Source organism: Allokutzneria oryzae, from assembly GCF_042429765.1.
Classification (GTDB): Bacteria; Actinomycetota; Actinomycetes; order Mycobacteriales; family Pseudonocardiaceae; genus Allokutzneria; species Allokutzneria oryzae.
This window is the reverse complement of the sequence record NZ_JBHLZU010000002.1, coordinates 1-114,413: the sequence shown is the minus strand read 5'-3', so window position 1 is coordinate 114,413 and position 114,413 is coordinate 1. Positions and strand designations below refer to the sequence as shown.

At 69.7% G+C, this 114,413-nt stretch carries 105 protein-coding genes and 1 riboswitch (1 of these 106 running past the window's edge); of the genes, 49 read left to right on the top strand and 56 right to left on the bottom strand.

Annotated features, from left to right (window positions below):
- A protein-coding gene (locus ACFFQA_RS00905; protein ID WP_377849569.1) for a PI-PLC domain-containing protein crosses the window boundary here: on the bottom strand, positions 1-586 show its 5' portion. The gene continues 305 nt to the left of window position 1, outside the view; the window shows 586 of its 891 coding nt (coding positions 1-586); the start codon lies at positions 584-586; the stop codon falls past the left edge of the window.
- 330 nt (positions 587-916) lie between these two features.
- Positions 917-2,632 (bottom strand): DUF885 domain-containing protein, encoded by a 1,716-nt coding sequence (locus ACFFQA_RS00900; RefSeq protein ID WP_377849568.1) that lies wholly within the window; start codon positions 2,630-2,632, stop codon positions 917-919.
- A gap of 109 nt (positions 2,633-2,741) precedes the next feature.
- On the opposite strand from ACFFQA_RS00900, the gene ACFFQA_RS00895 reads away from it, so the two are divergent.
- Positions 2,742-3,410 (top strand): LppM family (lipo)protein, encoded by a 669-nt coding sequence (locus tag ACFFQA_RS00895; protein ID WP_377849567.1) that lies wholly within the window; start codon positions 2,742-2,744, stop codon positions 3,408-3,410.
- A 228-nt stretch (positions 3,411-3,638) separates the two neighbouring features.
- Here the strand turns inward: ACFFQA_RS00895 and metF are convergent, their stop codons facing one another.
- On the bottom strand, positions 3,639-4,538 hold the full coding sequence (gene metF, locus ACFFQA_RS00890; RefSeq protein ID WP_377849566.1) for a methylenetetrahydrofolate reductase [NAD(P)H]: 900 nt from the start codon (positions 4,536-4,538) through the stop codon (positions 3,639-3,641).
- A 240-nt stretch (positions 4,539-4,778) separates the two neighbouring features.
- On the opposite strand from metF, the gene ACFFQA_RS00885 reads away from it, so the two are divergent.
- Together ACFFQA_RS00885 and mptB are read left to right on the top strand one after the other, a co-directional pair.
- The gene (locus tag ACFFQA_RS00885; RefSeq protein ID WP_377849565.1) at positions 4,779-5,888 is read left to right on the top strand and encodes a polyprenyl synthetase family protein; all 1,110 of its coding nucleotides are present in this window, start codon (positions 4,779-4,781) and stop codon (positions 5,886-5,888) included.
- Positions 5,889-5,969: 81 nt separating this feature from the next.
- The gene (mptB, locus tag ACFFQA_RS00880; RefSeq protein ID WP_377849564.1) at positions 5,970-7,586 is read left to right on the top strand and encodes a polyprenol phosphomannose-dependent alpha 1,6 mannosyltransferase MptB; all 1,617 of its coding nucleotides are present in this window, start codon (positions 5,970-5,972) and stop codon (positions 7,584-7,586) included.
- Positions 7,587-7,667: 81 nt separating this feature from the next.
- Here mptB and ACFFQA_RS00875 read toward each other — a convergent pair whose 3' ends face one another.
- Entirely contained in the window at positions 7,668-8,033 is a 366-nt protein-coding gene (locus tag ACFFQA_RS00875) for an Rv2175c family DNA-binding protein (RefSeq protein WP_377849563.1), read from the bottom strand.
- 141 nt (positions 8,034-8,174) lie between these two features.
- On the opposite strand from ACFFQA_RS00875, the gene ACFFQA_RS00870 reads away from it, so the two are divergent.
- Positions 8,175-10,148: a Stk1 family PASTA domain-containing Ser/Thr kinase gene (locus tag ACFFQA_RS00870; protein WP_446681666.1), complete on the top strand. Its 1,974-nt coding sequence runs from the start codon at positions 8,175-8,177 to the stop codon at positions 10,146-10,148.
- 142 nt (positions 10,149-10,290) lie between these two features.
- On the opposite strand, the gene ACFFQA_RS00865 is transcribed toward ACFFQA_RS00870, so the two are convergent.
- On the bottom strand, positions 10,291-11,679 hold the full coding sequence (locus ACFFQA_RS00865; RefSeq protein WP_377849561.1) for a class II 3-deoxy-7-phosphoheptulonate synthase: 1,389 nt from the start codon (positions 11,677-11,679) through the stop codon (positions 10,291-10,293).
- A 147-nt stretch (positions 11,680-11,826) separates the two neighbouring features.
- Between ACFFQA_RS00865 and ACFFQA_RS00860 the strand changes: the two genes are divergently transcribed.
- Positions 11,827-12,867 carry a DUF2891 domain-containing protein gene (locus ACFFQA_RS00860; protein WP_377849560.1) on the top strand — a complete coding sequence of 347 codons (1,041 nt, stop codon included), beginning with the start codon at positions 11,827-11,829 and terminating at the stop codon, positions 12,865-12,867.
- An 89-nt stretch (positions 12,868-12,956) separates the two neighbouring features.
- On the top strand, positions 12,957-14,318 hold the full coding sequence (locus tag ACFFQA_RS00855) for an FAD-dependent oxidoreductase (RefSeq protein ID WP_377849559.1): 1,362 nt from the start codon (positions 12,957-12,959) through the stop codon (positions 14,316-14,318).
- 58 nt (positions 14,319-14,376) lie between these two features.
- Here the strand turns inward: ACFFQA_RS00855 and ACFFQA_RS00850 are convergent, their stop codons facing one another.
- The 3 genes from ACFFQA_RS00850 to ACFFQA_RS00840 all read right to left on the bottom strand — a co-directional run bounded on the left by ACFFQA_RS00850 (position 14,377) and on the right by ACFFQA_RS00840 (position 16,749).
- Complete coding sequence (locus ACFFQA_RS00850; protein WP_377850189.1) at positions 14,377-15,402, bottom strand: 6-phosphofructokinase; 1,026 nt, start codon at positions 15,400-15,402, stop codon at positions 14,377-14,379.
- A 105-nt stretch (positions 15,403-15,507) separates the two neighbouring features.
- Entirely contained in the window at positions 15,508-15,996 is a 489-nt protein-coding gene (locus ACFFQA_RS00845) for a polyadenylate-specific 3'-exoribonuclease AS (protein ID WP_377849558.1), read from the bottom strand.
- Positions 15,997-16,017: 21 nt separating this feature from the next.
- Positions 16,018-16,749: a lysophospholipid acyltransferase family protein gene (locus ACFFQA_RS00840; RefSeq protein ID WP_377849557.1), complete on the bottom strand. Its 732-nt coding sequence runs from the start codon at positions 16,747-16,749 to the stop codon at positions 16,018-16,020.
- Between the two features lie 174 nt (positions 16,750-16,923).
- Here ACFFQA_RS00840 and ACFFQA_RS00835 point away from each other — a divergent pair, with 174 nt between their 5' ends.
- From ACFFQA_RS00835 to ACFFQA_RS00825, 3 genes are all read left to right on the top strand, one after another.
- On the top strand, positions 16,924-17,694 hold the full coding sequence (locus ACFFQA_RS00835) for an alpha/beta hydrolase (RefSeq protein ID WP_377849556.1): 771 nt from the start codon (positions 16,924-16,926) through the stop codon (positions 17,692-17,694).
- Entirely contained in the window at positions 17,691-18,140 is a 450-nt protein-coding gene (locus ACFFQA_RS00830) for a hypothetical protein (RefSeq protein ID WP_377849555.1), read from the top strand. The genes ACFFQA_RS00835 and ACFFQA_RS00830 overlap by 4 nt, the downstream gene beginning before the upstream one ends.
- Before the next feature lie 196 nt (positions 18,141-18,336).
- A complete protein-coding gene (locus ACFFQA_RS00825) occupies positions 18,337-18,465 on the top strand; it encodes a hypothetical protein (RefSeq protein WP_377849554.1) in 129 nt (42 codons plus the stop codon).
- 86 nt (positions 18,466-18,551) lie between these two features.
- Here the strand turns inward: ACFFQA_RS00825 and ACFFQA_RS00820 are convergent, their stop codons facing one another.
- The 11 genes from ACFFQA_RS00820 to ACFFQA_RS00770 form a co-directional block, all read right to left on the bottom strand.
- On the bottom strand, positions 18,552-19,514 hold the full coding sequence (locus ACFFQA_RS00820) for an ROK family glucokinase (RefSeq protein WP_377849553.1): 963 nt from the start codon (positions 19,512-19,514) through the stop codon (positions 18,552-18,554).
- Positions 19,515-19,623: 109 nt separating this feature from the next.
- A complete protein-coding gene (locus ACFFQA_RS00815) occupies positions 19,624-19,995 on the bottom strand; it encodes a hypothetical protein (protein WP_377849552.1) in 372 nt (123 codons plus the stop codon).
- Between the two features lie 7 nt (positions 19,996-20,002).
- The gene (locus tag ACFFQA_RS00810) at positions 20,003-21,211 is read right to left on the bottom strand and encodes an ArsA family ATPase (RefSeq protein ID WP_377849551.1); all 1,209 of its coding nucleotides are present in this window, start codon (positions 21,209-21,211) and stop codon (positions 20,003-20,005) included.
- Between the two features lie 24 nt (positions 21,212-21,235).
- Positions 21,236-21,676, bottom strand: a complete 441-nt coding sequence (locus ACFFQA_RS00805; protein WP_377849550.1) for an SRPBCC family protein — start codon at positions 21,674-21,676, stop codon at positions 21,236-21,238.
- Between the two features lie 22 nt (positions 21,677-21,698).
- A complete protein-coding gene (locus ACFFQA_RS00800; RefSeq protein ID WP_377849549.1) occupies positions 21,699-22,484 on the bottom strand; it encodes a metallophosphoesterase family protein in 786 nt (261 codons plus the stop codon).
- Between the two features lie 11 nt (positions 22,485-22,495).
- A complete protein-coding gene (locus ACFFQA_RS00795; RefSeq protein ID WP_377849548.1) occupies positions 22,496-23,221 on the bottom strand; it encodes an ESX secretion-associated protein EspG in 726 nt (241 codons plus the stop codon).
- Positions 23,222-23,224: 3 nt separating this feature from the next.
- Positions 23,225-24,538, bottom strand: a complete 1,314-nt coding sequence (locus ACFFQA_RS00790) for a hypothetical protein (protein WP_377849547.1) — start codon at positions 24,536-24,538, stop codon at positions 23,225-23,227.
- Between the two features lie 14 nt (positions 24,539-24,552).
- Positions 24,553-25,218 carry a DUF3558 family protein gene (locus tag ACFFQA_RS00785; RefSeq protein WP_377849546.1) on the bottom strand — a complete coding sequence of 222 codons (666 nt, stop codon included), beginning with the start codon at positions 25,216-25,218 and terminating at the stop codon, positions 24,553-24,555.
- A 2-nt stretch (positions 25,219-25,220) separates the two neighbouring features.
- Positions 25,221-25,730, bottom strand: a complete 510-nt coding sequence (locus tag ACFFQA_RS00780; RefSeq protein WP_377849545.1) for a DUF3558 family protein — start codon at positions 25,728-25,730, stop codon at positions 25,221-25,223.
- A gap of 32 nt (positions 25,731-25,762) precedes the next feature.
- Positions 25,763-26,107: a hypothetical protein gene (locus ACFFQA_RS00775; RefSeq protein WP_377849544.1), complete on the bottom strand. Its 345-nt coding sequence runs from the start codon at positions 26,105-26,107 to the stop codon at positions 25,763-25,765.
- A 484-nt stretch (positions 26,108-26,591) separates the two neighbouring features.
- Positions 26,592-26,969 carry a polyketide cyclase / dehydrase and lipid transport gene (locus ACFFQA_RS00770; RefSeq protein ID WP_377849543.1) on the bottom strand — a complete coding sequence of 126 codons (378 nt, stop codon included), beginning with the start codon at positions 26,967-26,969 and terminating at the stop codon, positions 26,592-26,594.
- A 108-nt stretch (positions 26,970-27,077) separates the two neighbouring features.
- Here ACFFQA_RS00770 and ACFFQA_RS00765 point away from each other — a divergent pair, with 108 nt between their 5' ends.
- Positions 27,078-28,889, top strand: coding sequence for an AMP-dependent synthetase/ligase (locus tag ACFFQA_RS00765; protein WP_377849542.1), 1,812 nt, complete (start codon positions 27,078-27,080; stop codon positions 28,887-28,889).
- 56 nt (positions 28,890-28,945) lie between these two features.
- Here ACFFQA_RS00765 and ACFFQA_RS00760 read toward each other — a convergent pair whose 3' ends face one another.
- The gene (locus ACFFQA_RS00760) at positions 28,946-30,211 is read right to left on the bottom strand and encodes a cytochrome P450 (protein WP_377849541.1); all 1,266 of its coding nucleotides are present in this window, start codon (positions 30,209-30,211) and stop codon (positions 28,946-28,948) included.
- A gap of 577 nt (positions 30,212-30,788) precedes the next feature.
- Here ACFFQA_RS00760 and ACFFQA_RS00755 point away from each other — a divergent pair.
- From ACFFQA_RS00755 to ACFFQA_RS00745, 3 genes are read left to right on the top strand one after another with little or no spacing between them, the layout of a single operon-like run.
- Positions 30,789-32,069, top strand: coding sequence for an AfsR/SARP family transcriptional regulator (locus ACFFQA_RS00755; RefSeq protein WP_377849540.1), 1,281 nt, complete (start codon positions 30,789-30,791; stop codon positions 32,067-32,069).
- On the top strand, positions 32,066-32,872 hold the full coding sequence (locus ACFFQA_RS00750; RefSeq protein WP_377849539.1) for an AfsR/SARP family transcriptional regulator: 807 nt from the start codon (positions 32,066-32,068) through the stop codon (positions 32,870-32,872). Before ACFFQA_RS00755 ends, ACFFQA_RS00750 begins: the two co-directional genes overlap by 4 nt.
- The gene (locus ACFFQA_RS00745) at positions 32,760-33,815 is read left to right on the top strand and encodes an NB-ARC domain-containing protein (protein WP_377850188.1); all 1,056 of its coding nucleotides are present in this window, start codon (positions 32,760-32,762) and stop codon (positions 33,813-33,815) included. The genes ACFFQA_RS00750 and ACFFQA_RS00745 overlap by 113 nt, the downstream gene beginning before the upstream one ends.
- On the opposite strand, the gene ACFFQA_RS00740 is transcribed toward ACFFQA_RS00745, so the two are convergent.
- From ACFFQA_RS00740 to ACFFQA_RS00725, 4 genes are all read right to left on the bottom strand, one after another.
- Positions 33,816-35,180: a basic secretory protein-like protein gene (locus ACFFQA_RS00740; protein WP_377849538.1), complete on the bottom strand. Its 1,365-nt coding sequence runs from the start codon at positions 35,178-35,180 to the stop codon at positions 33,816-33,818. It lies immediately after the preceding gene.
- A gap of 84 nt (positions 35,181-35,264) precedes the next feature.
- Positions 35,265-36,254 (bottom strand): NlpC/P60 family protein, encoded by a 990-nt coding sequence (locus tag ACFFQA_RS00735; RefSeq protein ID WP_377849537.1) that lies wholly within the window; start codon positions 36,252-36,254, stop codon positions 35,265-35,267.
- A gap of 73 nt (positions 36,255-36,327) precedes the next feature.
- A riboswitch (cyclic di-AMP (ydaO/yuaA leader) is annotated at positions 36,328-36,467 on the bottom strand.
- A 158-nt stretch (positions 36,468-36,625) separates the two neighbouring features.
- Positions 36,626-36,889, bottom strand: a complete 264-nt coding sequence (locus tag ACFFQA_RS00730; RefSeq protein WP_377849536.1) for a hypothetical protein — start codon at positions 36,887-36,889, stop codon at positions 36,626-36,628.
- Positions 36,890-36,969: 80 nt separating this feature from the next.
- A complete protein-coding gene (locus ACFFQA_RS00725; RefSeq protein ID WP_377850187.1) occupies positions 36,970-38,331 on the bottom strand; it encodes an NYN domain-containing protein in 1,362 nt (453 codons plus the stop codon).
- 151 nt (positions 38,332-38,482) lie between these two features.
- On the opposite strand from ACFFQA_RS00725, the gene ACFFQA_RS00720 reads away from it, so the two are divergent.
- Positions 38,483-40,222: a DEDD exonuclease domain-containing protein gene (locus tag ACFFQA_RS00720; RefSeq protein ID WP_377849535.1), complete on the top strand. Its 1,740-nt coding sequence runs from the start codon at positions 38,483-38,485 to the stop codon at positions 40,220-40,222.
- A gap of 498 nt (positions 40,223-40,720) precedes the next feature.
- On the opposite strand, the gene ACFFQA_RS00715 is transcribed toward ACFFQA_RS00720, so the two are convergent.
- Genes ACFFQA_RS00715 through ACFFQA_RS00700 form a run of 4 tightly spaced genes read right to left on the bottom strand, consistent with a single transcriptional unit; the run spans position 40,721 to position 43,002 of the window.
- Positions 40,721-41,209: a TFIIB-type zinc ribbon-containing protein gene (locus ACFFQA_RS00715; RefSeq protein WP_377849534.1), complete on the bottom strand. Its 489-nt coding sequence runs from the start codon at positions 41,207-41,209 to the stop codon at positions 40,721-40,723.
- A gap of 1 nt (position 41,210) precedes the next feature.
- Entirely contained in the window at positions 41,211-41,492 is a 282-nt protein-coding gene (locus ACFFQA_RS00710) for an Lrp/AsnC family transcriptional regulator (RefSeq protein ID WP_377849533.1), read from the bottom strand.
- A gap of 27 nt (positions 41,493-41,519) precedes the next feature.
- Positions 41,520-42,578: an anthranilate phosphoribosyltransferase gene (gene trpD, locus ACFFQA_RS00705; RefSeq protein WP_377849532.1), complete on the bottom strand. Its 1,059-nt coding sequence runs from the start codon at positions 42,576-42,578 to the stop codon at positions 41,520-41,522.
- A 13-nt stretch (positions 42,579-42,591) separates the two neighbouring features.
- The gene (locus tag ACFFQA_RS00700; RefSeq protein WP_377849530.1) at positions 42,592-43,002 is read right to left on the bottom strand and encodes a hypothetical protein; all 411 of its coding nucleotides are present in this window, start codon (positions 43,000-43,002) and stop codon (positions 42,592-42,594) included.
- Between the two features lie 285 nt (positions 43,003-43,287).
- On the opposite strand from ACFFQA_RS00700, the gene ctaE reads away from it, so the two are divergent.
- The 4 genes from ctaE to qcrB all read left to right on the top strand — a co-directional run bounded on the left by ctaE (position 43,288) and on the right by qcrB (position 47,620).
- Positions 43,288-43,899, top strand: coding sequence for an aa3-type cytochrome oxidase subunit III (ctaE, locus tag ACFFQA_RS00695; protein WP_377850186.1), 612 nt, complete (start codon positions 43,288-43,290; stop codon positions 43,897-43,899).
- Between the two features lie 96 nt (positions 43,900-43,995).
- Positions 43,996-44,841 (top strand): cytochrome bc1 complex diheme cytochrome c subunit, encoded by an 846-nt coding sequence (qcrC, locus tag ACFFQA_RS00690; RefSeq protein WP_377849529.1) that lies wholly within the window; start codon positions 43,996-43,998, stop codon positions 44,839-44,841.
- A complete protein-coding gene (gene qcrA / locus ACFFQA_RS00685; protein ID WP_377849528.1) occupies positions 44,838-45,956 on the top strand; it encodes a cytochrome bc1 complex Rieske iron-sulfur subunit in 1,119 nt (372 codons plus the stop codon). The genes qcrC and qcrA overlap by 4 nt, the downstream gene beginning before the upstream one ends.
- Positions 45,953-47,620, top strand: a complete 1,668-nt coding sequence (gene qcrB / locus ACFFQA_RS00680) for a cytochrome bc1 complex cytochrome b subunit (protein ID WP_377849527.1) — start codon at positions 45,953-45,955, stop codon at positions 47,618-47,620. The genes qcrA and qcrB overlap by 4 nt, the downstream gene beginning before the upstream one ends.
- 49 nt (positions 47,621-47,669) lie before the next feature.
- On the opposite strand, the gene ACFFQA_RS00675 is transcribed toward qcrB, so the two are convergent.
- Both ACFFQA_RS00675 and ACFFQA_RS00670 read right to left on the bottom strand, forming a co-directional pair.
- Positions 47,670-47,867 (bottom strand): hypothetical protein, encoded by a 198-nt coding sequence (locus tag ACFFQA_RS00675; RefSeq protein WP_377849526.1) that lies wholly within the window; start codon positions 47,865-47,867, stop codon positions 47,670-47,672.
- 63 nt (positions 47,868-47,930) lie between these two features.
- A complete protein-coding gene (locus ACFFQA_RS00670; protein WP_377849525.1) occupies positions 47,931-48,896 on the bottom strand; it encodes a GlxA family transcriptional regulator in 966 nt (321 codons plus the stop codon).
- A gap of 85 nt (positions 48,897-48,981) precedes the next feature.
- Between ACFFQA_RS00670 and ACFFQA_RS00665 the strand changes: the two genes are divergently transcribed.
- Entirely contained in the window at positions 48,982-49,854 is an 873-nt protein-coding gene (locus ACFFQA_RS00665) for a DMT family transporter (RefSeq protein WP_377849524.1), read from the top strand.
- Between the two features lie 126 nt (positions 49,855-49,980).
- Here ACFFQA_RS00665 and ACFFQA_RS00660 read toward each other — a convergent pair whose 3' ends face one another.
- Both ACFFQA_RS00660 and ctaC read right to left on the bottom strand, forming a co-directional pair.
- Positions 49,981-50,379, bottom strand: a complete 399-nt coding sequence (locus ACFFQA_RS00660; RefSeq protein WP_377849523.1) for a cytochrome c oxidase subunit 4 — start codon at positions 50,377-50,379, stop codon at positions 49,981-49,983.
- A gap of 40 nt (positions 50,380-50,419) precedes the next feature.
- Entirely contained in the window at positions 50,420-51,361 is a 942-nt protein-coding gene (gene ctaC, locus ACFFQA_RS00655) for an aa3-type cytochrome oxidase subunit II (RefSeq protein WP_446681664.1), read from the bottom strand.
- Positions 51,362-51,706: 345 nt separating this feature from the next.
- On the opposite strand from ctaC, the gene asnB reads away from it, so the two are divergent.
- Entirely contained in the window at positions 51,707-53,623 is a 1,917-nt protein-coding gene (gene asnB, locus ACFFQA_RS00650; protein WP_377849522.1) for an asparagine synthase (glutamine-hydrolyzing), read from the top strand.
- 57 nt (positions 53,624-53,680) lie between these two features.
- Here asnB and ACFFQA_RS00645 read toward each other — a convergent pair whose 3' ends face one another.
- Entirely contained in the window at positions 53,681-54,616 is a 936-nt protein-coding gene (locus ACFFQA_RS00645; protein ID WP_377850184.1) for a carbohydrate kinase family protein, read from the bottom strand.
- Between the two features lie 178 nt (positions 54,617-54,794).
- On the opposite strand from ACFFQA_RS00645, the gene ACFFQA_RS00640 reads away from it, so the two are divergent.
- Positions 54,795-54,968 (top strand): hypothetical protein, encoded by a 174-nt coding sequence (locus tag ACFFQA_RS00640; RefSeq protein ID WP_377849521.1) that lies wholly within the window; start codon positions 54,795-54,797, stop codon positions 54,966-54,968.
- 67 nt (positions 54,969-55,035) lie between these two features.
- Here the strand turns inward: ACFFQA_RS00640 and ACFFQA_RS00635 are convergent, their stop codons facing one another.
- A complete protein-coding gene (locus ACFFQA_RS00635; RefSeq protein ID WP_377849520.1) occupies positions 55,036-55,398 on the bottom strand; it encodes a HesB/IscA family protein in 363 nt (120 codons plus the stop codon).
- Positions 55,399-55,495: 97 nt separating this feature from the next.
- Positions 55,496-56,605 carry a glycerate kinase family protein gene (locus ACFFQA_RS00630; protein ID WP_377849519.1) on the bottom strand — a complete coding sequence of 370 codons (1,110 nt, stop codon included), beginning with the start codon at positions 56,603-56,605 and terminating at the stop codon, positions 55,496-55,498.
- Between the two features lie 50 nt (positions 56,606-56,655).
- Here ACFFQA_RS00630 and ACFFQA_RS00625 point away from each other — a divergent pair, with 50 nt between their 5' ends.
- Positions 56,656-57,300, top strand: a complete 645-nt coding sequence (locus ACFFQA_RS00625; RefSeq protein WP_377849518.1) for a DUF3043 domain-containing protein — start codon at positions 56,656-56,658, stop codon at positions 57,298-57,300.
- Positions 57,301-57,366: 66 nt separating this feature from the next.
- Entirely contained in the window at positions 57,367-58,356 is a 990-nt protein-coding gene (locus tag ACFFQA_RS00620) for an aldo/keto reductase family protein (RefSeq protein ID WP_377849517.1), read from the top strand.
- A gap of 73 nt (positions 58,357-58,429) precedes the next feature.
- On the opposite strand, the gene ACFFQA_RS00615 is transcribed toward ACFFQA_RS00620, so the two are convergent.
- Positions 58,430-58,633: a hypothetical protein gene (locus ACFFQA_RS00615; protein WP_377849516.1), complete on the bottom strand. Its 204-nt coding sequence runs from the start codon at positions 58,631-58,633 to the stop codon at positions 58,430-58,432.
- A gap of 68 nt (positions 58,634-58,701) precedes the next feature.
- Between ACFFQA_RS00615 and cobU the strand changes: the two genes are divergently transcribed.
- The 4 genes from cobU to ACFFQA_RS00595 are packed head-to-tail and all read left to right on the top strand — an operon-like array spanning position 58,702 to position 61,967.
- Positions 58,702-59,241, top strand: coding sequence for a bifunctional adenosylcobinamide kinase/adenosylcobinamide-phosphate guanylyltransferase (cobU, locus tag ACFFQA_RS00610; protein WP_377849515.1), 540 nt, complete (start codon positions 58,702-58,704; stop codon positions 59,239-59,241).
- 29 nt (positions 59,242-59,270) lie between these two features.
- The gene (gene cobT / locus ACFFQA_RS00605) at positions 59,271-60,467 is read left to right on the top strand and encodes a nicotinate-nucleotide--dimethylbenzimidazole phosphoribosyltransferase (RefSeq protein ID WP_377849514.1); all 1,197 of its coding nucleotides are present in this window, start codon (positions 59,271-59,273) and stop codon (positions 60,465-60,467) included.
- A 16-nt stretch (positions 60,468-60,483) separates the two neighbouring features.
- The gene (locus ACFFQA_RS00600; RefSeq protein WP_377849513.1) at positions 60,484-61,218 is read left to right on the top strand and encodes an adenosylcobinamide-GDP ribazoletransferase; all 735 of its coding nucleotides are present in this window, start codon (positions 60,484-60,486) and stop codon (positions 61,216-61,218) included.
- Between the two features lie 29 nt (positions 61,219-61,247).
- On the top strand, positions 61,248-61,967 hold the full coding sequence (locus ACFFQA_RS00595) for an SDR family oxidoreductase (RefSeq protein WP_377849512.1): 720 nt from the start codon (positions 61,248-61,250) through the stop codon (positions 61,965-61,967).
- 50 nt (positions 61,968-62,017) lie between these two features.
- Here the strand turns inward: ACFFQA_RS00595 and ACFFQA_RS00590 are convergent, their stop codons facing one another.
- From ACFFQA_RS00590 to ACFFQA_RS00570, 5 genes are all read right to left on the bottom strand, one after another.
- Complete coding sequence (locus tag ACFFQA_RS00590) at positions 62,018-63,118, bottom strand: branched-chain amino acid aminotransferase (RefSeq protein ID WP_377849511.1); 1,101 nt, start codon at positions 63,116-63,118, stop codon at positions 62,018-62,020.
- A 62-nt stretch (positions 63,119-63,180) separates the two neighbouring features.
- Entirely contained in the window at positions 63,181-63,537 is a 357-nt protein-coding gene (locus tag ACFFQA_RS00585) for an MmcQ/YjbR family DNA-binding protein (RefSeq protein WP_377849510.1), read from the bottom strand.
- A gap of 1 nt (position 63,538) precedes the next feature.
- Positions 63,539-64,174 (bottom strand): DUF402 domain-containing protein, encoded by a 636-nt coding sequence (locus tag ACFFQA_RS00580; protein WP_377849509.1) that lies wholly within the window; start codon positions 64,172-64,174, stop codon positions 63,539-63,541.
- The gene (gene gcvT, locus ACFFQA_RS00575) at positions 64,174-65,283 is read right to left on the bottom strand and encodes a glycine cleavage system aminomethyltransferase GcvT (protein WP_377849508.1); all 1,110 of its coding nucleotides are present in this window, start codon (positions 65,281-65,283) and stop codon (positions 64,174-64,176) included. The genes ACFFQA_RS00580 and gcvT overlap by 1 nt, the downstream gene beginning before the upstream one ends.
- 11 nt (positions 65,284-65,294) lie before the next feature.
- Positions 65,295-66,530 carry an APC family permease gene (locus ACFFQA_RS00570; RefSeq protein WP_377849507.1) on the bottom strand — a complete coding sequence of 412 codons (1,236 nt, stop codon included), beginning with the start codon at positions 66,528-66,530 and terminating at the stop codon, positions 65,295-65,297.
- A gap of 209 nt (positions 66,531-66,739) precedes the next feature.
- Between ACFFQA_RS00570 and ACFFQA_RS00565 the strand changes: the two genes are divergently transcribed.
- A complete protein-coding gene (locus ACFFQA_RS00565) occupies positions 66,740-68,239 on the top strand; it encodes a leucyl aminopeptidase (RefSeq protein WP_377849505.1) in 1,500 nt (499 codons plus the stop codon).
- A gap of 87 nt (positions 68,240-68,326) precedes the next feature.
- Here the strand turns inward: ACFFQA_RS00565 and ACFFQA_RS00560 are convergent, their stop codons facing one another.
- A complete protein-coding gene (locus ACFFQA_RS00560) occupies positions 68,327-68,677 on the bottom strand; it encodes an oxidoreductase (RefSeq protein WP_377849504.1) in 351 nt (116 codons plus the stop codon).
- 221 nt (positions 68,678-68,898) lie between these two features.
- Between ACFFQA_RS00560 and lpdA the strand changes: the two genes are divergently transcribed.
- Together lpdA and sucB are read left to right on the top strand one after the other, a co-directional pair.
- On the top strand, positions 68,899-70,269 hold the full coding sequence (lpdA, locus tag ACFFQA_RS00555) for a dihydrolipoyl dehydrogenase (protein WP_377849503.1): 1,371 nt from the start codon (positions 68,899-68,901) through the stop codon (positions 70,267-70,269).
- Positions 70,270-70,328: 59 nt separating this feature from the next.
- Positions 70,329-72,053, top strand: coding sequence for a 2-oxoglutarate dehydrogenase, E2 component, dihydrolipoamide succinyltransferase (gene sucB / locus ACFFQA_RS00550; protein ID WP_377849502.1), 1,725 nt, complete (start codon positions 70,329-70,331; stop codon positions 72,051-72,053).
- A gap of 83 nt (positions 72,054-72,136) precedes the next feature.
- On the opposite strand, the gene ACFFQA_RS00545 is transcribed toward sucB, so the two are convergent.
- A complete protein-coding gene (locus ACFFQA_RS00545) occupies positions 72,137-73,936 on the bottom strand; it encodes an acyl-CoA dehydrogenase family protein (RefSeq protein WP_377849501.1) in 1,800 nt (599 codons plus the stop codon).
- Entirely contained in the window at positions 73,933-75,282 is a 1,350-nt protein-coding gene (locus tag ACFFQA_RS00540) for a cytochrome P450 (RefSeq protein WP_377849500.1), read from the bottom strand. The genes ACFFQA_RS00545 and ACFFQA_RS00540 overlap by 4 nt, the downstream gene beginning before the upstream one ends.
- A 256-nt stretch (positions 75,283-75,538) precedes the next feature.
- On the opposite strand from ACFFQA_RS00540, the gene ACFFQA_RS00535 reads away from it, so the two are divergent.
- The 6 genes from ACFFQA_RS00535 to ACFFQA_RS00510 all read left to right on the top strand — a co-directional run bounded on the left by ACFFQA_RS00535 (position 75,539) and on the right by ACFFQA_RS00510 (position 80,689).
- Positions 75,539-76,432 carry a TIGR01777 family oxidoreductase gene (locus ACFFQA_RS00535; RefSeq protein ID WP_377849499.1) on the top strand — a complete coding sequence of 298 codons (894 nt, stop codon included), beginning with the start codon at positions 75,539-75,541 and terminating at the stop codon, positions 76,430-76,432.
- The gene (locus ACFFQA_RS00530; protein ID WP_377849498.1) at positions 76,429-77,088 is read left to right on the top strand and encodes a phosphatase PAP2 family protein; all 660 of its coding nucleotides are present in this window, start codon (positions 76,429-76,431) and stop codon (positions 77,086-77,088) included. Before ACFFQA_RS00535 ends, ACFFQA_RS00530 begins: the two co-directional genes overlap by 4 nt.
- On the top strand, positions 77,075-77,812 hold the full coding sequence (gene lipB, locus ACFFQA_RS00525) for a lipoyl(octanoyl) transferase LipB (protein ID WP_377849497.1): 738 nt from the start codon (positions 77,075-77,077) through the stop codon (positions 77,810-77,812). Before ACFFQA_RS00530 ends, lipB begins: the two co-directional genes overlap by 14 nt.
- 70 nt (positions 77,813-77,882) lie before the next feature.
- Positions 77,883-79,010, top strand: coding sequence for a serine hydrolase (locus ACFFQA_RS00520; protein ID WP_377849496.1), 1,128 nt, complete (start codon positions 77,883-77,885; stop codon positions 79,008-79,010).
- Entirely contained in the window at positions 79,007-79,495 is a 489-nt protein-coding gene (locus ACFFQA_RS00515; protein WP_377849495.1) for a helix-turn-helix domain-containing protein, read from the top strand. Before ACFFQA_RS00520 ends, ACFFQA_RS00515 begins: the two co-directional genes overlap by 4 nt.
- A 15-nt stretch (positions 79,496-79,510) precedes the next feature.
- Positions 79,511-80,689 (top strand): transglutaminase domain-containing protein, encoded by a 1,179-nt coding sequence (locus ACFFQA_RS00510; protein WP_377849494.1) that lies wholly within the window; start codon positions 79,511-79,513, stop codon positions 80,687-80,689.
- A gap of 31 nt (positions 80,690-80,720) precedes the next feature.
- On the opposite strand, the gene ACFFQA_RS00505 is transcribed toward ACFFQA_RS00510, so the two are convergent.
- Positions 80,721-81,656: an LLM class F420-dependent oxidoreductase gene (locus ACFFQA_RS00505; protein WP_377849493.1), complete on the bottom strand. Its 936-nt coding sequence runs from the start codon at positions 81,654-81,656 to the stop codon at positions 80,721-80,723.
- 28 nt (positions 81,657-81,684) lie between these two features.
- Positions 81,685-82,332: a TetR/AcrR family transcriptional regulator gene (locus ACFFQA_RS00500; RefSeq protein WP_377849492.1), complete on the bottom strand. Its 648-nt coding sequence runs from the start codon at positions 82,330-82,332 to the stop codon at positions 81,685-81,687.
- A gap of 118 nt (positions 82,333-82,450) precedes the next feature.
- Between ACFFQA_RS00500 and ACFFQA_RS00495 the strand changes: the two genes are divergently transcribed.
- The 3 genes from ACFFQA_RS00495 to lipA are packed head-to-tail and all read left to right on the top strand — an operon-like array spanning position 82,451 to position 84,967.
- The gene (locus tag ACFFQA_RS00495; RefSeq protein WP_377849491.1) at positions 82,451-82,951 is read left to right on the top strand and encodes a hypothetical protein; all 501 of its coding nucleotides are present in this window, start codon (positions 82,451-82,453) and stop codon (positions 82,949-82,951) included.
- A 45-nt stretch (positions 82,952-82,996) separates the two neighbouring features.
- Positions 82,997-83,932, top strand: a complete 936-nt coding sequence (locus ACFFQA_RS00490; protein WP_377849490.1) for an oxidoreductase — start codon at positions 82,997-82,999, stop codon at positions 83,930-83,932.
- Between the two features lie 30 nt (positions 83,933-83,962).
- The gene (lipA, locus tag ACFFQA_RS00485; RefSeq protein ID WP_377849489.1) at positions 83,963-84,967 is read left to right on the top strand and encodes a lipoyl synthase; all 1,005 of its coding nucleotides are present in this window, start codon (positions 83,963-83,965) and stop codon (positions 84,965-84,967) included.
- Positions 84,968-85,019: 52 nt separating this feature from the next.
- Here lipA and yidD read toward each other — a convergent pair whose 3' ends face one another.
- Positions 85,020-85,412, bottom strand: coding sequence for a membrane protein insertion efficiency factor YidD (gene yidD, locus ACFFQA_RS00480; protein ID WP_377849488.1), 393 nt, complete (start codon positions 85,410-85,412; stop codon positions 85,020-85,022).
- Between the two features lie 126 nt (positions 85,413-85,538).
- On the opposite strand from yidD, the gene ACFFQA_RS00475 reads away from it, so the two are divergent.
- Both ACFFQA_RS00475 and ACFFQA_RS00470 read left to right on the top strand, forming a co-directional pair.
- Positions 85,539-86,267: a DUF4191 domain-containing protein gene (locus ACFFQA_RS00475; protein ID WP_377849487.1), complete on the top strand. Its 729-nt coding sequence runs from the start codon at positions 85,539-85,541 to the stop codon at positions 86,265-86,267.
- 28 nt (positions 86,268-86,295) lie between these two features.
- Entirely contained in the window at positions 86,296-87,030 is a 735-nt protein-coding gene (locus ACFFQA_RS00470; protein WP_377849486.1) for a GNAT family N-acetyltransferase, read from the top strand.
- On the opposite strand, the gene ACFFQA_RS00465 is transcribed toward ACFFQA_RS00470, so the two are convergent.
- Positions 87,031-87,432 carry an RDD family protein gene (locus ACFFQA_RS00465; protein WP_377849485.1) on the bottom strand — a complete coding sequence of 134 codons (402 nt, stop codon included), beginning with the start codon at positions 87,430-87,432 and terminating at the stop codon, positions 87,031-87,033.
- Positions 87,433-87,624: 192 nt separating this feature from the next.
- Here ACFFQA_RS00465 and glnA point away from each other — a divergent pair, with 192 nt between their 5' ends.
- The gene (glnA, locus tag ACFFQA_RS00460; protein ID WP_377850183.1) at positions 87,625-89,049 is read left to right on the top strand and encodes a type I glutamate--ammonia ligase; all 1,425 of its coding nucleotides are present in this window, start codon (positions 87,625-87,627) and stop codon (positions 89,047-89,049) included.
- A gap of 167 nt (positions 89,050-89,216) precedes the next feature.
- On the opposite strand, the gene ACFFQA_RS00455 is transcribed toward glnA, so the two are convergent.
- Positions 89,217-90,377 (bottom strand): Shedu anti-phage system protein SduA domain-containing protein, encoded by a 1,161-nt coding sequence (locus ACFFQA_RS00455; protein ID WP_377849484.1) that lies wholly within the window; start codon positions 90,375-90,377, stop codon positions 89,217-89,219.
- 292 nt (positions 90,378-90,669) lie between these two features.
- Positions 90,670-91,251, bottom strand: a complete 582-nt coding sequence (locus ACFFQA_RS00450) for a tyrosine-type recombinase/integrase (RefSeq protein WP_377849482.1) — start codon at positions 91,249-91,251, stop codon at positions 90,670-90,672.
- Between the two features lie 49 nt (positions 91,252-91,300).
- Between ACFFQA_RS00450 and ACFFQA_RS00445 the strand changes: the two genes are divergently transcribed.
- The 3 genes from ACFFQA_RS00445 (at position 91,301) to ACFFQA_RS00435 (ending at position 94,330) form a co-directional block, all read left to right on the top strand.
- Positions 91,301-91,852 carry a 2'-5' RNA ligase family protein gene (locus ACFFQA_RS00445; RefSeq protein WP_377849481.1) on the top strand — a complete coding sequence of 184 codons (552 nt, stop codon included), beginning with the start codon at positions 91,301-91,303 and terminating at the stop codon, positions 91,850-91,852.
- A 447-nt stretch (positions 91,853-92,299) separates the two neighbouring features.
- Complete coding sequence (locus tag ACFFQA_RS00440; RefSeq protein WP_377849480.1) at positions 92,300-93,076, top strand: restriction endonuclease; 777 nt, start codon at positions 92,300-92,302, stop codon at positions 93,074-93,076.
- A gap of 420 nt (positions 93,077-93,496) precedes the next feature.
- The gene (locus ACFFQA_RS00435; RefSeq protein ID WP_377849479.1) at positions 93,497-94,330 is read left to right on the top strand and encodes a hypothetical protein; all 834 of its coding nucleotides are present in this window, start codon (positions 93,497-93,499) and stop codon (positions 94,328-94,330) included.
- A gap of 1,047 nt (positions 94,331-95,377) precedes the next feature.
- On the opposite strand, the gene ACFFQA_RS00430 is transcribed toward ACFFQA_RS00435, so the two are convergent.
- Positions 95,378-102,535 (bottom strand): PA14 domain-containing protein, encoded by a 7,158-nt coding sequence (locus ACFFQA_RS00430; RefSeq protein ID WP_377849478.1) that lies wholly within the window; start codon positions 102,533-102,535, stop codon positions 95,378-95,380.
- A gap of 834 nt (positions 102,536-103,369) precedes the next feature.
- Between ACFFQA_RS00430 and ACFFQA_RS00425 the strand changes: the two genes are divergently transcribed.
- From ACFFQA_RS00425 to ACFFQA_RS00410, 4 genes are all read left to right on the top strand, one after another.
- Positions 103,370-103,864: a YfbM family protein gene (locus ACFFQA_RS00425; protein WP_377850182.1), complete on the top strand. Its 495-nt coding sequence runs from the start codon at positions 103,370-103,372 to the stop codon at positions 103,862-103,864.
- Positions 103,865-104,570: 706 nt separating this feature from the next.
- Positions 104,571-106,553: a PEP/pyruvate-binding domain-containing protein gene (locus ACFFQA_RS00420; RefSeq protein ID WP_377849477.1), complete on the top strand. Its 1,983-nt coding sequence runs from the start codon at positions 104,571-104,573 to the stop codon at positions 106,551-106,553.
- Positions 106,554-106,561: 8 nt separating this feature from the next.
- Positions 106,562-107,788, top strand: a complete 1,227-nt coding sequence (locus ACFFQA_RS00415; RefSeq protein ID WP_377849476.1) for an MFS transporter — start codon at positions 106,562-106,564, stop codon at positions 107,786-107,788.
- Entirely contained in the window at positions 107,785-108,039 is a 255-nt protein-coding gene (locus tag ACFFQA_RS00410; protein ID WP_377849475.1) for a hypothetical protein, read from the top strand. Before ACFFQA_RS00415 ends, ACFFQA_RS00410 begins: the two co-directional genes overlap by 4 nt.
- 52 nt (positions 108,040-108,091) lie before the next feature.
- On the opposite strand, the gene ACFFQA_RS00405 is transcribed toward ACFFQA_RS00410, so the two are convergent.
- The 5 genes from ACFFQA_RS00405 to ACFFQA_RS00385 form a co-directional block, all read right to left on the bottom strand.
- Entirely contained in the window at positions 108,092-111,145 is a 3,054-nt protein-coding gene (locus tag ACFFQA_RS00405; protein ID WP_377849474.1) for a bifunctional [glutamine synthetase] adenylyltransferase/[glutamine synthetase]-adenylyl-L-tyrosine phosphorylase, read from the bottom strand.
- A gap of 22 nt (positions 111,146-111,167) precedes the next feature.
- Entirely contained in the window at positions 111,168-111,392 is a 225-nt protein-coding gene (locus ACFFQA_RS00400) for a hypothetical protein (protein WP_377849473.1), read from the bottom strand.
- A 31-nt stretch (positions 111,393-111,423) separates the two neighbouring features.
- Positions 111,424-112,566 (bottom strand): inorganic phosphate transporter, encoded by a 1,143-nt coding sequence (locus ACFFQA_RS00395; RefSeq protein ID WP_377849472.1) that lies wholly within the window; start codon positions 112,564-112,566, stop codon positions 111,424-111,426.
- A gap of 113 nt (positions 112,567-112,679) precedes the next feature.
- A complete protein-coding gene (locus ACFFQA_RS00390) occupies positions 112,680-113,435 on the bottom strand; it encodes a type 1 glutamine amidotransferase (RefSeq protein WP_377849471.1) in 756 nt (251 codons plus the stop codon).
- A gap of 20 nt (positions 113,436-113,455) precedes the next feature.
- A complete protein-coding gene (locus ACFFQA_RS00385; RefSeq protein ID WP_377849470.1) occupies positions 113,456-114,151 on the bottom strand; it encodes a GNAT family N-acetyltransferase in 696 nt (231 codons plus the stop codon).
- Between the last annotated feature and the right edge of the window lie 262 nt (positions 114,152-114,413).

The following is a 114,413-nucleotide window of genomic DNA, read 5'->3' as shown; positions in this document are numbered from 1 at the left end:
TGTAGTCCTTGCCGTAGAACACGCCCATCGACTCGCGCCCGGGGGCGCTGGAGAGCATCAGCAGCCGCTTGTTCCGCGCCACCATCTCGCTCAGCTTCGGCCAGCCCTGCTCGCGGACCTTCCACTCGTCCGGCCGGAAGACCAGGTCGTTGAGCCCGGAGACCCCGGCCAGGGTGCCGCTCAGCGCGGAGGCGTCCGCGTAGTCCTCCAGCAGCAGGGTGACGACCTCGCCGCGGTTCTCGTTGAGGAAGTCGACGATCGTCCGCAGCGCCCCGGCGAAGCTCTGCCGCGGGATCCCGTGGTGCAGCCCGGGCACGGGACCGCACTCGCGGCCGTCGTTGTGGCACAGATGCACTTCGTTGCCGTACATGTGCAGGTCGAGCATCAGTCCGCGCACGCCGTCGGTGAGCTGCTTGCGCAGGCTCTGCCCCTGGTTGGGCGGGAACCACTTCGCGTCGCCCGTGCTGACATGGGCGTTGTGCGAGGTCAGGTACGTCAGGTCGGCGAGGGTCTTCTCGGCGGGTACCGGAGCGGCGGGAAGCACCGCGAGTACAGCGGCAAGGGCCAGGCGCGACGCTGCGGACATACACCCCTCCAGAACTCAACGCGAGTGATCGTCACGTTAAGGCTCCCGAGGGGTGCGCCGACACCACCGAAAGTCGGCCAGGGGCCTGCCCCGCAACCCATCCCGCTGCCCCGAGGTGACACCTCCCCCATGCCCCCCAGCCCCCGTGCCCCCATGCCCCCGTGGCCCGGCTGGCGTGGCTGGCGTGGCCGAGGTTTTCGCGTTTTGTCACCTTAATGCGAAATGGGAGCGCTCTTTCGCGCAACAAGGTGACAAAACGCGAAAAGCGGGGCACGCGAGTGAGGGTGCCGGGGAGGTGGCGAGATGGTGTCGCCACTTCCAGGACACGACCTAGCCGATCATCTGCTCGCGGAGCAGGTCCAGCCCCATCGCGCCGGCCCGCAACGCCTTGGTGTGGAAGGACTTCAGGTCGAAGTCCGCACCCTGGCGAGCCTTGGCCTCCTCGCGCGCGGCCAGCCACAGCCGCTCGCCGAGCTTGTAGGACGGGGCCTGTCCGGGCCAGCCCAGGTAGCGGTCGATCTCGTCGCGCACGTGCGTCGGGTCGGTGATCGTCCGGGTCAGCATGAACTCCAGGCCCAGGTCCGGGGTCCAGCGCTCGCCCTCGTGGAAGCCGGTGCCCTTCGGGATCTCCAGCTCCAGGTGCATGCCGATGTCCACCACCACGCGGGCGGCGCGGAACAGGTGCGCGTCGAGCATGCCCAGCAGGTCGCCGTCGTCGTCGAGGTAGCCGAGTTCGCGCATCAGCCGCTCCGAGTACAGCGCCCAGCCCTCGCCGTAGCCCGACACCCAGCACATCAGGCGCTGGAAGCGGTTGAGCTCGGCGGCCTGGTGGACCGCCGTGGCGATCTGCAGGTGGTGGCCGGGAACGCCCTCGTGGTAGACGGTGCTGACCTCGCGCCAGGTGGAGAACTCCTCGCGGTCGGCGGGCACCGACCACCACATCCGGCCGGGACGGCTGAAGTCGTCGGTCGGACCGGTGTAGTACGCGCCGACGCCGCCGCCGGGCGGCGCGATCTTGCACTCCAGCCTCATCAGCGGGTCCGGGATGTCGAAGTGGACGTCCCTGACCTCGGCCAGCGCCCGGTCGGAGAGCTGCTGCATCCACGCGGCCAGCGCGTCCTGGCCGTGCACCCGGTAGCGCGGGTCGGCGTCGAGAGCCGCGGCGGCCTCGGCCAACGTGGACCCGGGGCGGATCCGGTTCGCGACCTGCTTCATCTCGGCCTCGATGCGGGAGAACTCCGCCCAGCCCCACTCGTACGCCTCGTGCAGGTCCAGCTTCGCGCCGGTGAAGTAGCGCGACTCCAACCGGTAGTGGTCCTCGCCGACCGCGTCCCGCTTCGGTGCCCTCGGCGCGAGCTCTTCGCGCAGGAACCGGGCGAACTCGCCGTAGGCCCGCGCGGCCGCGTCGGCGCCGGTCCGCAGGTCGGTGCGCAGCGCGTCGCTGACGCCGTCGACCTTGTCGGCCGCGGCCACCATGGTCGCGAAGAAGGACGTGCCGCCGCGCAGGCCCGCCCAGGTCTCGCACTGCTCGGCGACGCCGGAGACCTGCCGGATCGCCGAGACGTGGCCCTTGTCCGCGGAGTGCAGCAGCGAGGCGCGCAGCCCGTCGAGGGCCTGCGGCGCCTTGGCCAGCCTGGTCGAGATCACCGCCCAGTCGTCAGCGGTGTCGCTGGCCATCAGGTCGAAGACCTGGCGCAGGTCCTGCACAGGGCTGGAGATGACGTTGAGCGAGGCGGTGGTCAGCCCCGCCTCGTGGCGCTCGACGTCCAGCCCGACGCGCTCCTGGAAGACCGCCTTGGCCAGCCGCTCACCGTCGGTAGCCGGTTCGGCGGCACCGATCTCCCGCAGCGCCCGCGCGGCCAGCTCGGCCCGCGCCTGGTGGCCCTCCGGCGAGTAGTCCGTCAGGTTCTCGTCCTGGCCGGGGACACCGAGGTAGGTCGCCGTGCTGGGGTCGAGCACGGCGTAGTCGTTGACGAAGGCGTCGCTGATCTCGTGGATCACCGAGGACCCGCTTGCGGGGGCTGGCGCGGAGCGGCTGGCTGACATGGGCCGCACGCTACCTCAGCGGATACCCGCGGCACCGGCTCCGTGAACGTGATGTCCAGAGTCCTCTATGCGGGTGTCGTGGCAGCGGTCCCGCTGGCACGATGTGCCGATGCCGACCGGACCCCGTCGCCGCGCCGTCCTGGTGTTGGCGCTGCTCACGGCGCTGCTGCTGAGTGGCTGCGTGCGGGCGAGGATGACGCTGTCGGTCTCCGAGGACGACCGGGTCACCGGCGACCTCCAGGTGCTCGCCGCCCCGCAGCACGACGGCGACGCGGGCCCGCAGCTGGTGGTGCCGACCGAGCTGGCCGGACGGGCGCGGGTGACCAAGGCGAGCGCGGCGGACGGCTTCACCGGCTCCCAGCTCACCTTCACCGGGCTCACCTTCGAGGAGCTGCGGCTGCTGTCGGCGACCGCGGTGGGCGACAGCGGCAAGTACCGGTTCGGCCTGCGCCGCTCCGGAGGACTGGTGACGCTGTCCGGTTCGGTGGACCTCACCCAGCTCGCCCCGGACCGCACGGACGTGCAGATCAAGGTCAACTTCCCCGGCAAGGTCAACAGCGGCAACGGCCGCGCCCGGGGCAACGAGATCTCCTGGTCGCCGAAGGCGGGGCAGGTCACCGAGCTCACCGCGCTCGCCCGCTACGCGGACGCCACCACCGAGGCGTGGGTGCTCTGGGCGATCATCGTCGGCGCGGGCACCGGCTGCGCGGCGGTCACCGTGATGGTGATGGCCTACGTCAGCCACCGAAGACACCGGCAGTCGTTCGCCTGGGCCTGAGCCCGGAGCCCACCGCGCCTGCCCTGGCCGCCGGGACACGACCTAGACCTCGGCACGGACCAGCTGGCGTGGTCGGTCTTTTCGCGTTTTGTCACCTTGATGCGCAAGAGAGCGCTCCCAAATCGCATTAAGGCTACAAAACGCGAGAAGAGGGGCACGCGGGTGAAGGCATCAGGGGGTGATGAGGTGGTGTCACCACGTGCAGGACAGGGACGTGCAGGACAGGGACTAGACCCGGGCGCGGGCGGGGAGCAGGCCGAGCCGGTCGAGGACCTGCACGGTCGAGTTCGACCGGTTCATCGTGTAGAAGTGCAGGTTCTTCAGCCCCTCGTCGAGCAACCGCTGCGCCAGCTCGGTGGCGATGTCCACGCCGATCGCGCGCACCGCCTCCAGGTCACCGGCGTAGGGCTCGACGCGGGCGATGACCTCCGGCGGGATCTCGGTGTTGGCCATCTCGGCCATCTTCTGCACGCCCTTGACCGAACGGATCGGCATCAGGCCGGGCAGCAGCGGGACCTGGTCGAGGTCGACGCCGCGCGAGGCGATCCGGTCCCGCAACCGCAGGAAGTCGTCGACGCGGAAGAACATCTGCGACACGGCGTAGTGCGACCCCGCGCGCAGCTTGCGCACGAAGAACTCCGCGTCGGTGTCCAGGTCCGCCGAGCGCGGGTGGCCGAAGGGGTAGGCGGCCACACCGACGCAGAAGTCGCCGAGGTCGCGGATGAGCCGGACCAGCTCCTCGGCGTAGGTCAGGCCCTGCGGGTGCTTGACCCACTCACCGTTCGGGTCGCCGGGCGGGTCGCCCCGCAGCGCGAGGATGTTGCGCACGCCGACCGAGGCGTAGGAGCCGATCACGTTGCGCAGCTCGGCCACGGAGTGGTTGACCGCGGTGAGGTGGGCGACGGGCAGCAGCGTGGTCTCCTGCGCGATGCGCCCGGTCACGCGGATCGTGCGGTCGCGGCTGGAGCCGCCAGCGCCGTAGGTCACCGACACGAAGGCGGGGTCGAGCGGTTCGAGCTCCCTGATGGCGCGCCAGAGCTGGCGCTCGGCCTCGGCGTCCTTGGGTGGGAAGAACTCCACCGAGAACACCGGACGATCGCTACGGAGCCGGTCAACCACCGCCGTCATAGGGCAAGGCTACTCGGGGTGCCCGATAGTCGGACGCGGAGTTCCACGAACTGGAAGAAGGTACGAACGCGGTTGACGCCTTCCGGCGCGACCACCGCGGGACCAGGCGGAAGCGCTGGAGTGAGATCGGTGATAGCGGGGGACTCCTGTTGTGTCCGTCGCGTTCACTGGACTAGTGGGTTCCGCCCGGCTAGGACCCCGGAGTAGCAGCCGATCCCGGGAAGGCAGAGGATTGTCACCGTGCTTGAACAGCAGGTAGAGCCGCACCCTGTCGACTCGGGACTCGCCGGGTACGTGGAGCATGAGCTCCGCGTCTACCTCGGCAGACAGCGGACCGTCGCCGCCGACATCGACGAGGCGTTCGCGAACGCCGTCACCGCGCTCTCGGACTTCGTCCTCACCGGTGGCAAGCGGATCCGGCCCATCTTCGCCTGGTGGGGCTGGCGGGCCGCGGGCGGCGACCCGGACGACCTGGACACCGTGGTCCCGGTGCTGCGCGCCGTCAGCTCGCTGGAGCTGATCCAGGCGTGCGCCCTGGTGCAGGACGACCTGATGGACGACTCGGACATGCGCCGGGGCCAGCCGACCGTGCACGTCGCGTTCGCGGAACAGCACCGCGCGTCGGGCTGGTCCGGCGACGCGGACCGGTTCGGGCTCTCCGCCGCGCTGCTGCTCGGCGACCTCGCGCTGGTCTGGGCCGACGACATGGTGCGCACCTCCGGGCTCGGGCTCGAAGCGCTGGCGCGCACGAACGAGGCGTGGCAGGGCATGCGCACCGAGGTGCTCGCCGGGCAGTACCTGGACGTGCTCGCGCAGGCCAGGGGCGCGGCCGACCTGCGGAGCTCCGAGCAGGTCAGCCGCTACAAGACCGCCGCCTACACCGTGGACCGGCCGCTGCACTTCGGCGCGTCGCTGGCCGGGGCGGACCAGGACCTCATCGGCGCGCTGCGGCGCTACGGCGTGGACATCGGCATCGCCTTCCAGCTGCGCGACGACCTGCTCGGCGTGTTCGGCGACCCCGCCGTCACCGGCAAGCCCGCGGGCGACGACCTGCGCGAGGGCAAGCGGACGCCGCTGGTCGCCTACGGGCTGGAGCTGGCTGCGAAGGCGGGCGAGAGCGCATCGGCCGAGCTGATCGAGAGCGCGCTGGGCGTCGAGCAGCTGGACGCGGGGCTGCTGGAGCGGGTCCGCGAGACGCTGGTCCGGCTCGGCGCGGTGCGCGCGGTCGAGGAGCGGATCGACCGGCTGACCGCGTCCGGGCTCGCCGCCCTGGAATCGGTGACGATCGACCCCGTCGCCTCCACCCGTCTGGGTGAGCTTGCCCTGGAAGTCACCAAGCGCAGCTACTGACCGTGGCCAGCGCGCCGCGTGCGTCACAGAGACGACCGTTGCGTACAAGCCCGCGCTGGGGCTATGGGACCATGGCCAGCGATGTCCACCATGTCCTCTCCGCCCATCACCGGTCCCGGCGACGAGCCGGTACCGAGCGAGCCCGGGGCGAGCACCCGGGTCGCCGAGCGGCCAGCTGAGCACGCTCCCTCGGGCTCGGTCACCGGCGCCGGTGGCGCCGTCGGCTCCCCGAAGCCCGGCACGGTGCCCGCGACGGGCATACCGGTGCGCACCATCCTGCTCGGCGTCATCGGCGCCTGCCTCGCCGCGCTCGGCGCGCTCGGCGCGGGCGGCACGCTGGTCCGGGACCCGATCCTGTCCGGCACCTCGCTGACCTGGATCCGCTTCGGGCACGGCAAGAACCTCGCCGAGCTGGTGGTCTACCTCGGCGTCGGGCTGCTGGTGTGGGCCTGGGTCCGGCTCGGCAGGCACGTGCGGGCCGGCCGGGTCGGCCGCGGCGGCGTGCTGCTGGCGATCACCGCGTGGGCGGTGCCGGTCATGCTCGGGCCGCCGCTGTTCACCAGGGACGTCTACAGCTACCTCGGCCAGGGCCTGCTGCCGCTGGAGGGGCTGGACACCTACGCGCTCGGCCCGGCCGCGCTGGACGGACCGATCTCGGAGAACGTCGCGTGGGTCTGGCAGACCACGCCCGCGCCGTACGGGCCGCTGTTCATCCTGATCGCCAAGTACGTCGTGGCGGTCAGCGGGCACAACATGATCGCGGGCGTGCTGCTGATGCGCCTGGCGCTGATCGGCGGCCTGGTCATGCTGTGCTGGGTGCTGCCGAAGCTGGCGGAGCGGATGGGCGGCAACGGCACCATCGCGCTGTGGATCTGCGCGGCCAACCCGCTGGTGCTGGTGCACCTGGTCGGCGGGCCGCACAACGACCTGCTGATGGTCGGCCTGCTCGCGCTCGGCTCGCTGATGGTGATGCGCGGCAAGCACGTGCTGGGCATCGTGCTGGTCACCCTGGGCGCGGCGATCAAGATCCAGGCCGTCGTGGTGCTGCCGTTCCTGGTGTGGATCTGGGCGAAGCGGCTGCCCGGCTCGGAGAAGGCGCGGTTCCTCCGCGCGGCCGGGTCCGGCATGGTGGTGTTCTTCGCCGTCTTCGCCGCCTGCCAGCTGGTCGCGGGCGTCAACCTCGGCTGGATCCCCGCGCTGTCGGCGAACTCCGTGGTGATCAACTGGACCTCGCTGCCGACCGGTCTCGGCCAGACGCTGCACGGCTTCGCCAGCTGGTTCTTCAGCCCCAGCTACGACCTGTTCATCAACACCGCCCGGATGCTGGGCATGGCGCTGCTCGGCTACATCGCGGTCCGCCAGTGGTGGAAGGCCCGTGACGGCGAGGACCGCAACGTGATGCGCCGCGCCTCGCTGGTGCTGCTGGGCATGTCGCTGCTGCTGCAGACGACCTTCCCCTGGTACTTCTCGCTGGCGCTGGCGCTGGCCGCCGGGATCGCGCTCTCGGAGTGGGCGACGACGGTGATCGTCTTCGGCTCCTCGTTCCTGATCGCGGTGAGCTACCCGGACGGCGACGCGGCCACGTACAACTTCCTGCACGTCGCGGTGATGACCCTGCTGTCGCTGCTGGCGGCGGTCTCGCTGCTGCGCCCCGACCCGCTGAGGTTCTCCCGGCGGCACAAGGGCGCGCACCTGTAGCGCGCCTTCGAGAAGCCGAACGGCGCCGTCCCTTCCGGGGCGGCGCCGTTCTCTCGTCGTGGGGTCGGAACGGATGTCGGACTAGAAGGCCAGGGCCTGCGCTCGGCGCTTCACCTCACGGCCGCGGTCGCCGCGCAGCGCCTCGATGGGAGTGCCCGGCAGGGAGTCGTCGGCGGTGAACAGCCAGCGCAGGATCTCCTCGGTGGAGTAGCCGGAGTCGCGGAGCACCGTGACGGTCCCCGAGAGGTGCTTGACCACCCCGGTGTCGGTGAGGAAGGCGGCGGGCACGGCGCGGATGCCGTCGCGGTGCACCGCGAGCAGCTGTCCGTCCCGGAGCATCTGGTGGACTCGGGTCACGGGCTGCCCCAGGCGCTCGGCGACGTCGGGCAGCGGGAGGACCTCCACCTCGGCGTCGAGCACATCCGGGGAGGTAGGGATCTGACTCACAGCCATCCAGCCTGCCACAACGCGCAAGCCGATGCCGTGCGCCGGGCGGTTCAGGGGGACCGCCTACGATCGAGCGTTGTGGAATCGAGGGGTGCCGAACTGAGCGGGACGTTGCTGGAGCGTCGATACCGCATCGACACCATGATCGCGCGCGGGGGGATGTCCTCGGTCTACCTGGGCCTGGACACCCGGCTGGAGCGGCCGGTGGCGATCAAGGTGATGGACTCCCGGCTGTCGGGGGACCGGTCCTTCCTCGACCGGCTGGAGCGGGAGGCCCGCACGGCCGCGCGGCTGCACCACCCGAGCGTGGTGGGCGTCTACGACCAGGGCGTGGACCGCCGTCCCGACGGCGAGCTGGCCTACCTGGTCATGGAGTACATCGAGGGCGGCACGCTGCGCGACGTCCTGCACGAGCACGGGGAGCTGTCGGTCCCGCTGGCGCTGAGCGTGCTGGAGCCGATCCTGGCCGCGCTGGCCGCAGCGCACGAGGCGGCGCTGGTGCACCGCGACATCAAGCCGGAGAACGTGCTCATCGGCAGGGGCGGCACCGTGAAGGTCGGCGACTTCGGCCTGGTGAAGGCGATCGCGGGCGCGGGGACAACCAGCGACAGCGTCATCCTCGGGACGGTCGCCTACCTGGCGCCGGAGCAGGTCGCCACCGGAGCCGCCGACGCGCGCAGCGACGTCTACTCGGCGGGCCTGGTGCTCTACGAGATGCTGACCGGTGCGCCGCCCTACTCCGGCGACACCGCGCTCTCGGTGGCCTACCGCCACGTCAACGACGACGTGCCCGCGCCGAGCACCAAGCGCCAGGGCATCCCGGCGGAGCTCGACGAGCTCGTGGTGCGCGCGACCCGCCGCGACCCGTCGGTGCGGCCCGCCGACGCCACGGCCTTCCTCACCGAGCTGCGCCGCGTCCGGGCCTCGCTGGGCATCCACCCGGTGCCGGTCCCGGTCCCGCCGAACAAGGTCCCCGTCCACCTGCCTGCCTACACGCCCGCGCGGGACGACGACCCGCCGACCGAGCAGATCACGGCGATCACGGACTACACCAACGGGCCGACGGTGGTGAAGCAGCGGCCGGTGTCCCACGCCGGGCCGATGGGCACGCGGACCATGAACCGCTCCGACCTGCCCGCCATGGCGCAGCGACCGCCGACGACCGAGCAGGACCTCGAACCGGACCCGCCGAAGCCGAGCGCGTACGAGCGGGAGCGCTCGCGCGGCAGACGCGCCATGCTGATCTGGGCGGTGGTGATCACGCTGCTCGTGGCGGGTGTCGGCGGCACGGCGTGGTGGCTGGGCAGCGGTCGCTGGACGGAGGTGCCGAGGCTGGCGGGGCTGACGCTGGTCAAGGCGCAGGAGGCGCTGCGCGCCGGCGACCTGGTCGCCAAGGTCAGCCACGAGCCGAACGACGACGTGCCGATCGACGAGGTGATCCGCTCGGAGCCGCAGACCGGCTCGAAGGTGTTGCGGGGCAACGAGGTCGTGCTCGTGGTCTCGATGGGTCTCCCGGAGGTGCCCACCGTCGCCGCGGGTGCGAGCCTCGCCGACGCGGAGAAGGCGATCCGGGACGCGAAGCTGCAGCCGACCCAGAACGAGTCGGCCAACGACTACAGCGCGGAGGTCCCGCAGGGCGCGGTCATCAAGCTCTCCCCCGCCCCGGGGACGAAGCTGAAGACGGGCGCCCCGGTCACGGTGGCGCTGTCCAAGGGCAAGCCGCCGGTCCCGGTGCCCGCGGTGGCGGGCATGACCAAGGAAGCGGCGTACGCCGAGCTGCGCAGGCTGGGCTTCGAGCCGGAGGACGGCGGCCAGGACTTCTCCGCGGAGTACGAGGCGGGCCGGGTGGCCAGGACCGACCCGCCGAGCGGGACGAAGCTGGACACCAAGACCACCCGGCGGGTGAAGGTGGTGCTCTCCAACGCGGTCACCCTGCCGAACTTCACCGGCCAGCGCGCCAGCCAGGCGTCGAAGTGGCTGCGCGACAAGGGTTTGGACGTGGATGTCCAGCAGCTGTTCCCCGGCCGCGACGACGGGAACGTGGTGGGCCAGTCCGTGGCCCCTGGCACCAGGGTCAAGCCCGGCACCAAGGTCGTGCTCACCTGCTTCTTCTGATACCGGACGACGAAAGGGGGCTGTCCACCATGGACAGCCCCCTTTTCGTGTCGCGTTCGGACCAGGTCGTGTTTCACAAGTCCGTGTTCGCGACAGCCGGGCCGATCCCGCCTCTCATCGAACGAGACCTGTGAAACGCGACCTAGGAGCGGAGCATCTCGGCGACGAGGAAGGCCAGCTCCAGCGACTGCTGGGTGTTCAGCCTCGGGTCGCAGGCCGTCTCGTAGCGACCCGCGAGGTCGAGGTCGGAGATCTCCTGGGCGCCGCCGAGGCACTCGGTGACGTCCTCGCCGGTCAGCTCGATGTGGATGCCGCCGGGGTGGGTGCCCAGGGCGCGGTGCACCTCGAAGAAGCCCTGCACCTCGTCCACGATCCGGTCGAAGTGCCGGGTCTTGTAGCCGGTGCTGGCCTCGTGGGTGTTGCCGTGCATCGGGTCGCACTGCCAGATGACCTGGTGCCCGGAGGCGGTGACCTTCTCCACGATCGCGGGCAGCACGTCGCGCACCTTGCCGTTGCCCATCCGGCTGATCAGCGTCAGCCTGCCGGGCTCGTTGCGCGGGTCGAGCCGCTCGACGTACTCCACCGCCTGCTCGGGCGTGGTGGTGGGGCCGATCTTCAGCCCGATCGGGTTGGCCAGCAGCTCGGCGAAGGCGATGTGCGCGCCGTCGAGCTGCCTGGTGCGCTCACCGATCCACAGGAAGTGCGCGGAGAGGTTGTACAGCTTCGGCTGCGGACCGCTCTGCTCCAGCCGCAGCATGGCCCGCTCGTAGTCCAGCACCAGCGCCTCGTGGCTGGCGTAGATCTCGACGGTGTGCAGCGGGTAGGCGTCGACGCCGCAGGCCGACATGAAGCGCATGCCGCGGTCGATCTCGGTGGCCAGGGCCTCGTAGCGCTCGCCAGCCGGCGAGGTGCGCACGAAGTCCTTGTTCCAGTCGTGCACGCGGCGCAGGTCGGCGACACCGGAGCTGGTCAGCGCGCGCAGCAGGTTCATCGCCGCGCCCGCGTTGGCGTAGGCGCGGATCATCCGCGACGGGTCGTTGACCCTGGCCTCCGGGCTGGCCACGATCGAGTTGATCATGTCGCCGCGGTAGGAGGGCAGCCCGAGCGAGTCGGTGGCCGAGGAGCGCGGCTTGGCGTACTGGCCGGCGATCCGGCCGACCTTCACCACCGGCATGCTCGCGCCATAGGTCAGCACGACCGACATCTGCAGCAGGGCGCGCATGTTCGCCCTGATGTGGGGTTCGGTGTTGTCGACGAAGGTCTCCGCGCAGTCCCCGCCCTGCAGCAGGAACGCCCGACCCAGCGCCACCTCGGCCAGCCGCTCGCGGAGGCGGTCGACCTCGGCGGGAACGGTGATCGGGGGAACGCTCTCCAGCACGGTCCGCACGTTGCGGGCCTGTTCGGGGTTCGGCCACTCCGGCTGCTGAGCGGCGGGACGCGACAAGGCGTCATCAAGCCGAGCACGCAACTCCGGCGGCAACGGGGGCAGCTCGGGCAGCGTGTCGACCGGCACATCCACGGTCCAGTTCACCCTCCAAGCCTACGGCGTGACCGGTATCTCCTGGCTATCGGTACGCAAGTTCCACCAGCTGGGAAGGGGTGCGGTCGGTGATCGTCGCAACTTGTGGGTCCGATCGGGCGCTGTGAGCTGCGGCGCGCGCGGGCAGGATGGTCTCCCATGGCGGCTCGACTGGACGACGACACAGCGGCACGACTGCTCTCAGTGGCCCTGGACAACGTGCTGCGCGACCACCCGGTGCACTGGACGCACCTGATCGAGTCCGACGCGGAGCTGGTGCCGCAGAGCGTGCTGCACCCGGTGTTCGCGCGCAGCTACGACTGGCACTCCTGCGTGCACCAGACCTGGCTGATCGTGCGGTTGCTGCGGGTTCGCCCGGAGCTGGCCGAGGCCTCGTACGCCGCCGACGTGCTGGACGGGCTGCTGACGGTGGAGGGCTGCGAGACCGAGGCGCGGTTCTTCCGCGGCCGCAGGGGCGGCTACTGGGAGCGTCCCTACGGCTGGGCGTGGCTGTTCGTCCTGGACGCCGAGCTCCGCCTGTGGGCCGACCAGCTCGGCGGTGAGCGTGCCGGGGTGTGGGCCGCCGCGCTGCGCCCGCTGACCGAGGCGCTGCGCGACCGCTGGCTGGAGTGGACGAGGAAGGCGCGCTGGCCGGTGCGCAGCGGCGTGCACTCCAACACGGCGTTCGCGGCCGGGCTCGTGCTCGACGCGGCGCGGGCCGTCGGCGACACCGAGCTCGCGGACACGACCACCGCGGCAGTGCTGCGCTGGTACGGCGAGGACGCCGGCTACGGCGGCTTCGAGCCGAACGCGTCGGACTTCCTCTCCCCCGCGTTGACCGAGATCGACGTGATGCGCAGGGCGCTGCCGGGCGAGGAGTTCCTCGGCTGGCTCGACCGGTTCCTGCCGGACCTGGAAGCACCTCGGTGGAGCGTGCTGCGCGAACCGGTACCGGTCGACGACCCGTCGGACCCGCACGGCTCGCACATCTCCGGACTGATGCTGTCCAGGGCGTTCGCGTGGCGGTCGCTGGCCGCCGCCCTGCCCCGCGACCACCGGTACCGCGCGATCGCGGAGGGCTCGGCGCGGGCGCACGCGGAGGACGGCTGGCGCTACGTGTTCGGCTACGGCTACGCGGCCGACCACTGGCTCGGCACCTTCGCCGCGTACCTCACCCTGAGAGCCTTCGAGACGGTATGAGCAGGCACACAGCAGACCGGGACTGACCTGAAGATTAGGCAAGGCTAACCTCAAAGTTGGAGCACGGTGCCCAGCCTTGAGGAGTGCATATGCGTCGCCCGCTGCGGATCGCTGTCGTAGGCGCCGGTCCGGCCGGCATCTACGCGGCCGACATCCTGACGAAGTCAGAGACGCCGGTCAGCATCGACCTGTTCGAGCGGCTGCCCGCGCCGTACGGGCTGATCAGGTACGGCGTAGCGCCCGACCACCCGCGGATCAAGCAGATCGTGCACGCGTTGCAGCGGGTGCTGGAGAAGCCGGAGATCCGCCTGCTCGGCAACGTCCACTACGGCCTGGACATCACCCTTGAGGACCTGCGCGGGCACTACGACGCCGTCATCTTCTCCACTGGCGCGTCCAAGGACCGGGAGCTGGACATCCCCGGCATCGACCTGCCTGGCAGCTTCGGCGGCGCGGACTTCGTGTCCTGGTACGACGGCCACCCCGACGTGCCGCGCGACTGGCCGCTGACCGCGCGCAGCGTCGCGGTGCTCGGCGTCGGCAACGTGGCCCTGGACGTGGCGCGCGTCCTGGCCAAGCCCGCCGACGAGCTGCTGTCCACCGAGATCCCGGACAACGTCTACCGCGGCCTCGCCGCCAGCCAGGTCACCGACGTGCACGTCTTCGGCAGGCGCGGCCCGGCCCAGGCGAAGTTCACGCCGCTGGAGCTGCGCGAGCTCGACCACTCGCCGAGCGTCGAGGTCCTGGTCCACCCCGAGGACATCGAGTTCGACGACGGCAGCATGGCCGCGATCCACTCCAGCAACCAGGTGCGCCAGGTTGTGAAGACCTTGCAGGACTGGGCGATCCGAGACCCCGGGAACCGCCCGCGCCGCCTGCATCTGCACTTCCTGCACCAGCCCGTCGCGGTGCTCGGCGAGGACGGTGTGACCGGGCTGCGCACGGAGCGGATGGAGCTCGACGGCACTGGCGGCGCGCGCGGCACGGGCGTGTTCCACGACTGGGACGTGCAGGCGGTGTACCGCGCGGTCGGCTACCTCGGCTCGCACCTGGCCGGACTGCCCTTCGACCACGCCTCCGGCACGGTCCCGCACGACGCGGGCCGGGTGCTCGGCCAGGACGGCCAGCAGGTGCCCGGCTGCTACGTCACCGGCTGGATCAAGCGCGGCCCGGTCGGCCTGATCGGCCACACCAAGGGCGACGCGCTGGAGACGATCGGCAGTCTGCTCGCCGACCTGCCGTTGCTGCGCGAGGCGCCGGAGCCGGACCCGGCCGCGATCCTCGAACTGCTGGAGCTGCGCGGCGTCCGCTACACCACGCACGAGGGCTGGAACCGCCTGGACGTGCACGAGCTGCGCCTGGGCGACGCGCGCGGCCGGGAGCGGATCAAGGTGGTCTCCCGCGAGGAGATGCTGGCCATCTCCCGCGACGAACACGTCCTGGCTCCGTAGCGCGAGAAGACGTCGACCCCGCCCCCGGGTTCCGCGGGGACGGGGTCGAGAGGCTGGATCAGCCGAAGAAGACCTCGGCCTCGGCGTAGCGCTCCGTCGGGACGGTCTTCAGCTCCGCGGTCGCCTCGGAGAGCTTGACCCGGACGATGTCCGTGCCGCGCAGCGCGACCATCACGCCGAAGTCCCCGTCGTTGACCGCGTCCACCGCGTGCAGGCCGAAGCGCGTCGCGAGGACTCGGTCGTAGGCCGTCGGGGTGCCACCGCGCTGGGTGTGGCCGAGCACGACCGCGCGGGACTCCTTGCCCGTGCGCGCCGCGATCTCGTCGGCCAGCCAGGTGCCGATGCCACCGAGCCGGACGTGGCCGAACGCGTCCTTCTCCCCGCTGACCAGGACCTCGGCGCCGTCCTCCGGCATCGCGCCCTCGGCGACGACGATGATCGGGGCGTACTCGCGCTCGAACCGGCGCTGCACCCACTCGACGACCTTGTCGACGCTGAACTTCTTCTCCGGCACCAGGATCACGTTCGCGCCGCCGGCGAGGCCGGAGTGCAGCGCGATCCAGCCCGCGTGCCTGCCCATGACCTCCACGACGAGCGCGCGGTGGTGCGACTCGGCCGTGGTGCGCAGCCGGTCGATCGCCTCGGTGGCGATGTGCACCGCGGTGTCGAAACCGAAGGTGTAGTCGGTGGCGCCGAGGTCGTTGTCGATCGTCTTCGGCACGCCGACGACGCCGATGCCGTCGTCGGTGAGCTTCTTCGCCACGCCGAGGGTGTCCTCGCCGCCGATCGCGATCAGCGCGTCGACCTTGTGCTCCGCGAGGGTCGCGCGGATGGCGTCGACGCCGCCGTCGACCTTGTAGGGGTTGGTGCGCGAGGACCCCAGGATGGTGCCGCCCCTGGTCAGGATGTCCTCGACCTGGTCAAGCCCGAGCGGGCGGGTGTGCCCCTCGATCGGACCCTTCCAGCCGTTGCGGAAGCCGACGAACTCGTGGCCGTAGACCTCGACGCCCTTGCGGACGACCGCTCGGATGACCGCGTTGAGACCGGGGCAGTCCCCGCCACCAGTGAGCACGCCGATGCGCATCTTCATCGCCTCCTCGCTGCGCCGGATCCGCGCAGAGTGTGACCGTCGTCGCCTTTACCCTTTCAGTTGCTGGATCGGTGCAGCAAGGCGGGTCCCAGAAGGCGGCTAGTTCCTGCGCCAGAGCGGCTCCATGATCTTCCAGCGCACCAGGTTGTGCCGGGCGTCGGCCAGCGCGGAGTGCGCGTCGGCGGGCGGCGGCGTGAGCCGGGGACGCCTGAGGTCCTCCCACCGCTGCCGCAGGTCCTTGGTGTAGCGCGGGATCTCCCTCGGCAACGCGGGCATCGCGCCCCACAGCTGCGCCAGGGCCACGTGGTCGTAGGCGGCGAACCACGCCCAGAGCTCGATGTCCTCGCCGGGCGCGGTCAGGAACTCCAGCAGCTCGTCGCGGATCTGCCTTCGGCTGCGCCACGCGGGGTCGGCGGGCGGCGGGAGCTTGTCGAGGACGTTCTGCCGGACCCACTGACCGGCTCGGTCCGGGTCGAACTCGGTGGACACCGCGTAGAACTCGCGGCCCTCCTCGTCGACGACGCCGATCGACACCAGGTCGATGGTCACGCCGTCCTCGATGAACTCCGTGTCGTAGAAGAACCGCACCCGGGCAACTCTAGAGTTCGCTCAGCTCGCCTTGGCCCCCGGCACCCGGTCGGCGGGCTCCGGCTTGCGCCGGCGCGGCGGGACGGCGTCCTTCACCTTGGCGGCGTAGACGTCGACGTACTCCTGACCGGACATCTCCATCAGCGCGTACATGATCTCGTCGGTGACGGAGCGCTCCACGAAGCGGTCGCCGCCGAGGCCGTCGTAGCGGCTGAAGTCCAGCGGCTCGCCGATCACGATGCGGATCCGGTGCGGGCGCCACATCTTCGACCCGATCGGGTTGGCCTTGTCGGTGCCGACCATGACCACCGGGATGACCGGCACCCCGGCCTCCATGGCCATCCGGGCCACGCCGATCTTGCCCTTGTAGAGGCGGCCGTCCGGGGAGCGGGTGCCCTCGGGGTAGATGCCCAGCAGGTGGCCCTCGCGCAGCAGCCGCACGCCGGTGTCCAGCGCGTCCTGCGCCGCGGCCGCGCTCGCCCTGTCGATGGGCACCTGACCGACCCCGCTGAAGAAGGCCTTCTTGAACCGGCCCTTGATCCCCTTGCCGGTGAAGTACTCGCGCTTGGCCAGGAAGGTCACCCGGCGCGGCACCATCAGCGGCAGGAAGAACGAGTCGGCGACCGCGAGGTGGTTGCTCGCGAGAATCGCGCCGCCCTTGCGCGGCACGTTCTCCAACCCCTCGATGGTCGGCCGGAAGAACAACCGCAGCAGCGGTCCCAGAAAGACGTACTTCATCAGCCAGTAGAGCACTGCGAAGACCGCCTCCTCCCTGCCTCAGCCTGACGCGCCAGCCTACGGAGCGTTCCTTACCGAACACAACGCGGGACAGCCAACCACAGTGCCCCACTCCATGAGATCTGCCGCACCGTGGAGCGCTCATGGGACGATGGACACCCGCGCACCGCCGTCGCAGAGGAGGCCGCCGTGCCCGTGCTCACCGGCGCGGAACCGTTCGCGCACGAGGGCTCCGACGAGATCGGGGTGCTGCTCTGCCACGGGTTCACCGGGTCACCGCAGAGCATGCGCCCCTGGGCCGAGCACCTGGCAGCCGAGGGGTTCTCGGTGCGCTGCCCGCTGCTGCCAGGACACGGGACGCGGTGGCAGGAGATGAACCGGACGCGGTGGCAGCACTGGTACGACCGGGTGGAGACCGGCTTCGGCCAGCTGTCGGCGCGCTGCCGCTCGACCTTCGTCTTCGGCCTGTCGATGGGCGGGGCGCTTGCGCTGCGGCTGGCCCAGCGGCACGGGCCGGAGGTCGCCGGGCTCGTCCTGGTCAACCCGTCGGTCACCACGGAGAAGCGCGGCGCGGCGCTGCTGCCGCTGCTCTCGCGGGTGGTGCCGTCGCTGCCCGGGATCGCCAACGACATCGCCAAGCCCGGGGCGCGCGAGCTGGCCTACGACCGGACCCCGCTGCGCGCGGCCGCGAGCCTGCAGGAGCTGTGGCGGGTGGTGCGCGCGGACCTGGACAAGGTGCGCCAGCCGCTGCTGTTGTACCGCTCCGCCGTCGACCACGTCGTCGAGCCGGTCAGCGCCAGGATCGTGCTGGACGGCGTGCGCGGCGACGACACGACCGAGGTGGTGCTCGCGGACAGCTTCCACGTGGCCACTCTCGACAACGACGCACCGACGATCTTCGCGGGCAGCGTGGAGTTCGCGCGCCGCGTGCACGAGGCCAGGGTGGGTGAGGCTGCTTGAGCAAGAAGGCCGACGAGACCGGCGGCCCCGAGGACGTCGACGCCGCGTTCGCCGCGATCGTGGCGGGTCTGCAGCGCGAGGGGGTCTCCGCGGACTGGCCGGACGGCGACGGCTCGGCGAAGCCGAAGGACGAACCCAGGGCGGAGCCGGCCGAGGAGCCGGAGCCCGATCCGGATCCGGGTTCCTCCGCTCGCTCCGACGAGGACCACTTCGTCCCGCCGGACCCGCCACCGCTGCCCCCGCTGCGCCCGGCGACGATGGGCGCGCTGGCCATGTTCCTGCTCGGCGCGCTGCTGCTGGTCGCGCCGAACCTGATCGGCATCGCGTCGAGCACCGCCACCCCGCTGGCGCTGCTGGCGATCAGCGGCGGCATCGGCTGGCTGGTGCTGCGGATGCGCAAGGGACCGCCGCCGGACTCCGGCTGGGACGATGGCGCACAGGTCTAGACCATCACGCATTGTGGTCTAGACCACGACCTGAATCCGCCGCCAGGCTGAGAGCGGGGACACACCAGCTGAGCTGTACTGGTGAGATCCACCACGAACGGGTTTCTTGGCTTGTAACAACGATTCAGTGCTCCCGTAACGTGGTCGCGGGAACCGGGGCACAACCCCGGGCCCATCGCACCGAAGGGAGTGACTCGTGGATCAGTTGCAAGCCTTCGTGCTCGTGCGTGCGCTGGCTCAGGCCGCCGAACAGCGGTCCGAGCGGCGCACGCACCACCGCGGCGAGAAGTCCCGTCGCCGGTTGCTCCGCCGTCGCAACCGCTAGACCGGATCTCCTCCGAGAAGAGCACGTGGCACCAGCGCTGTCGGCAGCGTCGCCGGCCAGCGTCTCCCTTCCTCCCGCTCCCCGCCTCAGCGCGGGTTGAGGCGCCGCCCGGCGAGATCGGCGGCAAGCGAGGCCGCACCCACGATCCCCGCGTCGTCCCCGAGCTGAGCAGTGCGGATGCGCGCCAGCGGCCGGTGCCCGGCCCCCGTCACCAGCGCGGAGTAGTGGTCCCGCGCGTCGTCGAGGAACAGCGGCGCGGACTGCGAGACTCCCCCGCCGATCACCACGACCTCGGGGTCGTAGACGTCGGCGACCAGCGCCAGCCCCTGTCCCAGCCACCGGGCGAGCTCGTCCATGGCGCGCTGCGCCAGCGGGTCCCCGTCCAGCGCGGCACCGGCGACCTTCCTGCCGGTCACCGCGCGCATGTCGCCAGCGGCCTCCCGCGCCAGCAACGTCGAGCAGCCCGGATCACGGGCCAGCATCTCCACGGCGGTCGCGGCGAGCGCGGTGCCGCTGCAGTAGCGCTCCCAGCAACCGCGCTTGCCGCACGGGCACGGCCGCCCGTCCGGCACCACGCGCAGGTGCCCGAGCTCGGGAGCCACTCCGTAGGCGCCGCGGAAGATCTCGCCGTCGATCAGCAGCGCGCCCCCGATGCCGGTGCCGAGCGCGACCAAGGCAGCGACCCTGGTCCCGCGCGCCGCGCCGAAGCGGTACTCGGCGAGCGCGGCCGCGTTGGCGTCGTGCTCCAGCACCACCGGCATGCCGAGGCGGTCGGACATCCGGTCGGCGACCGGCGCGTTGCGCCACGCCAGGTGCGGCGCGAACCGCACGCTCCGGCGGTCGGCGGTGACGAAGCCCGCGACGGCCAGCCCGAGCGCGGTCACCGGGTGCCGCGACGCGAGCTCCTTGACCTCAGCGACGATCGCGTCCTCCAGCGGCCCCTCACCGCTCGGGGTCGGCGCGACCGCGGTGTCCAGGATCGCCCCGTGCGCGTCGACGACGCCCGCGCGGACGCTCGTACCTCCGACATCGACTCCGACGGTCAGCACCGGGACCCGCTTCTGAAGGACGCGCTCGCGGGGTCGGGTGGTGTCACCGGGGATCCGCTCGCGGGATCAAGCATCGTCACCGAGGATCCGCTCGCGGGATCAAGCATCGTCACTGCCGCTCCACGCTGATCTTCTGCACGCGCGGGGCGGGTTCGGGGCGCTCGGGCTCCGCCGCGGGTGCCGGGTTCTGCTGCTGCTCCTGCGGCTCGGAGCGCTCGGGTTCCATCGAGGCGCGCAGCACCGAGAGCAGGCCGGTGAGGTGCTCGGCGGCCTTGGCGGCCAGCTCCGGCCGCTCGCCGCGGGCGAGGGACACCGCGGCGCACAGCGGGCACCACGTGCAGGTGGCGCGGTGGCGGGCAGCGGACTGCCCCTCGGTGTCGGGCTGCTGCTCGGCGATCTTGCGCAGCCACGGTTCGGCGCGCTGGGCGACGGCGTCCAGCAGCAGCCGCAGCTCCTGGTTGAGTCCGGAGTCCTGGGTCATCTCAGCCTCACCGCATCCACACTCGGGGGTCGGGCCGGAACCGCACGGTGATGCCCTCGTTGTCCGCGGTCGCGCCGACGATCTCGCAGCGGCGCAGCACGGCGGGCAGGGCGACCAGCCTTCGCCTGCCGTCCAGCGTGATCACCAGCTCGTCGTCGACCCTGGCCAGCTCCAGCTGCGCGTCGGCGGCCAACGGCAGGTGCAGCCGCATCCCGTACTCGGAGTCCAGCCCCTTGCCACCGCCGCTGACCTCGATCAGCTCGGCCCGCTCGGCTCCGCTGAGCGGATCGCCGCCGCCGTAGAGCTCGGCGGCGACCTCCAGCAGCGCGGGCACGCCGACCGGCTCCTCGGCGCGGTGGCCGACGGTGTCCAGCGGGGTGCGCACATCGCCGCCGAGCTCCCCGAGCACGGCGTCCTGCTCGGCGCGCCTGGTGCGCAGCCACCTCGCCGCGACCCCGTCGGTGTCGTCGCCGTCGGGCAGCAGCCGGTTGGCGACCAGCCGGTCGACCCGGATGCCCTGCAACGCGAGCGCGGTCAGGGTGCGGCGGGTCTCGGCGGCGACGACGCGCTCGGGCGTGAGCACCAGCCGGACGCTGGTGACGTCCTGGTCCACCAGCATCGAACGCAGCGCCTCAAGCCGTTCCGCCAGGCGGCCCAACGCGTCCGCCGCGGCGTCCCAACGCTCCACAGTGGAGCTTCCAGCCAGTCCGGCGAGCAGGCCGCGCACGACCCGTCGATGGGTCGGGAACAGCCGTTCCAGGTACCCGGCGAGCGCCTCGGGCAGCGCGAGCAGCCGCAGCGTCTCCGCGGTCGGCCCGCAGTCGACGACCACCGTCTCCCACGGGCCGCAGGTCGCGAGCCTCTGGACCTCCGAGAGCGCCAGCAGCTCCTCGACGCCGGGCAGCACGGTCAGCTCCTCGGCCTGCACCTCGTCCACCCCGGCCCCGGCGAGCACGGTGTGCAGGTGCCCGCGCAGGTCCTGCCACGCGCCGTCGACCAGGGACCGCGCGTCGACCTGGGCGGCGAAGAGCCCTGCTCCGTCCACTTCGGACGGTTCGGCGCCGAGCGGCATGCCGAGCGCGTCGGCCAGGGAGTGCGCGGGATCGGTGGAGACCACCAGCGCCTTGTGGCCGTCGGCGGCCAGGCGCGCCGCGGTCGCGGCGGCGAGGGTCGTCTTGCCCACGCCGCCCTTGCCGGTGAACAGCAGGACACGCACGAAGGGATTGTGCGCGACGGCGACTCAGGCCGCGCTCTCGGCCCTCGTCTTGAGCTCCTTGAGCGCCACGTCCATGATCATCTTCTCGGCCTTGCGGCGGAACAGGCCGATCATCGGGATGGTCAGCTCGACCGACAGCGAGTAGGTCACCTTCGTCGAGGAGCCCTCCGGCGCGAGCACGTAGCTGCCCGACTGCGCCTTCTGCATCTGACCCTTGACCAGGTTCCAGCTCACCGAGGACCCGTCCTGCGCCCACTCGTAGGCGAGGGTGTACTCGTCCTTGATCGGACCGGCGTCGATGACGAACCGGACCTGCTCGCCCCGCCCGGCGGAGTCGCTGCTGAGCACCTCGGTGTGCTTCACCGCCTCGGCCCATTCCGGGTACTTGGCGAAGTCCGAGATCACCGCCATGATCTGCTCGGGAGCGGCGTCGATCACGATGGACTGTGTGGACTGGTCGGCCATGCCGCGCAGGTTACCCGCCTCGCTACCACCGGAGTACATACGGCAGGCCTGTGCGCTTGAAGTGGCCCACGTTGACGCACTCCGTGCGCCCCACCCGGACCCGCCGTGAGAGCGGCTGGTGCACGTGGCCGAACAGCGACCAGCGCGGCGAGTGCTCCGCGATGGCCGCCAGCAGCGCGGTCGAGCCGAACTCCGCCCGCGTGGCGACGACGTCGTAGGTCAGCTCGGCGACCGCGGGCGGGACGTGGCTGCACAACACGTCCATCGCGGGCAACGCGCGCACCGCTTCGGCGTACTCGTCGACCTCGCGCACGTACGGCACCCACGGCGCGGCGCGGTTGAGGGTGTAGCCCGGCGGCAGCAACGTCCCCCCGACGAACCCGAACCGCAGTCCACCGATGTCAGCCGATCCATTGTCGACCAGTCGCACTCCGGCGCTGGCGAACTCGGGCCAGAGCTCGGGCATGTCGACGTTGCCGGGGATCGCGTAGGTGGGCGCGGTCATCGCACCGAACAGTTCGGCGTACTGCTGACGAGCGGCGTCGAGGACAACGGCGGCCGGGTCGTCCAGGGTCTCCCACAACGACCGCACGTAGAGCCCGGCCCCGCGGCCGTTGCTGCGCCGCAGCTCGGCGAAGCGGCACACCTTCTCCGCGCCGAAGATGGTGCCGAGGATGCCGCGGGAATGATCGTGGTAGTCCACGAAGTCGATCAGGTCGCCCAACACGACCAGGGCGTCCGCGCCCTCTCCGGCTCTGGCAAGCGCCTCGGCGTTTCCATGGACGTCCGACACCACATGCACCCGCACGGACAACGACTCTAGCCGGGCCGACCGGTCGTGATCAGATCGGCGACGCGCTTGCCTATCCGCACGGCGTCGGCGGCCAGGATCGACAGCGAACCGTTCTCACTGACCTGCAGGTAGCGACCGTCATCGGCGTCGAACCACGCGAGCACGACGGGATGCTGCCGCCCACCGACGGTCACGCCGAACTGTCCGCCGCGCCGCCTGGTCGCCGCGAGCCGCTGCAGCGTCCGCACCTGCCCCGTGGGCATCCCCGCGCCGCTCAGCACCAAGGCCTCGTCAGCCAACGGCCCGCGCTCACGGCTGACCGCCGTCCGCAGCAGATCCACCGCCACGTTCACCGGCTGGGACCGTCCGGGGCCGCCCGGCGGCAGCACGCTCACGGCGGCCCTGGCGAGCTCCCGCGCGTGCGTCGTGGTCAGCCGGAGCGACTCGCCGGCGAGAACCGCCAGCACGGCGTGTTCACCCCTCGCGGCGGCGAGGGCTTTGACCGGCTCATCGGCGCACTGGACGAGCTCAACAGCGACCTCGTGATCGTTGAGCAACGCCAATACGTCGGCGAGCCGGGGATCTCCGAGGAGACGGCGCTCGGCGAGCCTGGCGTGGACAGCGGCGCGAATCCGCGCGCGCTCCTCAAGCGTGGCGCCGTGCGGCAGCACCGAGAGCGGATACGGCTGCCTGCCGAGCCGGAGGTCCTGCCAGAGGATGTCGTACTCGGGAAGGGAAAGCACCACGTCCACGACTCATTCCCCGATCACCGGCGGAGCGACGCGTTCGATGTCGCCGAACACGTTCTCGGTCTCCACCAGCCATTCGGGCCGCCGGTGCTCCTTGTCCTCCTCCTTGCGCGTGGTCCCGGCGCTCATCCCGGGCAACGCCTGCCCACCAGGTGCCTTCGCGCTGTTCGCGGCTCCCGGCGCCGCGTTCTGGCCCACCCCACCGGTGTTGGCGCCGAGCCCTCCACCGCGCGGCGACGTCCCTGTCCCCGGGGCCGGTTGAGCGTTGCCCGCGATCCCGGCGCCGAACGCGCCCAGCCCACCGGCCGCGCCGATACCGCCCAGCACGCCGTTGTCGGCTCCTTGCCCTTGTTGTCCGCCTTGCCCCTGTTGCCCACCGCCAAGGGAGCCGCCGCTGTCCGGCAGCCGCGCGGGTTCGACACGTTGCAGCTCGTTGTGCCCCGACTGCGACCACTCCGGCACCGTGTTCCTGGGCCCCGGCCCCTGGTTGGGGTTCGGGTCTGGCATCGGCACTCCGCCCCCACCCGGCCTGCGCCCGATGGGTGGCACTCCAGGACCGCCAGGCCGCGGCGGCTGCGGCTGCGGAGCGGGTGGCGGCGGCGCCCCACCGCCACGGACCGACGGTGGTGGCGAGAACGACGGGGTGGAACCGTCGACGTTCCGCGCTCCGCCCTCGTTGACCTGCATGACCCGCACGGCCTCCAGCCGAGCGCCTTCGGCCTGCGCCTGCTGCGCCTTCAGCCTCAGCTCGGCAAGGTTGATCATCCCCAGCAGTCCGCCAGCGCTGCCGAGGAACGTGGACTCCATGGCGCTCTTCTCGGTGAACGCCACGGGCTTGGGCATGGCGTTCTTCGCCCGCTCCGCGGTCATCCCGAGATCAGCGGTCCGGTTTCCCATGTACTGCAAGGAGATCGCGGCATCACCGGCCCACTCCGCCAGCTTCTGCGCCCCGGCCCGCGCCGCGTCCCCGCCGCGGCCGACCCACCCGCTCGCGGTGCTCTCCACGGCCCGCGCCATCGCCCCGGACGCCTCGGCCATCCGGTTGCCGAGCGCGGTCCACCGGTCGGCGTCCCGGAAGACGTCGCCGGGCTTGTTCCGGTCGTGGATCTCGTCCCACATCTGCTGGTGCGGCACGCCCTCCCAGTGCCCGGTCTGCGTCATCGCCCGGTCGTCACCCCGCCGAACCGCTCCGCGCAGCCGCTGCTCCTGCTCGCCGATCTGGTCGCCCGGGGAGTCCCATCGGAGAACGTCCCCGAGCCCGTGGTCTTTCCCAACGACTCGCCAGTCGGACTTCGTGTAGCGAGGACTGGTGCTGTCCATGGCTCCCCCGACACCTACTTCTTCGGCAGACGCGGGGCGATGAACCCCACCATCTTCCGCGCGATCGCGCAGGCGGACTCCGGCTGACCAGCCACCTTCAACGACGACTGCACCGTCACGTTCTCATCGGTGTTGACATCGATGTTGACCAGACAGCCCATGCCGTCAGCATCGGGATAGCTCGTCGTCGCGTAACCGGCGATGACCTCGTTCCTCACCCCGGCCTCGTCGATGAGACCGGGCGGCTTGAGATCGTCCACCCCTTTGCCGGGCCCCTCGTCGACGAAGATCGATCCCCGTACCGGACGTGCCTCACCGACGTTGTTGAACCAACACTGGCGGAGATCAGCAAGCTGGTCCGGCCTGCCAGGCGGCAGGCCAAGTCCGGCAGCCTCTTCGGCCGTCAGCAATGAGCACGGCTCAACCGCCTTCAGCACCGGAACGCGCGGCGGAGGTGATCCCGAAGCCGTATCCGGGGCGCCGCGCACTACCGCAGGCGCACATCCAGCGAGCACCAGCAAAACTCCTGCTGCGGCAGTAGACGACCTGTAGGCCCTCAACTCCGACACCCCATTGCCATCAGCCAGTGGTGTCTCCCCACCGACTTCGAAATTGCCGTGAGCAAGCGCGACGATTCCGCTTCCCCATTTCCCTTGAGCCTCATGGTCACCGCTGTTCACTGTCACTTTTTCGGCAGACGCGGGGCGATGAACCCCACCATCTTCCGCGCGATCGCACAGGCGGACTCCGGCTGACCAGCCACCTTCAACGACGACTGCACCGTCACGTTCTCATCGGTGTTGACATCGATGGTGATCATGCAGCGCAACCCGTCCGAACTGGGAAAGCTCGTCGTCGGATGCCCAGCGATGACCTCGTTCCTGACCCCGGCCTCGTCGATGAGACCGGGCGGCTTGAGGTCGTCGGCCCCTTTCCCCGGTCCTTCATCGACGAAGATCGAACCGCTCGCCGGTCGACTCTCACCCTTCTTGTCGTACCAGCACTGACGGAGGTCAGCGAGCTGGTCGGGCCAACCAGGAGCCAGGCCAATACCCGCAGCCTCTTCGGCCGTCAGCAACGAACACGGCTCGACAGCTTTCAGGGTGGGAACACGCGGCGGTGGAGGACCAGAGATCGTCTCAGGAGATCCCCGCAACACGACAGGAGCGCATCCAGCCACGACCAGCAACATCCCGACACCAGTCACAACCGACCTACTAACGCTCACTGGTTCAGTCCCCCCAACCCGGACGCGCCGTTCTCATCCGCGGCTCGCGTCACCTTCACTGCCTGGTCAACCACAACGAGGGCGTCCTTTAGTGCTTGTACGTACAGCACAAGCTGCTCCTGGATCGACCCTGGGCCGCGTGCACGGCGCTCCCATTTCATCGCCATCGTCAATCCCACCCAGTGGCCACCCAGTGGCAAGTCTCGCGCCAGATATGCCGACTCACTGACCCACTTCTCGGCGAGATAGAGCTGGTCCTGAATGGCCTTCTTCAGCTTCTCCGCCGCCCAGGACTCCAGGCGGACCTCACCGGCGGCCACCAGCGACTGCAGCGAGGCCACTCCGTCCACCGACGAGCGCAACGACTCCGCCGACCGCTGCCACGCGGCCTCCCCCGACTCCGACACGGCGTATTCATCCCCTCACGCACAGCATCAGCTTGCCAACGTAGCAAGCTCCGCCGCACCGCATGGGCGACTTCAGGCAACAACGGGAAAACTCAGCCCCGCCTGCTGCGCTCATACCTCGCGATGTATTCCTCGACCGGGACTTCAGCCACCGTCGCGGCAATCCGGTAGAGCGACACGTCGTCCAGTTTCCGGAAACGGACACACGCCTTGCCCATGTTGGGTTTCTTTCCCGTTTCCGCCCAGCAGCGGTTTGTTGCGGGTGACCGGGTAGCGCATAACCGATCATCTCGAACTGCATGCCTTCCTCGTACCCCTCGGGAAGGTTTCGAGGATGATCCGGCGCAGTTCGGTCAGCGTGCCGCGCCGATCCTCCGCCAGCGAAGCCAGGTACGGCCTGACCGTGCTCTGCATGGCCTCACTGCGCGTCGGACGGCGGGCATCCGGGAGCCCTGCCCGCTTCGAGCCGGGCTTTCAGGGCGAAGGCCACGCGTTTGGACGCGAACTGCCTGCGCTGGCTCTCCCCCGCGGGCACGGTCGTGCCGGGTGGCGGGTCGGCGCGCAGGAAGTAGTGCAGCAGGGTGCCGTCGAGCATCGGCTCCAGCCAGACCTCCATCGTGCCGACGAGCGCGCCGCGGACCGTCCAGCGCAGTCCTTCCGCGCCGCGGTCGGCGTAGACCTCCAGCCTCAGGTCGGGCCAGAACCGCCGCCAGGCACCGGGATCAGCGAAGACAGCGGCCACCCGCGCGGGCGGCACGGCGAGGAAGGTCTCGTCCAGGACGTCAACCGATGGCATAGCGGCAGCGTGCCATGGAGGAGAACATCTGGGTTACGGCCTATTGTCTCCGCGTTACCGCGCGCTACGTTAACTCGTCAGTAACACCCGTCGCTCGGAGGTCATGACGTGCGTGAGTTCAGCGTCCCCGCCACCGCCACCGTGGCTGAGGAAGAAAACCTCACCGACATGGTGTGGGCGAATGCCGAGCGGTTCGGCACGGCGGTGAGCTTCCGCCGCCGCATCGACGGGACGTGGGTCGACGTCACGGCCAAGGACTTCGCCGCCCAGGTGATCGCGGTGGCGAAGGGCCTGGTCGCGGCCGGGCTCAAGCCCGGTGACCGGGTCGGTCTGATGTCGAAGACCCGCTACGAGTGGACCCTGCTGGACTTCGCGATCTGGGCGGCGGGCTGCGCGAGCGTGCCGATCTACGAGACCTCCTCGGCGCACCAGGTGGAGTGGATCCTGTCCGACTCCGGGGCGAAGGCGGTGGTCCTGGAGACCGCGGCGCACCGCAGCACCGTCGACAGCGTGGTGGACCGGCTGCCCGAGGTCCGGCACGTCTGGCAGATCGACGGCCCCGGCAGCGAGGGCGCCGCGGGCGCGGTGGACGAGCTGACCGCGCTGGGCGCCGACGTCACCGACGCGCAGGTGCACGACAGCCGCAAGGAGGTCAGAGCCGACGACCTGGCCACGCTGATCTACACCTCCGGCACCACCGGCCGCCCCAAGGGCTGTGAGCTGACCCACCGCAACCTGATCGCGGAGGTGCGCGCCGACATCGCCGCCTTCCCCCGGCTGATGCAGCCGGGCAACTCGCTGCTGGCGTTCCTGCCGCTGGCCCACGTCCTGGCGCGCGCGATCACCATCTGCGGGGTCTACGCGCGGCTGACCGTCGGGCACACCGCGGACGTGAAGAACCTCGTGCGCGACCTCGGCTCGTTCCGGCCGACCTTCGTCGTCGCGGTGCCCAGGGTCTTCGAGAAGGTCTACAACAGCGCGAAGCAGAAGGCGCACTCCGAGGGCAAGGGCAAGATCTTCGACGCCGCCGAGGCGACCGCGGTTGCCTACAGCCAGGCGCGGGACAACGGCGGCCCAGGAGTCGGGCTCAAGCTCAAGCACATGCTCTTCGACAAGCTGGTCTTCACCAAGCTGCGTGCCGCGCTCGGCGGTCGCTGCGTCGCGGCCGTCTCCGGCGGCGCCCCGCTCGGCGAGCGGCTGGCGCACTTCTTCCGAGGCGTGGGCATCCCGGTCTTCGAGGGCTACGGCCTGACCGAGACCTCGGCGGCGGCGTGCGTAAACACCGAGCAGGCGTTCAAGGTCGGCACCGTGGGCAGGCCGGTCCCCGGCACCTCGGTGCGCATCGCCGAGGACGGCGAGGTCATGGTCAAGGGCGAGATCGTCTTCCAGCGCTACTGGCGCAACGAGGCCGCCACCGCCGAGTCGGTGCGGGACGGCTGGTTCCACAGCGGTGACCTCGGCGAGCTGGACTCCGAGGGCTTCCTGAGCATCACCGGCCGCAAGAAGGAGATCATCGTCACCGCGGGCGGCAAGAACGTCTCGCCCGCGGTGCTGGAGGACCGGTTGCGGGTGCACCCGCTGATCAGCCAGTGCATGGTCGTCGGCGACAAGCAGCCGTTCATCGCGGCGCTGATCACCATCGACCCGGAGTTCTTCCCGGCGTGGAAGGAACAGCACGGCAAGCCCGCGGACGCGTCGGTGGAGAGCCTCGCCGAGGACGCGGACCTGGTCGCGGAGATCCAGGCCGCGGTGACCGAGGCCAACCAGGCGGTGTCCAACGCGGAGGCGATCAAGAAGTTCCGCATCCTGCCGGTCGACTTCACCGAGAGCGGCGGCGAGCTGACGCCGAGCCTGAAGCTGCGCCGCAACGTGGTGGCGGAGACCTTCTCCGGCGACATCAAGGCGATGTACACGAAGTAGGAGCTCCGCGACGACGGCGGCCGGGCATCCCGGCCGCCGTTGCCGTGTCCGCTGCCTCAGAGCCGGACGGGCAGGGACAACGGAGTCCGGAAAAGGTGGTCGGGGTCGTACTGGAGACCGTCCACGGGAATCCCCAGCCGCATGTCCGGGAAACGCTTGCGCAGCACGGTGAGCGCCGCACCGATCTCAAGCCGGGAAACCTCGCGCCCCATGCACAGGTGCGGTCCGGCGCCGAAGGTCAGCCCCTTCGGCTCTTTCCGCTCCTGCCGGTCGAGCCGAACCCGGTGCGGTTCGAGGAAATGCTCGGGATCACGGTTGGCGGCGCCCATCATCAGCAGGATCTGGCCACCGGCGGGAATGGTGGAGCCGCCCGCGTCGACGACGTGCCGCGCCTTCCGCTTCCACCCGATGAGGCCGGTCTCCAGACGCATGAGCTCGTTGGTCAGCACCGGCGCGACAGCCTCGTCCAGCAAGGCGTCCCAGTGTTCCCGCCCGCTGTCGGAGAGCAGGTGGTGCAGTGCGTTGAGCAGGGTCCCGTAGGTCGTCGAGTAACCGGCCGCCATGATGTTCATCAGCGTCGCCGCGGCCCGTTTCACCGGAAGCCCCTGGCGCAGCAGATGACTCGCGAGATCGTCCGCCGGCGCTTTCGCACGCTCGTTGACCAGCCGACGGCACGCTCGCGACAGGTCGCTGAGGCCGCGCACGCCCTGCACCTGTCCGGGGCGGTCGAGCACACGGCCGAGCAACGAGGTCTGCGCGTCGCTCCACGAGCGCACCTGTAGCTCGTCGTCCTTGGCGAAGCCAACGATCTCGCTGATGATCCCCGCGGACAACGGTCGCGCGAAAACCGCGGCGAAGTCCACGACCCCGCCCGCGGCGCAAGACCGTTCGACGTCGTCGGCGACGGCGGCGACCCGGCGGCGGACCAGGTCACCGAAGGTCTCCTCGGTGGTGGCGGGGCTCAGGGAAAGGCCGCCGGGATGCGCGAAGACCGCGCGCCGGACCTCCTCGTGCGGAGCGCCGTCGGAGTTCGCCGTGGCTTTGGGGACACCCACGAGATGAACGAGGCTGGACCAGGTTCCCGGATTGGCCGCGAACCTGCTCATCGGGGTGAGCGGGTCAAGGGTGTTCCCGTTGGAGACGGCCGGATCGGCACCCTTGATGATTTTCTCGACGAGCTCGTAGCGCCACACCGGAAACACACCGGACGCGGTGTCGGGAAAAGAGCCGAGCCCGGAGGCGTGCAACCGGTCGTAAAAGGCGGCGAGCGGCCCGGGAGCGTGAGCTGCGGGGTCAGTGAACGGCAGTCGCCAGGAAGTCATGAGGTCCCCAGGGTCCGGTGGCGAAATCCGAGGGACCCTAACACCGGGAACAGCAACACCGCTCATTTCGGACGGACGCGAACAGCCTCGCGCTATGACGTCAGCGAAAGCACCGGAACACGGAACGCGGCCAGACGCACCCCCAGGGCGTCTGGCCGCGTCACGGCAAGAGAGAAAGCAAGCCGGAGAAGAAAGTTGTCGAGGGCGGCCCACGCCTGTACTTCCCCCCTGGCGCGGGCCACCCCCGTTTCCCTCACTCATCTCGGTATCCAGCACCGGCTCATGGCTGCCGGCACTCGTCCCCGGATTCGACACCGCCCGCACACGGGCCGTCGGTACGCGCGGTGTCCACGGGCCAACCAGGCTGGGGGACCTGGAGAGCCCGGTGAGGGAGTCCTCGGAGGGGTTCTTGGATGGCCCGCACCGTCTCCCCCCGGTCGGGTGCGGGCCATCCGGTTCCCCCTCGCACTGAATACTGGCAGGCGATCCTGTCGTATCGCTGACGCCGGACTGACACCGCCGACACTCTCCGTTGGCTAGCCTTCGAGACACTAAAAGACCAGGTCAGGAGATGTCGATGAGTTCCGGAGCCACTTTCCGGATCCTCGGCCCGCTGGAGATCGTCCGTGCGGGCTCACCGGTCGCGCTGCGCGCGGCCAAGCAGCGCACCCTGCTGGCGGCCCTGCTGATGCGGGTCAACGTGGTCGTCCCGGTCAGCACCCTGGTGGACTGGCTCTGGGAGGACGCCCCGCCTGCCGGGGCCAAGGGCGCGATCCAGGCGTACGTTATGCGGCTGCGGCAGGCGATCGGCGACCCGGACGCGACGCTGATCAGGACCCGGCCGGACGGCTACCTGCTGGAGACCGACCCCGAGGACATCGACCTGCACCACTTCCGCGCGCTGGTGGCGCGGTCCCAGACGACGCGCGACCTCGGCGAACGAGCCGAGATCCTGCGCAAGGCCGTCCAGCTGTGGCGCGGCCCGCTCCTGGTCGACGTGGGCGGCGCCGCCCTGCGCGACCGAGCGCCGGAGGTGCCGATCTACGTGGAGGAACGGTTGCAGGCGCTGGAACAGCGCTTCGACACCGAGCTCCAGCTCGGCTGGCACCGGGAGCTGGTCGAGGAGCTGCGCGCGGTGACGGCGGAGCACCCGTTGCGCGAACGATTCTGGGGCCAGCTGATGGTGGCGCTGTACCGCTCACACCGCCGACAGGATGCGATCGCGGCATACGCCGAGGTCACCAGGCTGCTCGCCGACGATCTGGGCATCGACACCGGCGCGGAGCTCCGCGCGGTGCACGAGGGCATCCGCACCGGCGCGCTGCCGATGAACCCACAGCCACCCCACCCACCGGTCATCGTGCCCGCCCAGTTGCCAGCAGACCCCGGTGATCTGCCCGGCCGGGCCGCGCTGGTGGACGAGATCACCGAGCTGCTGGTCAACCCGGACGACCGGCCGACGGTGCCGCTGGTGGTGCTGACCAGCGCTCCCGGCAACGACCGGACGGAGCTCTCGGCCAGGATCGGGCACCGGGCGAGCCCGGCGTTCCCCGGAGGCCAACTGCACGCCGAGCTCGACGGGGACACGGCCACCGTGCTCGTCGGTTTCCTCCTGGCGCTCGGTGTCCGCGAGGACCAGGTTCCTCCGGAAGCCGAGGAGCGCACGGCGCTCTACCGGTCGCTGCTGGCCAAACGCCGCGTGCTGGTGGTGCTGGAGGGAGCGGCGAGCCCCGACCAGGTGCGCACTCTGCTTCCGGGTGACTCGGGCTGCGCCGTGCTGGTGACCAGCGAGAACGACCTTCGCGGCCTGGCGGCGTTGCAGGGTGCCCGGCAGTTCAGGGTGGACGCCCCGACGTGAGCAGGGACCTGCGGTTCGGCGTCCTCGGCGGGCTCATGGTGTCTCGCCGAGGCAGCGAACAGCCCATCAGCGCGGCCAAGCACCGGGTGCTGCTGGCGTGCCTGCTCACCTCTCCCGGCGCTGGAGTGCCGGTGCGCCGGTTGGTCACCTGTCTCTGGGGAGAAGCGCCGCCGGACAACGCGCGAGCGGTGGTGCACACGTATGTGAGCAGGTTGCGGGCGCTGCTCGGCTCCCCGTCGGTGATCGAGACCCTGCCGGAGGGGTACCAGGTCCGGGTCCAGGAGCACCAGCTCGACCTGCTCCGGTTCCGCGCCCTGGTCCGGCGCGCCGCCGGGGAGGAGGACGTCGGGGCGAAGCTCGACCTGCTGGACAAGGCCCTGGCCGAGTGGCGCGGCCTTCCACTGTCCGATGTGGACTCGGTGGCGCTGCACCAGGCCGAGGTCGTGCGGCTGAACGCGGAGTGGAGGGCGGCGGCGGACCGCAGGGCCGAGCTCATGCTCCGCTGCGGACGGCACGTGGAAGTGTTGCCCCAGCTGCAGTACCTCACATCGGAGCAGCCGCTGGACGAGCGACTGCGGGGCCAGTTGATGCTGGCGCTCTACCAGTGCGGCAACCAGGCCGCGGCGCTGGAGACCTACCAGCAGCCTTGGTCAGGAACCAGGTCCGGGACTGAGGAGGCTGTACAAGGCGATCCTGCGTGGCGAACACGCCCTGCTCGTCCCGACCGCCCCGGAACGAACCACCTGGTGGCCGATCTGCCAGCTCCCCGCGGACATCGGCGAACTCGTCGGGCGCACGTCTGAGCTAAGAACGATCACCGCACACCTCGCGGCCAGGGACGCGGTCGTCCTGGTCTCCGGCCCGCCGGGAGTCGGCAAGACCGCCCTCGCGGTGCACGCGGCGCACCGCCTCGAAGAGACGTTCACCGATGGGCAGCTCTACGCGGATCTCCACGGCCACGCACAACAATTAGCGGTCCCGCCGACCCAGGTGCTCTCCGGGTTCCTGCGTGCGCTCGGGGTCGCGCCGGAGGACCTGCCCTCCGACGAGGCGGGGCTCTCCGCGCGGTACCGATCCCTGGTCGCGGGACGCCGCGTGCTGATAGTGCTGGACAACGCGGCGAACAGCGACCAGGTCCGCCCGCTGCTGCCGACTTCCGCGCGCTGCGCCGTCGTGGTGACCAGCCGCAACGAACTTCGCGGCTTGGCGGCGTCGCACAGCTCGCACCGCCTGCGGATGGACGTGCTCAGCCAGGACTCCGCGCTGACACTGATGACGTCACTGCTCGAACGGCCCGAACGAACCGAGGCGATGACCACGCTCGTCGAGCTGTGCGGTGGACTTCCCCTGGCGGTGCGCATCGCGGCAACGAACATCGCCTGCGGCAACGACACCGTTGAGTCCTATGTGGACAAACTGCGCACGGTGGACTGGCTGTCGGAGCTGGCGATCGACGGCGACGGCGAGGCGGCGCTGCGCACGGTGTTCGACCTGTCTTACAACGCGCTGACCCCCGAAGCCCAGCACGTGTTCACCGCCCTTGCGCGAGCCGAGGCCACCGACTTCTGCGCACAAGAAGCCGCCAACCTGACCGGAGTTCCCATCGCTTCGGTCATCTCCGCGTTGGACCGGCTCGCCGACGCGAACCTGATCCAGAACTCCGCGCCGGACAGCTTCCACTTCCCCACGCTGCTGCGGCGGTATGCGGCGGACAGGCTCGTCGCGGAGCACGGTGGGCGGGGTTGATCAGCCGAAGGTCTTGCGGAGGAACTGGCCCCAGCCCTTGACGATCTCGGCGCGGTCGGCGCCGAGGACGTCGCGCAGGACCCCGTCGACCACCGCGTCCGGGACCTTGCCCACGCCCGCGAGGCGGCGGTACAGCTCGACGACCTTGGCTTCGCCGTAGCGCTGCGACAGGTAGAGCATCGTCGTCCAGGCCGTCTGGTACGCCATGTCCAGGCGGCTGCCGCCCGCGCGGAAGTCGGCGTCCACTGGCAGGTCCGACGGTGGGCCTGCGACGCGGAGCTGCTTGGTCAGGTCGGGCGCGGCCTCGCGCGGTGAGATGCCGCTGTCGCGGTAGCCGACGTAGTCGGCGAAGCCCTCCAGCAGCCACATCGGCGCACCGTCCACGGTGTCCGACCGGGCCGCGATGTGAGTGATCTCGTGGCGGAGGACCACGCGCAGTGCGCTGGCGGACAGGCGGGAGGCCGTGCGGGGGTTGAAGACCACGCGGGCGCCTTCGACGATGTCGCTGTCGTGGTCCACCCGGTCGGCGACCGCGACCGCGGCGATGGCGTCGACGGCGAACTCCGTGCCGACCATCGCCTGGAGCTCCGCTGTGGTCTCCGGCAGCATCACCGCGACGCGTTGGGTCCACTGCTGGCCCCACACCTCGGAGACCGCGCGGATCGCCGCGTCGAGCTCGTCCGCGACGCGGTTCGCGAGTTGCTGGTTGCCGCCGTGGCTGAGGATCATCCCGAACTCGGTGTTCAGCACGCGGCAGTGGCCGAAGTCCCACGGTCCGCGCCAGGTCTTGCGGCCGCGGTCGGCGAGGGCGGTGTCGGAGGCGAGGTACCAGTCGTTGCCGCGCCTGGCGAAGAGGTAGCCCATCGGGCGGCTCGTCGCGGCGCGGTCGACGCCCTCGAAGGCGTAGCTGAGCTCGACGCGGGGCGCCCACAGCTCGTCCGGCGGGCGCGGGCCGAAGAGCGAGTCGAGCTCCGGCAGCGAGTCGGTGGAGTCGATCCGGTAGCGCCACTCGCGCAGCGGCACGCCGCCGAGGTTGGCGAACATCGCCTGCTGGGTGGCGAGGAACTTGGGGTCGCCGAGCGGGTCGAGGGTGTCCATGAACGCGTTGAGGTCGCGGTTCTGCACGGCCTCGGCGCGGCGGCGGAGCAGGCCGGTGACCGAGGAGATGCGGCTGCGGCCCAGCTCCACCGACGGTTCGACCGCCGTGTCCGGCGGGGCCGGGCGGCCCTTGGGGTCCAGTGACGGGGCCGGTTCCACGGACACGACGGGGTCGGCCGACGGCATGGAGACCACCGTCAGCCCTGCTAGGAGAACGGCGGCGACTGCCGCGACCAACCAGTTCCGGTACCGGCCGTGCCTGAACACACGGGAATGGTAGGGCCAGCAATGCTTCGAGGCCGGTAGCCCACTAGGGGGACCGGCCTCGAAGTGTGATCACTGAGCGGAAGATCAGCCCATCCGGCGAACGCCGGAGAGACCGCTCTGCACCTTGTCGAACTTCAGCGGCTGGCCGCTGGTCGAGGCGTGGAACTGCATGCCGTTGCCCGCGTAGATGGCGACGTGGTGCACCTTCTGCCCGAAGAAGAGCAGGTCACCCGGCCGCCACGCGTCCCGGTTGTTCATCGGGACGACGGCGCCGACCTTGGACTGCGCGGCGCTGGAACGGGGGAGCTTGACGCCCACCTTGCCGAAGGCCCAGGAGGTCAGGCCGGAGCAGTCGTAGGAGTCCGGGCCCTCGGCGCCCCACACGTAGGGCTTGCCCTTCTGGGTCACGGCGATCTTCAGGGCCGCCGCGCCGATCCCGCCGTCCGGCAGGTTCGACAGGTCGACGTCCAGCCCCTGGTCCGCGAGCTTCTTCTTCTCCGCGGAGCTGAGCCGGTCGAGCTGCTGCTTGGCCTTCTCCTGCTTCTGGGCCGCTTCCTTCTTGCGGTTCTCCAGATCAGTCTTGATCTTCGCGGAGGCCTCGGCCGCCTGGGCGGCCCTGGCCTTGGCCTCGTCGGCAAGGCGAGCGGCGGTCTTGGCCTGCTCGATGGTGGCGTTGAGCTTGTCCATCGAGTCCTTGCTCTCACTGGTGATCAGGTCGACCACGGAGAGCTTGTCGAGGAACTCGTTGGGGGACTTGCTCAACAGCAGGGCACTGATGTGGTTGATGCGGGTGCCCTGGAAGGAGGAGCTGGCCAGCTGGTCGACCTGGCCGCGGAGCTCGCCTTCCTGCTTTCTGGCGAGGTCACCTGCGGCGTTGGCCTTGACGAGCTCCTCGTTGGCCTTGTTGACCTCGGCCTCCTTGGCCTTGAGGTCGTCGTTGGCCTTGTGCAGCTCCTCGGTGAGCTTCTCGGCCTCGTCGCTGAGGGCCTTGAGCTGCTTGAGGGCCTCGGAGGCATTGGCGGGGGTGTCCGGGTCTGCGAGTGCCGGAGTCGCCGGAACCATACTCACGGCCACGGCAACAGCGCTGGCGGTCAGTGCCCCACGCATCGTGCGCTTCAGTCGGTTCGACGCCACGTCGACGCATTGCTCCTTCGTGCTTCGACCGCCTACCGGGTTAGCTGACGGGTTCGGGCCCGAAGCTGCCCTACCGGCGCTGGGCCGGACTCACCCCAACTCACTGGGTCCCCGGTTCGGCACCCCGACTGGCCGATTCGGCGGTGATGACGCGGAGCCGTCCGCTGTGGACGGCTGCTGGCCGCGAAATCTCGGCTAGGTTACGAAACGTGAGACCTGGCGTCCACAGGCCCCCAAGAGAAAGTCGTGAAAATGCGCACAAGGCATCGTTCGGCGTAACGAACGCTGCGCCTTGTGACCGGTTGCTCTGATCAGCCGACCCGCAGGCGCTCCCGTTCAGCGTCATCTCCCGACCGTTCGGCTTCGACGTGGATCCGCCCCTTGACCGGCACCAGCCGCAGCCTCGGCAGCGCGGCGGCCTCGGCCAGCGCGTCCACCGCGACGGACACCGCCACCTGCGGTTCCGTCAGTCCCGGCCGCGGCGGCACCTCCGGCGGAACACCGATCAGCACCGCGATGACGCAGTCGTGGCAGGCATCGCCCCGCAGCTCGCAGCCGTCGCAGTCGACGATCACGCCGTCCACCTCCGTTCGATCATATGTTCGAACGAAGAGCTTAGGGGGCGGCTCCGGCAAAGTCGAAAGAGACCTGCGTCTCACACCCGTCCGAGGCGCGCGATCAACACCGCCGAGGGAACGGGATGGGCCCCGCGGCGACGCACCGAGTCCGCGACCGCCCGGTCGGAGGTGGCCACGACCACCGGCCTTCCCTCGGGCTCCGCCGTGACCAACGCGCGGATCACGTCGTCGGCGAGCACCCCGGGATCGCTGAACAGGACGCGGACCCCCCTCGGCGGCGCCTGCGGCACCGCGACGACGCCCGCGCCGTCGAAGACGACCGTGACCTCGGCCCCGGTCCGCGCCGCGAGGGCGGCGAGCTGCTGGTTCAGCCGCTCGCGCTGGTCGGAGAGGGTCAGGTCGGGATAGCCCGTCTTGGTGACGTTGTAGCCGTCCACCACCAGGTGCACGCTGGGCAACGCCAGCAGCCGGTCCAGCGCGGCCGGGTCCTCGACGCGGCCCACCGTGCCCTGAGCAGTCGTCGCGCCGCGCACCATGTCGGCGGGGCGCGGCCCGCTGCCGCCGAGCGCGAGCTCACGGCGCAGCCCGGTCACGGCGCCCGAGAGGGTCTCGACCAGCAGCTCCAACCGGACCTCGTCGGCCTGGCGGGCCTCCCGGGCGGACTGGCGGGCGATCTCCGCGTCCTCCTTGGCCCTCGCCGCGCGGTTGCGCTCCAGCTCCGCGCGCTCGCGCTCGCGGTCCCTCGCGGCCCGCAGCGCCTTCGTCTCCTCGGCGAACTCGGCCCTGCTGCGTTCGAGCTCCTCGGCGGCGGCCGCCGCCTCGTCCCGGGCCTGCTTGAGCCGAACGCCCTGCTCGCGGAGTCGCTTGCGCAGCTTCTCCAGCTCCGCCTCGCGGTCGGTGTTCACCCGCTCCACCGCGCCCTTGGCCACGTCGAGCTCGGCTTGCAGCCGTTCGGTCTCCGCAACGAGCTTGTCGGCCTTCGTGATCGCCGTGTCGCGCTCGGCACGCAGGTGGGCGTCCTCGGTGCGCCGCGCGACCAGCTCGATGTAGAGCTGGGTCGTCTCGGCGCCGGTCAGCACCGCCGCCGCGCCCGACGCCACGGCGTCGGAGGGGGTGAGCTCCAGCACCGAGGGCCGGTGCTCGCGGCACCACTCGACGACCGCGGTGCGGAAGCCCTGGTGGTCGCGGAGCGCGGCCAGCAGCGGCCCCGCACCGAGGCGGGCGCGCTTGGCCGGGGCGAACTTGGCGACCGCGCGCAGCGTCTGCGGGACGTCGATCCTGGGCAGCGTGCCGAGCGCCTCCGCGGCGAGCTCGGCGAGGCGGGCGCGGATCGGGTCGGGAATCCCGCCCCAGTCCGAGATTTCGTCGGAGCCAGCCACATCGCCCATGCTCGACCCCGCGAGCGGGTCTTCGCCCGCGACGGCCGGCTGACCGTCCATCGTGGACCGCCGGTCGCCCGGATCAGGCTGTTCGCCACCGGATGGCTGTTCGTGGGCTGACACCGCCCCAGGCTACGGCCTGGCCCGCCGAGGACACAGCTGGCTTGGTCGCGGGCGAGCCTGTCAGACCCCTGGCCTAGCGTCATCACCGATGACGATCACGGCAGCCGGTGGCGCCGCGCGCGAGCCCGAGGACGCCCAGCTCTCCTTCGACGAGCTGGGCACCCCGTTGCGCGAGACCACTTTCGTCGTGGTGGACCTGGAGACCACGGGCGGCAGCGCGGCCGAGGACGCGGTCACCGAGATCGGCGCGGTGAAGGTCCGCGGCGGCGAGGTGATCGGCGAGTTCGGCACATTGGTCGACCCCGAACGTGGGATTCCGCCGAACATTGTCTCCCTGACCGGAATCACCCAGGCGATGGTCACCGGCGCGCCCACGATGGCGAGCGTGCTGCCCGCCTTCCTGGAGTTCGTCGGCCAGGCGGTGCTGGTCGCGCACAACGCCGCGTTCGACATCGGGTTCCTGCGCGCGGCGGCGGAACGACATGGCCACACCTGGCCACGCCGCACCACGTTGTGCACGGTCCGGCTGGCGCGGCGGGTGCTGACCAGGGAGGAGGCGCCGAGCTGCCGGTTGTCCGCGCTGGCCGACCTGTTCGGCGCGACGACCACGCCGACCCACCGGGCCCTCGACGACGCCCGCGCCACGGTGGACGTGCTGCACGGGCTGCTGGAACGGGTCGGCGGGCTCGGCGTGCACACGCTGGAGGAGCTGATCGGCTACCTGCCGGAGGTCACTCCGGCGCAGCGCCGCAAACGGGAGCTGGCAAGGGACCTGCCGCACGCGCCCGGTGTCTACCTGTTCCGCGGCCCGCGCGAGGAGGTGCTCTACGTCGGCACGGCGAGCGATCTCCGGCGCCGGGTGCGGCAGTACTTCACGGCGAGTGAAGGACGTCGCCGGGTGCGCGAGATGGTCGGCATCGCCGAGCGGGTGGACGTCGTGGTCTGCTCGCACTCGCTGGAGGCGGAGGTGCGCGAGCTGCGGCTGCTCGCGGCGCACCGCCCTCGGTACAACCGCCGGTCCACCAACCCGCACCGGCGCTGGTGGGTGGTGCTGACCGAGGAGGCCTTCCCACGCCTGTCGGTCGTGTCGAGCCCGAGAGCGGGCGCTTTCGGACCGTTCTCCTCCCACGGCGCGGCGACGGAAGCCGTGGAGGCGCTCCAAGACGCGCTCCCCGTTCGCCGCTGCACGCAACGGATTCCGGCTCGCGCACCGAAAGGCGCACCGTGCGCGCTGGCCGACCTGGGGCGCTGTCAGGCCCCGTGTGCGGGCAGGCAGACCGTCGAGGACTACGCACCCGCGGTGCACGAGGTGCGGCGGTTGTTCACCGGCGAGTCGGTGGACGCGCTGGCGGTGCTCGCCGAACAGTTGGAGCGGCTGGCCGTCGCGGAGCGCTTCGAGAAGGCGAGCGCGGAGCGGGACCGGCTGATCGCGTTGGTCCGCGCGCTGGACCGAGGTCAGCGGCTGGCGACGCTGGCCGCGCTCGCCGAACTGGTGGCGGCCCGACCGGACGGCGCGGGCGGCTGGGACTTCGCGGTGATCAGGCACGGCAGGCTGGCCTCGGCGGGCACGGCGCGGCGCGGAGTGCGGCCGATGCCGGTGGTGGACGCGCTGATCGCCTCGGCGGAGACGGTCCTGCCGGACGACGGCCCACTGCGCGGAGCCCCGGCCGACGAGGTCTCGGTCGTGCTGCGCTGGCTGGAGCGCCCGGGAACGCGCCTGGTGCACTGCGACGTGCCCTGGGCGGAACCAGCCCGCGCCGCAGCGTCCTGGCGCCCCTGGGTTGCCCGCGCCGAAGCCGGCCGCGAAGCCCACCGCCTCCCCGACTGACCCGGCTGGGTGGCTGGGCGGCTGAGCGTCACCGTTCCCTGCCCACGACCAGCACTGGACGGAACGTGGTGCGGTGAAAGGAAATCCGCCCACAGCGGCCCACAGCTTGCGCCCACCCGCCCGGTCACCGCACCCTTGAATCGGGGGGTCCCCCACGCGGGCGAAAGCCACCCTCGCCCGCCGACCACGCCGGCACCCCTCGTCGAGGACCCCTCCTGCGGCATGGCCACCCCTGCGGACGATCTCGCCCATCGGGACAGGCGCCGGGGTCTCCGCGGCTCCGAGAATCACGCCCACCAAGACCTGCGCAGCGGAACCTCCGCGCCCCGAGAATCGCGAGCCACCGGGGGCGTGCACGACTGGACCATGTCCTGCGGGACGGCCTCTGACCAGGGCACGGTCATCTCACCGCTTGGGTGACTCACAGGAGCCGCGCTCGCGCGGCCACGCGAACGTCCACAGTGGACTAACTGGCAGGACGACCCACCCGCACGAGGTCTACAGGGCGCGGAGGCGGGCCAGGGCTCGGCGGACCTCGTCGCGGTTCTTGGCGGACTTGACCCAGGCGGGGAGCTTGGCCGTCATGGTCATGCGGCGGTGCCAGGCGTTCGGGGCGTCCGGCCTCCGGGAACGTTCACGGAGGGACGCCGCAACACAGGACTCCAGGTAGTCCACGTGCGCGTGGTTGAAGGCCCACAGGACCTCACCGCGGCACGGGACCTGGAGGAACAGGCGCAGGCCGAGGTCGAACGGGTCGCACAGGTCGGGGCGGCCCTGGTTGCCCGGGTAGGCGACCACGTGCGAGGTGAGGTCCTCGGCGTGGCCGCAGGCCGGGCACACCAGGCGACGCCGCCACCGGCTGTCCGCCGTGGACGTACCCGGTGGCGGGACCAGCACCGCCCTGCCCCGGCAGCGCGGGCAGTGGACCAGGACCTCGTCGGTGAACTCCCACGCCGTGACCTGCCGGTCCCGGAAGCGGGAGGACACCTCAGTCGTCCAGGCCGATGGAGAACGCCGCCTCCGTGTCCCGCTTGGAGTAGGAGCGGAAGGCGATGTGGGTGTCGGTGTTGAGCACCCCGTCCACCTTGCCGATGCGGCCGGGCACCATGTCGGCGAGGTCCTCGTGCGTTGGCACCTTGACCAGGGCGATCAGGTCCACGTCACCCGCGCAGGAGTAGACCTCGGTGACGCCGTTGATGTCGGCGATCTCCTGGGCGATCTCCGGGATGGCGCCGGCCTCGGCCTGGATCAGGACGATGGCGTTGATCACGGGTGTGCTCCTCGGCAACTCGGTGGTCTAGCGGACGAGTTCAGCGCGCAGTTCGGTCGAGCGCCGCGCCCAGGACTCCAGCAGCCGCGCCGCCGCACCGGAGTCCACCGCCTCGGCGACCCGGTCCATCGCGGCCCGCAGGTCCGCGACGAGGTTGTCGGAGGTGCCGGAGTACGCGGCCACCGCGCCCGCGGCGTTGAGCAGCACGGCATCGCGCACCGCGCCGCGCTCGCCACTGAGCAGCTTGTGCACCGCGAGCGCGTTCACCGAGGCGTCGCCGCCGAGCAGGTCGGCGGGATCACACGTCGGCACGCCGAGCTCGGCCGGGTCCAGCGTCTCCCCGCGCACCTGGCCGTCGGTGACCACCCACACCGAGCTGGTCGTGGTCGTGGTCAGCTCGTCGAGCCCGTCGTCGCCGCGGACCACGAGCACGCTGTGCCCGCGCTCGGCGAAGACCTCCGCCATCAGCGGCGCGATCCTCGCGTCGGCGCAGCCGATCAGGCCCGCCGACGGCTGGGCCGGGTTGCTCAGCGGGCCGAGCAGGTTGAAGACCGTGGGGATGCGGATCTCGCTGCGCATCTGGCCGGTGTGGCGCATCGCCGGGTGGAACACCGGCGCGAAGCAGAAGCCGATGCCCAGCTCGGCGACGGTGCGCTCCACCCCGGCCGGGGGCAGGTCGATCGCGACGCCGAGCGCTTCGAGCACGTCGGCCGTTCCGCACTGCGAGGACGCCGCGCGGTTGCCGTGCTTGACCACCGGTACCCCGGCCGCCGCCGTGACGATCGAGGCCATCGTGGAGATGTTGACCGTGCCGGAGCGGTCGCCGCCGGTGCCGACGATGTCCACCGCCCGGACGTCCACCCGCACCCGCCGGGCGTGGTCGAGCATCGCCTCGGCCATGCCCGCCACCTCCTCGGCGGTCTCGCCCTTGGCGCGCAGTGCCACCGCGAGCGCGGTCACCTGGGCGACCGTCGCGTTGCCGGACATCACCTGGTCCATGGCCCAGCGGGTCTCCTGCGCTGAGCAGTGCTGCCCGCCGACGAGCTTGCCCAGCAGCGCGGGCCACGTGCTCTCGGTGCCGGCCATCACCGCGCCGTCCTCAGCCGCGCACCGCGGGCAGCCGGTGGGAGCGCAGCACCTCGGCCACGGTCTCCGCCGACGCCAGCGGGTCGAGCGGGTGCACCAGCACCGCGTCCGCCTGGGACCAGGTGGCCAGCCAGCGGTCGTCCTTGCGGCGGACCGCGACGATCACCGGCGGGCAGGCGTCGATCTCGTTCTTGACCTGGCGGGAGAGCCCCATGCCGCCGGTGGGCTGGGCCTCGCCGTCCAGGATCGCCAGGTCGATCGCGCCCGAGTCCATCTCGGAGAGCACCTCGGCCACGGTCTCGGCCTCGATGTAGCGCACCCGCCCCAGGTCGGGGGCGGGCCTGCGGCCCACTGCGGTGATGATCGCCTCACGCACCTCGGCGCGGTGGCTGAACACCAGAACGGTCATGGCCTGCGTGCTCATCGGCGGGTGTCCTCCCGACATCACTGTCCCGGTCAACGTCTTGGGGGCCTCCCCCGGTGGAGTGACCGCGCTCGGAACGCGCCCGAGGCTGCGGTAGGAACGAACGGGAACGACCCGCTCCACCGAACCCGGGCCCGATGCTATAGCGCCTCCCCGACACCGCGGCAGCGCCTCCGCTCCGGACGCTCACGGCGCGTGTGGACGCTCTGACTCACCGTGTGTGCCCGGACACTGCGACGACTTGCCGTGGACCCGCCCCTGCAGGCGCAATCCCTGCAAGCCATAATGCGTCGCGTGACAACGGCAGCGCCCTCAATCGGCCAACGGGTGCACTCGCTGAACCGTCCCAACATGGTCAGCGTGGGCACCATCGTCTGGCTCTCCAGCGAACTCATGTTCTTCGCCGGTCTCTTCGCCATGTTCTTCACGGTGAAGGCCCAGAACGAGGGCGCGTGGCCTCCCGCGCCCACCGAACTCAACCTGCCCTACGCCCTGTTCTTCACCGTCATCCTGGTGGCGTCGTCCTTCACGTGTCAGTGGGGCGTCTTCAAGGCGGAGCAGGGCGACGTGTTCGGCCTGCGCCTCTGGTACACGATCACCCTGATCATGGGTGCGATCTTCGTGGGCGGCCAGGTCGGCGAGTACATCACGCTGGTCACCGAGCACCACACGTCCATCTCGTCCTCCGCCTACGGAACGGTGTTCTACCTGACCACCGGCTTCCACGGCCTTCACGTGATCGGCGGTCTGATCGCCTTCGGGTTCCTGATCGCCCGTACCAAGCTGAGCAAGTTCACCCCGGCGCAAGCGACGGCGGCCATCGTCGTGTCCTACTACTGGCACTTCGTCGACATCGTCTGGGTCGGCCTCTTCGCCTGTATCTACCTCATTCCCTGACGTGCGTACCCACCATCGGCGCGGTGCCACCAGTGGCACCGACACCCGGTACGCACTCAACGAGCCCCGAACTCGACAGCAAGGGTTGCCGCAGACATGACCACCAGGAAAGACGCCGCCTCCGCGGGAGCGGGAGGACGTGGCGCAGAACGGAACCGCCGGCCGCGCACCAAGCTGCGGCGTCGGCTCTCCGGTCTGCTGGCGCTGGGTGTCGCTCTCGTCGGAGCGGGCGCGCTGTACTCCGGCGCGGTGACCGAGCCGCACAAGGCGCAGGCCGCCGACGATCCCGCCCTGGTCCGCCAGGGTGAGCAGATCTACAACAACGCCTGCATCACCTGCCACGGCGCCAACCTGCAGGGTGTCGAGGACCGGGGTCCGAGCCTGATCGGCGTCGGCGAGGCGGCCGTGTACTTCCAGGTCTCCTCCGGCCGGATGCCGATGGTGCGCCAGGAGGCCCAGGCGCAGCGCAAGCCCGAGAAGTACACCCCGGAGCAGATCGACGCGCTCGGGGCGTTCATCCAGTCCACCGGTGGCGGTCCGCAGAGACCCCAGGAGTCCGGCGCCGCGCTGCGCGGTGAGAACCCGGCCCGCGGTGGCGAGCTGTTCCGGCTCAACTGCGCCTCGTGCCACAACTTCACCGGTCGTGGCGGCGCGCTGTCCTCGGGCAAGTTCGCCCCGCACCTGGACGGCGTGACCGAGGACCAGCTCTACACGGCGATGCTCACCGGTCCGCAGAACATGCCGAAGTTCTCCGACCGGCAGCTCTCGCCGGACGAGAAGAAGGACATCATCGCCTACGTCAAGTCGGTGACGGACGGCAACAACAACCCCGGCGGCAACTCTCTCGGCGGCCTCGGCCCCGGTACCGAGGGTCTGATCGCGTGGATCATCGGGCTCGCCGCGCTGATCGGCGTGACCGTGTGGATGGGAAGCAAGGCATGAGCGAGCAGCAGCGCACCCCGAGCGAGGCAGAACTCGCTGAGATGAGCAGGGACGAGCTCGTCGCCGCCGGTCTCGCGGCGGACCACGTCGTCATCGAGCGCCGGGTCGAGCGGTTCCCGGTGCCGGGCACCCGCGCCGAGAAGCGGGCGGTCCGGGGCGTTGCCTTCTGGTTCGCCCTGGCCATCGTCTCCGCGCTCGGCTTCATCGCCGTCTACTTCCTGTGGCCGCACGAGTACCGCACGCCGGACACCTCGGGCAGCTTCCTCTACGACCTGCACACCCCGATGCTGGGCGTGACCCTGGGTCTGAGCGTCTTCGCGCTGGGCATCGGCGTGATCGCCTACGCGAAGAAGCTGCTGCCCGACGAGACCGCCGTGCAGCAGCGGCACGGCGAGGGCTCCAGCGAGTTCGACCAGAAGACCACCGCGGCGATCCTGGCCGACGCGGGCGCGCACAGCGGCCTCGCCCGGCGCAAGCTGATCACCCGCACGGCGGGCGCGGCGGCCGGGGTGTTCGGCCTCGGCGTCGGCGTGTTCGCCCTCGGTGGCCTGGTGAAGAACCCGTGGGCCAAGGGCGACAAGTCCGACCTGCTGGTCACCGGCTGGAGCTCGGAGAACGGCGAGAAGGTCTTCCTGCGCCGCGACGTCGGCGACCCGCACAAGGTCGTGCTGGTGCGGCCGGAGGACCTGGACGCGGGCGGCTTCGAGACCGTCTTCCCGTTCAAGGAGTCCGAGCGCAACGACGAGCACGCGCTGATCAAGGGCGTCCGCCGCTCCGACAGCCCGGTCATGCTGATCCGCCTGCGCCCCGGCCAGAAGGTCGTCAAGCGCAAGGGCCAGGAGGACTTCAACTACGGCGACTACTACGCCTATTCCAAGATCTGCACCCACCTGGGCTGCCCGACCTCGCTGTTCGAGCAGCAGACCGGCCGGTTGCTCTGCCCGTGCCACCAGTCGCAGTTCGACGTCTTCACCTACGCCAAGCCGATCTTCGGCCCGGCGACCAGGTCGCTGCCGCAGCTGCCGATCACGGTTGACCCCGAGAGCGGTTACCTGATCGCGCGCGGCGACTTCATCGAGCCGATCGGCCCCGGTTACTGGGAGCGTAAGTCATGAGTTCCATCACCACGCCGACCAAGTCGGCAAGCGCCGCGAGCAAGGTGGTCGGCGGGGCTGCGAAGTGGGCCGACGACCGGTACCACCCCGCGTCCGGCCTGCGCCGCCAGATCAGCAAGGTCTTCCCGACCCACTGGTCGTTCATGCTCGGTGAGATCGCCCTCTACAGCTTCATCATCCTGCTGCTGTCGGGCACCTACCTCGCGTTGTTCTTCGACCCCTCGATGGAGGAGGTCCAGTACAACGGCTCGTTCACCAACCTCCAGGGCGTGTGGATGTCCCGCGCGTTCGAGAGCGCGCTGGACATCTCCTTCGAGGTCCGAGGCGGCCTGTTCGCCCGTCAGGTGCACCACTGGGCGGCGCTGCTGTTCATGGCCGCGATCGTGGCGCACATGCTCCGGGTGTTCTTCACCGGCGCGTTCCGCAAGCCGCGCGAGGTCAACTGGGTCATCGGCATCCTGCTGTTCGTGCTGGGCATGTTCGAGGGCTTCACCGGCTACTCGCTGCCCGACGACCTGCTCTCCGGCACCGGCCTGCGCATCGGCTCCGGCATCGTGCTCTCGATCCCGGTCCTGGGCACCTACATCCACTGGGCGCTCTTCGGCGGGGAGTACCCCGGCACCGAGATCATCCCGCGCCTCTACACGATCCACATCCTGCTGCTGCCGGGCATCATCCTCGGTCTGGTGGCCGCGCACCTCGCGCTGGTCTGGTACCAGAAGCACACCCAGTTCCCCGGTGTCGGGCGCACCGAGAACAACGTGGTCGGCGTGCGCATCCTGCCGCTGTTCGCGGCCAAGGCCGGTGGCTTCTTCGCCGTCACCACGGGCGTGATCGTGATCATGGCCGGTGTCTTCCAGATCAACCCGATCTGGAACTTCGGCCCGTACAACGCCGCGCAGGTCTCCGCGGGCTCGCAGCCCGACTGGTACATGGCGTGGACCGACGGCATGAGCCGCCTGTGGCCCGCGTGGGAGGTCTACCTCGGGGACTTCATGATCCCGGCGATCTTCTTCCCGCTGGTGCTCGGCATGGGCATCGTGTTCACCCTCGCGGGCGCCTACCCGTGGATCGAGGCCAAGCTCACCAAGGACAAGGCCCCGCACCACCTGCTGCAGCGCCCGCGCGACACCCCGGTACGCACCTCGCTGGGCATGATGGCGATCACGTTCTTCATGGTCATGGCGCTCTCGGGCTTCAACGACCTGATCGCGGACAACTTCAACATCTCGCTGAACGCGATGACGTGGGGCGGCCGCATCCTGACGCTGCTGGCGCCGCCGATCGCCTACTACGTCACCTACCGGATCTGCATCGGTATGCAGCGCTCGGACCGCGAGGTGCTGGAGCACGGTGTCGAGACCGGCATCATCAAGCGCCTGCCGCACGGTGAGTTCATCGAGATCCACCAGCCGCTGGGCCCGGTGGACGACCACGGCCACCCGATCCCGCTGGAGTACCAGGGCACGTCGGTGCCGAAGAAGATGAACAAGCTGGGCTTCGCGGGCCAGCCGGTCCCCGGCAGCCTGCTCCGCCCGGACCCCGCGGAGGAGACCGCCGCGCTGGAGCGGGCCCGCCGCACCGGCGAGGGCGACCTCACCCCGGGCGCCGAGCCGGAGCGCAAGGAGATCTCCGCGGGCAAGCCGCAGCAGCCCAAGGACTGACCCGTCACAACGAGGAAGGCCCCGCTCCGGCGGGGCCTTTTTCGTTGTCCTAGGCGCGGTTCGAGCGGCGCCGGGAAGCCGCGCCCACGGCGGTCAGCACGATGCCGAGCACGCCGACGGCGATGTGCGCCCAGGGCCCGTGACCACTCGCCCAGGCCATGAGGAGCCAGTCCTTGCCACCGAAGTGCTTGACGACGAGCGAGCCGAAGCCCTGGACGACGCAGATGATTCCGACGACTTCGAGCATGCTCCCCAGTGTCGGCCTGGGCCTGCCCGCTGACGTCGGTGGACCGACCGACCGCGGTGTCGGTCATCCGGTTGACCCGAACGCCTTCCGATAAGAGCTGGGGCTGGTCCCGCGCAGCCGGGCGAACTGGTGGCGCAGCGCGGCGGCTGAGCCGTAACCGCAGGCGAGGGCGATCTCGTCGACACCGAGCTCGGTGTCCTCCAGCAGCCTCTGGGCCCGGTCCAGCCGCCGCTGGGTCAGCCAGCGATGCGGCGTGGTGCCCGTCCCGGCGGCGAAGCGGCGCAGGAACGTGCGCTCCCCCAGCCCGGCGCGGCGAGCCAGCTCCGCGACGGTGAGCGGCTGGTCGAGCCTGCGCTCGATCCACTCCAGCAGCTCGGCGAGCACGTCGTCCTCGGCCACCGGGACCGGGGTCTCGACGAACTGCGCCTGCCCGCCCTCGCGGTGCGGCGGGGCGACCATCCGGCGGGCGAGCACCGTGGCGGCGCGCAACCCCCGCGTCCGCCGGACGATGTGCAGGCACAGGTCGACGGCCGCCACCGTGCCCGCGCTGGTGAAGACGCCGGAGTCCTCGACGTACAACGCGTTCGGATCGACCAGCGCACGCGGAAACCGGTGGCGGAACTCGGCTTCGTAGACCCAGTGCACGGCGCACGCCCGCCCGTCGAGCAGTCCGGCGTGGCCGAGCATGAACACCCCGGAGCAGAACGCCGCGACCAGCCCGCCACCCGCTACGGCGGTCGTGATCAGCTCGCTCACGGCGGGCGAGGGCGCCTGGGTCCGGTCGGCGCAGGTCGGCAGGATGATCAGGTCGGCGGCCGCGGCCACGTCGAGATCGGCCAGGTCGGTCAGCCCGAAGCCGGACCAGCCGCGCGCGGGCCTGCCGCCGGGCGAGCACACGGCGAACTCCCACCCCTCGATCCCGGACGCGGCCCGGTCGGTGCCGAAGACCTCGCACGCGACCCCCAGCTCGAACGGTGACACGACCCCGTCGACCACCACCGCGACCCGGTCCACCCGAAGCTCTGCCATGCCGGACAGGGTATGTCAGAAGCTTTGCGCCCGATGGCGTTTCCGCCACTCGTCGGTCGCCTTCCCGCGGCGCAGGATTCTGCCCATGACGACGACGGTTGCAGGTACGGACACGAAGCGGGCCACCCTGGAGTGGGCGGGCGCGATGGCACTCTCCGGCACGATCGGCGTGGCGGTCGTGGAGTCCGGGGCGGCGGCCCCTGCGGTGGCCTTCGCCCGCTGCCTCGTCGGCGGGCTGCTGCTCGCGCTGTGGTGCGCGTGGAAGGGCTGGTTCCGGTTGTCCGCGCGGGACCTCCGCCTCGCCGCGCTCGGCGGCGTGCTGCTGGTGGCGAACTGGGTGCTGCTGTTCGCCTCGTACTCCCACTCCTCGGTGTCGGTGGCCACGGTCGTCTACCACACGCAGCCGTTCCTGTTGCTGGCCTTGGCGGGCGTGGTCCTCGGTGAGCGGATCCGTGGGAGGGACCTCGGGCACGGCGCGATCGCGTTCGCGGGCGTGGTGTTGATCTCCCTCGGCGGTCAGGGCATGGACGGTCAGCCCGTCGACCTGGTCGGCATCGCGTTGGCGCTGGGAGCGGCGGCGCTCTACGCGGGAGCTTCCTTGGTGGCCAAGCAGCTCTCCCACGTGAAGCCCCACCTCGTGGCGGCGGTGCAGTGCGCGGTGGGCACCCTCGTGCTCGCCCCGGCCCTGCTGATCACGCCGCTGCCGCCGGTCGGCTCGGGCTGGTTGTGGCTGCTGGTGCTCGGCGCGGTGCACACGGCCCTGATGTACGTGCTGATGTACAGCAGCATCGGGGTGCTGCCCACGGCCACCGTCGCACTGCTGTCGTTCCTCTACCCCGCTGTGGCCCTCATCGTGGACGTCGCGGTCTACGGCCACCACGTCAGCCTGCTGGAGTCCCTGGGCATCCTCGCCATCGTCGCCGGCGCACTCGCCCACAAACTCCCCACCCGCCCCTGAACCGCGCTCCCTCCGGCCATTCGCGGGCTTATGGACGCTTTTGAGCGCGCTCAGGCGTCCATAAGCCCGCGAATGGCATAAAAAAGCGGGCGCAAGGGGGTGCCTTGCGCCCGCTTTGGGGAGAGATCAGTGGTGGTCGGGGCCCACGTGGTACTCGAAGAGCAGGCCGCCGACCGAGATCAGCACGATCACCACGCCGATCACGATCATCCACACGTTGAAGAACGCCAGTGCGACACCGGTGAAGGCCGCCGCCAGCGCCAGCCCGAACGGCCAGTAGCTGCCCGGGGAGAAGAAGCCCAGCTCACCAGCGCCGTCGCTGACCTCGGCGTCCACGTTGTCCTCGGGACGCTGCTCGATGCGCCGCGCGACGAAGCGCAGGTAGGTGCCGACGATCAGGGTCAGACCGCCGGTGAGGCTGATCGCCACGGTGCCGACCGGCTCGTGGGACAGCACGCCGTAGGCGATCGCGGCCACGAAACAGAACGCCGTGACCAGATCGAAGATCCGTGCCTCGGTCCTCATGGATTTGCCCTCGCTCTCGAATCCGGCTCGACCTGGCCGCTCAGCGGCCCATGCCGGACGCGGTGCCCGCAGTACGGTCGGTGGTGAACGGCTTGGTGGTGACCGCCTGGGGGGCGCACAGCTCGCCGCAGTTCATCTCGGCCAGCGCCTCGGCCGCGGTGTAGGGCTTGCCGGTCTTGGCGTTCTGCTTGACCCGCAGCGCCATGTACCGGTCGAACTGCTCCGAGGGCAGCGCCCTGACCTCGAAGTTCATCACCGCGTGGTAGGTGCCGCAGAGCTCGGCGCAGCGGCCGACGAAGGCGCCGGGGGCGTCGATGCGGTTCTGGAAGACGTTGTCCTGGTTGTTCTTCTCCGGGTACGGGAAGGTGTCCCGCTTGAAGAGGAACTCCGGGACCCAGAACGAGTGGATGACGTCCTTGGAGCGCAGCGTGTAGCGCACGTTCTTGCCGGTCGGCAGCACCAGCAGCGGGATCTCCGAGCTGGAGCCCACGGTGCTGACCTGCTGGCCGTCGGAGTTCTTGAACTTCGCGTCGGTGTAGGAGAACTCCCAGTTCCACTGGAAGGAGGTCACCGTGACGTTGACGTCGGCCGGCTCGTCCTTGGAGTTCACGAAGTTCTGGGTGACCGCGGTGAAGTAGAACAGCACCACCACGATGATCGTCGGGACGGTGATGTACACCATCTCCAGCGGCACGTTGTACTGCGTCTGCCGCGGGAACTCCTCGCTCTTCTTCCTGTGGAAGATCACCGACCACAGGATCAGGCCCCAGACGAGGACGCCCATGGCCAGGGCCGCGATCACCGACCAGGTCCAGAGCTGGCGCATCTGCTCGGCCTGCGGGGTGACGCCCTCGGGCCAGCCGAACCGCAGCACCTCCTCGGTCGAACAGCCGGTGGCGACGACGGCCACCATGCCGACCAGGGCGAGAACCTTGGTCAGGCGCGCTGCCCTGCCGGGGCGCTGGCGCGTCCCCGCGAGCAAGTGTCGCTCCTCCTTGCGGCCCACTGCCGACGCCTCCTCGCTGCGGTTGACGGCCCGCCAAGGGACGATGGTGATGACGCAGCTCACAGGCTGCGACCAGCACCGACGGCGGGCCGACGAAGTCATGCGGGAGCCTAGCTCAGCGGGTGGGCGCGCACCTGTCCGGGGTTGGGCGTGTCCGGAGTGGACGGCGGGGGCGGAATCTCTTGACAGACAGGGCTGTCAAGCCCCTCACCGACTTTCGGCATACTGGGCTCTTCGACCGATGACGACACCCCCGACGGCGACGCCCACTCGGACCCCCGACCGGGAGCCGCTGTTCGACACGAGAGGTGCGCGAGAAGCGTGTGCGGCCTGCTGGGACTTGTTTGCGCTCCCCACAACAACACCGCGTCGGCTGTCAACGCCGTCGCCAACGCCCTCCACTGCCAGCGGCACCGTGGTCCCGATGAGAGCGACACCTGGCACAACGAGTCGGTGGTGTTCGGCTTCAACCGGCTCTCGATCATCGACCTGGAGCGGTCGCACCAGCCGCTGCAGTACGCCAACGGGCGCTACACCATCGTCTTCAACGGCGAGATCTACAACTACCTGGAGCTGCGGGCGGAGCTGGTGGCGCAGTACGGCGCGCGCTTCGCCACCGACGGCGACACCGAGACGATCGTCGCGGCCTACCACCACATGGGCCCGTCGATGGTCTCGCGGCTGCGCGGCATGTTCGCGTTCATGATCTGGGACGCCGAGAAGCGGGTGATCTTCGGCGCGCGGGACCCGTTCGGCATCAAGCCGCTGTTCTACGCGCAGGGCCCCAACGGCGTCGCGTTCGCCAGCGAGAAGAAGAGCCTGCTCGACCTGGCGGGCGGCCTCGGCCTGCAGCCGCAGCTGGACCGGACCGCGCTGCAGCACTACCTGATCATGCAGTACGTGCCGGAGCCCGCCACGCTGCACACCAAGATCCGCCGCATCGAGTCCGGCACCTCCTTCACCGTGGCCCCGGGCGGCTCGGTGATCACCGAGCGGTACTTCAACCCGCAGTTCACCGCCCGCCCGCTGCACAACTCCTCCGAGGTCAGCCAGCTGCACCGGCAGATCGCCGACGTGCTGAGGGACTCCGTCGCCAAGCACATGCGCGCCGACGTGACCGTGGGCTCGTTCCTCTCCGGCGGCATCGACTCCACGGCCATCGCGGCGCTGGCCAAGGAGCACAACCCGGACCTGATCACCTTCACCACCGGCTTCGAGCGCTCCGGCTACTCCGAGGTGGACGTGGCCGCCGAGTCGGCGGCGGCGATCGGCGTCAAGCACGTGGTCCGCACCGTCTCCGCCGACGAGATGATGCAGGCCCTGCCGCTGATCACCTGGTACCTGGACGACCCGGTCGCCGACCCGGCGCTGGTGCCGCTGTGGTTCATCGCCCGCGAGGCGCGCCAGTACGTCAAGGTCGTGCTCTCCGGTGAAGGCGCCGACGAGCTCTTCGGCGGCTACACGATCTACCGCGAGCCGCTGTCGCTCGCGCCGTTCGAGAAGGTCCCCGGCGCGCTGCGCTCGGTGATGGGCAAGGTCTCCAAGCGCATCCCGGACGGCGTGCGCGGCAAGGACCTGCTCCGCAGGGGCGCGCTGTCGCTGGAGGAGCGCTACTACGGCAACGCGCGGATCTTCCGCGACGACCAGATCCAGGCCGTGCTCAAGGGCTACGACCCGAGCATCCGGCACACCGACGTCACCGCAAGGCCGTACCGCGAGTCGGCGGGCTGGGACCCGGTGACCCGGATGCAGCACGTGGACCTGTTCACCTGGCTGCGCGGCGACATCCTGGTCAAGGCCGACAAGATGACCATGGCGAACTCGCTGGAGCTGCGGGTGCCGTTCCTGGACCCGGAGGTCTTCCGGGTGGCGTCGACGGTCCCGCTCGAACAGAAGATCACCAAGGAGACCACGAAGTACGCGCTGCGCAAGGCGATGGAGCGGATCGTGCCCGCGCACGTGCTGCACCGCCGCAAGCTCGGCTTCCCGGTGCCGATCCGGCACTGGCTCAAGGACGAGATGCACGACTGGGCGCGCGAGATCGTGCAGGGCTCCGGAACCGACCACCTGATCGACAAGGCCGCGGTCATGCGGATCCTGGAGGAGCACCGCTCCGGCGTGCTCGACCACAGCCGCCGCATCTGGGCGCTGCTGGTCTTCATGATCTGGCACGGCATCTTCATCGAGCGTTCGATCCAGGTGCGGGTGCCCGAGCCGCACTACCCGGTCAAGCTCTGACCTGACGTCAAGAAGGGCCCCTTCCCGGCTGGGAAGGGGCCCTTTCTGCTACGGGGATCAGGCGGGCAGCATCGGGGCGATCTCCTCGGCCGCCTCCGGGCCGTACGCCTCGCTGAGGCGGCGCAGGCCCTCAGCGCGGTCGAAGGACCACTCCTGGGTGCCGACGGTCTCCAGCACGTTCACCGCGATCAGCGAGCCGAGCTGGGCGGCCCGCTCCAGCGGCAGGCCGCGGCTGAGCCCGGCGAGGAAGCCCGCGCGGAAGCCGTCGCCGACGCCGGTCGGGTCGGTCTTCGCGGTCTCCGGCACGGCCTGGACCTGCAGCGCGCCCACCTCGCGGCCGACGATCTCCACGCCCTTCTCGCCGAGCGTGGTGACCCGCATGCCGACCTGGTCGAGCACCTCGTCCTCGGTCCAGCCGGTCTTCTTCAGCAGCAGCTGGAGCTCGTAGTCGTTGGTGAACAGGTACTGCGCGCCGGTGACGAGCTTGCGGGCCTGCTCGCCGTCCATCCTGGCCAGCTGCTGCGAGGGGTCGGCGGCGAAGGCGTAGCCGCGCTGGCGGCACTCCTCGGTGTGCCGCAGCATCGCCTCGGGGTCGTTCGGGCTGATCAGCACCAGGTCCAGGCCGCCTGCGCGCTCGGCGACCGGGGCGAGCTCGATCTGGCGGGCCTCCGCCATGGCGCCCGCGTAGAACGACGCGATCTGGCACATGTCGTCGTCGGTGGTGCAGACGAAGCGCGCGGTGTGCTTCACCTCGGAGGTGTGCACCCCGGAGCAGTCGACGCCGTGCCGCTCCAGCCAGGAGCGGTAGTCGGCGAAGTCGGCACCGACGGCGCCCACCAGGACCGGTCTGTGGCCGAGCACGCCCATGCCGAAGGCGATGTTGGCGGCGATGCCGCCCCGGCGCACGACGAGGTCGTCCACCAGGAAGCTCAGCGACACCCGGTCGAGCTGGTCGGCCACGAGCTGCTCGGCGAACCGGCCGGGGAAGTGCATCAGATGGTCGGTTGCGATGCTTCCGGTGATCGCGACGGGCACGAAAGGCTCTCCTCGTTCGGCGGTGACGGCGGTCTGACCAGCCGACTTCACCCTTTCAGGTGCTCACCGGCCAACCGCGAAGACTACTGCCTGGTAGAGCTGTTCCACACCTTCCGAGGGTCATAACGTCCTCGATGTGACCAGCACCGAACCGAGCACCATGGCCGAGTTGATCAGGGACTGCGCGGACCTGCCGGAGTCGCTCCTTGCCAGCTCAGGGGTTGTTCCGCAGCAGCGCGCGGCGGCACCGTGGCAGGTGAGCGACGCCAACACCGCCCAGGTGCGTGACATGGACGACTACGGCTGCTGAAGCCGAAGTCCGGGCGAACGAAGAGGGACCGCGAGCACGGCTCGCGGTCCCTCTTCGTCGGTGAGGCTCAGTTGAACGAGTCCCCGCAGGCGCAGGAACCGGTGGCCTGCGGGTTGTCGATGGTGAAGCCCTGCTTCTCGATGGTGTCGACGAAGTCGATCACCGCGCCGTCCACGTAGGGGACGCTCATCCGGTCGACCGCGACCTTGAGGCCGTCGAACTCGCGGAAGGCGTCGCCGTCGAGCGTGCGCTCGTCGAAGAACAGCTGGTAGCGAAGGCCTGCGCACCCTCCGGGCTGGACGGCGATGCGCAGGTGCATGTCGTCGCGGCCCTCCTGGTCGAGCAGGGCCTTGGCCTTGGCGGCGGCCGCCTCGGTCATCGTGACGCCGTGGGTCGGCGTCTCCGTGCCGGTTTCCTGCGCAGAAGTCATGGTTCTCCCTCGGTCTTCCTGAGGCGCTACCTCGGCTGCAACGCATCGGATGGCCTGCTTGTTCCACATCCATGGTCGCACAGCGGCGACGGTGCTCTCAGCGACCGCCCCACTGCCTCGCCACGTGCGCGGCGAGGTCGGCGAGCGTGCCGGCCGGGTCGGCCATGGAGGCCTCGACGGAACCCGCGTGCTCGGCGACGGCATAGGAGTCCTCGATGCCGACGGCGGCCGACTCCCGCCTGCCGACGCTGACCTGACCTGCGAGCACCAGGCACGGCATGCCCCGCTCCGCGGCTCCCGCGGCGACGGCGGTGATCAGCTTTCCGCGCAGGGACTGCCAGTCGAAGCTGCCCTCCCCGGTGACCGCGAGCTGCACGGAGGCCAGCGCCGCGTCCAGCCCGGTGAGCTCGCGCACAAGTCCGGCACCCGAGACGACCTCGGCCCCGAGCGCGAGCAGTCCCGCGCCGAGCCCGCCGGCCGCTCCGGCTCCCGCGGTGTCGCGGACGTCCTTGCCCGTCGCCTCGGCGAGCACGTCGGCCCAGCGGCTCAACGCCAGCTCCAGCGCCTCGACCTCGGCAGCGTCCGCGCCCTTCTGCGGCCCGAAGGTGCGCGCGGCGCCGTGCCTGCCGAGCAGCACGTTCTCGACGTCCGACGCCATCACCAGCCGTGCGGGGAACTCCGGCGGCGCGGCGAGCCGGGCGCAGCCGGTGAGCGCTCCGCCGCCAGGGGCCAACTCGGTGCCGTCCTCGGCGAGGGGGGCTGCGCCGAGCGCGGCGAACAGCCCGGCGCCGCCGTCGGTGCTCGCCGAGCCGCCGAGGCCGATCACCACGGTGTGCACACCCGTGGCCAGGGCGGCGTTGACCAGCTCTCCGACGCCACGGGTGCTCGCACTGGAGGCGTCGCGGTCGGCGGGGGGAACGAGGTGGAGGCCGCACGCCTGGGCGCACTCGACGTAGGCGGTGCCGTCGTGTTCCAGCCAGTCGGCGCCGACTGGCTCGCCGAGCGGTCCGGTCACCGCGAGGCGGTGCACCGTGCCGCCGAGTGCCGCGTGCAGCACCTCGACGAAGCCGGGGCCGCCGTCGGCGAGCGGCCGGAGAACGAGCTCGTCGGCGGGGGCGGAACGACGCCACCCCAGGGCAATCGCCTCGGCGGCGGCCCTCGCGGAGAGGGTTCCGCCGAAGCAGTCAGGAGCAACGAGAATCCGCACGGGGCGGACGGTACATCTTCGCAAAACTCCCCTGTCCTACTCTGTACGCCGTGAGGTTCCTTCGCCGCATCTCAGCCGTAGACCCCACGAACCCCGAAGAGGAGGTCGTGGAGGTCAACTCGGACGTCGTTGACGGCCCGAAGGGGCACACCGCGGGCAAGGGAAAGCCCACCCCCAAGCGCCGCGAGGCCGAGGGTCGCCGCCGCGGTCCGGTCCCGCCGCCGCCGCGCACCCAGCGCGAGGCGCTGCGGCGCATGCGCGGCAACCAGGCCAGCAAGGAAGAGCGCCGCAAGGCCGCCCAGTTCCGCCGCGAGCGGATGATGGCCGGTGACGACAAGTACCTGCTGCCCCGCGACCGCGGCCCGGTGCGCGCGTACGTGCGCGACCTGGTGGACTCGCGGCGCAACCTCATGGGCCTGTTCATGCCGCTGGCGATCGTGGTGTTCATCGCGGTGCTGACGCCGAACCTGCTGGTGCAGCAGTACGCCAGCCTCGCGTGCATGTTCATGCTGCTGGCCATGCTCATCGAGGGCGTCATGCTCGGCCGCTTCGTGGCGAAGCGGGCGCGGCAGCGGTTCCCGGACGAGACGTTCAAGGGCTTCGCGCTCGGCTGGTACGCCTTCACCAGGGCGACCCAGCTGCGCAGGCTGCGCGTGCCCAAGCCGAGGGTGAGCTACAACCAGAAGGTGGGATAGCTCACCTACCTGGAGCGCGCTTCAGGTATTTAGCGGGGCGAACGAACCGGGTCTAGGCTTGGTGGCATGGAGTTTCGTCGTCTCGGCCGCAGTGGCCTTTCCGTCAGTGCCATCTCCTACGGCAACTGGATCACCCACGGTTCCCAGGTCGAGGAGGACCAGGCGCGCGCGTGCGTGAAGGCCGCGCTGGACGCGGGCATCACGACCTTCGACACCGCCGACGTCTACGCCAACACCAAGGCGGAGTCGGTTCTCGGGCGTGCGCTCGCCGGGCAGCGCCGGGAGAGCCTGGAGATCTTCACCAAGGTCTTCTGGCCGACCGGCCCCGGTGGCGAGAACGACAAGGGCCTGGGCCGCAAGCACATCATGGAGTCGGCCAACGCCTCCCTGAAGCGGCTCGGCACCGACTACATCGACCTCTACCAGGCCCACCGGTTCGACCGGACCGTGCCGCTGGAGGAGACGATGCTGGCCTTCGCCGACCTGGTGCGGCAGGGCAAGGTCCTCTACGTCGGCGTCTCGGAGTGGACCGCCGAGCAGATCAGCAGAGGCGCGGCCATCGCCCGCGAGCTGCGCGTGCCGTTCATCTCCAACCAGCCGCAGTACTCGGCGCTGTGGCGGATCATCGAGTCGCAGGTCGTGCCGACCAGTGAGCGCGAGGGCATCGGCCAGATCGTCTGGTCGCCGATCGCCCAGGGCGTGCTCACCGGCAAGTACAAGCCGGGTCAGCCGGTCCCGGCGGGCTCGCGCGCCACCGACGAGGGCGGCGGCAAGAACTTCGTCGCCCGCTTCCTGCGCGACGACGTGCTGGAGAAGGTGCAGCTGCTGGAGCCGGTCGCCAAGGAGGCCGGTCTGACCATGGCCCAGCTGGCCGTGGCCTGGGTGCTGCAGAACCCCAACGTCGCGTCGGCGATCATCGGCGCCTCCCGCCCGGAGCAGGTCGCCGAGAACGTCAAGGCCGCGGGCGTGAAGCTGGACGCGGAGATCATGAAGAAGATCGACGAGGCGCTCGACGGCGTCATCGAGTACGACCCCCGCCTCACCGTCACCCCGTAACCCCCTCTCGCCATTCGCGGGCTTATGGACGCTTTCGCGAACTCAAAACGGTCCATAAGCCCGCGAATGGCGGTCACTGCTCGGGTGGGTGCAGGCTCATCGGGCCGTAGACGGGGGTGTCACCGTCGAGCAGCGTGACCTGGTCGACCCCTCCGTCGAGCAGGTCGGGCCAGTTCTCCTCCAGCCACAGCTCCGCGTCGGACTGGTCCTCGAACTGCTCGTCCGGCCCGATCACGTCGGCCTCGGTCGAGTCTTGGTAACGCCATCGGTAGCTCACGTCGGCCTCCCTCTCGCTCGGCGAGCAAACGGTAACGTGGCGCCGACCGCGCCACGGGGAGGAAGCTGGTGAGTCGACGGACGCTGGTGCTCGGTGGCGCGCGTTCCGGCAAGTCCGCCCACGCCGAGGGCATCGCCCCCGCCGACTCCTCGGTCACCTACGTGGCGACCGCCCGGCGCTGGGCCTCCGACGAGGACTGGGAAGCCCGCATCGCCGACCACGTGCGGCGGCGGCCCGCGTGCTGGAGGACCGTCGAGACCGCGGACGGCCCCTCGCTGCCGAGCCTGCTCGACGCGGCGGGCCCGGACGAGTTGCTGCTGGTGGACGACCTCGCGACCTGGCTGACGGAGTCCCTCGACGCGGCGGGCGCCTGGGACGGCGGTTCGCGCGAGCCGGTGCGCGCCGACGCCGACGAGCTGGTCCGCGCGCTGACCGGGACGGCGGCGCGGGTGGTGCTGGTGTCCTCGGAGGTCGGGTTGGGCGTCCATCCGGCCACGCCTTCTGGCAGGCTCTTTCGCGACGAGCTCGGCAGGCTGAACGCCCGCGTCGCCGACGTGTGCGACACGGTCACGCTGCTCGTGGCGGGAATCCCGCTGCGGCTGCGCTGATCACCAAGACGGAGGTTGGAGTGTCCACTATGGACAACTCGGGACAGGACGACCCCGGAGTCTTCCCACCCATCACGGCACCCGACGACGAGATCCGCGACCGGGCCGTGGCGCGGCACACCCAGCTCACCAAGCCGGTGGGCTCGCTGGGCCGCCTTGAGGAGCTGGGCGCCTGGGTCTCGGCCTGCCAGGGCGTCTGCCCGCCGAAGCCGTTCGAGCGGCCCCGCGTCGTGGTCTTCGCCGGGGACCACGGCATCGCGACCCAGGGCGTCTCGGCCTACCCCAGCGAGGTCACCGCGCAGATGGTGGCGAACTTCCTCGCGGGTGGCGCCGCGGTCAACGTGCTCGCCACCGCGGCGGGCGCGACCGTGCGCGTTGTGGACGTCGCGGTCGCGGGCGAGACCTCCCCGACGGTGAGCAAGTTCAAGGTGCGCAACGGTTCCGGCCTCATCGACCGGGAGGACGCGCTCACCGCGGCGGAGACGGCCGCGGCGGTCAAGGCGGGCCGCGACATCGCCGACGAGGAGATCGACGGCGGCGCCGACGTGCTGGTCGCCGGGGACATGGGCATCGGCAACACGACCCCGTCGGCGGTGCTGATCGCGGCACTGACCGGTTCGGAGCCGGTGGCCGTGGTGGGCCGTGGCACGGGCATCGACGACCAGGGCTGGATGCGCAAGACGGCGGCGATCCGCGACGCGCTGCGCAGAGCCCGCAAGGTCGGGGCCGACCCGGTGGCGCTGCTGCGCACGGCGGGCGGCGCTGACCTGGCGGCGATGGCCGGCTTCCTGGCCCAGGCGGCGGCCCGGCGCACGCCGGTGGTCCTGGACGGAGTCGTGGTCGGCGCGGCCGCGATGGTCGCCGAGGAGCTCGCCCCTGGCGCCCGTGAGTGGTGGGTGGCCGGTCACCGCTCGGTGGAACCGGCGCACGCGATCGTGCTGGACCACCTGGACCTGAAGCCGATCCTGGACTTCGGCATGCGCCTCGGCGAGGGCTCGGGAGCCCTCACCGCGCTGCCGGTCCTCTCCGCCGCGACCAGGATCCTCGCGGAGATGGCCACCTTCGCCGACGCGGGTATCGCGGGCCCCGCCGACGCTCCCCAGCCCGCGGCCACTCCCCCTCCCGCCGCACAGGCGGCGGCCCCTGAGCCCAGCTTCACCGAACCCGTCCCGCCCGCCGAGCCCGAGCCACCGAAGTTCACGGTCGCGCCACCCCTGGACCTCTGAGCGCGCGGTGGGTGGAGTGCGGCTGGCGTTCTCCATGTTCAGCGTGGTCCCGGTGCGAGTGGACGAGGTCGACCGGGACACCGCGAAGGGGGCCATCGCGTGGGCACCGCTCGTGGGGCTGGTGCTCGGGGCCACCGCGACAGCCGTTGCGTTGGGGCTCAACGCGATCGGCCTGAGCCCGCTGCTCGTCGGAGTGCTCGTCGTGGGGCTGCTCGCGGCCACCACGCGCGGGATGCACGTGGACGGTCTGGGCGACGTCGCGGACGGCTTGGGCTGCTACGGGCCTCCTGAGCGGGCGTTGAAGGTCATGCACGATCCCGCCGCGGGCCCGTTCGCCGTGGTCGCGCTGATCGTGGCGTTGGGGGCGCAGGCGGCGGCCATCAGCGCGCTTGTCGCACAGAACCGTTGGGGCGCGATCACACTCGCGGTCGTCGCGGGCCGGGTCGCCTTCGGGTGGGGTTGCCGCCGCGGTGTGCCACCCGCGCAGAACAAGGGGCTCGGCGCGCTGGTGGCCGGGACGCAGCCAGTGCTCGTTCCGGTGGCGTGGACCCTCGCGCTGGCCGCCGCCGCTGCCGTGGTCCACCCGTGGCTGGGGCCGCTGGCCGTGCTGGGAGCCACCGTCGCCGTGCTCGGGTTGGTCTCGCACACGACCAGGCGGTTCGGCGGCGTCAACGGGGACGTGTTCGGCGCGTGCTGCGAGGTCGCCACGACCGTTGTCCTCGTCGTCCTGTCGGCGGTAAAAATTTTCTAAGCAGCGGCGGCGCCAGTAAGTTCCGGACAATGACCAAGCCGCTCATCGTGATCACCGGGGCCAGCTCCGGGATCGGCGCCGCGACGGCGCAGACCTTCGCGGAGCTGGGCCACCCCCTGCTCCTGCTGGCCCGCCGCCTCGACCGCCTTGAGGACCTCAAGCTGCCCGAGACGCTGTGCCGCGCGGTGGACGTGACCGACGCGAAGGCCGTCTCCGCCGCGGTCGCCGAGGCCGAGGCCCAGTACGGCCCCACCGACGCGATCGTGAACAACGCGGGCGTCATGCTGCTCGGTCACATCGCGAACCAGGCGCCCGCCGAGTGGCGCACCATGTTCGACGTCAACGTGCTCGGCCTCCTCAACGGCGTGCACGCGGTGCTGCCCGGCATGATCGAGCGCGGCCGAGGCACCGTGGTCAACGTCAGCTCCGTCGCCGGGCGCAAGGGTTTCCCCAACCACGCGGTCTACGGCGGCACCAAGTTCGCCGTGCACGCGATGTCGGAGAGCCTGCGCGAGGAGGTCGCGGGCAAGGGCGTGCGCGTCACCACGATCGCGCCGGGCGCGGTGGAGACCGAACTGCTCTCGCACACCACCGACGAGGGCATCAAGGCCGACTACCAGGCGTGGAAGGAGGCCAACGACGTGCTGACCTCCGAGGACGTCGCGGCCACCATCCGGTTCGCCTACGAGCAGCCGCAGCGGGTCTGCGTCCGCGAGGTCGTGCTCGCCGCGACCGCGCAGCAGGCGTAACCGAGAAGAGGGGCTCTGCCCACCGGACAGAGCCCCTCCCCGTCACAAGATCAGCCCAGCCGGTGCATCCAGCCGTGGGTGTCGGCGACCGCGCCGCGCTGCAGGTCGGTCAGGCCCTTGCGCAGCTTCATGGTCAGCTCGCCGGAGCCGCCGTCGCCGATGGTGAACTCGCCGCCCGCGTGCTTGACCCGGCCGACCGGGGTGATCACCGCGGCGGTGCCGCAGGCGAAGACCTCGGTGATCTCACCGGAGGCGACCCCCTTCTCCCACTCGTCGGTGGAGATGCGCCGCTCCTCCACCGGGTGGCCGAGGTCGGCGGCCAGCCCCAGCAGCGACGCCCTGGTGATGCCGGGCAGCAGCGTGCCGGTCAGCTCGGGGGTGACGATGCGGGCCTCGGCGCCGGAGCCGAGGACGAAGCACAGGTTCATCCCGCCCATCTCCTCCACCCAGCGGCGCTCCACCGCGTCGAGCCACACGACCTGGTCGCAGCCCTGCTCGGCGGCCTGAGCCTGGGCGAGCAGCGAGGCCGCGTAGTTGCCTGCGAACTTCGCCGCGCCGGTGCCGCCGGGGGCCGCGCGCACGTACTCGGTGCTCAGCCACACGCTGACCGGCTTGATGCCGCCCGCGAAGTACGCGCCCGCGGGCGAGGCGATCAGCAGGTAGCGGTACTCCTTGGCGGGGCGCACGCCGAGCCCGGCCTCGGTGGAGATCATGAACGGCCGCAGGTACAGCGACTCCTCGCCGCCCGCCGCGGGCACCCACTCGCGGTCGATGTCGACCAGTTCGCGCAGCGAGGCGAGGAACAGCTCGTCGGGCAGCTCCGGCATGGCCAGCCGCTGCGCCGAGGCGCGGAACCGCGCGGCGTTGGCGTCGGGGCGGAACGAGGCGACCGAGCCGTCCGGCTGCCGGTAGGCCTTGAGGCCCTCGAAGATGGCCTGGCCGTAGTGCAGCACCATGGCCGCCGGGTGGAGCGGGAAGGCGCCGTAGGGCAGCACGGCCGCGTTGTGCCAGCCCCGCTCGGGGTTCCACTCGATGCTGACCATGTGGTCGGTGAAGTGTTGCCCGAAGCCCGGATTGGCCAGTACCTGCGCCCGACGCTCCGCCGAAACGGGGTTCGGGTTGGACGTCCGGGAGAAGGGCGCTGTCGTCATGGCTGCACGATAAACCTTCTTCAGTCATCCGAACATCGCGATCCCGAACATCGGACGCCCGACTATTGCACGGACCGGAACTCACCGGCGTCGTGCGCGCTCACCAGGCGCTTGGGCGCGGTGCGCCGCCACGCCTCGCGGACGAGCTCGCCGATCTCCTTCGGGTCGGCGCCGCGCAGCTCGACGCTGACCCAGCCGAAGCGCCCGACGTAGTCCGCGACCGCGTAGACCTCCGGGTTGGCGGCGACCAGGGCCTCCTGCTCCTCCGGCGAGACCTTGATGGTGGCGCGGTGCCCGTCGCCGTCCATGGCCGCGAACATCTTGTCGCGGACGCGGAACGTCGGGTGCCCCCAGGTCTCCACCTCCTCGGACTCCAGCAGGTTCAGGGCCACGTCTCGGAAGTCCTCGGCGGAGAGCACGTCAGCGTTCCTCCATCACCTCGTCGGGAAGCGTCGGCAACGGCCAGCCGGGTTCCGGCCGGAAGTCGCACCACGTCCCATCGAAGGGGAAAAGTCCCGATTCGGCCAGGGCGATCATCCGTTCGCCCTCGGCGCGCAGCCGGTCGAGCTGCTCCTGGGTGATCTTCCCGGCCTCGATCGCCGCGACGGTCTCGTCCTCGTCCTTCCAGGACCAGCCGAGGTCGGGCCGCACCTCCACGTCGAGCACGCCGTCCACCCGCCGCACGCCGGTGTCGGTGCGGCCCAGCGGGATCTCCAGGTTGACGTACCAGTTCAGGAAGGTGCCGTCCGGCGCGAAGAACCACCAGACGCTGGACCACTCCTCCTCGAACACCAACCGCAGCGTGGAGCTGCCGTGCCAGGTGGAGCGCACCGGCACCCGCCCGAGCCGGAACCGCTGGTCCAGCGGCACGTCCCGCGGGTGCTCGCCGCCGGGCACGCGGGTGGCGCGCACCGGGGTGCCGTCGGGCACCCAGCACACCAGCCGCTCGCCGTCGTCGGAGAGCACCCGCGCCGGGGTCACCGAGCCGAGACTGCCGTCGTTGCGCCGGAAGGCGTAGAGGACTTCCTCTCCCGGCGCCCAGAGCCTCGCCGCCACTACTTGACGTTGGTCTGCACGAACGGCGGCTTCACGACCTCGCAGCGCAGCGAGCGGCCGCGCACGTCCAGCGTCACCTCGTCGCCGATCTTCACCCCGGCCGAGGTGTCCAGCAGCGCGAGCGCCACGCCGATCTTCAGCGTCGGGGAGAACGTGCCCGAGGTGGACTCGCCGATCCGCTCACCCCCGGCGTTGAGCACGTCCATGTGCGCGCGCGGCACACCGCGCTCCACCGCGCGCAGCCCGAAGAGCTTGCGGGCGGGACCGTCGGCCTTCTCCGCGCGCAGGGCCTCGTGGCCCCAGAACGCGTCCTTCTTCCAGCCGACCGCCCAGCCGGAACCGGCCTGCACCGGGCTGATCTCCAGGGAGAGGTCCTGACCGTGCAGCGGGTAGCCCATCTCGGTGCGCAGCGTGTCGCGCGCGCCGAGACCGCAGGCGCGGCCACCGAGCGGCTCCGCCGCGGCGAGCAGGGCGGTCCACAGCGCGGGCGTGTCGTCCCACTTCGGCAGCAGCTCGAAGCCGTGCTCGCCGGTGTAGCCGGTGCGGCAGACCCGGACCTGGCAGCCCTCCCACTCCGCGTCGGCGAAGGCCATGTAGTCCAGCTTGGTCGGCAGGCCGAGCGCCTCCAGCAGCTCCGAGGACTTCGGGCCCTGGACGGCCAGCACGCCGTAGCCGGTGTGCTGCTCGGTGACGGTGATCCCCTCCGGCGCGGCGGCGGCGAGCATCCGGCAGACCTCGGCGGTGTTCGCCGCGTTGGGCACGAGGAACACCTCGTCGTCGCTGACCAGGTAGGCGATCAGGTCGTCGACGACCCCGCCGGACTCCACGCAGCACAGGGTGTACTGGGCCTGGCCCGCGCCGATCTTGCGCAGGTCGTTGGTGAGGCAGGAGTTGACGAACTCCGCCGCGCCCGGCCCCGCGACGAGGGCCTTGCCCAGGTGCGAGACGTCGAAGACGCCGACCGCCTCGCGGACCGCGGTGTGCTCCGCGACGACTCCGCCGCCGGAGTACTGGATCGGCATCTCCCACCCGCCGAACGGCGCGAAGGTGGCGCCGAGCTCGCGGTGTGCGGCGTGCAGGGGACTGGTGCGCAGCTGAGAGTCACTCACAGAGCGAGAAACTACCGCCACCGATGCGAAACCAAAGCCCCCAGGCACGATCCCGCGACGAGCACCAGCAACGTGGTGAGCAACGTCATCGGCGGCAGGCTCATCGCGAGCATGACGGAGATGCCCAGGCCGAAGCACGCGATGCGCATCGGCCAGGTCCGGTTCGTGTCGACCAGCTGCACGCGCGTCGCGGCGTTGGCGAAGGCGTAGTGCACCAGCACGCAGCACGCCGCGAGGTGCACGGCCTGTGTCGTGTCCAGCAGCGGCAGGAGCAACGCGACGAACCCGCCGACGACCAGGTCGACCGGCCACGCCGTTCCCGCGCGCGCCAACCTGGCCAGGCCGGTCGCGACCTCGCGGTCGACCGCAGCCTGCATCATCATCCGCCGCATCGACGCCAGCACGAGCACCAGGCACGACGCGAGCGCCACCCCGGCGCCGAACTCGACCAGCGGCAGCATCACGGCTCCGTCGGCGGCGATCACCGCGTCCCGCAACGGGGTCGGCGACAACGCCAGCCGCGCCGGACCGAGCTGGTAGAGCAGCGCGATGCCGAGGAACGCGTAGAGCACCGCCACGATGCTGACCAGCACCGGAATGGAGCGCCGTCTCGTGCGCCAGCCGTGCTGCGGCTCGTCGTCACCGGGTGCCGTGACCCGCTCGAACCCGACGAAACCCAGGAACAGGATCGCGGCGGCGGTCATCAGGCTCCGCGGGTCGTTCGCTCCCGCCCGTAGGGGCACGGCGCCGGGCAGCTCAACCGGCGCGACCGCGAGGCACGCGGCGACCACCAGGACCAGCACCAGCAGGACGCCCCCGCTGATCAGCCACGCGAACCCGCTGCCCCAGCGCAGTCCGCTCGCGTTGAAGACCACCGCGGCGGCGAGCACGCCGAACGCGGCGATGCGGGGCTGCTCGGGGAAGACGTACTGGCCGAAGGTCACCGCGAGCAGCACGGCGACGCAGCCCAGCGCGACGAAGCGCCCGGTGCCAGCGACGCGCCCCGGCCAGCGACCCATGTACTCGCGGATCGAGGAGCGCTCCGACGTGGAGTACATGGCGCACAGAGCGGCGACGGCGGAGAGCGCGAGCCCGACGAGCATCCAGGCGCCCGAAGCCGCCGCGGCGGGCGCCGCGAGCAGGAACGGGCCGAGGCCGAGCATGCCGCCGAGACCGAGGACGACGGCGGCGGGGATCCGGGCCGCCGGACGACGACCGGTGACGGGGTGCTGCGGCTCGACTGCCACGCGCACACGGTATGCCCCGGCCCATCGTCACGCACAGCCACCTGACGGCTGACAACACGCCGTTCGCGTTTACCATCCGGTAGCGGATGGTCGTGCCGACATCGGCCGGACCGGTGAGGTGTCCGGTTGGGCGATGCCACGGCCCTTTCGAGACTCGAACCAGCCATCACCGATCCGGCACCGCCGCCGGACCACGACGAGGAGCAAGCGTGACCGTCCCCAAGCTAGCGCTCACCGACAGTGACCCCACCACCGCCGCGACCGACACCGTCGTCATCGGCACCGTGCAGGGGGCGGACGGCCTGGCGCTCGCCGACGGCGCGGCCGCGGTGGACGCCGCGTTCGACGGCAAGCTCGTCGAGCTGCTGGAGACCCTGGGCGCCACCGGCAAGGCCGAGGAGGTCGTGAAGCTGCCGACCGCGGGCAAGCTGACCGCCGCCCTGGTGGTCGCGGTCGGCCTCGGCGCGCCGAACGCCGACGGCGTGGTCAGCGCGGAGCAGGTCCGCAGGGCCACCGGCGCGGGCGCGCGGGCGCTCAACGGCACCGGCCGGGTGCTGAGCACCCTCGGCGCGGTGGACCTGGCCGCGGCCGTCGAGGGCCACGTGCTCGGCGGCTACACCTTCACCGCCTACAAGTCCGACCAGGACAAGAAGCCGGCCGCCACCAAGATCGAGTTCACCACCGGCGCGGGCGCCAAGGACAAGGCGGCCAAGGCGAAGCTGAAGGCCGCGACCGCGATCGCCGAGGCCGTCTGGACCGCGCGCGACTTCGTCAACACCCCGCCCAACGACCTGTACCCGGCCTCCTTCGCCGAGCGCGCGCAGAAGCTGGGCGAGGCCGCGGGCCTGACCGTCGAGGTGCTCGACGAGAAGGCGCTGCGCAAGGGCGGCTACGGCGGCATCCTCGGCGTCGGCGGCGGTTCCTCCCGCAAGCCGCGCCTGGTCCGGCTGAGCTACAAGGGCGCCAAGGCCCGCAAGAAGGTCGCGCTCGTCGGCAAGGGCATCACCTTCGACACCGGCGGCATCTCGATCAAGCCCGCGGGCGAGATGCACCACATGACCAGCGACATGGCCGGCGCGGCCGCGGTCGTGGCCACCGTGGTGCTCGCCGCGAAGCTCAAGTACCCGCTGGAGGTCGTCGCGACCGTGCCGATGGCGGAGAACATGCCCGGCGGCGAGTCCTACCGCCCCGGCGACGTGCTGACCATCCTCGGCGGCAAGACCGTCGAGGTGCAGAACACCGACGCGGAGGGCCGCCTGATCCTGGCCGACGCGATGGTGCGCGCCTGCCAGGACGGCCCGGACTACCTGATCGACACCGCCACCCTGACCGGCGCGCAGGTCGTCGCGCTCGGCAAGCGCACGGCGGGCGTCATGGGCACCGAGGACTTCCGCGACCGCGTCGCCGCGATCGGCCGCGCCACTGGCGAGGGCGGCTGGGCCATGCCGCTGCCGGAGGAGCTGCGCGCCGACCTGAGCTCGAACATCGCCGACCTGGCCAACATCACCGGCCACCGCTGGGGCGGCATGCTCTCCGCCGGCATCTTCCTGCGCGAGTTCGTCGCCGAGGGCGTGGAGTGGGCGCACGTCGACGTGGCGGGCCCGGCCTACAACACCGGCGGGCCGTGGGGCTACACCACCAAGGGCGGCACCGGCCAGCCGGTCCGCACCCTCGCCGCGGTGCTCGCCGACATCGCCGAGAACGGCTGATCTCCGAGCACGTCCGGCACGAGCGCGCTTCGGACCCACGCGAAAGGCACCCCGGTCACGGGGTGCCTTTCGTCGTGTCGGCCGGGGTCAGCCGCCCAGCTCGTCGCGCTGGGCGCGCTTCTTCAGCACCCGCTGCCGTTCGGTGTACTCGCGCATGCGTCTGGGGTAACCGACCAGTGCCACGTCGTAGACGGGAATGCCCAGCTTGCGCCCGAGTTTGCGGGCGCCTTCCGGCCCGTCGACGCGCCTGCGGGTCCACTCGCCGTCATGGGCGATGAGCACCACAGTGGTTTCCGTCACCGTCGTCTTGGGCTCGACGTACGCCTCGACGCCCCGCCGCTGCCGGGCCCACGCCATGAGGTGGTCGGTGTCGTCGTTGGACGATCCCCGCAGCGTCCCGGGCTTCCGCCGCTTCCGGAACCGGTCGAACAGCCCCATAACGACACCTCCTTCACCTGGTTGTCAGATCTTGCCAGCAGGCGTGTCGGGCCGTCGTTGTGATCCATCGGCTGTCATCCGGAGGACTTCTCGGGACACGCGTACCGGGCCGCGTCGCCAACAGAGCCGAACAGGTGACAAGATGGCGCTTGCCCGCGCGCCTACCGGCGCACATGGCACTCATGACCTGAAGTCAACGTTGCCTCCTCAGAGGAGATGCTGTGACCGACACCTCCGCCGACCTCGTGATCCTCGGCGGCGGCTCGGGCGGCTATGCCTGCGCGTTCCGCGCGGCCGAGCTCGGCCTGTCCGTCGTTCTGGTGGAGAAGGACAAGCTCGGGGGAACCTGCCTGCACCGCGGTTGCATCCCGACCAAGGCCCTGCTGCACGCGGCCGAGGTGGCCGACAACGCCCGCGAGGGTGACCAGTTCGGCGTGAAGAGCTCGCTCGCGGGCATCGACATGGCCGGGGTGAACTCCTACAAGGACGGCATCGTCGGCGGCCTGTACAAGGGCCTGCAGGGCCTGGCCAAGGCCAACAAGGTCACCCTGGTCGAGGGCACCGGCACCTTCGTCGGCCCGAACACCGTCGAGGTGAACGGCGACCGCTACACCGGCAAGAACGTGGTGCTGGCGACCGGTTCCTACGCCAAGAGCCTGCCCGGCCTCGAGATCGGCGGCCGGATCATCACCAGTGACCAGGCGCTCAACCTCGACTACGTGCCGCAGAAGGCGATCGTGCTCGGCGGCGGCGTCATCGGCGTGGAGTTCGCCAGCGTGTGGCGTTCCTTCGGCGCCGAGGTCACCATCATCGAGGCGCTGCCCCGGCTGGTCCCGTCCGAGGACGAGTGGGCCTCCAAGCAGCTGGAGCGGGCCTTCCGCAAGCGCGGCATCACCTTCAAGACCGGCGTGCGCTTCACCGGCGCCTCGCAGACCGACACCTCGGTCTCGGTCAACCTGGAGTCCGGCGAGACCCTTGAGGCCGACCTGCTGCTCGTCGCCGTCGGCCGCGGCCCCAACAGCGCGGGCCACGGCTACGAGGAGGCCGGTCTGCGCACCGAGCGCGGCTTCGTGCTCACCGACGAGCGCCTGCGCACCAACCTGCCCGGCGTCTTCGCCGTCGGCGACCTGGTGCCCGGCCTGCAGCTGGCGCACCGCGGCTTCCAGCAGGGCATCTTCATCGCCGAGGAGATCGCGGGCCTGAACCCGCGGGTCATCGACGAGGCGGGCATCCCGCGGGTGACCTACTGCAAGCCCGAGGTCGCCTCGGTCGGCCTGACCGAGTCCGCGGCCAAGGAGAAGTACGGCTCCGTCGAGACCTACGTCTACAACCTGGCGGGCAACGGCAAGAGCCAGATCCTCAAGACCGCCGGTGGGGTCAAGCTGGTCAAGGCCCCGGAGGGCCCGGTGGTCGGCATCACCCTGGTCGGCGAGCGCGTCGGCGAGCTCATCGGTGAGGCCCAGCTGATCTACAGCTGGGAGGCCTTCCCCGAGGACGTCGCCCCGCTCATCCACGCCCACCCGACCCAGAACGAAGCCCTGGGCGAGGCCTTCCTCGCCCTGGCCGGCAAGCCGCTGCACGTGCACGGCTGACGTCGGCACGAAGCGAAGTCAGCCACACGAGCCACGAAAGCGCGAGGAGTCAGCGAGAGATGGCCTTCTCAGTCCAGATGCCGGCCCTGGGTGAAAGCGTCACGGAGGGCACCGTCACCCGGTGGTTGAAGCAGGAGGGCGACCGGGTTGAGGTGGACGAGCCGTTGCTCGAAGTGTCCACCGACAAGGTCGACACCGAGATCCCCTCGCCCGCGGCGGGCGTGCTTCAGCGCATCGTCGTCGCCGAGGACGAGACCGTCGACGTGGGCGCCGAGCTCGCGGTGATCGGGGACGGCGACGGCGGCGGGTCCGCCGCGCCCGCCCCCGCACCGCAGGCCGCCGCCCCCGCCGAGCCCCAGTCCCAGCCCGAGCCGGCGGCCCAGCCCGAGCCCGCCCCCGCACCGTCCGCCGGGTCCTCCGGCGGGTCGGCCGAGGGCACCGACGTGACCATGCCCGCGCTCGGCGAGAGCGTCACCGAGGGCACCGTCACCCGGTGGCTCAAGCAGGTCGGTGACACGGTCGCGGCCGACGAGCCGCTGTTGGAGGTCTCCACCGACAAGGTCGACACCGAGATCCCCTCGCCCGCGGCGGGGACCCTGCTGGAGATCGTCGTCGGTGAGGACGAGACCGTCGACGTGGGCGCGAAGCTCGCGGTGATCGGCAGCGGCGACGCCAAGCCCGCCGCGGCCCCGGCCCCCGCGCCCGCCGCGCCCGCCCCGGCCCCCCAGGCCGAGGCTCCCAAGCCCGCCCCCGCCGCTCCGGCGCCCACCCCGGCACCGGCTCCGGCTCCCGCGCAGGTCGCGGAGCAGGCGAGCACCAACGGTGACGCGGGCGGCTCGCCCTACGTCACCCCGCTGGTGCGCAAGCTGGCCGCGGAGCACCAGATCGACCTCAACTCCCTGAAGGGAACCGGGGTCGGCGGCCGCATCCGCAAGCAGGACGTGCTCGCCGCGGTCGAGGAGGCCAAGGCGGCCAAGGCCGCTCCGGCCCCCGCGGCCGCTCCCGCCGCGCCCAAGGCGGCGGCCCCGGCCTCCGCCCAGCCCTCGGCCCAGGCCCAGGCGCTGCGCGGCAAGACCGAGAAGCTCTCCCGTCCGCGCCAGGTCATCGCGCGCCGGATGCGGGAGTCGCTGCAGGCCACCGCGCAGCTGACCACCGTGGTCGAGGTGGACGTCACCAAGATCGCGCGGCTGCGCCAGCGGGCGAAGGGCCAGTTCGAGGCCCGTGAGGGCGTCAAGCTGTCCTTCCTGCCGTTCTTCGCGAAGGCGGCGGTCGAGGCGCTCAAGCAGCACCCGGTGCTCAACGCCTCGATCAACGAGGACGCCAAGGAGGTCACCTACCACGCGGAGGAGAACCTCGTCATCGCGGTGGACACCGAGAAGGGCCTGATGGTCCCGGTGATCCACAACGCCGGCGACCTGAACCTCGCGGGCCTGGCCCGCAAGATCGCCGACGTCGCGGAGCGCACCCGGACCAACAAGATCGGTCCGGACGAGCTCAGCGGTGGCACCTTCACGCTGACCAACACCGGCAGCCGCGGCGCGCTGTTCGACACGCCGATCTTCACGCCGCCGCAGGTGGGCATCCTGGGCACGGGCGCTGTGGTCAAGCGCGCCGTCGTGGTGTCCGACGGCTCGGGCGGCGACACGATCGCCATCCGCTCGATGGTCTACCTGGCCCTGTCCTACGACCACCGCCTGGTCGACGGTGCGGACGCCGCGCGCTTCCTCACCACGGTCAAGCAGCGCCTCGAAGAGGGCGCGTTCGAGGCCGACCTCGGCCTCTGATCGCTCAGCACACACGAAGCGGCCCCCGGAGCTGGTGCTCCGGGGGCCGCTTCACATCCCGCGCTCTCCGGGAGGGCGGAAGGCTATGCGACGACGCCTTCCAAGGGCTCGCCGCTGGTGATCGGAATGGCCTCCAGCACCTGTACCGGCAGGTCGAAGCCCTCGACCAGCGTTGCCATCTCGGGCGCGAGGTCCTCAAGCAGGGCGTTGACCGTCTCGTGCAGGCTGCCGACGAGGTCGGCGGTGATGTGGCCCTCCGCGAGCAGGTCGCCGGTGTGGGCGGCGAGGTAGTCCAGGGCGAAGAGCGTGCAGAGTCGGCGCAAGAGTGCCCTGGCGGCCGGATCACCCGACTCGTCGGCCGCGGCGAGGAACGCGTCGGTGGCCAGCAGCCGGGCATAGGCCTCCGTCGCCTCGGTGGCCGGAGCGACCGCGGCGTTCCACCGCCGCAGCGAGTCGCTGTTCCGGTCCCGCCGCAGCGCCGTGTGCGCTCGGGCGTGCCAGGTCCGGGCGACAGCGGCGACGAGGTCGCGGAGGAACTCCGGATCGGTCCACTCCCCCGCTCCGCTGGTCTCGCGCCGGGTCGCCACTGTCGCGCGGTCGAACTCGAACATCATCTCGGCGCTGGCCTTGACCCAGATGACGAGGTTGTCGCCCTCGGCGGTGATAGCGCCCTCAAGGTCGTTGGCGAGTTCGGCCAGCCGGTTCGCCAGGAACAGTCCCTGCGCGCCGCAGCGTTCGCGGCACTGGTCGAGGATCGTCCGTGCCTGCCAGGTGATCCAGCCCTTCGAGATGGCGACGAGGCGTTCGGCCTCGGCTGCGGTCGCCGGATCGCGGTCGGCCCAACAGGTCTCGACCGACCGGTGCAGGAAGGTCATCGCGTAGGCGGTGGCCATGCCCTTGAGCAGCGGGGCGTGGTGGCTGCGGATCTCCGCGAGCGGCACCCTGCTTCCCGTTCTCGCTCCGGCGATGGTCCGCCGCTCGGCGTAGCGGACCGCGATCGCCAGCGCGACCCTGGTGCCGCCGAGCGCGCTGGCGGTGAGGCACAGCTTTCCGACGGTGACCCGCGCGATGCTGCGCAGCACCCGCTTGCGGAGGCTGCCGTGCGCGCTGTCGAACGAGCCGTCGTCGGCGATGCGGCCGTGTTCGCTCTCCAGCAACGCTTCCCGTGGCAGGCGCACGTGCTCGAAGTAGGTCAGGCAGTGGTCGATCGGGCTGCCGACGCGTTCGGGCAACGGCTGGACGTGTACTCCCGGCAGGAATCCCCGCTCGTCGGACAGCGGCACCAGGAACAGGAAAACGCCGTGGTCCTGGCCGTCGATGATGAGCCGAGCCGCGACGACCCCGCTCTTGGGACCACCGACGAGGCTGGTGTTGGGCATGAACTTCCGCGCGCCCTCGGACGGCGTGTGCAGGACGAACTCCGCCGTAGTGCGGTCGTACTCGGCCGTCGTCTCCAGTGCGATGACGTCGTTGCCGTGTGCGACCTCGGTGCACAGGAAGGTCCCGGTCCGCCGCAAGGTGGTGAAGTCCGCCAGCTCGCGTTTCGGGTGGGTGTCGTGGTCGAGCAGGCTGCCGAGGAAGAGGTTGTAGTGGATTCCGGCGACGGTGGCCGTCGCCGGATCGACCATGGCGGTCCACTCGTGCATGCTGGCCAGCTGACGCGGGTCCGCGGCCAGCCGGTCGCCGTGTTCGACGGAGTCCTGTAACGCCCGCAACCGCTCGTAGGAGAGCGCGACCCGCTGAGTCGGGTCGAGGCCCTCCGCACGCCGGAACACCTCCGTGACGATGATCTGCCGCCACGGCAGATGGACGGCGTCACGGTCCGGACCGAACAGGGCGCCGGCGAGCGCGGAGGCGGTCGGGCCGAGTGGTCTGTCGTTCACGATTCTCCTTGACAGGCGAGGGCGCGCCCGCGCATCCGAACGCGGCCGCCCTTCGCGGGGACGATGGTCACGGACATGAGCCGCGCCGCCTCCAAAGGTCCCGTCGGCTCCGGGACCGCGATCTTGAGGACCCCTCTCAGCACGGTCTCGATCTCCAGCTGGGCCATGGCCGTTCCGATGCAGCGCCGCACACCGCCGCCGAACGGGGTCAGCGAGTACGGCGGGACGTTGGCGTCGAGATGGCGTTGCGGCCGGAATGCCTCGGGGTCCGGCCAGAGCTCGGGGTCGAGGTGGGTGACGGAGAACAGCGCGGCGACGAAGGCGTCCTTGGGCACCGGCCGCCCGCCGAGCTCGGTGTCCCGCGTCGCGGTGCGGATGGAGGAGTAGACCGCGGGCCGCAGCCGCATCGCCTCGGTGATGGTCGCTTTCAGCAGGGTGTCCGAGCCCGCGTCGAGGTCGTCGATGAGCTCGTCGCGCGCGACCGGGTTGTGCGCGAGGAAGTGGATCACCCAGGCGATCGTGGTCGCGGTGGTCTCGTACCCGGCCATCACCAGCCCGGCGAGCTCGTCCCGGACCTCCTCGTCGGTCAGCCCGACGCCGTGCTCGTCCCGCGCCTCCAGCAGCAGGGACAGCACGTCATCGGCTCCGGGCGCGGCACGGCGCGTGCTGATCTCCTCCAGCAGCAGGGCGTGCACCCTCGCGCGGAGCCGGACGAAGCGCCCGCCCGGCGAGTACCGGCCGAGGTCGCGCTGCAGAGGTTTCGGCAGAGACAGAACGGTAAGATTCCCCATTCCGACGAACTCGTTCAACGCGTCCCGGAAGACCGCCAGCCGAGCCGGATCGCTCACGCCGAAGACAACCTGCAGGATGACGTCGATGGTGAGCCTTTGCGCCCATGCGCGAACAGGACCCCCACCCTCGCCGAGCAATCCCGGCAGTTCGTTCTCAACCGAAACCTGGATTCGCTCCGACCACCGAGCTATGCGCTTTCCGTGAAACGGCGGCAGCAGCAGCTTGCGGTTGCGCAGGTGTCGCGGCGGCGGCGTGCAGATCAGCGAGCCCGCTCCTACGGCAGGAGCGAGGAACGAGGCGGCCTCACCTCCGACGAAGCGGTCCTGGTCGGTCAGCACGGCTCGGATGCTCGTGGGATCGGTCGCGCACACGAGCGCGCCCCGATAAGGGAACATGCGCAGCGAAAAAACGGGGCCGAGCCGTCGCCGCAGCGACAGTCCATACCCCTGCGGATTTGACAGCATCCGCGCCGTCTGTACAACACGTGGCGCATTGGCGGCGGGCGGAAAAATCTTCGGGTCCCACCTCGGCTCGCGCGCGAACGCGTCACTCATTAATTCACCTTCTTCCAGCATCCCGTCGCCCCAGAATGCACACAACCTAACCGAGATTCCGGCACACGTCGCGAAGAAAAACGGCGGGACCGCACCCTGAACCAGTTCTTCACAAAGTTCTCAGCTTGCCGTGATAAGACGGCTTCGACCCGGTGCCGCCCTCGACCCGGGGGTTCCGAGGCCGGGCGGAGCCCGGACATTCGATCTTGTGCGGATGGGATGTGCACGGGAGCGGGTTCTTGGGGAACATCGGGGTATGCGCGTTGTGATCGCCGGTTCCTCCGGCCTGATCGGCTCGGCCCTCATCCCGGTGCTGCGGCACGCCGGTCACGAGGTGCTGCGCCTGGTCCGTCGTCGTCCCTCCGCACCGGATGAGCGCGGGTGGGACCCGTACGCGGGCAAGCTGGACGAGGGCGCGCTCGACGGCGCCGACGCCGTGGTCAACCTGTGCGGCGCCGGCATCGGCGAGCGGCGGTGGAACGAGGACCGCAAGAAGACCCTCATCACCAGCCGTGTCGTCCCCACCAGGCTGCTGGCCGAGGCGGTCGCCGAGCGCAAGGTGCCGGTGCTGGTCAACGGCTCCGCGGTCGGCTTCTACGGCGACACGGGCTCACGCGTCGTTGACGAGACCGCCACGGCGGGCGAGGGCTTCCTCGCCGACCTCTGCGAGCAGTGGGAGCACACCGCCGAGCGCGCGTCGGCCGGCGGGGCGCGGGTGGCGATGCTGCGAACCGGGTTGGTGCTCTCCCCTTCCGGCGGGCTGCTCGGCCAGCTGCGGCCGCTGTTCTCGATGCTGCTCGGTGGGCGGCTCGGCGACGGGCAGCAGTACATGCCGTGGATCTCCCTGGACGACGAGGTGGGCGCGATCCGGTTCGTGCTGGAGAACGAGTCGGTCAGCGGGCCGGTCAACCTGACGGGGCCCCGCCCGGCGACCAACTCCGAGTTCACGGCCGCGTTCGGCAAGGCGCTCGGGCGGCCCGCGCCGTGGGTCGTGCCCGGGTTCGCGCTGCGGCTGGTGCTCGGCGAGTTCGCCGACGAGGGAGCGCTGACCGGCCAGCGCGCCGTGCCCGCGGTCCTGGAGCGCACCGGGTACGAGTTCCAGCACCCGACGCTGGAGGCCGCGTTGGAAGCAGCGGTGGAGGACCGTTGACGAGGCCGTCCCGGCCGCTGCTCGCGTCGGTCGGCGCGGTGCTGTTCCTCGCCTGCCTCGTCCTGGGCGCCGTGGTCAACCACGACCCGCCCAGCATCGACGTCTGGTTCGTCGAGGCGTTCCGCGGTGAGCACGACGAGCTGCTCGGCCGGATCATCAAGCCGGTCACCGACGTGTTCGGCCCCGCGCTCGCCCTGGCGTTGATGGTCGCGCTGGTGTTCGGCTTCGGCTACTTCACCGGGCTGGGCGACGGCGCGCGGGCCGGGGTGATGGTGCGCGCGGCGCTCGTGCTCGGGCTGTCCTGGGCCGTGGTGCAGCTCAAGGGGGTGTTCGCCCGGACGCGGCCGAGGGTCTTCCCCGGCGAGAGCTTCCCCAGCGGTCACGTCACCGCCGTCACCGCGGTCGCCGTGACCACGGTGGTGCTGATCGTGTGGAGCGGGTGGAAGCTCGCGAGGTGGCTGCCCAGCGCGCTGGCGTTCATCGTGCTGCTGGCCGCCTCGTGCCGGGTCATGCTCGGCGTGCACTACCTGACCGACGTGATCGGCGGGGTCCTCGGCGCGCTGGGCATGGGACTGCTCGTGGCCGCGGCGGTGTGGCCGTCACGCGTCCAGAACGGGCACGACGGAGGAGTAGTGTCGAGCCGTGAGCCGTCCTGACATCTCCTGCCGGGTCGCAGGCACGCCGATCGAGGTCCGGCACCTCGGCCTGATCGACTACCTCCAGGCGTGGGACCTGCAACGCGAACTCGCCGAGGCGCGCGCCAACGGCACCGGAGCGGACCAGCTGCTGCTGCTGGAGCACCACTCGGTCTACACCGCGGGCAAGCGCACGCAGCCGGAGGACCGCCCGGACGACGGCACGCCCGTCGTCGAGGTCGACCGCGGCGGCAAGATCACCTGGCACGGGCCGGGGCAGCTGGTGGGCTACCCGCTGGTCGGGCTGGCCGAGCCGGTGGACGTGGTCGCCTACGTGCGCAGGCTGGAGCAGGCGCTGATCGTGGTGTGCCAGTCCTTCGGGCTGGAGGTCGGCCGCGTCGAGGGCCGCAGCGGCGTCTGGCTGGCCGGGGACGCCACCCGCCAGGAGCGCAAGATCGCCGCGATCGGCATCCGGGTGCAGCGCGGGGTCACCATGCACGGCTTCTCGCTCAACTGCGAGCCGGACACCAAGGCGTTCGACCGGATCGTGCCGTGCGGGCTGACCGGCGTCGGCGTGACCTCGCTGTCGGAGGAGCTGGGCCGCCAGGTCACCGTGGCCGAGGCGCTGCCGCTGGCCGAGCGCGCGGTGCTGGCCGCCCTGGAGGGCGAGATCCAGGTCAGCGAGATCAACATCGCCAGGACCGAGCCGAGCGCCCCGGGCATCACCTTCGCGCTCCAGAACTAGGACCGGCTGCGCGGCACCGCACTCCTCCTCTAGCATTCCGTAATTACGGAGAAACAGAGGGGGAGTGCTCGTGGTGCTCACCAGAAGAACCCTGCTCGGCGCGGCGGCCCTCGCCGTGCCCGCCACCCTCGTCCTGCCGAACACCGGCCTCGCGGCGACGTCGCGGGTCCCGACCACGCCGGACGGCTGGGTCGAGTGGCTGCGCGCGAACCGGCACCGGGTCGCCGTGCACCTCGACGACGGCAGGGGCACCGGCGTCACCCACCGGGAGAACGCCGCCCAGCCGGTGGGCTCGGCGATCAAGGTCGTGCACCTGGCCGCCTACGCCACGGCCGTCGCAGAAGGCCGCCTCGACCCGAAGCGCGGGGTGCGGATCGCCGACTGGGAGGCGTACTACCTGCCCAACATGGACGGCGGCGCGCACCCCGGCGCGCTGAAGCACCTGGGAATCCCCTTGGACCCCAGCGGTTTCTACGCGGCCGACCCGCAACGGGAGGTCACGCTCGACGACATGGTGCTCGCCATGACCACCTTCAGCGACAACGCCGCGACCGACTACCTCCACGAGCTGCTCGGCGAGCCTGGGCTGCGCAGGGCCGCCTCGGCGGCGGGCTGGTCGCACGCGGACATCCGGATGATCACCGGCGAGATGCTGATCGCCCTGCACGGCAGGGACGAGCACTCCGGCGCGGTCCGCAAGGCCGTCGGCCGGAAGCTGGCCAGGCGTTTCGCGGCCGACCCGAAGTACCGCGAGTGGGTGTTCGCCACCCTCTACCCCGAGCTGCCCGGCTACTCCGGGCTCGCGCGGTGGGTGGCGGGCACGTGGACGGCCCCGGCGCGGGACCTGGCGAAGCTGCACCGCGCGCTGGCCACCGGCCGCTACTGGCCCGCTGCCGCCGCGCCGATCGCCAGGACGCACCTGGAGCGCGCCTTCGGCCCGGACCCGGCTCCCGGCTTCGACTCCTTCGGCTTCAAGGGCGGCTCGCTGTCCGGCGGCATCCTGGCCATGGCTTTCGGCGCGCGCCGCAAGGACGGCACGGTCAGCTCCGGCGCGATGCTGTTCGACGAGCTGAGCGAGGCGGAGTTCGGCCAGCAGGACCCGCTGATCGGCATGGTGGTCAAGACCGCGTTCGACCCGGCCTGGCAACGGAGGGTGGCCGACGCGCTCGGAACCCGGCCAGGCATCCTCGGGGGATGACCGAGACCAAGCCGGACGCCGGCGACCTGGCGGCGAGGGTCGCCGAGCTGGAGCTCCGGGTGGCCGCGCTGGAGGGTCGCGCGGCGCCGGCGGAGCCCACCCGGGAGGACGGCGGCGGGTTGCTGGCGTACGAGGGAACCGTGACGCTGCACCAGGAGCTGAGCTGGAAGATCCTCTCCCGGCCGGAGCCGCTGCTGGCCCTGCCGGACGGTCCCCGCACCGAGGTCCTCGCCGCGCTGGGCAACCCGGTGCGGCTGGCCGTGGTCCGGTTGCTCGCCACGGACGGGCCGCAGCCGGCCGCCGCGCTGCAGGCCGCCGCAGGGCTCGGCTCGACCGGGCAGCTCTACCACCACCTCAAGGCGCTCACCGGCGCCCGGATCGTGGAGCAGGACGGGCGCGGCAGCTACCGGCTGCGCCCGCGGGCCACGGTCCCCGTACTGATCGTGCTGGCCGCCTCGTCGGACATCGCCGGCCAGCTGCACTGAACCTGGAGACCGCACATGCGTCGCCTGACCTGGTCCATCCACAACCACAGCGACTCCCCCATGAAGCTGCTCGTGGCGCGACTGCCCGACACGCCGAGGCAGTCCGTCGTCGGGCTCACCCAGGAGCCAGCGCCCTACGGCGAGACCGACGACGCGTGGCTGGTGGAGGTCCCGCCGGGCGAGCGGGCCAGCATGCGCGCGGAAGTCCTTGTGCACCAACTGAAACCCGAACGCTTGTCACCCGAGCTGACCGAGGGTGAGCGCGCGCGGTTCACGGCGTCGACCACGCTCGTGCCGCTGTCGGACACCATCCGTGCCGAGGCGGCGCGGCTCGCGGAAGGGCTCGAAACGCCGAGAGAGATCGCACGGGCGTTCTTCGACGAGCTCGTCAGCGACCGCTACCGCTACACATGGCCCTCCGGTGATCTCGGCGCCGAGGCCATGCAGCGGGACAAGGCCGGGGACTGCGGCGCGTACGCGTTCCTGTTCGTCGCGTGGTGCCGGGCGCTGGGCATTCCGGCCAGAACCGTCTTCGGCACCTGGGCGACCGGCCGCCTCCAGGCGCACGCCTGGGCGGAGTTCCACGTCGACGGGACCGGGTGGCTGCCGGTCGATCCGAGCTTCGGCTGGCTCACCGCGCACCAGCGCTGGCCCGCGCGCGGTCGCGAGGTGGTCGACCGCAACTTCGAGGACCTGCCGGGCGAGCGGATCGCCTTCAGCCACGACGCCGAGCACCCGTTGCCGGACGAGCTCGCACACGTGCCGGAGGCGGGGAAGGCCGAGCCGGACAGCCGCCGCAACGGCCGGACCGGGTGGGACGGAACGATGGTGATGGCCGGGCGGCACGTGCGGTGGGGCGCGGAGTCGTTGGCTGGCCGGGTCCCCTACCTCCAGCCCGCGTACCCGATCTACGAGGACGGCAACGCCGACAAGCGCGTCACGCTCGGCAGCTGGCTGGTCGAGACGCCGAGGACCAGGCTGATCGCCACGGTCGGCTACCTGCTGTCCGCGCTCGCGGTGCTGCTGCTGCCGTTCCTGGTCAAGGAGTCGGCGAACCCGGTCGCGGCGGTGATCGGCGTCGGAGCCGTCGTGGCGTTCGAGGTCTGGCTCATCGCGTCCAGGAGGACGGTGCTGCTGCCGACGGCGATCCTGTTGGCACTGCTCGGTTTCATGGGACAGAACCTGCTGACGTAGCGGCCAGGGGGCCGCCACGTCAGCGGTCCGCTCAGGACACCTGCGGGAAGACCTCGGTGGCGATCAGCTCGATCTGGTCGAGGTCGGTCAGGTCCATCATCTGGAAGTAGACGCGGGTGATCCCGGTCTTGTCCTTCCACTGCCCGAGCTTGTCCACCACCTCGGCAGGCGAGCCCGCGAGGCCGTTGCGCCGCAGCTCCTCGACCTCGCGGCCGATCGCGGCGGCGCGCTCGGCGAGCCGGGCCTCGTCCTTGGCGACGCAGCCGACCAGCGCGGCGGAGCGGACCACCGAGCGCGGGTCACGGCCCTTCTCCGCGCACGCCGCCGCCACGCGCTCGAACTGGGTGACCGCGGTGTCGATGTCGACGAACGGCAGGTTGAACTCGTCGGCGTAGCGCGCGGCCAGCTTCGGTGTGCGCTTGGCACCGACCCCACCGATCAGCACCGGCGGGTGCGGCCGCTGCGCGGGCTTGGGCAGCGCGGGCGAGTCGGTGAGCTGGTAGTGCTCGCCCTGGTAGGAGAAGGTCTCTCCCTCCGAGGTCTGCCACAGGCCGGTGATCACCGCGAGCTGCTCGGCGTAGCGGTCGAACCGCTCCCGCACGCCGGGGAACGGGATGCCGTAGGCGGTGTGCTCCTCGGCGAACCAGCCGGAGCCGATGCCGAACTCGACGCGGCCGCCGGACATGTGGTCGACCTGGGCGACGGCGATCGCCAGCGGGCCGGGGTGGCGGAAGGTGCCCGCCGTCATCAGGGTGCCGAGCCGGATCCGCGAGGTCTCCCGCGCCAGCCCGGCCAGCGTGATCCAGGCGTCGGTGGGCCCGGGCAGCCCGGTGACCCCACCCATCTTCAGATAGTGGTCGGAACGGAAGAAGGCGTCGTATCCGGCGTCCTCGGCGCACCGGGCCACCCGCAGCAGGTCGTCATAGGTGGCCCCTTGCTGGGGCTCGGTGAAGATCCTGAAGTCCACGAACGGCAACGCTAGTGGCCTGCGCCACTCACTGCCCAGTGATCGTCTCGGCGGGCGGCGGCGTCCAGCCGGTCTCCTTCAGCGCCCGCAGCCCGCTGACCACGCCCTCGATGCACCGGCCGATGTCCTCGCTCGCCTTCTTCTGGTCCTCGGCCGCGACGATCATGGTCGCCCCGCCGGCGAGCGCGCCGAAGAGCAGCCGCGCCATCGGCTCCTCCGGCAGGTCGCCGATGATGCCGGAGTCGATCAGCCCGCTGACCGCCGTGCGGACCAGGCCGAAGCTGAAGCGCTCCTCGGCCTCGCGCCACGCCTCGTAGCCCATCACCACCGGCCCCTCGTGCAGCACGATCCGCTGGTAGGCGGGCTCCAGGCAGACCTTGAGGTAGGCGCGCAGGCCCTCCATCGAGGTCTGCCACACGTCACCGGGCTGCGAGACGATCTCCGCGAGCCGGGACAGCATGTCCTGCTCCACGGCGTCGAACGCGGCCTCGAACAGCCCCTGCTTGCCGCTGAAGTGGTGGTAGAGCGCGCCCTTGGTCACCCGCGCCCTCCTGCACACCTCATCCAGCGAGGTGCCCGCGTAGCCGCGCTCGGTGAACAGCACCACTGCCCCGTCCACCAGGGCTTTCCTGGTGGATTCGGAGTAGTCAACCCGCCGCGGCCGCGCTGTCGCCATGCTCACAAGATTACGACATACCGAGAGTACGTACCGGTGGTATGGTGACCGTGTCGGCCATACCGACGGTATGGCGCAAACCCTGAGTATGACCGCGATCACGGCTGGGAGGCAGGCCATGAGCTGGGAGGACTTCTACCGTCGCCGGGACGTGCTGGACGCCGCGGTCACCACCGTCCGCGACCGGTCCGACGCCCGTCTGACCCTGACCGAGGTCCCCGGCGCGACCGCGGAGTTCGGCGACGCCGCCGAGCTGGCCGCCGCGCTGCACTACCGCTGGATGCTGCTGCTGACCGCCCGCGTCGACCTCGCGCTGCTGGAGACCGAGCGCTCCGGCGGCGACCGCGTCGAGGCCGTCACCGCGGCCTGGCAGCGCACCGCGGCCACCGAGCCCGCGCTGCGCCGGGTGCTCGACGCCAACCCGGTCCCCGAGGACGCCGCCGCCCGCGAGCGCCGCATGCTGGCGCTGGCCGCCGGGCTGGCCGAGGCCGGGGACAGCGCGGCGGAGATCGACCGGATCGGCGCGGCCTTCCTCGGCCTGGTGCGCAGCGCGCCCGCGCCCTCCGCCCGACGCAACCCGCTGAGCGGCCTACTCCGCAAGCTGGCACTCAGCGCCTGACAAACCGCACTGGCGAGAAGTGCTACTCACAGGTAGGTATGGGCCATGTCGAAGTGGACCGCGAACGACATCCCAGACCAGTCCGGCCGCACGATCCTGATCACCGGCGCGAACTCCGGGCTCGGCCTGTCCAGTGCGACGACGCTGGCGGCGAAGGGCGCGCGGATCCTGCTCGCCTGCCGCTCCGCCGAGCGCGGCGCGGCGGCGCTGGACCAGGTCGTGCGCGCGGCGACCGCCGAGCCCCCGGAGCTGGTCACGCTCGACCTCGCCGACCTGTCCTCGGTGCGCAAGGCCGCCGAGGACATCCGCGAGCGCACCGGCGACAAGCTGCACGTGCTGATGAACAACGCGGGCGTGATGGGCCTGCCGTTGCGCCGCACCGCCGACGGCTTCGAGGCCCAGATCGGCACCAACCACTTCGGCCACGCCGCGCTGACCTGGCTGCTGATGCCCGCGCTGCGGGCAACCGGCGCCGCGCGGGTGGTCACGCTGTCCTCGCTGGCCCACCTCCGCGGCGGGCTGCGGGTGGACGACCCGAACTTCGAACTGCGCCGCTACGACCCGGCCACCGGCTACGGCCAGTCCAAGCTGGCGAACCTGCTCTTCGCGTTCGAGCTGAACCGCAGGCTGGGCAAGGCGGGCTCCGACGTGCTCAGCGTGGCCGCGCATCCCGGCTTCACCAAGAGCGAGCTGTCCACGAACATGGCACGGGCGCGCGGCAGCAGGCTGCTCGAACGCGGCAGTGAGCTGGTGAACCGGGTGATCTCGCAGGACACCGCGACCGGGACGCTGCCGCAGCTCTACGCGGCGACCATGCCGGACGTGCGCGGTGGCGAGTACTTCGGGCCCAGCGGCGTGCTGGAGCTCTTCGGCTCCCCGCGCCGCGCCCGCGCCTCCGCCAACGCCCGCGACCAGGTGCTGGCCCGCAGGTTGTGGGTGGTGACCGCCGAACTGACCGGAGTCACACCGGACCCCTCCTGATTTCCGGACGAACGGGCGTAGGGTGGGCACGTGACCGTGGTTCCTGAGGGCCGCAAGCTGCTGCGGCTGGAAGTTCGCAACAGCGAGACTCCCATCGAGAAGAAGCCCTCGTGGATCAAGACGAAGGCGAAGATGGGCCCGGAGTACTCCGAGCTCAAGAGCCTGGTGAAGCGCGAGGGCCTGCACACCGTGTGCGAGGAGGCCGGCTGCCCCAACATCTACGAGTGTTGGGAGGACCGCGAGGCCACCTTCCTCATCGGCGGCGAGCAGTGCACCCGCCGCTGCGACTTCTGCCAGATCGACACCGGCAAGCCCGCTGACCTCGACCGCGACGAGCCGCGCAGGGTCGCCGAGTCCGTCCAGGCGATGGGCCTGCGCTACTCGACGGTGACCGGCGTCGCCCGCGACGACCTGGAGGACGGCGGCGCCTGGCTCTACGCGGAGACCGTCCGCCAGATCCACGAGCTGAACCCGGGGACCGGCGTCGAGCTGCTGATCCCGGACTTCAACGCCAACCCGGAGCAGCTGGCCGAGGTCTTCGGCTCGCGCCCGGAGGTGCTGGCGCACAACCTGGAGACGGTGCCGCGCATCTTCAAGCGCATCCGCCCCGCCTTCCGCTACGAGCGCTCGCTGGAGGTGATCACCCGCGCCCGCGAGGCCGGCCTGGTCACCAAGTCCAACCTGATCCTGGGCATGGGCGAGGAGCCGGAGGAGGTCACGGCCGCGCTGCACGACCTGCACGACGCGGGCTGCGACATCATCACCATCACCCAGTACCTGCGTCCCAGCCCCCGGCACCACCCGGTGTCGCGCTGGGTCAAGCCGCAGGAGTTCGTCGACCACTCCAAGGCCGCCGAGGAGATCGGCTTCGCGGGTGTCATGGCCGGGCCGCTGGTGCGCTCGTCCTACCGCGCGGGTCGCCTCTACACCCAGGCGGTCCGCCACCGCGGCGAGGAGGTCCCGGAGAACCTGCGCCACCTGAGCGAGCAGGGCACCGCCGCGCAGGAGGCCAGCGCCGTCCTCGCCCGCCAGTAGCGAACAAGGCCGAATGAGAGGGGCCGCGCCCACCCGGGCGCGGCCCCTTTCGCTATCCGCAGGCGGTGACGCGCGCGGCGGCCAGGCGCAACCCGCGCCGCCCGCCGTGGCGGTGCACCGCCTCCACCGCGAAGGCGCTGCACGAGACCGGCTGCGGGCACGCCACGGTGTAGCGGGAGACCAGCGACTGGTAGCCGCGCAGCGCGGCGAGCACGAGCCGCCTGGACGCCGCACCCTCTCCCACCAGGCGCGATGCTGCCATCAGGAGCGCGGAAGGCCTGGGCAGCAGCGTGAAGTTGCCGCCGCCACCACCGCCCCCGCCGTCCCCGCCACCACCGCCGTCACTGCCCCCGCCGCCGTCGGCGCCGGAGTTGCAGCCCCCACCGCTGCCGTTGTTCGAGGAAGCGGCCCCGCTCCACCCGCTGTTGCCTTTGCGTCGTGCCATCGCAACCCCTAACGATCGATCACCTGGCGCATCGGACGGTTTCGATCATTACGACTTATGACTCACCGCGCCAGGACTCTTCCGGCCCGCCGCAACACGCCGTGGTAGCCGCCGTATCCTGGAGGCATGGCCCCCAAGCAGGACAAGGCTGCCGCCAAGGAAGCGAAGCGCGCACGCCGCGAAGCATCCCGTCAGCGCCGCAAGCAGATCTTCGAGGCGTTCAAGATGCAGCGCCGCGAGGACCGCGGCCTGATCCCGTGGATGCTGGGCTCGTTCCTGGTGGTGGCGGGCGGCATCTTCGCTCTCGGACTCATCTGGGACATGCACTGGGTGTTCCTCGCCCCAGGCATCGCCTTCGGTGTGCTGGCCGCGGTGGTCATCTTCGGCCGCAGGGTGCAGCGCAACGTCTTCGGCAAGGCCGACGGCCAGCCGGGCGCGGCGGCGTGGGCGCTGGACAACATGCGCGGCAACTGGCGGGTCACCAAGGCCGTCGCGGGCACCACCCAGCTCGACGCGGTGCACCGCGTCGTCGGCCGCTGCGGCGTGGTGCTCGTCGGCGAGGGTGCGCCGCACCGGGTGAAGCCGCTGCTGGGCCAGGAGAAGAAGCGCATCGCCAGGGTGGTCGGCGAGACCCCGATCTACGACCTGATCGTCGGCAACGAGGAGAAGCAGGTCAAGCTGAAGGACCTGCAGCGCCACCTGACCAAGCTGCCCCGCAACATCACCAAGGCCCAGGTCGAGGTGATCGAGACCCGGCTCTCGGCGCTGGCGGCCCGTGGCGCGGCGATGCCGAAGGGCCCGCTGCCCCAGGGCGCGAAGATGCGCAACGTCCAGCGCGCAATGCGGAGGCGCTGAGCCGCTCCCCTGATCTATCGTCCGCGGCGTGCAGCACTCAGCGACACGCATCGCCGCGGCCCAGCTCTCCTCGCGACGCCGGGTCCGCACAGCGGTCCCGGCGTCGCCGTTCGTGGGCATGGTGTGCACCACCGGCCCGGCGTTCCTGTCCTCGGCGCTGCCCGCCGTGCCGGGCGCGCGCATCGACTCCCTCGGCGACTCCCTGGCCGTGCTGGCTGAGGCGTTCGGCGAGACCCCGCTGCGGTTCGAGATCATCGAGGAGTCCAGCCCCGGAGCGGTCGAGGCGCTCTCGGCAGCGGGTGTCCAGGTCGCGGAGACCTGCCCCGTGCTCACCGTCTCCACGGCCGACGTCGTTGCGGCACAAGCGGATTCAGACATCGCTGTCGAAGTGGTCCGCGACGGGCGGCAGCTCGCGGAGGCGCGAAGCGTTGCCACAGCGGCGTTCGGCCGCGTGGTCGACGGAGAACCGCTGCGCACCGACACGCGGGACGGAGGCCGAGTCCTGGTGCGGCACAAGGGAGTCGCGGTGGCGACGGCGGCGTGGAGCCCGGTGGTCGACGACATCGCCGAGCTGGTCGGCATCGGTGTGCACCCGGAGCACCAGGGCAGGGGGTTCGGCGCGCTGGCAACGGCTTCGGCGGTGCGGGCCTCGGGAGCGGAGCTGCACTGGCTGACCCCGGCCGACGCGGGAGCGGACCGCGTGTACCGGCGGGTGGGTTTCCGGCAGGCGGCGACCGCGGTCCACCTGGGACCGCCGCGCTAGCTACCGGGTGCTGAGCACGGCGGTGCTGACGACCTTGTCGTGCAGCCCACGGCCGTCGCTGTCGCTGACAACGGCGGGAATCACCAGGCACAGCAACAGGGTCCGCACGAGCACGCGGCCCGGGTCCGGGCGAAGACCGTCGATCTTGGCCAGTCGCATCCCGGTGACCGCGTAACCCAGGGTCCTGCCGAACAACGAGTGCGAGATGACGGTCACCGCGGCGAAGATCACCAACGCCGACAGCGACGGGTTCTGGGTGAGGAAGTAGGCGAGGGCCGCCGCGGGCAGCCAGTCCAGGACCAGCGCCAGGATCCTGCGGCCGAATCCCGCGAGCGAACCGGGACCGTGCGCGGGGAAGCCGAACCGCGCTCCGGCGTGGGTGACCTCGGGTTCGGTGCTCACGCTGTCAAGGGTAAGACCGGGTGGCGAAGGTGCCCCGACCAGGTGGGTCAAGGCACCGGACCGGGGTGCCGTTAACACTGAGGAAACACTGGGGTAGCGGTCGAGCAACACCGCGCACCTAGCGTCAGGTCCATGCCGGCGGCAATCCTGCACCGGCGGACAAGCCTCACGTGCGTGAAGGAGCCAACGAGGGTGTTCACCAATCCCGACGAGGTCCTGCGCTTCATTTCCGACGAGGACGTGAAGTTCGTCGATGTCCGGTTCAGCGACCTGCCCGGCATCATGCAGCACTTCACCGTGCCCGCCGAAGCGTTCGACGCCGACGCGATCGCCGAGGGTCTGGCCTTCGACGGCTCCTCGGTGCGGGGCTTCCAGCAGATCCACGAGTCGGACATGCTGCTGCTGCCCGACCTGGCGACGGCCCGCATCGACCCGTTCCGCGAGGTCAAGACGCTGATCGTCAACTTCTTCGTGCACGACCCGCTGACCCGCGAGCCCTACAGCCGCGACCCGCGCAACATCGCCCGCAAGGCGGAGCAGTTCATCGCCGAGTCCGGCATCGCCGACATCGCGTACTTCGCGCCGGAGGCGGAGTTCTACCTCTTCGACTCGATCCGCTTCTCCAGCAGCGAGAACGCCTCGTTCCACGAGATCGACTCCGAGGCGGGCTGGTGGAACACCGGCCGCGACGAGCCGGGCGGCAACAAGGGCTACAAGGTCAAGTTCAAGGGCGGCTACTTCCCGGTCACCCCGACTGACCACTTCGCCGACCTGCGCGACAAGATCTCGCTGACGCTGGCCGAGTCCGGCTTCACCGTCGAGCGCGCGCACCACGAGGTGGGCACCGCGGGCCAGGCCGAGATCAACTACAAGTTCAACACGCTGCTGCACGCCGCGGACGACCTGCAGCTGTTCAAGTACATCGTGAAGAACACGGCGTGGGCCGCCGGCAAGACCGCGACCTTCATGCCGAAGCCGCTCTACGGCGACAACGGCTCGGGCATGCACTGCCACCAGTCGCTGTGGAAGGACGGCGCCCCGCTGTTCTACGACGAGTCCGGCTACGCGGGCCTGTCCGACACGGCGCGGCACTACATCGGCGGCATCCTGCACCACGCCCCGAGCCTGCTGGCCTTCACCAACCCGACGGTGAACTCCTACCACCGCCTGGTCCCGGGCTACGAGGCCCCGGTCAGCCTGGTGTACTCGCAGCGCAACCGCTCCGCCTGCGTCCGCATCCCGATCACCGGCAACAACCCGAAGGCCAAGCGCGTTGAGTTCCGGTGCCCGGACTCCTCGGGCAACCCGTACCTGGCCTTCGCCGCGATGCTGATGGCGGGCCTGGACGGCATCAAGAACAAGATCGAGCCGCCCGCCCCGATCGACAAGGACCTCTACGAGCTCCCGCCGGAGGAGGCCAAGGACGTCGCGCAGGTGCCCGTGTCCCTGGACGAGGCCCTGAACAACCTGGAGAAGGACCACGAGTTCCTCCTCGAGGGCGGCGTGTTCACCGAGGACGTCATCCACACCTGGATCGCCCTCAAGCGCGAGCAGGAGATCGACCCGATCCGTCTCCGCCCGCACCCCTACGAGTTCGCCCTCTACTACGACGTGTGATGCGTCCGGGGCTCCGACCAGCCGTTTCCCCGGTCTGAGCCCCACCCAGGCCGTCTCCAGGCCGTCAGGGATGGAGAGGCCGTCAGATCGACCACAGACCGAGGGCCGGGTGACTACTTCAGTCACCCGGCCCTCGGTCTGTGGCGAACTGACCCAAAATCGCTTCATCAAGAAAAGAACCTGCGAGACCGGTTCAATACATCGTCATAAGTTAGGAGCTCCAGGTCAGACGCCGTAGCTCGCACGCGCTGACGCTCATAGGCATCGCCAAAGGAAGCCGATCGGCCAATTACGACGCAGATATCCGGCATATAGACCTCCATACCCAGGTGAACACGCGCCCATTTTGCCCGCGATGGATCAGCGAAGTAGTTTCGATATTCGATCAGCTGATCACGAGCCTCCTGCACTGAAGCCAGATACCCCAGCCTGTTAGTTTTCCTTCTCACGAGGTTAACCTTAGGCAGCTTGAGATCAACAATCTTTGGCGTGCCCACCCCGTCTGCATGCGGAAGCAGGATGAAGTCAGGAATCAGGTCAGCCTCCTCTTCTCGACGAAGAATCGGATGAGGAATAGCGCGCTCATAGTCGAGACCGAGAAGAAGTTGCGGATTTCGCTCAAAAAATTCCTGCAAATCTTGCTCCCGCACCGCCTCAGAGTTTATTAATCCTTCAAGCTCCTCAAGTGCATCAGCAGAAAATCCAAGAGTGGAACCTATAGCTTCCAGAGAAGTCGCCGAAACAGGAAGCAACCCCTGACCGACCTCCACCGCCCCAGACGTAAGGTAGCTCGCAGGCCGAAGCAGCAGTTTGTTACCAACGGGCATGATCACCAAGTTTTCATGCGACTGGGTAAATCTTTCAACCTCGGCAACAGCATTCGCGACCTTCCGTAGCTCCCTTGCCGCCTCGCCGATAGGATCCCCACTGACAGACTTCTGAATGAAGCGCAAAATGGGAATACCCGGACCATTTCGGCTACGAGACTTACTCTGGAGCCTACGCGCGATCGTCCTGAGCCAATGAGGAATATCAACTATCGCATAGTCCTTCGGACGGTTACGCGTGACCCAGTCAGGTTGCGAAATCTCCCACTCGAGAATCGCATCCAATCGGTAATCTTGCCCCGGAACAAAGGCTGGAAGCTCCTCTTCAAGATTCCAGGAATCGTCCCAATTCTGGATCAACCCCCTGAAAGTGACATTACTTGCCTGATCAATAGTTAATATCTGCTGACTGGAGTGCGCAAGGAAAGCTTCAACCTCAACAAGCTTGAAAAGCTTCAAAGTGTCAGCAACCGACGGAACCATCTTTAGCGTGGCCGCCAAGATTGACAAATTACTTATATGTCCATATTCGCTCGCAGCACGAACCATAGCCATCTCAAAGGAGCGGGTCGGATGCGTCCGACTACCACTCAACCACATGTCAGTGGCGCGTCGCGCAAGTCGAGCAGCGTCTGCCGGTTCAATCTTGGGTTGCGACAAAGACATACATGACCTCATTAGCTCGAACTGTCGCATCAATGAGCAGGAGCACCGAAGTCGAACTCAACTAAGCGACACCCCGAGCCACGCATCATATGTGGAAAAATGATAACCATTCAAGCAACAGTGGCACTCACAAGACTAACGATCCGCAGAAGATCCCATCAATCGCTCTTCGCGTTCGCTCATGGCTCGCTGGCATCAGGTGCGTGTACACGCGGAGCGTGAACGCAGGGTCAGCGTGCCCCAGGTACTCAGCAACCGCCCGGATGCTCACGCCTTCTTCCAGCAGCGACGAGGCGTAGAAGTGCCGCAGGGCGTGGAAGCCCTCTGCTCGTCCCGGCTTCTCCACTCCCGCCGCTTCGAGCGCTGGTTTCCAGACGTGGTGGTTGAACGAGTGCCGATGGAGTTGCTTCGACTCGCGCGTGTAGATCAACAGCGGCACGGTCACCGGCTTGCCGTCGGCAGAGCCCCACGGCAACGTGATCCGCAGCGGCTTGTACTTCTTCGTGTGCGCCTTGATCGCAGCCGCGACACTGGCAGGCAGCGGAATGTCACGGCTCTTCCCGTGCTTCGGCGACCCGAAGATCATCTTCCCGCGCACGATCTTGATCTGACGCAGCACGTGAATGACGCCCTCAGACTCGTCAACATCGTCTGGGGAGAGTCCGAACACCTCGCCCTGACGAAGCCCGCAGCCAGCGCCGAGGTTCACGCCACTGGTGGTGGCGTCCCGGCTGGCGCGTTGGCCGCCGCTTCTACACATGGCACCTGACGTTCGAGGGCCAGGCCGAGCTACATCGTCTGGTCTCCGAGTATCAGGCCGCCTTGCGCGGGTTCCCCTGCTTGGACCTCATCCCGCAGCAATGGCTGCACCTGACGATGCAAGGCGTCGGCTTCACCGACGAAGTCTCAGACGACGACGTTCGGCGCATAGCCGAAGCCGCTCAAAGCGCCTGGCGAACATGGGGCCCGTGACGCTCACCTTTCACCGCCCCGTGGTGTTCGAAGAAGCCATCGTCTTGCCTCCTACTCCCGCCGACGCAGTGCACCGAATCCGCGCCACCATTCGGGAAGCCATCGCCGACGTCTGGGGACCGGACCGTGTACCCGAGTCCGAACATGCATTCCGCGCCCATGTCAGCGCCGCCTACATCAACGCGGAAAGCCCGGCCACGTCTATCACTGACGCTCTGTCTGCGCTCGACACCGAGTCCGCGTCCGCCAAGGTCTCCGCAGCTTCGTTGATCACGCTTGGACGCGACGAACACGTGTACACCTGGAGAGCCTTCGCGACGGCGCCGCTCGCACGATGACCGGTTTCTCGCGGCAGCCGTGTTCAATCCGTTTACTCATTGGATGAGCGTGTCAAGCCGTGGTCTATACAGGCTCCGCCAAGCGCACCGACGCCTAACGTCGTCCCCAATCGGGGGATAGATGGGGAGCATAGAGCCAGGCAGCTGCATTAGCTGTCGCTGGCCCCTGCCCGGTTGAGTCTCACCCCGGCTTGCCAGCTCGTGTAACGATTCGTGCACCTAGTGTAACCAAGAGCGGGCAGTGCGCGACGTTCGTCTACACGAGACACTGCGTCGTCGGAGGGCAGCATGAGTACCGCTCAACATAAGCGGATTGCGACTAGCGCCTACCAAGCATTGCGCAATGCGTTACCTGTTATCGTCTGGTACAGGAACAGCTTTAATAGGTACGTTAGAACTGCACTTCGACAGCATCCAGAATTGATCCGTGGTATTAACTTTGACGACATGAGCAAGCGCGAGGTTGCGGACGAACTCATCGACCGCATGATGCGCGACGAGCGCGTCTATCAAAATGCAACACTTCAGCTGATGCTGGAAGTTGCTAACATGAAGCGATTTCCCGAGCTAGAACGGCATTCTGACAGCGAGCATCTGCTAACACAGGCTCGCGATGCTGTCGCCGAGCTTAAGAGGCAGACGTCTACTCATGAGCAGCTAATTCTAGAACGTCAACGCGCCGAAGCGGAGCGTGCCGCATATGCCCAACAGGTGGAGTTGCAGCGCCGATTTGCAGACGAACTAGAAGAGCTGAAGCAGGAATTTCATCAACTAGCTTCCCTGGAAACTCAACCACAACAGCGCGGTCGACAGTTTGAGAAGTTCTTAAATCGACTGTTCGGCATCTTCGACTTGGACCCTCGGCTATCTTATGAGCTAAGATACGAACAAATTGACGGCGCATTTAGCTTCGATACCGACGATTACATACTCGAAGCGAAGTGGACAAAGAAAAAAGTTGACGTCAAGGACGCAAATCACTTCTCCGAAAAAGTGCGAGACAAAGGCAAGAATGCCCTCGGGCTCATAGTCAGCGTCAACGGCTTTACCGGTGATGCTATCGAAAAGTACAGCCGGAGGACACCATTCATGACCATGGATGGAGCTGATCTCTTTTTGGTTCTTGAACAGCGGGTCCGGCTGGATGACCTTCTGCGCCGAAAGAAGCGGCATGCGAACGAGACGGGAGAATGCTACTTCCCCGCAAATCGCCTGTTTGAATAGCGCGCATGATCGTCGGTGACCTGCCCTATCTGTAAATAAGGGTACGCCGTCTAAGCATGGACGGTTCGAGTGACGCGTCGTGTCATCAGTAACCGACGCTCGAGGTTCGTCGATTAGTGCTTCGTCGGAGCAGTGGAGGCAGCAATGGGGTTCTCAGTCAAGATCGCGCCTGGTGTCCGGATCCGAGCGTCGAGTCGTGGCATACGCGCCAGTGTCGGACCGAGAGCAGCACGGCTACACGTCGGAGGTGGCCGAACTGGGTTCTCCTCCGGCGTAGGCCCAGTGGGGGTATACACCTCCCTGTCTGGCTCGCGGCGGTCGACCAGTGGAGTACGTCGTGGTGGAGCTGGTGTCGCTACGTCCCAGCGCACCCTGGCACAGGCTGCCAAAGCAGAGGCAGCACAGGAGTTGCAGGAGGCATTGACCAGGATCTTGACCTTGCACCAACAAGACTTCCCGAGCGCGACCCGGCCTGTGGCCGCCGAAGGCAATCCCGTACCGGCCCGCGCGGTGCGTTCCAGACACCGCAAGGACAAGCTCAGGGGCATCGGGATATTCAAGCGTTCCGCTCGACGTGCAGCCAAAGCGGAAGCCGAGGCCGCTGCGGACGAGGAGATTCGGCAACTGGAACAGCGGAGGAATCGCGACAGAGCGAAGCGCCAGGCAAAACTGGATCACTGGTGGTCGGCGCTCAACGCCAACGACGAGGACGTGGTCCTAGGCGTGGTCGCGGCTGCCTTTGACGACAACGAGGCACCGGCGGCGCCCGTAGGCGTAGAGGGCTCCGAACTTACCGTCGTCGTACTTGTCCCCGGTGTCGAAGCCGTGCCCGAAAGGAAACCGACTACCACTGCGGCGGGCAACCTCAGCTTGAAGAAGCTGACTAAGACGGAACGCTTCAGCCTCCACACCGTTCTCGTCTCGTCCCACGTGCTGCTTACCGTCCGCGAAGCTCTCGCGGTGGCACCGGGAATCAGCGCCATCAGAGTGATCGCGTTGCAGCATGCCCGTACCGACGCGTTCGGGAAGCAATCGGTGGACGTGGTGATGGCCGCACTCTTCGACAGAGCCCGCCTTGCAGCAGTGCGTTGGGACAGCACCGAGGCAAACATCATCGTGCATGACGCCGCCACCGAGCTTGTGGTCGACCTCAAACGTACGACCCGTGAATTGCTTCCCATCGACCTGGTCAAGGAGCCAGCTATCGCCGATCTCATGGCCCGGGTAGAGATCGGCGAACTAATCGAACGCTGAAGACCTGGACACCGCCACTGCGATGTGGCCCACAAGCGGGTCTCCCCTCGACCCGCCAAAACATGTAGGAATTGCGTACTGCCGAATTTGGCTCTATGGGATCAAGAGCGCGCCGCCAGCGGCGGCGCGCTGTGACCGTTGCCTTGGCAGCCGGGCCGCATCCATCCCCGGCAAGGGCGGCCTCCCGCTTCGCTACGGCCGCCTGCCGGGCGGCGCGGCCCGCAGCCTGGCGGAGAGCGCCGCCGCCGACGGCGCGCACGACACAACGAGCTTCCGGCGACCCAAGTCCGTGACGATCGCGCAGTGCGAACCCTGGTCGAGTGGCCGGGGCGATCGACGCCCGCCGACGCTTCGCGCCAACGGCCCACGGATCTTGTGGTGCGACGAGGCAACCAAGATCAGGCCGTCTCCAGGCCGTCAGACGTGGATCAGCGTCGGTCAACGATGATGAACGTCGAGAACGAACCAGCAGGTCAGACAAAGGTCAACAGCGCGAACCGCCGGTAGCTGGCGACCGCTGACAGTCCTACGACGTCTGATGCGAACCGACTGACCGACGCGCCGAGGGCCGGGTGACCACTCCAGTCACCCGGCCCTCGGCCGTTTCCGCCGTCACGCCGCTTGCTTCCCGAAGACCTTGCCCCCGGCCGTCCAGGTTCGCTCGTGGCTCGCGGGCATCAGCTGCGTGTGCACGCGGAGCGTGAGGGCCGCGTGGAACTTCACGCGCCCCTCGTGATCATTTCTTGGACTTCCTCAACAACCTCCACGCCTCGAACACAAAAACAAGAATGGCACAGTAGAGAAAAGCTGCCACTACACCACTAGGGGGCTGCCCATAGCCGGACACCCAGTAGAACCCTCTCACCAGGACCTGGAGCAGGATCAACGAGTACACGGCGTGCGCCCCGGCTTTCACCCAAGGGCTACGCCCCCACTCGAGCCAGGCCTCCTTGGCCGAAGACCTCATAAACATCACCAGATACCTTCTTCAGACTGAACGCGCTTCAGAGATCACGATGCATCGCGCCTGATTCCGCTTTCAAATGCCTAGGCGCACAGATTGCCAGGAATCCGCTCGCAAGGTAGCGGAACAGCTTCCCCTCGAATCACATCCGGGTTGGCAAGCGCCCATCTGAGCAAGCCAAAGAGTCCCCCGAGAATTCCTCCAAGAAATGCGCCAGGGAACCCCCAGTATGAACCGAAGAGTCCACCGATAGCGGCATGGTCAGCGAATGCTCCAGCTCCGTCATCCCATCTGTCAACTCGATAGAATCTTCCACTTCGCGAAAATTTCGACTTCCCATAGTAGGCATTTCGATAGGAGCTCTTGACATTCCGCTTGGTGAACCGATGTGACTTGTTGACAAATCTTCCGATCCAGTCCGAAGCAGTTCCCTTAGCAGCTCGGCCATCAAGGTCAGTCCGGTTGATCGGATCGCCTGCGGTGTAGTCGTAATCATTCGCAGATCCGCCTTCGACCGGGTCCACCGACAGGAACCGTCCCAGCAGTGGGCTGTACGGACGGGCGCCCATCTGCACGATCGACAGGGCACCGGCGTGCTCATACGGACGCTGATGCTGCCCCAACCATCCGTAATCCATCTGCCCCGGCTGGTTGTCAGGAACCGCATCAAGATCCACCACACCAGCAGCGGTCAATGGCTCACCGAACGGCGTGTACGTCCGCAGACCACCGGCCTGCTTGCCATCAGTACCGGCACTCACACACAGGTCTCCGCGCACCGACGCGTAGTCCCACGTCGAGGCACCGCCCTTGACGGTGTACAACGCACCACCGGGCAGCGAGATCGACCGCGATAGCAGCTTCTTGTCAGCGCCCAAAGCCAGCGCCGACGAGTCCCCGTTGCCGGTGTGGCTGTAGAACACCACCGCAGCCTGATCACCCTTCGTTGCATCCCGTCGCACGATCCGATCGGTTGCGTCACGGACATAAGCGACCGACGCTTCCTCAGCCCCAGTCGTCCGAGCGGTGGTGTTCCGCCCGGCACCGTCCCAACCGAGGAACGTTGTGGCGCCGCCGACGGTGTACTCGGTGGTGTTGCCCCAAGAGTCGTACTTGACCCCCGAGACCGCTGACGCACCCGTAGTGCTCAACAGTCGGTCGGCGGCGTCGTAGCAGTACCGCGTTTCCGCCGTGCCCGAGGCCGTGACGTCCACCAGACGCATGCGGTTGGTGTTCGCCCCCGCATTCGCCTGCGTCCCTGTCGGACACTCCGCCGCCGCCGGGGAGGTGAAGTCGTAGGTGAACTGGTGACCCGCGACCCACGCCTCGGTCAACCGGCCCGCCGCGTCGTAGCGGTAGTTCGGTCCGGACGGGCGCGCGTCGGCACCACCGAGGGATTCGTCGGTGATCACACCAGACCGGGAGCGGGCCACGCTGCTCACGATCTCACCACTTGCAAGCTTCCACGTCAGCGAAGTGACCCGCCCTGCGGCGTCCTTGCCGATCGCTTTGAGCCCCGTGCCGTTGGAGTAGTCAGCCGAAGCCATCTCGCCCGCGGCGTCATAGCCCACGGTGCTGATCACCGCTCCGTCGTGCTTGAGCGAGGTCACTCGCCCAGCGTCGTCGTAGCTGGTGTCGATGGTCTGTGCCGCATCCAGCGGTGGCGTCACCTTCTGCGACACCGCTCGTCCGGCGAGGTCATAACCGGTCTCGGTCCGGGTGCCGTGCACGTCGGTGTAGGTCACCGGTCGACCGAGCAGGTCCGCCGTGGTGGTGACGGTGCCGTGGTGATCACCGGACGACGTGGTGAGCGGGTCACCGTTGACGGCGTGGTTGAAGCGAACCACCCGGGCACCTTCACCGGCGGTCTCCGGGAACTTCTGCTCCACCACCCGGCCACGCGCGTCGTAGGTCGTACACGCCCACGCACCAGAGGTCGCCTTCGCAACGACACGGCCGAGGATGTCGTAGACCTGCTCATCGGTCCTGGCCCCACCAGCGGCTGGTGTGGCCAAGGTGGTCAGCTTCGCCATCCCCGCCTGGTTGACCGGGTCCGCCGCAGCGGTGCAGGGGTTGTCCCGCGCTTCGGTGTTGCCGTAGTAGGCGTAGGTGTTCTTCGCCCCCGACGGCATCGTCTTCGCGACACGCCGCAGGAACCCGGTGCCGGGCTTTTCGTACTCGGTCTTCCCGGTCAGGTTCAACCCGCCCGGATCAACGACCCCAGAGGTGGCCAAGCCGTAACCGGGTTCGAGCCCACCGTCCACATAGGAACTAGTGGCCTTCTTGTCCGGCACACCGTCGGACTCCAGCGTGGTCGATGACGTTGTCAGCCCGTAGTCCGGGGTCAGCTTGTCGGCCGGGACCGGACTCCAGTCACTGGTGCTGCTCTTCCACATCAGGTTCGCATCCGAGACGCCAACCCTGCGTTCACCCAACAGCCGCTGTGAGTAGTCGATGCGGATCCGGTGCACGCCCGCCGTCAGCTCGATCGACTGGCGTTCGGAGTTGACCTTGCCCGCCGAGCTCGTGTGCCGGGCGACGTCCTTCTCCGCCAACGCCTTGTTGTAGATGGCGACCTCGTCGATCAGCGTCTGTGCGTCACCGCCGACCGGACGCCGACCGATCGCCATGGCTGAGGAGTTGGCGACGGCTGTACCGGCAATCGTGCTCTCGCCGGACTTGCTGCCGTTGATGTAGAAGGTGACCTTGTTCTTGTCGTCGCGGGTGACCACGACGTGGTTCCACGCGTCGACTCCGAGTCCGTCCTTGGAATCGACGGCCTCCCACCGTTCACCAGTAGAGGCGTGCCGGAACTGCAGGCGCATCTCCGGGCTCAGCGACAGCTCGTACGGCATCCCCGCGCCCGCGACGTACTTGCTGAGCAGGTCGTGCCAGTGCACGCCGCGCGGATTGTGCCGGGGTTTGACCCACATCTCGATGGTCAGCGGCCCCGTGATGTCCAGAGCATCGCTGTCGGGAACTGTGACAACACCCCCGGTGAAGTCCGCCGAGGAACTGCCGTCGTCCGGAAGCGCACCGAGCTGCTTCTTCGTCACTGCTCCCGCGAGCGTGCCCTTGCGGTCATTGCCGGAATCATCACGCGCGGTGTCGTCACTGTCGGACAACCGCCAGTACCCCAACGGACCAGATTCGATCACCGACGGTGCGTAGGTGCGGTCCCCCATCAGGTTGTCGTCGACGTAGATGCGCATGCCGTCGGTGACGTCCCGCTCTCCCGTGCCGAACGCGTAGCGGCCTGGAGTGTCGACCTGGACGAGCCCGGTCATCCGCCCCGAGTACGCGCCCTTGGCGTTGAGTCCTTCCGCCGGCGGCGCGGTGTTCCAGTCGGTGTTCGGTGTTGCCGTGGAATAGGCGTTCGCCGGACCGGTCATGTTCGGGTTGGTCCACCAGGTGGCCGCCAACCCCTTGATGTTCTGGTCATATCCGGTGGTCGTGGTCGGGATCTTGCCGCAGCCCGCGGGCAACGTCGCTTTCGGCTTCTGACCGTCGAAACAAGCTTCCGGTGCCGGGCCGTAGCTGGCGGAAGGGTTGCCCTTCTCGTCATAGACAGTGGTCGACTTGCGTCCCGCCGGGTCGATCACCGCCAGCTGCTTGTCGTCTGGCGCCCACTCGTACCTGGTGGTCTTCTGAGTCGCGTCGGTGTCGGTGAGCATGCGCCCACCGAGGTCTCTGGTGATGCGGCGGGACCAGCCCTGCGCGGGGTTGAGCCCGGCGGTCCGCACCTCTGTCCAATCAGGACCGTAGGCGTAGAAGTGCTTGAGGCGCTGCGTCGGCGTCTTGTCGAAGCCGGTCGGCTCCGGGGACCACAACTGCGCCGCGCGACCGTCGGCGTGGTACTCCACGACGTAGTTGGCCGCGCCGGTGTTGCGGTTGGCGAGATCGGCGTGAATCCAGTCGATCTGCAACGGGGTCCGGGTACCGAGCAGCCGGTGCTGCGGGGAGTACCAGAGGTCCTGGATCTCCTCACCCGGCTTGCGGAACCGCGCGAGCTTCCCACCGGAGTAGTACAGGTGTGTCTTCGCGCCGTCCGGTGTTTCCACCGCGCACAGGAAACCCGCTGGCGTCGGATCCCACCCGGTCCCGCACTCGGTGGCACCGGAGTAGTACAGCTTCACCGAACGCCCGGACACCGGATCCACAACGGAGGTCAACCGCGGGATCGGGTTGCCCGCGTCCGGGGTGGTCCACTCCATCCGCGCCGCGGCGGGCTTACGCGCGTCCGCCGGTGAGGTGATCGAGGTGAGGTTGCCCGAGGAGCTGAACACGTAGGTCGTGCCATCGGAGTCGATCAATGTGAGCTTGCCGTCAGCATCCCGGGACAAGGTGCCGTACTCACCGGGCGGTGGTGCGTAGCCACCGTCGGAGAGCTTGGTGTAGCTGTGCGAGGCACCCGTGCCGTCCACCACCGTCACACCGGACTCGGTCAGGGTCGCCTTGGTGTAACCCGCGCCGCTGCCGTCCACATCCGCCGACATCGACCAGCCCGGCGGCAGTGCGGAGGCGACAGGGGAAAGCCACGACGCGGGAACCGGGACCGGGGTGTCGGTGCCCTTGCGGGCCCACAGGTGGACGAAGGCTCCGTAGATCCAGTCGCGGTACTCGACCCGGATCGGATAGGCCTTGCCCGCCTCCAGTTGCACCGTGGAAGCGCCGAACTTCGGCGCGTCCTCGGGGGCCATCCACTTCTTCCACTCGTCGTAGACGCTCTGGTTGTCCACCCAGACCCGCAGGCCGTCGTCGTGCACACCCCCGAAGCTGTACGCACCGGTGACGGGCACCTTGACGAAGCCCTGCCAGCGCACCCGGAAACCGTCACCGGGAACCACTGGCTCGTACGGCGAGCCCCACTTCCAGTCGAAGGAGACCTGCGGGTCGGTGCGCACCAGCACCGGTGACTCGGTGTCCTTGATGCCTTCCTCGGAGTCACCGGTGAAGTACGACCCGACCAAGCCGGTTTCGTCGACAGCCTGGGAGTTGTAGGACAGCTTCACCGACACCGGCCCGCCCAGGGTCTGCATCGCGGGTGTTTCCAGCCCGGTGATCACGTTGCCGGTGGAGAGATTCGCCGAGATCGGGCCGACCGCATCGCCGGGGATCGGTCCTTGCGCCCCGAGCCGCATGTCGACCTTGAGTGCTCTGCGGACCGCGTACGGACTCGCCGTGTCAGGCATCTTGTCGCGTGCTTGGACGGTCCAGGTGTAGGACACCCCGTCCTTCAACACCCCGGTGGGAACAGTCCACTTCGGAGCATCAAGCCAGCCCGACCGCGCGACGAGACCGGAACGTCCGTCCCCGCCGGTGGCGATGGAGAACTCGTACTGGACCTGGTCGTTGTCCGCGTCGGTCACCGTGTTCGCGGTGAGCTCGGGCTGCTTGACCGAGACCACCGCGCGATCCGCAGGACCAGCAAGCGCAGGAACAGGAGGTGTGGTGTTGACCGTCCGGAAGTTCCACACCGGCGAGTACTGCCAGTCCGACCACGCGTCCTTGGTCCGCACCTGCCAGTAATAGGTCTTGTTCCAGTCCAGCTTGCCGCCGTGCCGCCAGGTCAGGTCCTGCGAACCCCCCTGCACGTCGAAGCTCTGCCACGCGAAACGGTGCCCGAGGACGTCCGGGTGCTCGGCGAGCATGAACTCCACATCACGCCGGTCGTTCTGGTAGTCACCGGAATGCGCGGCGAAGAGGATTTCGTTGGCGTGCAAGGAACAATCGTTACAACCCTTCAACCACACACCAGGTGCGTCGTTGAAGTTCACCACGATGTAGGAGGCGAACTCCGGCCCGGCCTCTGCGGCGGCGAGCTTCTTCCACGCCTCCGCACCGGCTCCGTCGGTGTTCACGATGAACCCGTTCCACCGCCACGCACCGGAGGCGTAGTTACGCATCCAGTCACCGATCTCCACCTTGGACCACTCAAGCCCCTTGCCCTGGGCGCGGATCGGCGCGATGTTGTCCAAGCACATCGGCTTGTTCGTCCACGTGATCCCGCCCGCGCTCCAGTCACACCCCTGGTGCCACAACGTGAACGACGTCGCCTCCGGCCGCGCCGACCAGCCCCAGAACCCGTTCCACGACGCGTTGAGGATCTGCTTGCCGCGGATCGGGTCGAGGTTGTACTTCAGGTACGCCCAGTTCGTGCCCGCCCCGGGATAGGTGCCCACCTTCAGCACACACCCGCGCTCGTCCTGACACTCCCGGCCGTTGTAGTTCTGGTTCGGCCAGCCATCGCTGACGTAGGCGTCCTCGGTCGCATCCGACGCGTAGGCGTGCGGATCCTGCATGCTCGGGTCAACAGTGACGGGGAACTTCCGCGCCTTGTCGTTCAGCCAGGCACGGTCCACCGCGAGCACGATCACCCAGCCCTGGGCGTCCTTCTCCAGCCGCTGCGACACCGGCGCCGACACGGCCTCCGCACCGCTGGCGTCCCAGGCCATCGGAGCCGGGACAACAAGCCGCTCCGCCCCGGCGGCATCCGTCAGCGCGATCGCGCCGTCCGCCCGCGCGGTCGGCGTCAACGCCCCCTGAACACGCAACCGATAACGCCACTCCGACACCTGCGGAACACGATGCAGCACCAGGTCCTGCTTCAGGCCACGCGAGAGCACCCGGACCTTGAGGTCCACCCCGTCCTGCACGGACTCGTACACCGCGACGGACTTGTCCAGCTTGGCGTCCCGCTGGGCGAAACCCACCGGCTCCAGCTCCGCCGCCGCGGACTTGTCCCCGGTCTGGACCTTGATCAGCGTGCCCGGCGTCGACCTCGTCGCCAACTGTGTCTCGGCGAGCACCGCCTTCGGCTTGATCACCCCATCACGGCGCTCCAGCGTCGTCTCCACCGGCACCAGGCTCTTCCCCGGCCCCGCGGGAACGTTGACCACGTCCTGGAACAGCTTCACCGCGGTCGTGCCATCCGGGTTCCGGTAGATGTTCGACTTCGGCTCACGCCCCACGAGCGTGGAGACACCCTCCACGAACTCGCCCTTACGCGGCGCCTTCGGCGGAGCCGACGGCGATGGCGGCCCGCCCGGCACCGGGACCGGCCGCGACGGCTGTGAGAAGTCCCCCCTGGGCTGCTCCGGCCGAACCGCGTCACCGGGTTCGCTGCGAACAAACGGCACGTCCATCGGCGTGCCCTTGGCCTGTGTCGATGCCCCGGGTGCCGCGAATGCGGGCACCTCCGCCAACGAGAAGCTGAGCGCCGCGGTCAGCAGGATGGCCACACCCCGCGATAACCGTTTCCGCGCACGACAAATAGAACCGGTGCGTCCCACCGGTACCCCCTAGCTGCACTCCGTGCGAGCCCCCCACAGCACGCAGAACAGACAAATCCGGATGATCCTCACCTCTCGCGCGGCGTCGCGCAAGCAGCCACTTGGATTAGCTCCGAGCGTGAGAAATCACGTAACGAATGCCAAGCATGCCGCCACGAGAACAGCCAGCCTCCTAGTCGCACCGCTCCCGCACGCGACACAAGCGCCGCTTCAGGCCAGCCACAAGATCGACTCGCCTCATTCCGTACAGCGAGTGTTGATCAAGGTCGCCACGCATCGAGGAACGACCGCTGACAATGATCTACTTCGACAAGATCAAATGATCCGCAATCGCAGAGGAGATCAGGGCCCGTTATCGCGGCCAGCCACCGCAGTGAACCAGAAACGATATCGTTCACAGCGTGTTCGAGCAGGTCACGAGGGGCGTACACCGGCGATCAAGCTCCCGAGCGGTCTCACCGGTTTCCTGCCCGGCCCACCACGGACCTCCGGCCCTGCGCACCGCCTGCCACGAAGCCGCCCACAGCACGGGCAGCCGGGTCGTCGACGTCATCAAGGCGGAAGTCGCGATGAACCACCACGTCGTGCTCATCGCCCACGCAGGGGAGACGGCGGCGGTTCTGGCCAACGCCTTCCACCCGCTGCTCGCCATCGCCGAGCCGCCCCGCCCCGCCCAACGAGCTGCGGCCGCCGCTCCAGGAGGCGCCGGAACTCGCCACAGCCGAGCACCGGGCACTCCGCTGCTGGCACTGGAACTGAGGCGGTTAGCCTTCCCGCGTGGGCATGGAAGGCAACTACCTGCGGGTCACTCAGGACGAGCTGGAGCGGGCGATCGACGACCCGAGCTGGCTCCAAGAGCACGCGCAGGACGTGCGGGACGAGGTGGAGGACGCCGACCTCCCGCCGGAGGAGGCCCGCTACCTCACCACGCACAAGGCGTGGCACGCCATCGCCTTCCTCCTCGGCCGCGCCGAGTTCCACGTGGACGTCGTGCACGGCGAGGGAGAGCTGGCCGAGGAAGAGGACTGGGGCTACGGCCCACCCCGATTCCTCAGCGCCGAGCAGGTCGAGTCGGCAGCGGAGGCGTTGGCGGGCATCGACTTCGACGAGCTGATCGACGGCATCGACCCCGCCGAGCTGACCGAGGCGGACGTCTACCCGCTCACCTGGGACGAGGACGACGCCCTGGAGTGGGTCGGCCACTGGTTCCGCCCGCTGGCGCCGTTCTTCGCGGCCGCGGCCGCCGACGGCGACGCCGTCATCCTCTGGATCAACTAGCTCGTGCCCTGCACGTGGTAACACCACCTCGCCACCCCCTGGCCCCCTCCCCCCGCATACCGTCATTTCGCGTTTTGTCACCTTGTTGCGAAATGAGAGCGTTCCTTCGCGCGCTAAGTTTCCAAAACGCGACAACCCCGGCCTCGCCAGCCAGCCCACGCGCACACCGAGGCACGGGGGCGGCGCCACCTCGGGACATCGGGACGACTTGCAGGACAGGCGCTAGGCCTTCCGGCAGGTCGCCCGAGCGGCGACATGACCGCATCGGTGCGTGCCCCCGTTCTCCCGTTTCGTGCTCGTAGCGGACGCACCGCAGAACGCACAGGACAGATCCAAGGCGCTGCCCTGCACGCAGCGACACACCACCTCACCCCCGGCCCCAGTTCGCGTTTTGCCACCTTGTTGCGCGAGAGAGCGCTCTCATTTCGCATCAAGGTGACAAAACGCGCAAAACCCGACCACGCCAGCCCGCGCACCCCACGGGACAGCCGCCGAGACGAGACGGCGCTCACCCTGCCTCCCAGCCAGTGGGAGCCGGGGTCCAGCGACCAGAATCGAACTGGTCGGGATAACCGGACGGTTAGCTGGCTACGCATCGATCAGCGGAGCCGACCTCAATTCTTCCTTCAGCAGTTTGGAAATAACCCTTCCTTCACGTACATTTCCTGACCTGTTCGGACAGGAAAACGTTGCGAAAGAGGACGAGTTGCACACCGGCCCCGTTGAGACGGACGTCACGAAACATTCGCTCGTCGGCGAGCGACTTACCCAGGCGGCGTTCGACCAGCTCTCCGGGATGCTCGCCGGATACCCCTTCGTCAAGCTCGTGGTGGACCGGCAGAACGACACGATCCACTTCATCAACCACGCCGACCAGCAGTTTCACGTCGACTACATCGCGGAGAGGATTCTCGGCGTCCCCGGCGCCGAACTCCGCGCCGATATCGACTCGTTCAACGAAAGCGTTTATCACGACCCCGACAGGCGGTTCTATCTCGGCACGCTCGCACTGCACACCAGGGAGGAAAGCCGGTTCCTCTCCCTGGAAACCGTCGAGGTCGACACCATGTCGCCGGAAATGATCAAGTTCTTCTACGGATTCGTGCGCGAGAACGTCGACGCCGCGCTGCCGTTGCTGTTCAAGCCCGCGACGCACCTGCAGGAGCGGCACCTGCTCGACATCCCGGCGGGCGAACTGCCCCGCATCCAGGCGCACGAGCTGTTCGCCACCACCCGCTACGTGCCGCTGAACACGGGCACCACACGGGGCAGGCTCCGCGCGTTCCGCACGCAGGGCGAGTACCACGCCGCGGCGAACTCGCTGGAGTGGTTCGACATCATCGCGATGGACCGCGTCCCCGACGACATCCCGCGCCTGGCCGGAGTGATCAACAGCGAGCCGACGACGCCGCTGTCGCACACCAACGTGCTCGCCTCCGGCTGGGGCATCCCGAACGCGGTGCAGCTCGGCGCGATCGAGCTGATCGACCACCAGCGCCTCGACGGCGAGTGGGTCGAGTACGGCGTAGACGCCTCCGCCACCGAGATCGTGCTCCGGCGCGCGGAGAAGCCGGCCGACATCACCGAGCCCGCTTGGCGCAGCGCGCAGATCACGTTGGAGGAACCGGAGACGGCGTCAACGCCGATCGTCGGGCTCGACCGGTTGCGGATGCGCGACCGGTACCGCTACGGCACGAAGGCCGCGAACCTCGGCGAGCTCGGGTACGTGCTCGACAACGGCTCCGAGCGGCTGCTCGGCTTCTACAAGGTCCCGCGCCCGCCGCGCGCGAACCTCCTCGCCCACGCGGCGAAACTGCTCGGTGTGCCGGAGAGCGCCGACCTCACGCAGGCCGCGTGGAAGCTGCTCACCGAGCGCGTCAGCATCCCCCGTGGCATCGCCGTCCCGTTCTCCGTGCAGCGCCGGTTCCTGGAGTCCTCGCCGCGCATCCAGCAGGCGATCGGCAAGCTCAAGATGGCGCTGGAGCTCGGCGCACGCGAGATCGACCCGCTGTGCCTGGAGCTCCAGCGCATGATCACCGCGACGCGGGTGCCGGAGGACCTTCGCCAGGAGATCGACTCCGCCATCTTCGGTCATCTCGGCGGTGTACGGCGGTTCGTGATCCGCAGCTCCTCCAACGCCGAGGACCTCGCCGGGTTCTCCGCCGCGGGCATCTACGAGTCGGTCAACCACGTCGCGACGGCCGACGACATCTTCACCAGCATCAAGCAGGTGTGGGCGTCGCTGCTCTCGCCGCGCAGCGTTCGGTTGCGGCAGCAGGCGGGCATCTCGCTCGACGAGTCCTACATGGGCGTGATCGTGCAGGAGGAGGTCCAGGCGCCCATGGGCGGCGTGCTCGTCACGTGCAACCCCATGAGCCGCGCGGACTTCCGCAACGTCTACCTCAACGTGTCGCGGCACTCGGTGGCCGACGTGGTCTCCGGCGGCAGCGCGCCGTTGCAGTACCTCTACAGCACCGTCGAGGGCGGTGGGCGGACGGTCTCGCTCGGTGACGCCACGGAGGACCTGGACGAGGAGAGCCGGAACCTGTTGCAGCAGTTGGCATTCATCGGCCGGCTGTTGCAGTCGCACTTCTCCCCCGACTACACGTTCGGCACTCCGATGGACATCGAGTGGGTCGCCGACTCGCAGCGGGCGCACATCGTGCAGCTCCGCCCGTACGCGAACTGAGGTCCGCGATGACTGCCAAGACCAAGCCGGTCATCCGGCTCATGATCGGTTTCCAGCTGTTCTTCGGGCTGCTGCTGTGGACCCCGATCTTCTTCGAGTACCAGCGCCAGCTCGGCATCTCCGTCGTCGACATCCTGGCCATCCAGAGCATCTACTACGTGGCGTTCTGCCTGCTGGAGATCCCCACCGGCATGATCGCCGACCGGATCGGCTACCGCCGCTGCATGCTCGCGGGCGGCGGCGTGCTGGTGGTGTCGAACCTGATGCCGGTCTCGGTGCCCTCGTACTGGGGGTTCCTGGTCCACTTCCTGCTGATCGCGCTGGCCCGCTCGCTGGTCTCCGGCGCCTCCAGCGCCTACCTCTACGAGTTCATGCTCGCCAACGGCGAGCGGGAGAACTACAAGCAGGCCGAGGGCAGCGCCCGCTCCTACAGCCTGGTCGGCAAGGTCGTGTGCTGGCCGCTGGTCGGCCTGGCGATGCAGCTGGAGATGACGCTGCCGTACTGGCTGACCGCTGTCAGCGCGGTGCTGGCGGTGGTCATGGCGTTCCGGCTGCCACCGTTGCCGCACAGCGCGCCGAAGCCCACCGCGCCCTTGCCCACCGCGGTCCGCGAGTCGCTCGGGCTGCTGCGCCGCTCACCGATGTTGCTGCTGTTCATGGCGCAGGGCGTCGCGATCTTCACCCTGGGCCGGATCTGCCAGGTGAACCTGTTCCAGCCGATCCTCAACGCCGACAACGTGCCGCTGGTCGCGCACGGCCTGGTGATGTCCGCGATGAGCGTGTTCGAGGCGCTGGGCTCCGCGCGCCCGGGGATCATCCGGCGCTACCTCACCGACTCCCGCGCGGTGTTCGTGCTGACCATCGTGATGGCCGGAGCCCTCGCGCTGACCGTGCCGGGCAACGGCGTGGCGACGGTGGCGGCGCTGTGCGTGTTCGCGCTGGCCATGGGCCTGTCCTTCCCGATCCAGCGGCAGCTGATCAACGACGCGATCCCCGAGACGCCCTACCGCGCCACGCTGCTGTCCATGGAGTCGATCATCGACCGCGGGGTCTGCGCCCTGGTCGCGCTCGCGCTGGGCAGCTACCTGGCTGGCGGGCGGCTGGCCGAGTTCCTGCTGCTGTCCTCCGGGGCCTCGGTCGCCCTGATGGCGGTCCTGCTCGCGGTGCTTCCGCTGGTCCGGCGGCGGGTCGCGGCCGGTGGGACCGCCGCGGGAGAGGTACTGTCCGCCCCGTGACCGAGGTCTATGAAGAACCCACCAGGATCGTCACCCACTACTTCGACAACCTTGCCGACGCCGTCGAGGCGCTGGAGGCCACCGAGCGGCTGAGCCTCGGCGTGCGGCTGCACAACCGGACGACCCCGGAGACCGACTCCGACGGCAGCGAGATCCTCGCCGAGGAGTGGGTGGTCGAGGTCTACGACGCGCCGCCGATCGAGAGCGAAGAGGACGAGAACTCCGAGGACGACGAGTCCGACGACGACTGACCGCGCTCGACAGCTGGGCCGCCTCCACCCTGGAGACGGCCCATTTTCCTTGTCACGTGTAGAACAGCCGCTCCACGACGCCCCGGGCCCTGCGTGTGGTCCGCCGGTACTCGTCGACGAACTCGCCGGGGTCCATCGAAGCCGGGTGGCCCAGCGCGCCGACGGTCGCCGCGAGCTCCCGCCCCCGCGACGGCAGCTGGTCGGTCGGCTTGCCCCGCACCAGCGTCACGGCGTTGCGGGTCCGCGTCGCCAGCTTCCACGCCGTGTCCAGGACCTCGACGTCCTCCGGCCCGATCAACCCGGCCTCGCCCGCGGCCGCCAGGCCGTCCACAGTGGACGTCGTGCGGAGCCCGGGTACGGCGTGCGCGTGCTGGAGCTGGATGAGCTGCAACGTCCACTCGACGTCGGCGAGCCCACCGCGGCCGAGCTTGGCGTTCATGTTCGGGTCGGCCCCCTTGGGCATCCGCTCCGACTCGACCCTCGCCTTGATCCGCCGGATCTTCACGACCTCGGCGTTGTCCAATCCGCCCGCTGGGTAGCGGATCGGGTCGATCATCTCCCGGAACCGCTCACCCAGCCCGGCGTCCCCGGCGACGAACCGCGCCCGCAACAACGCCTGGAACTCCCACGTCTCGCCCCACTGCGCGTAGTAGGACCGGTAGGACTCCAATGTCCTTGCCAGCGGCCCGTTCCGGCCTTCCGGGCGAAGATCCGCGTCCACGTGCAGCGCGGGATCCTGGCTCGGCGCGCTCAACAGCTTGCGCACCTGCTCGGCGACGGCCGACGCGTACTTCACCGCCGCGCTGTCGTCGTAGCCCTCAAGTGGCTCGCACACGAACAGCACATCCGCGTCCGAGCCGTACCCCAGTTCGCCACCGCCGAGCCGCCCCATACCGATCACCGCGAGCCGGGCCGCCCGCGAACCACGCTCAGCGCAGACGGCGCGTTCGGCGGCGTCCACGGCGGAGCTCAGCACCGCTGACCACACGCTGCTCAACGCGTGACACACATCGGGAAGCTCAATCAGGCCAAGCAGATCCGCGCACGCGACGCGCAACAACTCGTGCCGCCGCAGCGACCGCGCCGCGATCACCGCCTGTGCCGGGTCAGCGTGCCTGGCAACGGCACTGCGCAACGACTGCGCGACCTCGGCCGGGTCCCGCTGCGCGAGCTCCTTCGTGTCGGCGAGCAGTCGCAGCACCTCCGGCGCGCGGACCAACAAGTCCGGGATCACCTTCGCGGTCCCGAGCAGAGTCGCCAACCGCTGCGCGACCGCACCCTCGTCCCGCAACAGTCGCAGATACCACGGCGTGTCGGCCAATGCCTCCGACACCCGGCGATACGCCAGCAGACCCCCGTCCGGATCCGGGGTGTCAGCGAGGAGGTCCAGCAACACCGGCAGGAGCGCACCCTGAATCGCCGCCCGCCGCGACATCCCCTCGGTGAGCGCCTTGATGTGCCGCAGCGCTCCTTCCGGCGAGGTGTAGCCGAGCGCCGCGAGCCGCTGACCCGCGGCCTTGGGCGTGAGCCTCAGCTCCTCGGTCGGCACGCGCGCGACGGCTTCCAGCAGCGGCCGGTAGAACAGCTTCTCGTGCAGCCGCCGAATCCTGTTGGCGTGCCTGCGAAACTCGGCAAGCAGCACCTCACCGCTGCTGCGCTTGCCATCGGCCCGAATCCCGGAAGCCCGCGCCAGCCACCGCAGCGAAGCGCGGTCGTCGTCAGCGGGGAACAGGTGGGTCCTGCGCAGTCGCTGAAGCTGCAACCGGTGTTCGAGCAACCGGAGGAACCGGTAGGACTCGGTCAGCCCGGCCTCGTCCGCACGTCCCACGTACCCACCGGCACCCAGCGCGGCGAGTGCGTCCACAGTGGACTGCTCGCGCAGGTTCTCGTCGGTGCGACCGTGCACCATCTGCAACAGCTGCACCGCGAACTCGACGTCCCGCAGCCCACCGCGGCCCAGCTTCAGCTCGCGCTCGCCGAGCCCGACCGGCACGTGGTCCTCGACCCGCCTCCGCATGGCCTGCACATCGGCGACGAAGTCGTCGCGGTCAGCTGCGGTCCACACCATCGGCCGGACGGCCTCCACGTGCCGCCGGCCGAGCTCAAGATCGCCAGCGACCGGCCTGGCCTTCAGCAGGGCCTGGAACTCCCAGGTCCGCGCCCACCGCTTGTAGTAGGCGAGGTGACCGTCCAGGGTCCGGACGAGCGCGCCCGCCTTCCCCTCCGGCCGCAGCGCGGCGTCCACCTCGAAGCACGCGGCCCCGGCGACCCGCATCATGGCGCTGGCCAACCGCGTCGCGGCCCCCAGCCCGGAGTCCGGTTCGGCGACGAAGACGACATCGACGTCGCTGACGTAGTTCAGCTCACGCGCGCCGCACTTCCCCATCGCGATCACCGCGAGCTTGCACGGAAGCGGTGTGCCTGTGCTCGATCCCGCGAGCGGATCTTCTGGCGCGACCTCGGCCGCCCCGACCGCGAGCGCGGCCTGCAAGGCCGCCACCGCGAGGTCGGACAGGCACGCGGTGATCGCCTCGTACTCGGGTACCGGCAGTGAGGTCTCGACCACGTGCGCCAGGTCCGCGGCGGCGATGCGCAGCAGCCACGCGCGGTAGCGGGCCTTCAGCGCCCGGATCGCCTCAGCGGTCGGCAGCGTGGCCTTGGTGCCCTCCGGTGTTCCCGGAGCTCCGACGGCCGGATCGGCTCCGACCACGGTCAGCAGGTCGGCGATGAGCTCGTCCTGGCCGGGGAGCTCGGTGGGCATCCGCCCGTCGAGCTCGCGCCACAGGTCGGCGTTGGCGGCGAGGAAGTCGGTGAGCGCCGTCGAGGACCCGAGCACACCGATCAACCGACCGCGCAGCCCGGCCTCGTCGACCATGACCTGTTCCAGCTCGGCCCAGCCGGGGCCGAGGGCGTCACGCAGCCGGTCGAGCCCCCGCAGCGCGAGATCGGGGTCGGGACTGCGCGACAGCGCGCTGAGCAGGGCGGCGGCGTGCTCGGCGGGTCCGCCTGCCTGCCACCAGCCCAGCCCGCGAAGCTGCTCCTCGGCTCGTTCCTCGGTCAGGCCGAACCGCGCCGGCGACGTCGCCGCGTGTGCTCGATTGCTCATCAAGCACAACCGTAGCCGGGGCTCAGCCCAGGACGATGACGTACAGGCCGTAGAGCACGACCGCGATGCACCCGGCGAAGGCGACCGCGGCGGTGGTGGTGCCACCGGCGCCGGAGTCGCCCTTCGCCTTGGCCTCGCTCCTGCTGACGACGCCGCGGATACCGGCGACGAAGAGCACGACGAGGACCAGCACGGCGGCCAGGCTGGCCACGAAGACCTCGCCGAGCCCGGCCCAGTTGATGTTCACGGATTCGCTCCCTGTCCCTGCCGGGCCGGTCTCAGGCGGCCGCGCGCGCGGTGTGCGGACCGGTCTCGCCGGCGATCTCGTCGACGACGTGCTCCGGGTGGAGGGGCTTGCGGCGCGCGGCGACGTAGAGGCCGATGGAGACGCCGATCCCGGCCAGCGCCACGATGACCACGCCGACGGTGCCGAAGGAGGCGATCTCCCCGGCGAGCGCGCCGACCACACCGGCGGCGGGCAGCGTCAGCACCCAGCCTGCCGCCATCCGCCCCGCGACGCCCCAGCGGATCTTGCCGCCCTTGCGGCCGAGCCCGGAGCCCATCACGCCGCCGGAGGCGACGTGCGTGGTGGACAGCGCGAAGCCCACGTGCGAGGACGCCAGGATCACGGTGGCCGCGCTGGTCTGCGCCGCGAAGCCCTGCGGCGACTCGATCGTGGTCAGGCCCTTGCCCAGGGTCTGGGTGATCCGGCCGCCACCGAGGTAGGTGCCCAGCGCGATGGCCACACCGGCGCTGACGATCACCCACACCGGCGGGCCGGACCCGGGGGCCAGCGAACCGGAGGTGATCAGGGTGAGCGTGATGATGCCCATCGTCTTCTGCGCGTCGTTGGTCCCGTGCGCCAGGGAGACCAGCGAGGCCGAGATGACCTGGCCGATCTTGAACCCGTTGCCGACCACCGAGGGCGCGGAGGTGTTCCTGGTCATCCGGTAGGTCAGGAAGGTCGCCAGCGCGGCGATCACTCCCGCGACCAGCGGCGCGGCGACGGCGGGCACCAGGACCTTCTCGGCGACCTTGGCGAAGTGCACGGCGTCCATGCCCGACGCGACCCAGGTCGCCCCGATCAACCCGCCGAACAGCGCGTGCGAGGAGCTCGACGGCAGCCCGAAGTACCAGGTGACCAGGTTCCACATGATCGCGCCTATGAGGCCGCCGAAGATGATCGCCGGGTCGATGAGCGCCTCGTCGACGATCCCGCCGGAGATGGTCTTGGCGACCTCGACGGAGAGGAAGGCCCCGACCAGGTTCAACACCGCCGACAGCGCGACCGCGGTGCGCGGGCGCAACGCGCCGGTCGCGATGGAGGTGGCCATCGCGTTGGCGGTGTCGTGGAAGCCGTTCGTGAAGTCGAAGGCTAACGCCGTGAGGACGACAACGATTACGAGTAGAGAGGCATCCACACTGATCCTCCGGCAGTGCTGACATCGTCGGACAAGACGCTACCGGGCCGGGGTGGGCGCACTTGCGCCCACTCGGGTGTCACCTGCGCGTGTCATTGGACAACTGACGCAAATCACACCAAAGGAAGGTTCCGGCCCAGACTTCCGTTGGGACGCGGGCCTTCCTCGGCCAGTCGAACGAACCGTTGCGCGAACGGCTTCCACGTTTCGGCCAGGTCCTCGTGGAGCTGGTCGAGCCCGTCACGGGTGAACCCGCCCCGGGGCGCCCGCTCGGCGGCCTCGGGGTCGGCGGCGGCCCACTCCAGCACCGTCTCGGTGGTGGTCTCGATGTGGAACTGCACGCCGTAGGCACAGGTCCCCACCAGGAACGCCTGGTTCTGGCACCGAGGCGAGGACGCGAGCAGCTGTGCCCCCGCGGGCAGGCTGCTGATCTCGTCGCTGTGGAACTGCAGGACGTCCGGGGTCCACGGCAGGTCCGCGAACAAGGGGTCGGTGCCGACGGAGTCGCGCTTGGCGACCAGTCGCCCGCCGACCTCCGGGCCGTCCTCCATCGGGCGCACGACCCCACCGGTGGCAGCCGCGAGCAACTGGGCGCCGAGGCAGATCGCGAGGGTCGGCACGTTCCTGGTGACAGCCTCGGCCAGCAGCTTGCGCACGGAGGCCAGCCACGGGTGTCGGAGGTCGTCCAGCGCGCTCATCTCGCCGCCGAGGCAGACCACACCCGCGTACCCGTCCAGGGAGGCCGGGAGCGGCTGTTCCGACGCGAGAACGACGTCGAGCTCCGCGCCGGCGTCCCGCAGCCACTCGGCCAGTGCGGCCGGCGGATTCGTGCGGGACGGCTGGATCACCAGCAACCGAGTCGAACTCATGGCCAAGAGCCTAGATCCCCTTATCCCAGAAGGACATTCACGGTGTCGTGAACGGGGAGGTAGCCAATGCGCTGGTAGATCGCGTTGGACACAGGATTGTCGATGTCAGTGAAAAGAACCACACGGTCGGCACCAGCGTCGATCGCCCACCGCGACATCGCGGCGGTCACAGCGGACGCGTAGCCGTTCCCGCGCTGTTCCGGTGGCGTGTAGACAAAACTCACACGGCACATCCCGGCCAGCGGCCGGTTGCTCGAAGCACACGCAACGGGCTGGCCGTCGACCTCCCACACCAAGATCGTGGTCTCGGTCTCAAGCACGTGCCTGAGCGCGGTCCGCGCGCTGTCGAGCTCGACGTTCTTCCCCATGGCTTCGTTCGTGAACTCCTTGCGCCACAAGGCAAGCAGCTCCATGTCGTCCTCTGTGGCCGGACGGGCCGCGCCACGGACGACTGGTGGTACCAGCGCCCCCAGCCGGTAGAGCCGCTCGTTCCGGTCCACCCGCCACTCCCGGCCGGTGATGTGCTGCCACTCGACGGCGAAGGCTTCGGCGATCTCGCGCTTGCCGTTGACCGCGGGCAGGTCCGGGTCGAGCTCACGCACCTTGGCGGCGACGGCCTGGACGGCGTGCGACGGCAACCCGGTCACCCCGAGCGGAAAGGGCGGGGTGCGGAACACCGCACCGGTGACCCGCCCGTCCTCGTGAACAGTGATCAACGGTCCGACGCCGTGCCTCTGGGATGTACCGATCCGCTGCTCCACGGCTGTGAAAGCCACAGTGTGCGTAGCCGTGTCGGAGAGATAGAGCGGCCTGGCAACGCGCCAGAACCCGCCCAGGTCCTTGTGGGTGCACAGCTCCATGAACTGTTCCTACCCCAGAAATGCCTGTAGGGGAGACCGAATAAACGGTCTCCCCTACAGGAATGATTGTTCGGCGGCGTCCTACTCTCCCACACCCTCACGAGTGCAGTACCATCGG

What these genes read in the sequence shown, in the direction of transcription:
- ACFFQA_RS00620 (WP_377849517.1), top strand. Translation starts at nt 57,367, where the DNA reads ATGGAGTTTCGTCGTCTCGGCCGCAGTGGCCTTTCCGTCAGTGCCATC.
- ACFFQA_RS00895 (WP_377849567.1), top strand. Translation starts at nt 2,742, where the DNA reads ATGCCGACCGGACCCCGTCGCCGCGCCGTCCTGGTGTTGGCGCTGCTC.
- ACFFQA_RS00760 (WP_377849541.1), bottom strand. Translation starts at nt 30,211, where the DNA reads ATGACTTCCTGGCGACTGCCGTTCACTGACCCCGCAGCTCACGCTCCC.
- ACFFQA_RS00725 (WP_377850187.1), bottom strand. Translation starts at nt 38,331, where the DNA reads ATGGACGGTCAGCCGGCCGTCGCGGGCGAAGACCCGCTCGCGGGGTCG.
- ACFFQA_RS00660 (WP_377849523.1), bottom strand. Translation starts at nt 50,379, where the DNA reads ATGAGGACCGAGGCACGGATCTTCGATCTGGTCACGGCGTTCTGTTTC.
- yidD (WP_377849488.1), bottom strand. Translation starts at nt 85,412, where the DNA reads ATGGCACGACGCAAAGGCAACAGCGGGTGGAGCGGGGCCGCTTCCTCG.
- qcrA (WP_377849528.1), top strand. Translation starts at nt 44,838, where the DNA reads ATGAGCGAGCAGCAGCGCACCCCGAGCGAGGCAGAACTCGCTGAGATG.
- qcrC (WP_377849529.1), top strand. Translation starts at nt 43,996, where the DNA reads ATGACCACCAGGAAAGACGCCGCCTCCGCGGGAGCGGGAGGACGTGGC.
- ACFFQA_RS00770 (WP_377849543.1), bottom strand. Translation starts at nt 26,969, where the DNA reads ATGCCATCGGTTGACGTCCTGGACGAGACCTTCCTCGCCGTGCCGCCC.
- ACFFQA_RS00405 (WP_377849474.1), bottom strand. Translation starts at nt 111,145, where the DNA reads ATGAGCAATCGAGCACACGCGGCGACGTCGCCGGCGCGGTTCGGCCTG.
- sucB (WP_377849502.1), top strand. Translation starts at nt 70,329, where the DNA reads ATGGCCTTCTCAGTCCAGATGCCGGCCCTGGGTGAAAGCGTCACGGAG.
- ACFFQA_RS00670 (WP_377849525.1), bottom strand. Translation starts at nt 48,896, where the DNA reads ATGGCAGAGCTTCGGGTGGACCGGGTCGCGGTGGTGGTCGACGGGGTC.
- ACFFQA_RS00535 (WP_377849499.1), top strand. Translation starts at nt 75,539, where the DNA reads ATGCGCGTTGTGATCGCCGGTTCCTCCGGCCTGATCGGCTCGGCCCTC.
- ACFFQA_RS00860 (WP_377849560.1), top strand. Translation starts at nt 11,827, where the DNA reads ATGGCGGCTCGACTGGACGACGACACAGCGGCACGACTGCTCTCAGTG.
- ACFFQA_RS00475 (WP_377849487.1), top strand. Translation starts at nt 85,539, where the DNA reads ATGGCCCCCAAGCAGGACAAGGCTGCCGCCAAGGAAGCGAAGCGCGCA.
- cobT (WP_377849514.1), top strand. Translation starts at nt 59,271, where the DNA reads ATGGACAACTCGGGACAGGACGACCCCGGAGTCTTCCCACCCATCACG.
- ACFFQA_RS00635 (WP_377849520.1), bottom strand. Translation starts at nt 55,398, where the DNA reads ATGACTTCTGCGCAGGAAACCGGCACGGAGACGCCGACCCACGGCGTC.
- ACFFQA_RS00870 (WP_446681666.1), top strand. Translation starts at nt 8,175, where the DNA reads ATGATCGCGCGCGGGGGGATGTCCTCGGTCTACCTGGGCCTGGACACC.
- ACFFQA_RS00595 (WP_377849512.1), top strand. Translation starts at nt 61,248, where the DNA reads ATGACCAAGCCGCTCATCGTGATCACCGGGGCCAGCTCCGGGATCGGC.
- qcrB (WP_377849527.1), top strand. Translation starts at nt 45,953, where the DNA reads ATGAGTTCCATCACCACGCCGACCAAGTCGGCAAGCGCCGCGAGCAAG.
- ACFFQA_RS00665 (WP_377849524.1), top strand. Translation starts at nt 48,982, where the DNA reads ATGACGACGACGGTTGCAGGTACGGACACGAAGCGGGCCACCCTGGAG.
- trpD (WP_377849532.1), bottom strand. Translation starts at nt 42,578, where the DNA reads ATGGCCGGCACCGAGAGCACGTGGCCCGCGCTGCTGGGCAAGCTCGTC.
- ACFFQA_RS00590 (WP_377849511.1), bottom strand. Translation starts at nt 63,118, where the DNA reads ATGACGACAGCGCCCTTCTCCCGGACGTCCAACCCGAACCCCGTTTCG.
- ACFFQA_RS00425 (WP_377850182.1), top strand. Translation starts at nt 103,370, where the DNA reads ATGGAAGGCAACTACCTGCGGGTCACTCAGGACGAGCTGGAGCGGGCG.
- ACFFQA_RS00850 (WP_377850189.1), bottom strand. Translation starts at nt 15,402, where the DNA reads ATGCGCATCGGCGTGCTCACTGGTGGCGGGGACTGCCCCGGTCTCAAC.
- metF (WP_377849566.1), bottom strand. Translation starts at nt 4,538, where the DNA reads ATGACGGCGGTGGTTGACCGGCTCCGTAGCGATCGTCCGGTGTTCTCG.
- ACFFQA_RS00490 (WP_377849490.1), top strand. Translation starts at nt 82,997, where the DNA reads ATGTCGAAGTGGACCGCGAACGACATCCCAGACCAGTCCGGCCGCACG.
- ACFFQA_RS00790 (WP_377849547.1), bottom strand. Translation starts at nt 24,538, where the DNA reads ATGGACAGCACCAGTCCTCGCTACACGAAGTCCGACTGGCGAGTCGTT.
- ACFFQA_RS00500 (WP_377849492.1), bottom strand. Translation starts at nt 82,332, where the DNA reads ATGGCGACAGCGCGGCCGCGGCGGGTTGACTACTCCGAATCCACCAGG.
- ACFFQA_RS00415 (WP_377849476.1), top strand. Translation starts at nt 106,562, where the DNA reads ATGACTGCCAAGACCAAGCCGGTCATCCGGCTCATGATCGGTTTCCAG.
- ACFFQA_RS00390 (WP_377849471.1), bottom strand. Translation starts at nt 113,435, where the DNA reads ATGAGTTCGACTCGGTTGCTGGTGATCCAGCCGTCCCGCACGAATCCG.
- ACFFQA_RS00510 (WP_377849494.1), top strand. Translation starts at nt 79,511, where the DNA reads ATGCGTCGCCTGACCTGGTCCATCCACAACCACAGCGACTCCCCCATG.
- ACFFQA_RS00540 (WP_377849500.1), bottom strand. Translation starts at nt 75,282, where the DNA reads ATGAGTGACGCGTTCGCGCGCGAGCCGAGGTGGGACCCGAAGATTTTT.
- mptB (WP_377849564.1), top strand. Translation starts at nt 5,970, where the DNA reads ATGTCCACCATGTCCTCTCCGCCCATCACCGGTCCCGGCGACGAGCCG.
- ACFFQA_RS00515 (WP_377849495.1), top strand. Translation starts at nt 79,007, where the DNA reads ATGACCGAGACCAAGCCGGACGCCGGCGACCTGGCGGCGAGGGTCGCC.
- ctaE (WP_377850186.1), top strand. Translation starts at nt 43,288, where the DNA reads ATGCGTCGCGTGACAACGGCAGCGCCCTCAATCGGCCAACGGGTGCAC.
- ACFFQA_RS00440 (WP_377849480.1), top strand. Translation starts at nt 92,300, where the DNA reads ATGAGCAAGCGCGAGGTTGCGGACGAACTCATCGACCGCATGATGCGC.
- ACFFQA_RS00815 (WP_377849552.1), bottom strand. Translation starts at nt 19,995, where the DNA reads ATGACCCAGGACTCCGGACTCAACCAGGAGCTGCGGCTGCTGCTGGAC.
- ACFFQA_RS00855 (WP_377849559.1), top strand. Translation starts at nt 12,957, where the DNA reads ATGCGTCGCCCGCTGCGGATCGCTGTCGTAGGCGCCGGTCCGGCCGGC.
- ACFFQA_RS00495 (WP_377849491.1), top strand. Translation starts at nt 82,451, where the DNA reads ATGAGCTGGGAGGACTTCTACCGTCGCCGGGACGTGCTGGACGCCGCG.
- ACFFQA_RS00645 (WP_377850184.1), bottom strand. Translation starts at nt 54,616, where the DNA reads ATGCACTTCCCCGGCCGGTTCGCCGAGCAGCTCGTGGCCGACCAGCTC.
- ACFFQA_RS00780 (WP_377849545.1), bottom strand. Translation starts at nt 25,730, where the DNA reads ATGTTGCTGGTCGTGGCTGGATGCGCTCCTGTCGTGTTGCGGGGATCT.
- ACFFQA_RS00755 (WP_377849540.1), top strand. Translation starts at nt 30,789, where the DNA reads ATGAGTTCCGGAGCCACTTTCCGGATCCTCGGCCCGCTGGAGATCGTC.
- ACFFQA_RS00445 (WP_377849481.1), top strand. Translation starts at nt 91,301, where the DNA reads ATGGCACCTGACGTTCGAGGGCCAGGCCGAGCTACATCGTCTGGTCTC.
- ACFFQA_RS00720 (WP_377849535.1), top strand. Translation starts at nt 38,483, where the DNA reads ATGACGATCACGGCAGCCGGTGGCGCCGCGCGCGAGCCCGAGGACGCC.
- ACFFQA_RS00900 (WP_377849568.1), bottom strand. Translation starts at nt 2,632, where the DNA reads ATGTCAGCCAGCCGCTCCGCGCCAGCCCCCGCAAGCGGGTCCTCGGTG.
- ACFFQA_RS00675 (WP_377849526.1), bottom strand. Translation starts at nt 47,867, where the DNA reads ATGCTCGAAGTCGTCGGAATCATCTGCGTCGTCCAGGGCTTCGGCTCG.
- ACFFQA_RS00560 (WP_377849504.1), bottom strand. Translation starts at nt 68,677, where the DNA reads ATGGGGCTGTTCGACCGGTTCCGGAAGCGGCGGAAGCCCGGGACGCTG.
- ACFFQA_RS00700 (WP_377849530.1), bottom strand. Translation starts at nt 43,002, where the DNA reads ATGAGCACGCAGGCCATGACCGTTCTGGTGTTCAGCCACCGCGCCGAG.
- ACFFQA_RS00805 (WP_377849550.1), bottom strand. Translation starts at nt 21,676, where the DNA reads ATGGCCGACCAGTCCACACAGTCCATCGTGATCGACGCCGCTCCCGAG.